This window comes from Alteromonas sp. PRIM-21, from assembly GCF_027563165.1.
In the GTDB taxonomy this organism is placed as follows: Bacteria; Pseudomonadota; Gammaproteobacteria; order Enterobacterales; family Alteromonadaceae; genus Alteromonas; species Alteromonas macleodii_A.
The window spans coordinates 173,014-286,342 of sequence record NZ_JADOEK010000004.1 but is presented as its reverse complement, the minus strand read 5'-3'; the positions used below and the strand labels follow the sequence as shown (position 1 = coordinate 286,342).

The 113,329-nt window shown below is 44.6% G+C and carries 96 protein-coding genes and 1 other RNA gene (1 of these 97 cut by a window edge); 41 read left to right on the top strand and 56 right to left on the bottom strand.

All coding sequences use genetic code 11. From position 1 onward, the window contains the following. Positions 1-144: 144 nt before the first annotated feature. The 4 genes from IW644_RS09020 to tkt form a co-directional block, all read right to left on the bottom strand. Positions 145-1,044: a fructose bisphosphate aldolase gene (locus tag IW644_RS09020; protein ID WP_269917317.1), complete on the bottom strand. Its 900-nt coding sequence runs from the start codon at positions 1,042-1,044 to the stop codon at positions 145-147. A gap of 301 nt (positions 1,045-1,345) precedes the next feature. Further along, positions 1,346-2,521 carry a phosphoglycerate kinase gene (locus IW644_RS09015; protein ID WP_061484790.1) on the bottom strand — a complete coding sequence of 392 codons (1,176 nt, stop codon included), beginning with the start codon at positions 2,519-2,521 and terminating at the stop codon, positions 1,346-1,348. A 117-nt stretch (positions 2,522-2,638) separates the two neighbouring features. Further along, positions 2,639-3,649 carry an erythrose-4-phosphate dehydrogenase gene (epd, locus tag IW644_RS09010; protein ID WP_269917316.1) on the bottom strand — a complete coding sequence of 337 codons (1,011 nt, stop codon included), beginning with the start codon at positions 3,647-3,649 and terminating at the stop codon, positions 2,639-2,641. Between the two features lie 18 nt (positions 3,650-3,667). Beyond that, positions 3,668-5,659, bottom strand: a complete 1,992-nt coding sequence (gene tkt, locus IW644_RS09005) for a transketolase (protein WP_269917315.1) — start codon at positions 5,657-5,659, stop codon at positions 3,668-3,670. 395 nt (positions 5,660-6,054) lie between these two features. Here tkt and metK point away from each other — a divergent pair, with 395 nt between their 5' ends. Then, complete coding sequence (gene metK / locus IW644_RS09000) at positions 6,055-7,200, top strand: methionine adenosyltransferase (protein WP_269917314.1); 1,146 nt, start codon at positions 6,055-6,057, stop codon at positions 7,198-7,200. Between the two features lie 247 nt (positions 7,201-7,447). Further along, positions 7,448-7,918 carry a hypothetical protein gene (locus IW644_RS08995; protein ID WP_179982467.1) on the top strand — a complete coding sequence of 157 codons (471 nt, stop codon included), beginning with the start codon at positions 7,448-7,450 and terminating at the stop codon, positions 7,916-7,918. Positions 7,919-7,994: 76 nt separating this feature from the next. Here the strand turns inward: IW644_RS08995 and IW644_RS08990 are convergent, their stop codons facing one another. Next, a complete protein-coding gene (locus IW644_RS08990) occupies positions 7,995-8,498 on the bottom strand; it encodes a 3'-5' exonuclease (protein WP_269917313.1) in 504 nt (167 codons plus the stop codon). 319 nt (positions 8,499-8,817) lie between these two features. On the opposite strand from IW644_RS08990, the gene IW644_RS08985 reads away from it, so the two are divergent. Together IW644_RS08985 and IW644_RS08980 are read left to right on the top strand one after the other, a co-directional pair. Next, complete coding sequence (locus IW644_RS08985) at positions 8,818-9,996, top strand: ABC transporter substrate-binding protein (protein ID WP_269917312.1); 1,179 nt, start codon at positions 8,818-8,820, stop codon at positions 9,994-9,996. Further along, positions 9,996-12,866, top strand: a complete 2,871-nt coding sequence (locus IW644_RS08980) for an ATP-binding protein (RefSeq protein WP_269917311.1) — start codon at positions 9,996-9,998, stop codon at positions 12,864-12,866. Before IW644_RS08985 ends, IW644_RS08980 begins: the two co-directional genes overlap by 1 nt. 6 nt (positions 12,867-12,872) lie before the next feature. On the opposite strand, the gene IW644_RS08975 is transcribed toward IW644_RS08980, so the two are convergent. After that, positions 12,873-13,817, bottom strand: coding sequence for a DMT family transporter (locus tag IW644_RS08975; RefSeq protein WP_269917310.1), 945 nt, complete (start codon positions 13,815-13,817; stop codon positions 12,873-12,875). A 368-nt stretch (positions 13,818-14,185) separates the two neighbouring features. Between IW644_RS08975 and IW644_RS08970 the strand changes: the two genes are divergently transcribed. The 3 genes from IW644_RS08970 to IW644_RS08960 all read left to right on the top strand — a co-directional run bounded on the left by IW644_RS08970 (position 14,186) and on the right by IW644_RS08960 (position 20,258). Then, positions 14,186-16,582, top strand: coding sequence for a TonB-dependent receptor (locus IW644_RS08970; RefSeq protein ID WP_269917309.1), 2,397 nt, complete (start codon positions 14,186-14,188; stop codon positions 16,580-16,582). A 981-nt stretch (positions 16,583-17,563) separates the two neighbouring features. Then, positions 17,564-17,839, top strand: coding sequence for a hypothetical protein (locus IW644_RS08965; RefSeq protein WP_269917308.1), 276 nt, complete (start codon positions 17,564-17,566; stop codon positions 17,837-17,839). Positions 17,840-18,356: 517 nt separating this feature from the next. Then, complete coding sequence (locus IW644_RS08960; protein WP_269917307.1) at positions 18,357-20,258, top strand: PKD domain-containing protein; 1,902 nt, start codon at positions 18,357-18,359, stop codon at positions 20,256-20,258. Between the two features lie 766 nt (positions 20,259-21,024). Here IW644_RS08960 and rnpB read toward each other — a convergent pair. The 5 genes from rnpB to IW644_RS08935 form a co-directional block, all read right to left on the bottom strand. After that, positions 21,025-21,375, bottom strand: an RNA gene (gene rnpB, locus IW644_RS08955) — RNase P RNA component class A. A 37-nt stretch (positions 21,376-21,412) separates the two neighbouring features. Further along, positions 21,413-22,876, bottom strand: coding sequence for a potassium/proton antiporter (locus IW644_RS08950; RefSeq protein WP_179982459.1), 1,464 nt, complete (start codon positions 22,874-22,876; stop codon positions 21,413-21,415). 154 nt (positions 22,877-23,030) lie between these two features. Continuing rightward, entirely contained in the window at positions 23,031-25,607 is a 2,577-nt protein-coding gene (gene secD, locus IW644_RS08945) for a protein translocase subunit SecD (RefSeq protein WP_269917306.1), read from the bottom strand. A gap of 83 nt (positions 25,608-25,690) precedes the next feature. Next, the gene (locus tag IW644_RS08940; protein WP_269917305.1) at positions 25,691-26,005 is read right to left on the bottom strand and encodes a hypothetical protein; all 315 of its coding nucleotides are present in this window, start codon (positions 26,003-26,005) and stop codon (positions 25,691-25,693) included. A gap of 232 nt (positions 26,006-26,237) precedes the next feature. Beyond that, positions 26,238-26,894, bottom strand: coding sequence for an NAD(P)H-dependent oxidoreductase (locus IW644_RS08935; protein ID WP_179982456.1), 657 nt, complete (start codon positions 26,892-26,894; stop codon positions 26,238-26,240). A 337-nt stretch (positions 26,895-27,231) separates the two neighbouring features. Here IW644_RS08935 and IW644_RS08930 point away from each other — a divergent pair, with 337 nt between their 5' ends. The 3 genes from IW644_RS08930 to IW644_RS08920 are packed head-to-tail and all read left to right on the top strand — an operon-like array spanning position 27,232 to position 30,616. Continuing rightward, the gene (locus IW644_RS08930; RefSeq protein ID WP_269917304.1) at positions 27,232-29,166 is read left to right on the top strand and encodes a putative bifunctional diguanylate cyclase/phosphodiesterase; all 1,935 of its coding nucleotides are present in this window, start codon (positions 27,232-27,234) and stop codon (positions 29,164-29,166) included. Between the two features lie 51 nt (positions 29,167-29,217). Continuing rightward, positions 29,218-30,165, top strand: a complete 948-nt coding sequence (locus tag IW644_RS08925; RefSeq protein ID WP_269917303.1) for a DUF3034 family protein — start codon at positions 29,218-29,220, stop codon at positions 30,163-30,165. Positions 30,166-30,181: 16 nt separating this feature from the next. Continuing rightward, positions 30,182-30,616: a group I truncated hemoglobin gene (locus tag IW644_RS08920; RefSeq protein WP_269917302.1), complete on the top strand. Its 435-nt coding sequence runs from the start codon at positions 30,182-30,184 to the stop codon at positions 30,614-30,616. Between the two features lie 73 nt (positions 30,617-30,689). Here the strand turns inward: IW644_RS08920 and IW644_RS08915 are convergent, their stop codons facing one another. After that, entirely contained in the window at positions 30,690-31,418 is a 729-nt protein-coding gene (locus tag IW644_RS08915; protein ID WP_269917301.1) for a YebC/PmpR family DNA-binding transcriptional regulator, read from the bottom strand. A 305-nt stretch (positions 31,419-31,723) separates the two neighbouring features. Next, the gene (gene zapE, locus IW644_RS08910) at positions 31,724-32,821 is read right to left on the bottom strand and encodes a cell division protein ZapE (RefSeq protein WP_269917300.1); all 1,098 of its coding nucleotides are present in this window, start codon (positions 32,819-32,821) and stop codon (positions 31,724-31,726) included. Positions 32,822-33,076: 255 nt separating this feature from the next. Here zapE and IW644_RS08905 point away from each other — a divergent pair, with 255 nt between their 5' ends. From IW644_RS08905 to IW644_RS08895, 3 genes are all read left to right on the top strand, one after another. Continuing rightward, positions 33,077-33,514, top strand: coding sequence for a ZapG family protein (locus IW644_RS08905; RefSeq protein WP_269917299.1), 438 nt, complete (start codon positions 33,077-33,079; stop codon positions 33,512-33,514). A gap of 88 nt (positions 33,515-33,602) precedes the next feature. Beyond that, the gene (locus tag IW644_RS08900; protein ID WP_269917325.1) at positions 33,603-34,964 is read left to right on the top strand and encodes a DegQ family serine endoprotease; all 1,362 of its coding nucleotides are present in this window, start codon (positions 33,603-33,605) and stop codon (positions 34,962-34,964) included. A 306-nt stretch (positions 34,965-35,270) separates the two neighbouring features. Then, positions 35,271-36,341 (top strand): trypsin-like peptidase domain-containing protein, encoded by a 1,071-nt coding sequence (locus IW644_RS08895; RefSeq protein ID WP_269917298.1) that lies wholly within the window; start codon positions 35,271-35,273, stop codon positions 36,339-36,341. A 149-nt stretch (positions 36,342-36,490) separates the two neighbouring features. On the opposite strand, the gene murA is transcribed toward IW644_RS08895, so the two are convergent. From murA to mlaF, 7 genes are all read right to left on the bottom strand, one after another. After that, a complete protein-coding gene (gene murA, locus IW644_RS08890) occupies positions 36,491-37,753 on the bottom strand; it encodes a UDP-N-acetylglucosamine 1-carboxyvinyltransferase (RefSeq protein WP_269917297.1) in 1,263 nt (420 codons plus the stop codon). A gap of 12 nt (positions 37,754-37,765) precedes the next feature. Beyond that, positions 37,766-38,023, bottom strand: coding sequence for a BolA family protein (locus tag IW644_RS08885; protein ID WP_012517351.1), 258 nt, complete (start codon positions 38,021-38,023; stop codon positions 37,766-37,768). A gap of 29 nt (positions 38,024-38,052) precedes the next feature. Further along, positions 38,053-38,361 (bottom strand): STAS domain-containing protein, encoded by a 309-nt coding sequence (locus IW644_RS08880; protein WP_269917296.1) that lies wholly within the window; start codon positions 38,359-38,361, stop codon positions 38,053-38,055. Then, positions 38,358-39,023 (bottom strand): MlaC/ttg2D family ABC transporter substrate-binding protein, encoded by a 666-nt coding sequence (locus tag IW644_RS08875; protein WP_118490199.1) that lies wholly within the window; start codon positions 39,021-39,023, stop codon positions 38,358-38,360. Before IW644_RS08875 ends, IW644_RS08880 begins: the two co-directional genes overlap by 4 nt. Before the next feature lie 118 nt (positions 39,024-39,141). Next, on the bottom strand, positions 39,142-39,615 hold the full coding sequence (gene mlaD, locus IW644_RS08870) for an outer membrane lipid asymmetry maintenance protein MlaD (RefSeq protein WP_012517348.1): 474 nt from the start codon (positions 39,613-39,615) through the stop codon (positions 39,142-39,144). Between the two features lie 9 nt (positions 39,616-39,624). Next, positions 39,625-40,401, bottom strand: a complete 777-nt coding sequence (mlaE, locus tag IW644_RS08865) for a lipid asymmetry maintenance ABC transporter permease subunit MlaE (protein WP_179982447.1) — start codon at positions 40,399-40,401, stop codon at positions 39,625-39,627. Then, entirely contained in the window at positions 40,398-41,198 is an 801-nt protein-coding gene (gene mlaF, locus IW644_RS08860) for a phospholipid ABC transporter ATP-binding protein MlaF (RefSeq protein ID WP_269917295.1), read from the bottom strand. The genes mlaE and mlaF overlap by 4 nt, the downstream gene beginning before the upstream one ends. 564 nt (positions 41,199-41,762) lie before the next feature. Between mlaF and IW644_RS08855 the strand changes: the two genes are divergently transcribed. The 12 genes from IW644_RS08855 (at position 41,763) to mgtE (ending at position 51,133) form a co-directional block, all read left to right on the top strand. Beyond that, on the top strand, positions 41,763-42,719 hold the full coding sequence (locus tag IW644_RS08855) for a calcium/sodium antiporter (protein ID WP_269917294.1): 957 nt from the start codon (positions 41,763-41,765) through the stop codon (positions 42,717-42,719). Between the two features lie 2 nt (positions 42,720-42,721). Next, entirely contained in the window at positions 42,722-43,702 is a 981-nt protein-coding gene (locus tag IW644_RS08850) for a KpsF/GutQ family sugar-phosphate isomerase (protein WP_269917293.1), read from the top strand. Then, positions 43,703-44,251, top strand: a complete 549-nt coding sequence (gene kdsC, locus IW644_RS08845) for a 3-deoxy-manno-octulosonate-8-phosphatase KdsC (protein WP_269917292.1) — start codon at positions 43,703-43,705, stop codon at positions 44,249-44,251. It abuts the gene before it with no gap. Beyond that, positions 44,248-44,826 (top strand): LPS export ABC transporter periplasmic protein LptC, encoded by a 579-nt coding sequence (gene lptC, locus IW644_RS08840; protein WP_269917291.1) that lies wholly within the window; start codon positions 44,248-44,250, stop codon positions 44,824-44,826. Before kdsC ends, lptC begins: the two co-directional genes overlap by 4 nt. After that, the gene (gene lptA / locus IW644_RS08835) at positions 44,795-45,340 is read left to right on the top strand and encodes a lipopolysaccharide transport periplasmic protein LptA (RefSeq protein ID WP_269917290.1); all 546 of its coding nucleotides are present in this window, start codon (positions 44,795-44,797) and stop codon (positions 45,338-45,340) included. Before lptC ends, lptA begins: the two co-directional genes overlap by 32 nt. A 2-nt stretch (positions 45,341-45,342) precedes the next feature. Then, the gene (gene lptB, locus IW644_RS08830; RefSeq protein WP_118490207.1) at positions 45,343-46,068 is read left to right on the top strand and encodes an LPS export ABC transporter ATP-binding protein; all 726 of its coding nucleotides are present in this window, start codon (positions 45,343-45,345) and stop codon (positions 46,066-46,068) included. A gap of 73 nt (positions 46,069-46,141) precedes the next feature. Continuing rightward, positions 46,142-47,623 carry an RNA polymerase factor sigma-54 gene (locus tag IW644_RS08825; RefSeq protein ID WP_269917289.1) on the top strand — a complete coding sequence of 494 codons (1,482 nt, stop codon included), beginning with the start codon at positions 46,142-46,144 and terminating at the stop codon, positions 47,621-47,623. Positions 47,624-47,653: 30 nt separating this feature from the next. Beyond that, entirely contained in the window at positions 47,654-47,941 is a 288-nt protein-coding gene (gene hpf, locus IW644_RS08820) for a ribosome hibernation promoting factor (RefSeq protein ID WP_012517338.1), read from the top strand. 13 nt (positions 47,942-47,954) lie between these two features. Next, positions 47,955-48,398, top strand: a complete 444-nt coding sequence (ptsN, locus tag IW644_RS08815; RefSeq protein WP_118490209.1) for a PTS IIA-like nitrogen regulatory protein PtsN — start codon at positions 47,955-47,957, stop codon at positions 48,396-48,398. A gap of 83 nt (positions 48,399-48,481) precedes the next feature. After that, on the top strand, positions 48,482-49,327 hold the full coding sequence (gene rapZ, locus IW644_RS08810; RefSeq protein WP_269917288.1) for an RNase adapter RapZ: 846 nt from the start codon (positions 48,482-48,484) through the stop codon (positions 49,325-49,327). Further along, entirely contained in the window at positions 49,327-49,599 is a 273-nt protein-coding gene (locus IW644_RS08805; RefSeq protein WP_179982438.1) for an HPr family phosphocarrier protein, read from the top strand. The genes rapZ and IW644_RS08805 overlap by 1 nt, the downstream gene beginning before the upstream one ends. A 175-nt stretch (positions 49,600-49,774) precedes the next feature. Further along, a complete protein-coding gene (gene mgtE, locus IW644_RS08800) occupies positions 49,775-51,133 on the top strand; it encodes a magnesium transporter (protein WP_269917287.1) in 1,359 nt (452 codons plus the stop codon). Between the two features lie 55 nt (positions 51,134-51,188). Here mgtE and IW644_RS08795 read toward each other — a convergent pair whose 3' ends face one another. After that, the gene (locus IW644_RS08795; RefSeq protein WP_269917286.1) at positions 51,189-51,941 is read right to left on the bottom strand and encodes a response regulator transcription factor; all 753 of its coding nucleotides are present in this window, start codon (positions 51,939-51,941) and stop codon (positions 51,189-51,191) included. 222 nt (positions 51,942-52,163) lie between these two features. On the opposite strand from IW644_RS08795, the gene IW644_RS08790 reads away from it, so the two are divergent. After that, entirely contained in the window at positions 52,164-52,979 is an 816-nt protein-coding gene (locus tag IW644_RS08790) for a spondin domain-containing protein (protein WP_269917285.1), read from the top strand. Between the two features lie 12 nt (positions 52,980-52,991). Next, positions 52,992-53,831 carry a spondin domain-containing protein gene (locus tag IW644_RS08785; protein ID WP_269917284.1) on the top strand — a complete coding sequence of 280 codons (840 nt, stop codon included), beginning with the start codon at positions 52,992-52,994 and terminating at the stop codon, positions 53,829-53,831. Between the two features lie 263 nt (positions 53,832-54,094). On the opposite strand, the gene IW644_RS08780 is transcribed toward IW644_RS08785, so the two are convergent. The 7 genes from IW644_RS08780 to rplM all read right to left on the bottom strand — a co-directional run bounded on the left by IW644_RS08780 (position 54,095) and on the right by rplM (position 59,265). After that, on the bottom strand, positions 54,095-54,568 hold the full coding sequence (locus IW644_RS08780; protein ID WP_269917283.1) for a ClpXP protease specificity-enhancing factor: 474 nt from the start codon (positions 54,566-54,568) through the stop codon (positions 54,095-54,097). Then, a complete protein-coding gene (gene sspA, locus IW644_RS08775) occupies positions 54,565-55,197 on the bottom strand; it encodes a stringent starvation protein SspA (RefSeq protein ID WP_012517332.1) in 633 nt (210 codons plus the stop codon). The genes IW644_RS08780 and sspA overlap by 4 nt, the downstream gene beginning before the upstream one ends. Positions 55,198-55,364: 167 nt before the next feature. After that, complete coding sequence (locus IW644_RS08770; protein ID WP_014948333.1) at positions 55,365-56,099, bottom strand: cytochrome c1; 735 nt, start codon at positions 56,097-56,099, stop codon at positions 55,365-55,367. Further along, positions 56,096-57,361: a cytochrome b gene (locus tag IW644_RS08765; RefSeq protein ID WP_269917282.1), complete on the bottom strand. Its 1,266-nt coding sequence runs from the start codon at positions 57,359-57,361 to the stop codon at positions 56,096-56,098. Before IW644_RS08765 ends, IW644_RS08770 begins: the two co-directional genes overlap by 4 nt. 1 nt (position 57,362) lies before the next feature. Further along, a complete protein-coding gene (gene petA / locus IW644_RS08760; RefSeq protein ID WP_269917281.1) occupies positions 57,363-57,995 on the bottom strand; it encodes a ubiquinol-cytochrome c reductase iron-sulfur subunit in 633 nt (210 codons plus the stop codon). Between the two features lie 436 nt (positions 57,996-58,431). Next, positions 58,432-58,824 carry a 30S ribosomal protein S9 gene (gene rpsI, locus IW644_RS08755; RefSeq protein WP_014948330.1) on the bottom strand — a complete coding sequence of 131 codons (393 nt, stop codon included), beginning with the start codon at positions 58,822-58,824 and terminating at the stop codon, positions 58,432-58,434. Positions 58,825-58,836: 12 nt separating this feature from the next. Continuing rightward, positions 58,837-59,265: a 50S ribosomal protein L13 gene (gene rplM, locus IW644_RS08750; RefSeq protein ID WP_012517329.1), complete on the bottom strand. Its 429-nt coding sequence runs from the start codon at positions 59,263-59,265 to the stop codon at positions 58,837-58,839. 494 nt (positions 59,266-59,759) lie between these two features. Here rplM and IW644_RS08745 point away from each other — a divergent pair, with 494 nt between their 5' ends. Then, positions 59,760-60,410 (top strand): hypothetical protein, encoded by a 651-nt coding sequence (locus IW644_RS08745; protein WP_269917280.1) that lies wholly within the window; start codon positions 59,760-59,762, stop codon positions 60,408-60,410. Between the two features lie 163 nt (positions 60,411-60,573). Here the strand turns inward: IW644_RS08745 and IW644_RS08740 are convergent, their stop codons facing one another. Beyond that, on the bottom strand, positions 60,574-62,583 hold the full coding sequence (locus IW644_RS08740) for a TonB-dependent receptor plug domain-containing protein (RefSeq protein WP_269917279.1): 2,010 nt from the start codon (positions 62,581-62,583) through the stop codon (positions 60,574-60,576). Between the two features lie 252 nt (positions 62,584-62,835). Between IW644_RS08740 and IW644_RS08735 the strand changes: the two genes are divergently transcribed. Next, complete coding sequence (locus IW644_RS08735) at positions 62,836-64,002, top strand: hydroxymethylglutaryl-CoA reductase (RefSeq protein WP_269917278.1); 1,167 nt, start codon at positions 62,836-62,838, stop codon at positions 64,000-64,002. 85 nt (positions 64,003-64,087) lie between these two features. Here the strand turns inward: IW644_RS08735 and IW644_RS08730 are convergent, their stop codons facing one another. From IW644_RS08730 to djlA, 12 genes are all read right to left on the bottom strand, one after another. After that, positions 64,088-64,456 (bottom strand): YbaN family protein, encoded by a 369-nt coding sequence (locus IW644_RS08730; protein ID WP_269917277.1) that lies wholly within the window; start codon positions 64,454-64,456, stop codon positions 64,088-64,090. Positions 64,457-64,757: 301 nt separating this feature from the next. After that, a complete protein-coding gene (mazG, locus tag IW644_RS08725) occupies positions 64,758-65,705 on the bottom strand; it encodes a nucleoside triphosphate pyrophosphohydrolase (RefSeq protein ID WP_269917276.1) in 948 nt (315 codons plus the stop codon). Next, the gene (relA, locus tag IW644_RS08720; protein ID WP_269917275.1) at positions 65,683-67,866 is read right to left on the bottom strand and encodes a GTP diphosphokinase; all 2,184 of its coding nucleotides are present in this window, start codon (positions 67,864-67,866) and stop codon (positions 65,683-65,685) included. The genes mazG and relA overlap by 23 nt, the downstream gene beginning before the upstream one ends. A 12-nt stretch (positions 67,867-67,878) precedes the next feature. Next, positions 67,879-69,339 carry a 23S rRNA (uracil(1939)-C(5))-methyltransferase RlmD gene (rlmD, locus tag IW644_RS08715; protein WP_269917274.1) on the bottom strand — a complete coding sequence of 487 codons (1,461 nt, stop codon included), beginning with the start codon at positions 69,337-69,339 and terminating at the stop codon, positions 67,879-67,881. Between the two features lie 131 nt (positions 69,340-69,470). Next, on the bottom strand, positions 69,471-69,848 hold the full coding sequence (gene acpS, locus IW644_RS08710) for a holo-ACP synthase (RefSeq protein WP_269917273.1): 378 nt from the start codon (positions 69,846-69,848) through the stop codon (positions 69,471-69,473). A gap of 20 nt (positions 69,849-69,868) precedes the next feature. Next, a complete protein-coding gene (gene pdxJ, locus IW644_RS08705; protein WP_179982419.1) occupies positions 69,869-70,606 on the bottom strand; it encodes a pyridoxine 5'-phosphate synthase in 738 nt (245 codons plus the stop codon). Positions 70,607-70,870: 264 nt separating this feature from the next. Beyond that, entirely contained in the window at positions 70,871-71,584 is a 714-nt protein-coding gene (gene recO, locus IW644_RS08700) for a DNA repair protein RecO (RefSeq protein ID WP_269917272.1), read from the bottom strand. A 103-nt stretch (positions 71,585-71,687) separates the two neighbouring features. Continuing rightward, entirely contained in the window at positions 71,688-71,969 is a 282-nt protein-coding gene (locus IW644_RS08695; protein WP_179982417.1) for a hypothetical protein, read from the bottom strand. 115 nt (positions 71,970-72,084) lie between these two features. Beyond that, positions 72,085-73,806, bottom strand: a complete 1,722-nt coding sequence (gene recJ / locus IW644_RS08690; RefSeq protein WP_269917271.1) for a single-stranded-DNA-specific exonuclease RecJ — start codon at positions 73,804-73,806, stop codon at positions 72,085-72,087. Between the two features lie 250 nt (positions 73,807-74,056). Beyond that, the gene (gene dsbC, locus IW644_RS08685) at positions 74,057-74,779 is read right to left on the bottom strand and encodes a bifunctional protein-disulfide isomerase/oxidoreductase DsbC (protein ID WP_269917270.1); all 723 of its coding nucleotides are present in this window, start codon (positions 74,777-74,779) and stop codon (positions 74,057-74,059) included. A gap of 383 nt (positions 74,780-75,162) precedes the next feature. Further along, positions 75,163-76,089, bottom strand: a complete 927-nt coding sequence (gene xerD / locus IW644_RS08680) for a site-specific tyrosine recombinase XerD (RefSeq protein WP_179982414.1) — start codon at positions 76,087-76,089, stop codon at positions 75,163-75,165. Next, positions 76,090-76,959, bottom strand: coding sequence for a co-chaperone DjlA (djlA, locus tag IW644_RS08675; protein ID WP_269917324.1), 870 nt, complete (start codon positions 76,957-76,959; stop codon positions 76,090-76,092). A gap of 407 nt (positions 76,960-77,366) precedes the next feature. On the opposite strand from djlA, the gene lptD reads away from it, so the two are divergent. From lptD to IW644_RS08640, 7 genes are all read left to right on the top strand, one after another. After that, positions 77,367-79,625, top strand: coding sequence for an LPS assembly protein LptD (gene lptD / locus IW644_RS08670; protein WP_269917269.1), 2,259 nt, complete (start codon positions 77,367-77,369; stop codon positions 79,623-79,625). A 53-nt stretch (positions 79,626-79,678) separates the two neighbouring features. Continuing rightward, complete coding sequence (surA, locus tag IW644_RS08665; protein WP_269917268.1) at positions 79,679-80,968, top strand: peptidylprolyl isomerase SurA; 1,290 nt, start codon at positions 79,679-79,681, stop codon at positions 80,966-80,968. Between the two features lie 13 nt (positions 80,969-80,981). Next, positions 80,982-81,968, top strand: a complete 987-nt coding sequence (pdxA, locus tag IW644_RS08660) for a 4-hydroxythreonine-4-phosphate dehydrogenase PdxA (RefSeq protein ID WP_179982410.1) — start codon at positions 80,982-80,984, stop codon at positions 81,966-81,968. Next, positions 81,965-82,792, top strand: coding sequence for a 16S rRNA (adenine(1518)-N(6)/adenine(1519)-N(6))-dimethyltransferase RsmA (gene rsmA / locus IW644_RS08655; protein WP_179982409.1), 828 nt, complete (start codon positions 81,965-81,967; stop codon positions 82,790-82,792). Before pdxA ends, rsmA begins: the two co-directional genes overlap by 4 nt. An 8-nt stretch (positions 82,793-82,800) precedes the next feature. Further along, positions 82,801-83,175, top strand: coding sequence for a Co2+/Mg2+ efflux protein ApaG (gene apaG, locus IW644_RS08650; RefSeq protein ID WP_179982408.1), 375 nt, complete (start codon positions 82,801-82,803; stop codon positions 83,173-83,175). A gap of 7 nt (positions 83,176-83,182) precedes the next feature. Beyond that, the gene (locus IW644_RS08645; protein WP_269917267.1) at positions 83,183-84,010 is read left to right on the top strand and encodes a symmetrical bis(5'-nucleosyl)-tetraphosphatase; all 828 of its coding nucleotides are present in this window, start codon (positions 83,183-83,185) and stop codon (positions 84,008-84,010) included. Between the two features lie 283 nt (positions 84,011-84,293). Continuing rightward, entirely contained in the window at positions 84,294-86,318 is a 2,025-nt protein-coding gene (locus IW644_RS08640; RefSeq protein ID WP_269917266.1) for a HAMP domain-containing methyl-accepting chemotaxis protein, read from the top strand. 77 nt (positions 86,319-86,395) lie between these two features. Here the strand turns inward: IW644_RS08640 and lysC are convergent, their stop codons facing one another. The 6 genes from lysC to IW644_RS08610 all read right to left on the bottom strand — a co-directional run bounded on the left by lysC (position 86,396) and on the right by IW644_RS08610 (position 93,881). After that, entirely contained in the window at positions 86,396-87,745 is a 1,350-nt protein-coding gene (gene lysC, locus IW644_RS08635; protein WP_269917265.1) for a lysine-sensitive aspartokinase 3, read from the bottom strand. Between the two features lie 58 nt (positions 87,746-87,803). Further along, the gene (locus tag IW644_RS08630) at positions 87,804-88,253 is read right to left on the bottom strand and encodes a DUF192 domain-containing protein (RefSeq protein WP_269917264.1); all 450 of its coding nucleotides are present in this window, start codon (positions 88,251-88,253) and stop codon (positions 87,804-87,806) included. Between the two features lie 72 nt (positions 88,254-88,325). Then, positions 88,326-90,938, bottom strand: coding sequence for a bifunctional aconitate hydratase 2/2-methylisocitrate dehydratase (acnB, locus tag IW644_RS08625; protein WP_269917263.1), 2,613 nt, complete (start codon positions 90,936-90,938; stop codon positions 88,326-88,328). A gap of 382 nt (positions 90,939-91,320) precedes the next feature. Beyond that, entirely contained in the window at positions 91,321-92,271 is a 951-nt protein-coding gene (locus tag IW644_RS08620) for a DNA ligase (RefSeq protein ID WP_269917262.1), read from the bottom strand. A 140-nt stretch (positions 92,272-92,411) separates the two neighbouring features. Then, complete coding sequence (locus IW644_RS08615; RefSeq protein WP_269917261.1) at positions 92,412-92,696, bottom strand: DNA ligase; 285 nt, start codon at positions 92,694-92,696, stop codon at positions 92,412-92,414. A gap of 6 nt (positions 92,697-92,702) precedes the next feature. Beyond that, positions 92,703-93,881: an alpha/beta hydrolase-fold protein gene (locus IW644_RS08610; protein ID WP_269917260.1), complete on the bottom strand. Its 1,179-nt coding sequence runs from the start codon at positions 93,879-93,881 to the stop codon at positions 92,703-92,705. Positions 93,882-94,236: 355 nt separating this feature from the next. Here IW644_RS08610 and IW644_RS08605 point away from each other — a divergent pair, with 355 nt between their 5' ends. Beyond that, on the top strand, positions 94,237-95,241 hold the full coding sequence (locus IW644_RS08605) for a 5'-methylthioadenosine/S-adenosylhomocysteine nucleosidase family protein (RefSeq protein ID WP_269917259.1): 1,005 nt from the start codon (positions 94,237-94,239) through the stop codon (positions 95,239-95,241). A gap of 171 nt (positions 95,242-95,412) precedes the next feature. Here the strand turns inward: IW644_RS08605 and IW644_RS08600 are convergent, their stop codons facing one another. Together IW644_RS08600 and IW644_RS08595 are read right to left on the bottom strand one after the other, a co-directional pair. Next, positions 95,413-98,223 carry a bifunctional aconitate hydratase 2/2-methylisocitrate dehydratase gene (locus tag IW644_RS08600; RefSeq protein ID WP_269917258.1) on the bottom strand — a complete coding sequence of 937 codons (2,811 nt, stop codon included), beginning with the start codon at positions 98,221-98,223 and terminating at the stop codon, positions 95,413-95,415. A 401-nt stretch (positions 98,224-98,624) separates the two neighbouring features. Then, positions 98,625-99,851: a PQQ-dependent sugar dehydrogenase gene (locus tag IW644_RS08595; protein ID WP_269917257.1), complete on the bottom strand. Its 1,227-nt coding sequence runs from the start codon at positions 99,849-99,851 to the stop codon at positions 98,625-98,627. A gap of 151 nt (positions 99,852-100,002) precedes the next feature. Between IW644_RS08595 and IW644_RS08590 the strand changes: the two genes are divergently transcribed. The 4 genes from IW644_RS08590 (at position 100,003) to IW644_RS08575 (ending at position 106,360) form a co-directional block, all read left to right on the top strand. Further along, positions 100,003-100,479: a hypothetical protein gene (locus IW644_RS08590; RefSeq protein WP_269917256.1), complete on the top strand. Its 477-nt coding sequence runs from the start codon at positions 100,003-100,005 to the stop codon at positions 100,477-100,479. A 110-nt stretch (positions 100,480-100,589) separates the two neighbouring features. Continuing rightward, on the top strand, positions 100,590-102,158 hold the full coding sequence (locus IW644_RS08585) for an AMP-binding protein (RefSeq protein WP_269917255.1): 1,569 nt from the start codon (positions 100,590-100,592) through the stop codon (positions 102,156-102,158). 250 nt (positions 102,159-102,408) lie between these two features. Then, the gene (locus tag IW644_RS08580) at positions 102,409-105,297 is read left to right on the top strand and encodes a PAS domain-containing hybrid sensor histidine kinase/response regulator (protein ID WP_269917254.1); all 2,889 of its coding nucleotides are present in this window, start codon (positions 102,409-102,411) and stop codon (positions 105,295-105,297) included. Next, positions 105,281-106,360, top strand: a complete 1,080-nt coding sequence (locus IW644_RS08575; protein ID WP_269917253.1) for a response regulator — start codon at positions 105,281-105,283, stop codon at positions 106,358-106,360. Before IW644_RS08580 ends, IW644_RS08575 begins: the two co-directional genes overlap by 17 nt. Before the next feature lie 196 nt (positions 106,361-106,556). Here IW644_RS08575 and IW644_RS08570 read toward each other — a convergent pair whose 3' ends face one another. The 7 genes from IW644_RS08570 to IW644_RS08540 all read right to left on the bottom strand — a co-directional run. Continuing rightward, on the bottom strand, positions 106,557-107,882 hold the full coding sequence (locus tag IW644_RS08570; protein ID WP_269917252.1) for a tetratricopeptide repeat protein: 1,326 nt from the start codon (positions 107,880-107,882) through the stop codon (positions 106,557-106,559). Positions 107,883-107,888: 6 nt separating this feature from the next. After that, complete coding sequence (locus IW644_RS08565) at positions 107,889-108,497, bottom strand: energy transducer TonB (RefSeq protein ID WP_039234966.1); 609 nt, start codon at positions 108,495-108,497, stop codon at positions 107,889-107,891. 3 nt (positions 108,498-108,500) lie between these two features. Beyond that, on the bottom strand, positions 108,501-108,908 hold the full coding sequence (locus IW644_RS08560; RefSeq protein ID WP_012517280.1) for an ExbD/TolR family protein: 408 nt from the start codon (positions 108,906-108,908) through the stop codon (positions 108,501-108,503). Between the two features lie 32 nt (positions 108,909-108,940). Continuing rightward, positions 108,941-109,459 (bottom strand): MotA/TolQ/ExbB proton channel family protein, encoded by a 519-nt coding sequence (locus IW644_RS08555; protein WP_012517279.1) that lies wholly within the window; start codon positions 109,457-109,459, stop codon positions 108,941-108,943. A 2-nt stretch (positions 109,460-109,461) separates the two neighbouring features. Beyond that, positions 109,462-110,826 (bottom strand): MotA/TolQ/ExbB proton channel family protein, encoded by a 1,365-nt coding sequence (locus tag IW644_RS08550; protein ID WP_269917251.1) that lies wholly within the window; start codon positions 110,824-110,826, stop codon positions 109,462-109,464. 13 nt (positions 110,827-110,839) lie between these two features. Continuing rightward, the gene (locus tag IW644_RS08545; RefSeq protein WP_014948287.1) at positions 110,840-111,598 is read right to left on the bottom strand and encodes a DUF3450 domain-containing protein; all 759 of its coding nucleotides are present in this window, start codon (positions 111,596-111,598) and stop codon (positions 110,840-110,842) included. A 207-nt stretch (positions 111,599-111,805) separates the two neighbouring features. Further along, positions 111,806-113,329 carry the 3' portion of a TonB-dependent receptor domain-containing protein gene (locus IW644_RS08540; RefSeq protein ID WP_269917250.1) on the bottom strand. Its footprint extends 1,173 nt past the window's final position, so 1,524 of the gene's 2,697 nt are visible here — the last part of the coding sequence; its start codon lies off the right edge, out of view — the gene reads right to left on this strand; the stop codon is at positions 111,806-111,808.

Here is a 113,329-nt window from a genome sequence, read left to right as displayed (position 1 = left end):
TGGTAGCGGAGTCAGTGGCAATATATAATGAAAAACGCCCGCATCTGGCCCTTAAATACAAAACGCCCGATGAGATACATCGGGCGTTCTAAACAAAATAAGTGTCAACTTATTCTAGGACTAGTCAACAAGTTAAGAAAAAGTCTAGGCTTTAGAAGCTTGGTAAATACCTTCAATCGCTTTATCTAGTGTTGCTTCAAACTCTTCTTGAGATTGCTGTGCAGATACACCTTCGGTTAATGCACGAGAGAAGCTCGCGATCATGCCTTGGTTTTCTGATAGTTTTGCGTTTGCATCGTCACGGCTGTAGCCGCCAGAAAGTGCAACCACTTTAAGTACGCGAGGGTGATCAACAAGCTCTTTATAAAAGTTAGCTTCAGTGGGTAGCGTTAGCTTAAGCATCACTTCTTCACCTTCGCTAAGAAGATTAAGCTGGGTTAGGATCTCTAACTTAAGTAGCGCTTCAGCTTCTGCTTTTTGCGGGCTGTGAATATCAACTTCTGGCTCGATAATTGGAACAAGGCCAGCAGCTAAAATTTGCTTACCTATTTCAAACTGCTGAGCAACGACATCTTTAATACCTTGATGGTTCGCTAGCTTCACCACACTGCGCATCTTAGTGCCAAATACGTCTTGTGCTACCGCTTTAGCAAGCAGTGCATCAAGTCCAGGCATAGGCTTCATCACTTGAACGCCATTGCTTTCTTCAGCCAATCCTTTATCAACTTTTAAGAAAGGGATGACACGCTTTTTCTGCCACAAGAAGTGCGCAGTAGACATGCCTTCAATTTCTCTATCAAGGGTGTTTTCAAATAAGATTGCGCCAAGAACGCGTTCGCCGCTAAAAGGGGTGCTGGTGATAATGCGTGTACGCATTTCGTGAACTAGATTAAACATCTCTTCGTCTGAGCTGTATTCAGATTCTTCGATGCCATATAAGCGTAACGCTTTAGGTGTACTACCGCCGCTTTGATCTAACGCTGCAATAAAACCGGTTTGTGTTTTCAGTTTATCCAGCATTGCCTGCTGAGCTTGTGATGCCATTGCAACACTCCTTTTGTATATTACTGCCTTAATAGACAGGTGTAGGGTTTATTGTTATACCAATTCTATTAAAGATCTGTTTGTCTCTTACACGGCTAGCCGGCACCTAGAGTAAACACATCTGTAATAAAATTGGTATTTATGCCAGCGTACTTCACTGTTTCGCTGGGGTAATCGTCTCCGATTAAATGGTCACGCTCAAAAATGCTGTTACTGAGCGTGACGCATGTTGGGGCAACTTTGCACTAGGCCTTAGCTATCGAGAGCTTTTATGCGCTGCGTTTTTATACAGCGCTTAGGCTTATTTATTTTTTTCTTCTAGTACTGCTACCGCTGGTAGTGTTTTACCTTCCAAGAACTCAAGGAACGCGCCACCACCTGTTGAAATATAAGAAACCTTATCGGCAATTCCGTATTTATCAACTGCTGCTAGTGTATCACCACCACCTGCGATTGAGAATGCGTCGCTTGCTGCAATCGCTTCTGAAAGCGCTTTCGTACCTGCACTGAACTGTTCAAATTCAAAAACGCCTACAGGGCCATTCCAAACAATGGTGCCCGCATTCTTAATAATATCTTCTAACGCTTTTGACGAGTCTGGGCCGATATCAAAAATCATATCGTCGTCAGCAACGTCACTGACTACTTTTAGCGTCGCTTCAGTATTTTCATCGAACGCTTTGCCTACTACTACGTCAGTCGGCACTGGAATATTACCGCCATTTGCCTGTGCTTCATTCATAAGCTGCGTAGCTTGCTCAGTTAAGTCCATTTCAACCAGCGACTTACCTACATTGTGCCCTTGCGCTGCAATAAAGGTATTGGCGATACCGCCACCTACAATTAACTGATCAACTTTTTCAGCTAGTGTTTTTAGTACGGTTAGCTTGGTCGATACTTTTGAACCACCAACAATAGCAACCATTGGGCGTTTAGGGTTGTCTAGCGCTTTACCCAGTGCATCTAATTCAGCAGCAAGTAATGGGCCAGCACAGGCTTTTGGTGCAAATTTAGCAACGCCATGAGTAGAGGCTTGTGCACGGTGAGCGGTACCAAAGGCATCCATAACGAAAATATCGCAAAGTGCTGCGTACTGTTTCGCTAACGTTTCGTCGTCCTTCTTTTCGCCGTTGTTAAAACGTACGTTTTCAAGGATAACCAATTCGCCGTCTGCAAGCTCAACGCCATCTAGGTAGTCTTTAACAAGCTTAACCGGTACGTCTAGGGCGTCGTTAAGGTAATCAACAACAGGTTGAAGAGAAAACTCATCGGCAGGCTCGCCTTCAGTAGGACGGCCAAGGTGAGACATCACCATAACTGCTGCACCAGCGTCTAGTGCTGCTTTAATTGTAGGAATAGATGCTTTGATACGCGCATCTGAAGTTACTTTGCCGTCTTTTACCGGCACATTTAAATCTTGTCTAATTAGTACGCGCTGGCCATTTAGGGCCATATCGCTCATGCTTGGAATTGCCATCGTCTTTCCTATGTTAATTTAAATTCAGTAGAGCGTGTTGAAACAAGTGAAACACGCTCAAATTAACTGTGAAAGCTGCGCGGGCTGGTGCTACCAACCCTTGGCAGCATCAATGCTTTATTTTGCGTCGAACATCACTTTAGCGGTATCGAGCATACGGTTTGCAAAACCCCATTCGTTGTCACACCACACCAGTGTTTTAACTAGTTGTTTGTGACTGACTCTTGTTTGTGTGCCATCTACAATACACGAGTGAGGGTCGTGATTGAAATCTACCGACACCAAAGGCTCTTCGGTGTAGTCCAAAATGCCCTGCAATCGCCCTGCTTTTGCATTGCGAAGTGCTTGATTCACTTGTTCAATAGTTACCTTAGACTGAAGCGTTACGCTTAAGTCCATAGCAGTAACATTGATAGTAGGTACACGCACGGCAATGGCTTCGAACTTACCCGCAAACTTAGGCAGAATACGCTCTATACCGGCGGCAAGGCGTGTATCAACGGGAATAATTGACTGACTCGCGGCACGGGTTCTGCGCAAATCTTCGTGATAAGCATCGATAACTTGCTGATCGTGCATAGACGCGTGAATGGTTGTGATCGTACCACTTTCAACACCGAACGCGGCGTCTAGCGCTTGAATAACCGGAACAATGCAGTTCGTGGTACAAGAGCCGTTGGAGACTAATTTTTGTTCACTGGTCAACGTGTCTTCATTGGTACCAAAAATGACCGTATTGTCTAAATCTGGTGAACCGGGTGAAGAGAAAAGTACTTTGCCAGCGCCCGCATCTAAATGAGCTTGCCCCGATGCTCTGTCATCGAACTTTCCCGTACACTCAAGCACAATATCAATGCCTAAGTCTTTCCAGGGTAGGTCTTTAATATCGCTTATCGCGAGCAACGTAATATCGTCGCCTGCCACATTAAGCGTGTTGTTTTCTAAGGCCACATCAAAACGGAACCGCCCGTGGGCGGTATCGTATTTAAGTAAATGTGCTATGCCCTCGGGTTTAGCAATGTCGTTAATGGCCACAATTTTAAATTCGTTATTGCGCTCACTTTCATAAAGTGCGCGCAATACGTTACGACCAATACGACCAAACCCATTTATGGCAATATTTACCATAGGCTTATCTATTACCTCTTACAGAGACAGTGCAGCCTCTACTACAGCGTCAGTGGTAATGTTGAAGTGCTTAAATAGGTCGCCTGCAGGTGCAGACTCACCAAAGGTGTCCATACCTACGATAGCGCCGTTAAAGCCAACGTACTTGTACCAGCTGTCTTTAGACAAGGCTTCAACCGCTACGCGTTTTACAACACTAGACGGCAGTACACTTTCTCGGTAGTCAGCTGACTGACGGTCGAATACGTCAGTTGATGGCATAGATACTACGCGAACGGCCTTACCTTGCTCGGTAAGTTTTTCTGCTGCTTCAACGGCTAACTGAACTTCAGAACCGGTACCAATAAGAATAAGCTCTGGTGTACCTTCGCAATCTTTTAGTACGTAACCACCTTTAGCAATATCTGCAACTTGTTGAGCCGTTCTTTCTTGCTGGGCTAAGCCTTGACGCGTGAAGATTAGCGTTGTTGGGCCGTCAGTGCGCTCAATGGCAGACTTCCACGACACAGCAGACTCAACCTGATCACAAGGACGCCAGTTATCAAGGTTAGGCGTCGCACGTAGCGCAACCACCTGCTCTACCGGCTGGTGCGTTGGGCCGTCTTCACCTAGACCAATTGAATCGTGAGTGTAAACGAAAATTGCAGGCTGCTTCATAAGCGCCGCCATACGCACCGCATTACGTGCATATTCCATAAACATTAAGAAGGTTGCACCGTATGCTTTGAAGCCACCGTGAAGGGCAATACCATTCATCATGGCAGACATACCAAATTCACGTACACCGTAATAAATGTAGTTACCTGATGCATCGTTTGCTTCAACGCCTTTACTGCCTTCCCAAATGGTTAGGTTAGAACCCGCAAGGTCGGCAGAGCCGCCTAATAGCTCAGGAAGTAACGGACCAAACGCGTTTAATGCATTTTGCGATGCTTTACGTGAAGCAATGTTTTGTGGGTTCGCTTGAAGCTCAGCAATAATTGCGTCTGCTTTGTCGCTGAAATCTGCTGGCAGTTCGCCATTTACACGGCGTTTGAATTCTGCTGCAAGCTCTGGGTATTCTGCTTCGTATGCTGCGAAAGCGTCGTTCCATGCGCTTTCCGCTTTTGAGCCTTTGTCTTTACCATCCCAGCCCGCGTAGATATCGTCTGGAATTTCGAACGCACCATGGCTCCAGCCAAGCTTTTCACGTGTGGCGACAATCTCGTCATCACCTAGTGGTGCACCGTGGCAAGACTCAGTACCTTCTTTATTAGGTGAGCCGAAACCAATGGTAGTTTTACAACAAATAAGTGTAGGCTGCGCTGTATTCGCTTGCGCCTTTTCAATGGCGGCTTTGACTTGCTCAGCATCGTGACCGTCGACGCCTTCAATCACTTCCCAACCGTAGCTCTTAAAGCGTGCTGGTGTATCGTCAGTAAACCAACCTTCTACTTCACCGTCAATTGAAATGCCGTTGTCATCCCAAAACGCGATGAGCTTACCAAGGCCTAGCGTGCCGGCTAGTGAACATGTCTCATGAGAAATACCTTCCATCAAACAGCCGTCGCCTAGGAATGCATAGGTGTGGTGATCAACAATAGTGTGGCCGTCTTTGTTAAATTGCGCAGCAAGTACTTTTTCAGCAAGCGCCATACCTACAGCGTTGCTTATACCTTGACCTAATGGGCCAGTGGTGGTTTCAACACCGGGTGCATAACCGTACTCTGGGTGGCCAGGCGTTTTAGAATGTAGCTGACGGAAGTTCTTCAGCTCTTCAATAGGCAGTTCATAGCCTGAAAGGTGAAGTAGAGAGTACAACAGCATCGAGCCGTGGCCGTTTGAAAGTACAAAGCGGTCGCGGTTGGCCCATGACGGGTTCGCAGGATTGTGTGATAAGAAATCACCCCATAGTACCTGCGCGATATCAGCCATCCCCATTGGGGCGCCTGGGTGACCAGATTTAGCTTGTTGAACGGCATCCATGCTTAATGCACGGATAGCATTGGCGAGTTCACGACGAGAGGGCATGTTGTCTCCTGATTTATTTTGTATCTTTTGGTACCACGATAGTAATTGATGTGAGCATTGGGGAACATCAATTGTCTGCTCTTGCTCTACTTCTAGGCACTTTTGAATGTGAGGCTATTCTTACCCATGCCACCTTTCAGTTCAATGGATTTTCATTGCCATTATCGAAAGTAAATCCAAAAACATCAAAGAAGCTTATAAAGCCCACGGTATTGTCGATAACACTTAATGTCTTTGTCTTTGTTATACATCGAAATAACCCCAAAAATGATCGGGTTATGTCAACTATTCGTAACAAAGAGACTTTTAGACGTCTAGAAGTAAAGACTGGTATTTATAACTTGTTTTAGTACAATATACGACTATTTTGATAATTTAACGCTTACGGAGCATTTATGGCCACGCATTTATTCACATCCGAGTCAGTGTCTGAAGGACATCCGGACAAAATTGCTGATCAGATCTCAGATGCGGTTCTTGACGCTATATTAGAACAAGATCCTCGCGCTCGGGTGGCCTGCGAAACGTATGTAAAAACCGGTATGGTTTTAGTAGGTGGTGAAGTTACCACTTCTGCATGGGTAGACATTGAAGAGCTTACTCGCAAAACAGTAAAAGAAATTGGCTATACGCACTCAGACATGGGCTTTGACGCCGATTCATGTGCCGTATTAAATGCTATTGGTAAACAGTCTCCTGATATTAATCAAGGTGTTGACCGTGCAAGCCTAGAAGAACAAGGCGCGGGCGACCAAGGCCTAATGTTCGGTTACGCTAGCGATGAAACTGACGTACTTATGCCGGCACCTATCACGTACTCTCACCGCCTTGTACAAAAACAAGCGGAAGTACGTAAATCTGGCAAACTAGACTGGTTGCGTCCAGACGCAAAAAGCCAAATCACTTTTAAATACGAAAACGACAAGCCAGTGGGCATTGACGCTGTTGTACTTTCTACCCAACACTGCGATTCAGTAAGCACTGAAACGGTTCGCGAAGCGGTAATGGAAGAAATCATCAAGCCAGTACTACCAAGCGAATGGATTGATGGAAATACGCGCTTTCACATTAACCCAACAGGTCGATTCGTTATCGGTGGTCCAATGGGCGACTGTGGTCTAACAGGCCGTAAAATCATCGTAGACACTTACGGTGGCATGGCTCGTCACGGCGGCGGTGCGTTTTCTGGTAAAGATCCATCAAAAGTAGACCGCAGCGCAGCATACGCCGGCCGTTATGTTGCTAAGAACATTGTTGCCGCGGGCCTTGCTAAGCGCTGTGAAATTCAAGTGTCTTACGCCATTGGTGTTGCAGAGCCGACGTCTATCAGCATCGATACTTTTGGTACAGGTGTAGTAGATGAAAAAACATTGGTAGCATTAGTGCGTGAACACTTCGACTTGCGCCCTTACGGCCTTATCCAAATGCTAAACCTTGAGCGCCCTATATACCGCCCAACTGCTGCATACGGTCACTTTGGTCGTAACGAATTCCCATGGGAAGCAACGGATAAAGCAGAAGCACTGAAAGCTTCGGTCTAACCCAATAAGCATATAACGCTTATTGAAAACGCCGCTAGGTTGTTACGCTTTACATTGAAGCTATGCAGCTTGGCGGCGTTTTTCGTTGAAGTCTTTCAAGTTAAACAAGCTAGCCAGCTAAATTAAAAACGGTAAAGGCTATTTCCAACCTTTGTTTTTGGGTCTATGCTTAAATAACGAACACACTATTGCTTGTAGTTACTGGTTGTTTACAAGCCATGATAACAACAACAACTTGGGCTCTTCCATGAATATGGTTACTGGTATTTTCCTCGCCTTTGCACTGGCTGTCTCAATAACGGCCTTGCCCGCGTTCGCGGAAGTAAACAATACCAACTACAGCCCAATTCAGTTTAAGAGCAAGAAGATAGCTCGGTGGCAGCTAAACAGCATGTACCGCGTTCAATCCACGACCGAAACCTACCTCTACGATAACACCTATACCTATCCAGCGGGCTCACAAGGTATGTTTAGCGCCAGCCGGCGTTTCAACACTTGGGTGCCGCAGAAGGTTTATGCAACCTACAAAACAAATAATACCGCTTTTCAACATTATGCCGAGTGGCTTTATTTACCGCACGATGTAGGTACTTTTACGCGATTAGGTTGGCTGCTTGGCCAAAGCGAAGGATTAAACATGGCCGTAGAGCTAGAGCATAGACAAGTTGGAGAAGAAGAGAATATGGCGCTTTCTTTAGGTGTTAATTACCTGTTCTAGTAATATAACTACCTATGGCTTAGCGAAGGCCGCGACGCCAAAATTGCGCTCCCCTTACTGAAAAGGCAACACAGAATCACTTCTGAGTGAGCGCCATTGTTTTAGCATAGGTTTGCTGAATTATCATTGCATCGGAACTCGCCCGATGACGCTTTACGTCTAGTTCAGCGGAAAGACTGTTTTTGACGTCGTGCCAATTATCCATTTGAGACTCACTCAATATATATTCGAGGGCACGGCAGGTGAATGACATTTCAACTTGCGCAGTCGAGAAAAGCTTAATCAACCAAGGATTATCAACCACCCACCCGTCACTGTATACAATGGTATTCCCTAAAAAGTTATTTAGCTCAACACACACTTTGTGGGGCTCTTCGCCACGTGCTTGCAACATTTGTTGAGAGATGCCGTGAAGCGATTCTGCTTTTGTATCCCAGTGTACCCAAGAGTCAAATGGCCTCAGTAGTTTGCACCACTTTGCACCATCATAGCGCACAATGCCTATTTCTATGGGGTAACTCGCCGCCCCAAATCCACTTGCTTCCACATCTATAATTGTAGGCAATGTTGTATTTCGCACTTATACTCCAAACTACTGTTCTCCTTAATTTGTGTTAGCAAAAGAGGATATCCTTCTCACTGGCACAGGTATGTTTTAATTTTTACCGTGCTCTGCGCTCTCACATAGCTGTTCACTAAACAATCATTTAGCTTCACGCCTTTTGTTCAATAGTAGAATCGTGCCACATTGGTTTATTCCTAACGGAAGTATAAAGGGTGTTTCATCGAAAAACTGTTCGTATAACAAGCAAACTTAGACTAAAGGATAATGCGTAAATAATAAAACGCTCAGCACATTGCTATACACTTTTAAGGGTAATCAATCAGGTGGCTAATCCATGCGTGTACATCTTATTTTATCAGCGCTCCTCTGCTTTATATCCTTCTTTAATTCATGCCAAGCTAAAAGTACTCAAGAGCCGCTAATTATAGGTATTGATGCAGATCTCTCGGCAGTAGCTGTAGAGGGAGGCGTTGCTATTACTCGAGGCGTAGAGCTAGCCGTCGAGGAAATTAACGCAAATGGGGGGATACTTGGTCGTACACTTAAAGTGATTAAGAAAGATCATCGAGGAAATCCTGCTCGCGGTATTTACAATATTGAACAGTTTGCGCAAATGCCAAATTTACTAGCCGTCATTGGTGGAGTACACACTCCTGTGGTGCTTGCGGAAATTGATATTATACATGCTAAGAATATTCTCATGCTGGTTCCCTGGGCCGCCGGCACCCCCATAGTAGACAATGATCATTCCCCCAATAACATTTTTCGAATCTCAGTACGTGACGCTGAAGCAGCGTCTGTACTGATAGACTTTGTAAAATCCAGAGAATTATCTAATGTCGCTTTGGTTCTAGAACGAACAGGATGGGGACGTTCTAACCTTGAGTCTTTAACTAAAGCGGCACAGGATCAAGGGATAAACATTAGCGCAACCTATTGGATTAATTGGCAACAGAAAGATTTTTCTGAAGATGCTAAGGCGATAAAAGATTCGAAGGCAGACAGTGTCATATTAGTTACCAACGTACCTGAAGGTGTGGTTGTTGTAGATGCATTGGCTGAACAAGGCCTAAGCTCGCTTCCTGTTGTTTCTCACTGGGGTATAGCGTCAGGTCAGTTCGCATCTCAACTAGCCAACCCTATTAATCAGCACGACATATCAGTTCTTCAAACGTTTCACTTCCACCATCAGAAAAATAACAAGGCTAAACAACTGTTAGAAGCCTATTATAATAAATATGGACTTATTGATGCAGCAGCTATTGAAGGAGTCACGGGTTTAGCCCATGCTTATGATTTAATTCATTTAATTGCTATCGCTGCCGATAAAGCAAATAGCATACAAGTTAACGAGTTGCGCAACGCTTTAGAATCGCTCAAAGACATTCAGGGCGCTGTTAAATACTATGAAGCTCCATTCACTAAAGAAAGGCATGATGCACTTTGGTCAAAGGATTATTTTATGACGAAGATTAATGATAAAGGCCATTTGGTAACAACGGGCAAGAAATAATGCAGCATGAACCTATGAGGCTGCGTTCTTTATTGCTTTCAAGCATGATCCCAAGGCTAGCGCTACTAATAGCAGTGCTGTCTATTACGCTAGTTGCCCTTTCCTTTCACTTCATTGTTAAGCAAAGTAATGACCTTCAGCAGCAGTCGGTAGAAGGGCTCGAGCAAGATATTAGCTTCATTGTTAGCGATACAACGCGTCAGCTAGCTGATCTAGCGGCAAACGACATTATTATTAATTCGCTGGTTGATATACAGCAGCGAGATAATTATCTACCTATGTTTTTTCGCTCTTTAAATCTTACCCAGGCAAAAACTGTAGAATTTGCACTGTTTGATTTTGCAGGTGAGAAAGTTATAGACAAAAACTGGAGTGCTACGCTTCCTGAGTCGTTAAGCAGTGCTTGGCGTCAGCAAACGCTTGGCTCATCAAACACCTTTTCATCCGTATCTAAATACGGAGTAGTCATCAGCGTCCCCGTTCTGCTCAATGGCGTCTCTGAAGGTGCCCTTGTCATGTACGTCGATAGCCTTCAATCATTACTCGCGCCCTACCCTAGACTTACTAACCAGTTAGTCACAGATTCAAACGGAAACGTACTATTTAGTAGCGAGCCCTCTTTAATAGCGCCAAACTCAAGCTTTTTAGCGTTTAACCAAAGTGGTTATTCTATTAAGCAAACCAGCTGGAAGAATCTTCAGTTATATAGCGTTAAGCCAACTATTACTGCATACAGAGAGGTTGCCTGGACAGGCATTGTTTTATTAGCAATGGTTGTGGGGTTCATTTTCATTATATTGCATATGGTGAGTATGACCGGAACCTTGGCCGAGCGAACCCTTTCAACGCTTTATGACGATATTAAAAATCGCCTTAACAGTGACAATACAACGTATTTAAACGATGAATCGCAAGTTGAGGCAAAAGAGTTAGCCGACATTCGAGCCGCTTTCGATAAGCTTATCTGGGACTTGACCGAGGTATCACTCTCTAACGAGCAGTTTTCTAATGTATTAGAATCGATGGGCGACATGCTGGTCGTGGTCGATCAGAATCAAGAAATCCTCATTTCAAATAAACGCTTCGACATGTTTTGCGATGACCAATACGGTGAAAAGAACGCAATATTAAAGATGATAGTACGGAAGTTATCAGCGAAGCAGAGCGATGAGCTGACGCACTTTTCAGTTAATTCGGGCAAAGAACGTTATATTCGTTGGACAAAAGCATCCCTTGCTGACGTAAATGGCAATATTCGTGGTGATATATATGTAGGAAGTGACGTTACTGAGCAGCGCGCATTAGAAAGCCACGTAAACGTACTTACCCACGCGATGGATGAAGCGACTGTTTCAATTATTATTTCTGACGTTAAACGAGTCGGACAGCCAATTATTTATGTAAATAGTGCATTTGAAGAATTAACTGGCTACAAACGAAGCGAAATGATTGGGCACAACTGTCGCTCTATGCAAGGTGATGAAACCAGTAAGCAAACCGTTGAGCAAATTCGCAAAGCCATTGCGACACGAGAGCCTATTGAAACTACACTACTTAACTACAGAAAAGACGGCAGTGCTTTTTATAACCGATTAAATTTGACCCCAGTTAAAACTAATGGCGAAGTGACGCATTACATCGGTTTTCAGCAAGATGTTACGCAGCAACGACAAACGGAGCAATACCTTCAAGACGCGAGAGAGAAAGCCGAAGAGTCTGCTCGACTGAAGTCTAGCTTCTTAGCAAGTATGAGCCACGAAATACGCACGCCTATACACGGCATATCTGGTGTTTTGCAGCTAATGGCGAACTCTGAACTTACTGAAGAGCAGAAGCATTACCTTTCACTCGCTAAGTTTAGTATTCAAGGCCTTTTACATATCGTAAATGACATTTTAGACTTTTCTAAAATTGAAGCAGGGCAGCTACAAATCGAAGATAATCCTTTCGATATTTTAGAGTCCCTTGAAAATCTTCAAAGTCAGTACGCCATCATGTGCCAGGAAAAAGGTCTTGAGCTACACTTCCACTTTGATTTACAGGGATTCCACGTTGTACAAGGTGATGACGTGCGTTTCAGGCAAATTTTGTCGAACTTGTTGGGCAACGCCGTCAAGTTTACTGACACTGGATACATTGAAGTAACTACTAGTATTAAACAAGACGCAGACGACAGCCTTACACTTTTATGTAGCGTAAAAGACACGGGAATAGGTATTGCGCAAGATAAGCAAAGCACTATTTTCGATGTCTTCACGCAAGAAGATCTATCAACTACCCGCAAGTTCGGCGGAACCGGTCTAGGTTTATCAATTAGTAAGCAACTTTGCGAACTAATGGGTGGCAGCATAAAACTTGAAAGTGTAAAAGGCCACGGGAGTACGTTCTCTTTCACTATTTCTCTTGAGCCTGCAGATGAAACTTTGCTAGTCCCTGTGCACCACGCGTCCTCGTTAAAACGAGAAAAAGGTAAAAAGCGTAAAGTGCTTATTGTTGAAGACAACGATATCAATCAGATAATCGTGAAACAGCACCTAAGCAACCATACTACCCTGAGCGCCAAATCTGGCTTAGAAGCATTAGAGGCACTGAATAAAATGAAGGTGACCTTTGATGTCATTTTGATGGATTGTCAAATGCCAGAAATGGATGGTTTTGAAGCAACTAAGCGCATTAGAAACGGGGAAGCTGGAGAGCGTTACCTAAACGTTCCGATTATCGCCCTGACCGCAAATGCAATGAAAGGTGATAAAGAGCGCTGTGTTGAAGCGGGAATGGACGATTATTTAAGTAAGCCTTTCGATGCTGAAGATCTCATCGACAAGGTAGATCACTGGGCAAGTGCCGAGAGGAATAGTGAATTGGTTTAAATAAGGCTATGCCGCTGCTTTTCTGCCATAGCGCTTTGAAAGAAAAGGTAACCTTACTGATTGGATAAACAGACATAGGCTTACCAGCGTCATGCCAACCCACCCCACAGGCTTGAACACTTCACCAATAAGGAAGATAGCGAAAAGTGTCGCAACCAGTGGCTCTATGAGTGTGATAAGCGTGGCTTTACTGGCTTCAGTAGTGCGAAGACCATAACCAAACAGCAAGTATCCAAGAAACATTGGCACTACGGCCATGTAAAGTGAAACACTCGTGTGGATAGCGTTAGCAAACAGGTTCTGACCAGTAAACCAAAGAGAAGGGAGCAAGACTAATGCAGCACAGCCGAAAAGACCGGCCATAGCAGACTTTGAGTTTGCGCCAGTGTCAATGTGTTGTTTTGCTGCCCACGAATACCCCGCGTAAGTTAAACCTGCAATTAACCCCAAAGTAACGCCGAATATCTGATTATTATTAGGCGCTGATAGCTCCAACGCCCCCTCAGCTTTGCCCATAGTTAATAGGCCAATTCCCAGTGCGCCGAATATAAAGCTTATAAACCATTTTAAAGATACGGGCCTTTTACTTAGAAAATACTCTAAAAGCGCCGCGAATAAAGGTGCACTAGCGATAGATACTACAGTACCTATGGCGACACCTGACAAGCGCATAGCGCTGTAAAAAGCGAGTGGATAAATTGCAACGCAAGCACTACCAAATAAAAAGGTAAGTGGTTTAGCTAATAAAATTCGTGCATCTTCTACTAGCGATTTTCTAGCACTTAAGCAAAGCAGTACACCACCTATCCCCATGGCAAATGCACCGATGGCCAGAGGGCTGATTTGGGGCGCAAACTGTGCTGCAGTACCTGTTGTCCCCCACAGAAAACTTGCAACAACAATTGCTAGCATACCTTTTAGTAAATCATTGGCTCTTACTGGCTTTTCCATTGCACTTCTCTCGTATGACTTTTGTTTTTGCTCTTCGGTTTGGGTAAGGGTTTTGCACTTTGACTATCTTTTCATCAATCGTTTGCTAGAACTAAGATATTTTTATGTAAAAGCTAAATCTCATCTAAGCGGGATCATACCTAGATTATTTGCGATGTAATTAGCCTAATAGACACTTATTTTGACCTTTTAGACGCATTTTCAACGCCAAAGAGGCAGTTAACAAAAAAGCAACACAATGAAATACAAACCACCTTATACTACCAAAGTAGAAATATTTATTTCCCATATATAGAAAAAGCCAATTTTTTTTGCCACATTACCCCCTTGCCTAATAACAAAATAGAAACAACCACCTGGATGAACTTATGTTTAAAATAAAAAAACCGTCGTTTAGACGAAGCACACTTAGCATTGCAGTAATGGGGCTGCTTAGCTCTGGTGCAATTGCACAGGACACACAACAAGCGGATGATGATGACTTTGAGCAAATTATAGTAACGGCAACAAAGCGCGCTGAATCCATTGAAGACATTCCTTTTTCAATTAACGCACAAACCCAGCGAGACTTTGAGCGCAGCGGCGCTGGTAATTTGGAAGACGTCGCTAGAAACGTGGCGAGCGTCTCTATTCAAAATTTGGGGCCGGGGCAAAGTCAGGTTTCAATGCGTGGTGTATCGGCAGGGCAAATAGTACGAGACCAACCTGGCGTTAAAGAGCAGGTTGGCGTCTATCTTGATGAAAGCGTTATTTCACTATCTTTGTTTACCCCAGACCTCGATCTTTTTGATCTTAACCGCATAGAAACCCTACGTGGGCCGCAGGGTACACTTTTCGGCTCGGGCTCTATCGGCGGGACTCTTCGTTACATTACCAACCAGCCTGAATTAGACACCTTTGAAGGTAAGTTTGAAGCTAACCTTAATAGTGTGACAGACGGCGGTGTAGGCGGTCATGTAAAAGGTATGGTGAACGTACCAATCTCAGATACAGTTGCTATGCGCGCAGTGGTATATCGTACCGATTATGCGGGCTTTATTGATGCCCTTGGTGAGAACGGCGCGTTTAGCGAGGACGTTAATGACGGTGACAGAACTGGCGGACGTGTAGCGTTTGTTATCGCACCTAATGATAAACTCACCATAACGCCACGACTTATTTACCAAGAACTCGAGATGAACGGGTTTAATAGGGAAGAAGTCTACAACGTGTTTGCAAACCCTTACACTACGACACGCCCTGCTATTCAATTGGGTGAGCGCGAACAGTATCTTTTGCTTGAGGAAGGGTTTACTGATGAAACCTTGATAGCTGATGTAACCGCTGAATATCAAGCTGATGTTGCCGACTTTACCTTTGTTTATAGCTATACCGACCGAGATATACTGGTTAGCCGTGATGCCAGCGCACTCTCCGGTTCGGTGAGTATCGACTTAGGTTTCCCGGATGAAGCCGTATTATTACCGTCGAACCTATTGGATAGAACCGAAGTAGAGCAAGACACCTTTGAGCTTCGCGCCGCGTCTAATGACGATGGTGCACTAGACTGGTTAGTTGGCGCTTTCTACTCTTCAACTGAACGCGTTTACGATCAGTCACTTCCTACCCCCGGCTATGATGCGTTTACAGATGCTACATTAGGTGAAGGCACGTCGGCAGCGGTTTCCAATGGCTTTGAGGCCGATTCGCCTTACAACGCCTACTTGCCTTATGACTTAAAGCAGCTTGCTGTGTTTGGTGAAGTGAACTATCAAGTTAACGATGACTTCAAAATGACCGTGGGCTCTCGCTTTTACGATTATGAAGAAGAGCGCCAATTTATTTCCGGCGGCTTGTTTGCCAACGGCGACAACCAAACTGATTCGACAGAGTCAGACGGCTTCACATCACGCGTAATTGGTCAGTATAGCCTGAATGAAAACGTGAATTTAAATGCCCAAGTATCGCAAGGCTTTAGACTTGGCGGTGTAAATGACCCGCTAAATAGAAGCTTGTGTACCGACCAAGACGAAGCCATCTTTGGTTCGTTCCAAGACTATGACGATGAAAAACTCACTAACTATGAGATAGGCATGAAGTCGTCAGGACGGGGCTGGACAGCAAACGTTTCAGCTTTCTACAACGACATTGAAGACCTTCAAGTTACCTTAGATGCGGGTTCTTGTTCTTCACGTGTGTCATTTAACGTACCTGAAGCCCATACCCAAGGTATTGAATTTGAACTTACACGTCAGTTTACCGACCAGCTATTTTTCTCATTAACCGGAAGCATTATCGAAGCTGAGTTCGATTCTACGGTTGTTGACGGCGATGGTGCGGTACTAGGTGGCGTTGAAGATGGCAACCGTTTGGCGTCAGTACCTGAAGAAAGCTTCGCTATCGCATTTACTTATGATTTAGCGCAGCCTTTATTCTCGTCAAACAGCACCTACTTCCAAGGCTCTTATCAATACGTGGGCGACCGCATTACCCAGCCTAGTGACCAAGTTGCTGGCGCAGGCACCTTCACATCAGGGCTTGCCTTTGGTGGTGCAACCGGTACAGAAACAACAGAGTTGGATTTGTTGCTAGACGACTACGGTACAATGAACATGAGCTTTGGTCTTACCTACGATGACTACGAAGTCTTGCTATACGCCAACAACCTGTTTGATGAAAACGCACAGCTTTCGTTTGATAGAGAACGCGGTGGACGAGCTCGACTTGGGTTTACGGTGAACCAGCCTCGCACAGTAGGCGCAACGTTCCGCTACTTCTTCCAGTAACGCGCGATAAATGTCTCTGCCTGAGGGTTTACTTTCAGGTAGAGGCTTCACCTTTCTAAAGGAATAGCCTTCATCTTAATCAGGAAAAGTATCGTCTAAAAGCGGCACCATAAACATGCTTTGAGAAGCTATCAAAGAAAAGAGTGGAGTTGGCCGTAAGCCGGGCGTAATTACTCCGAGTAACCATGGCATCAAATACTTTCACTCTGTCCAGACAAGATCGTGTGACGTTAAGTGTGATACTAAGAGAATAACACTACCCATCTCATTTCGCTTTGATTAGTGAACTTTCAAAATTTTTATTCCCGACACAAGACGTACAGAAATAAAAATTTTGACCCTTTTATGCCTATAGCCCTTGTAATCTATAAGACCAATCTCGCCAAGTCTCTTCAAATCCGTGCCAATTTATGGCTGATGATGGCCTAGGATTTGCCCCAGAGTTTCCTGCGAAGGAGGATATATCTCGCTCTTACTGAGTGCTTTCTGACTCTTTATGTATAAATACATGTATAGGTGAAGTGGACAATTGCATTTTATTGAATTGTGAACTGTTGATTTATTCAACGAGTGTAGATTCTAAAGGTTTGCTTTCGTCTTTGGTTTTCATGCTTATTCCTTTTAGATTAGGTGCATGGAATGCCACTAAGGATTGACTACGTCGAATTTAGTTTATTAGTTTTTTTGATTGCTTTGTTTGATATACCCTGGACAGGAGGGAAGCTCTAGCATAGGTGCAGATTTCCTACCTATACTATCAGTATAACAAAAGCTGTCCAATCCCTATTCTTCTAACACCAATGTTTTTCTGATTAGATTTAGGCTCTTGCTTGTAACACTTATACTTACACCATAATGCACTTTAGGTGCCGATATATATCAACTTTCGGTCGCATTCTGGATTGATAGGAACTTATGTGTAGACATAGGAGGGTAGTTGAAATACACTAAACATTATACTTTAGTATAAATAAAGAATTCATGGAAGAAGATAAGACTAAAGAAAAAATAGAACAGTCAGAAAGGTTAGTTGAAGGGAATGTAAAATCGTTTTTGCTAGCTCCTGCCAACTTCACCCAAATGGAAAGGTCCTCTAAAAATTTAACCGCTCTTCTCAAGGTATTAGGGTCAAGGTTGATTGCTAAGGTCTATTTCATCCTTAATGCTATCGGTTCACCCGTTCTTCAAGAACACTCTAGCTGCGGTGCTCACGAACCTAGTTTCCAATATTGGCTTTCAAAAAATAATAGAGAATAAGGATATCAAATGAAGCTCTTTTCAATACTTATACTTTTTCCCTTTTCGGGAACTGCTTCAAGCGCTCGCTTCTCCTGTGACTATCAGCAATTGAGTTTCAGCTTTTGTGGTTCATAAACCATTACATTTCTCAAATTAGCTTTAGAATACTAAGACTTCGACTTTTCAACTGTAGGCACTGCTTCTGAAATGCAACAGGTTTTGGCTAGAAAAAGCGATAAAGAATATGCATAACCCCTATTAAAAATTTCCTTTCACATAGGACTAAATCAAAGCTGACAGTCTCTTGTGTACGTTTTGCGACATTGACAAAGAAAAATTGTAGGACTCTATGTCAATAGTTGGTCAGAAAATATCAACAAATAAAACTAATAACAAAAAGTTCACGTTACGAAATTGGAATTAACTTGAGAAAAGTAACTTAAAATCATCCCCTACTTATATCAAATAGTAATAGTGAGTCGGTAGTACGTCCACCTCTCGCTAAATTTTAACCACAGGACGTGGAATCTAAAAAATGAAGAAGTTAATAGCAGTTTTCGGTCTAACTTTGTCTCTTTACGGTTGCGGTGGAGGATCTAGTTCAGATAATTCACCACCTCAGGAAGTACAGAACTCTCCACCTGTAGCGAATGCTGGTAACGATCAGGATGCATCAACGGGCACAGTTGTGACCCTCAATGGCAACGCCAGTTCAGATGCCGATGGTGATACACTTTCTTACACTTGGTCGCTTACATCTTTACCTTCTGGTAGCAATGCTAGCTTGACAAGCCCGACTAACGTTTCGCCAACCTTCACAGCTGATGTAGATGGTACATACGTCGCGCAATTAATCGTTAATGATGGAACTGTCGACAGTGCAGCTGATACAGTCTCTATAATTGCGGCAACTACGAATTCTGCACCTGTAGCGAATGCTGGTAATGATCAAAATGCATCAACAGGCACAGTTGTGACCCTTAATGGCAGTGCCAGTTCAGACGCCGACGGTGATACACTTTCTTACAATTGGTCGCTTACATCCTTGCCTTCTGGTAGCAATGCTAGTTTGACAAACCCGACTAACGTTTCGCCAACCTTCACAGTTGATGTAGATGGTACATACGTTGTGCAATTAATCGTTAATGATGGAACTGTCGACAGTGCAGCTGATACAGTCTCTGTAATTGCGGCAACTGCGAATTCTGCACCTGTAGCGAATGCCGGTAATGATCAAAATGCATCAACAGGCACAGTTGTGACCCTTAATGGCAGTGCCAGTTCAGACGCCGACGGTGATACGCTTTCTTACACTTGGTCGCTTACATCCTTCCCTTCTAGTAGCAATGCTAGTTTGACAAACCCGACTAACGTTTCGCCAACCTTCACAGCTGATGTAGATGGTACATACGTCGCGCAATTAATTGTTAATGATGGAACTGTCGACAGTGCAGCTGATACAGTCTCTGTAATTGCGGCAACTGCGAATTCTGCACCTGTAGCGAATGCTGGTAATGATCAGAATGCATCAACAGGCACAGTTGTGACCCTCAATGGCAGTGCCAGTTCAGACGCCGATGGTGATACGCTTTCTTACGCTTGGTCGCTTACATCCTTCCCTTCTAGTAGCAATGCTAGTTTGACAAACCCGACTAACGTTTCGCCAACCTTCACAGCTGATGTAGATGGTACATACGTCGCGCAATTAATCGTTAATGATGGAACTGTCGATAGTGCAGCTGATACAGTCTCTGTGATTGCGGCAACTGCGAATTCTGCACCTGTAGCGAATGCCGGTAATGATCAAAATGTAACGGCGGGTACTACTGTGTATTTAGACGGTAGTGGTAGCACCGACGCTGACGGAGACGGTTTATTATATTCTTGGAGTTTTGTTTCAAAGCCAACTGGCAGTCTCTCCACATTTGATGACGAAACGACAGTAAACCCTGGTTTTACGCCCGATTTAGATGGAAGTTATGTAATCAGTTTAATAGTAAATGACGGAATTGAAGATAGTGAACCAGATACTCTTACGGTAGATGCTGTGCAACCAAGCGTGAAGCTGTATAGGGAAAGTGGTTTTTTCGATCCAGTATTCAGTGAAGTACCATTGCCATATTCGTCTAATTCTACAGTGACTGCTAATGTAACGGGAATCCCAACTCCAACTAGGTATACTCTTGATACATTTAGGATTGTTGCGGAAGCGCAAAGTTTTACAATCATCAACCTCACTGCGACTGATGGGACAGGCCAAGTAGTACCAACTATTTCAAATTTGTCTGAGGGCTTAGTATTAGCCGATGGAGTAGAGGTAGAGTTCGAATTAATCTCTCCACTAACAGGCGGGGCCACGGTAACGCTGAATTATGGTTTTGAGATTCAAGAAACAGGAGAAACTTTCTCCGCAAGTTATACTTTTACAAGCAACTAAAACCTCAGCTAAGTAGGATTATCAGTTGCCCCACGAAAGTGCGGGTGATTGATAATCGACTTTTTTGAGTTTCCAATTATTTGCTTCTCTAGCTCGAAAATGAAAGATGAAACCCCTTCTTAATAGTGATTAGCAGATCTGGAAGCTGAATTTCTGCTAATCGGTCGAGGGTAATAACAAAAATACCGTTCATCAAACTCAGTCACGATTAAATAATAATTATTTTCTCTAAATAAAATGAAGAGCAGCTTTGAATTTTATGCAAACCGTCTAAAGATTTTTACTCTGAAGTCCCTTACTAACTCATTAATGACAATCAATTCCATTAGTACCGACTTCCGCATTACCTTAGGTGCTGCGGATTATAATGCCATATCCCACGTCCCAACCCAATCACTGGAAACAGGTGCTGCAATATAAGACGTTTGCAAACCAATAAATGCACGAATGGGCTTAAGGTTAAATGCGCTAAACTCTATGTTAAAGTTTTCGCTAGGATTGGAATAGCCGAGTAGTCTGCTTCCTCCAACTTGGCCCTACCTAATATTTTACTGACTAATTTTAACGCTTCAACTCTACAGCTAGTACGTAACGATCTACGAACAATAGATGATTTGTGCAGTTAATTAAAATGATATGTGTTTCAACGCAGTATAGCGTGTGGAACTGATAAGTGTGACATGATGTGTGACGCCTCTGTGAAAAGGGGGCTTAGAGCACTCTATGCTTACCAGCAAAATACTGATAAGCATAGATTTTCAGAATTAGGGGGAGTTGGCCGTAAGCCGGGTTCTGTCGTGGGCAACCATTCCTCTAGATCAGCAATCGCTCACTGATTCAAGCAACCTACCCGATCCCCATGCGGGCCACACGTTGAGGGATCCTATTTGGTCTTGCTCCGGGTGGAGTTTACCTTGCCACACTCTGTTACCAGAGGTGCGGTGCGCTCTTACCGCACCCTTTCAGCCTTACCGGCATGTAAACATGCTTAGGCGGTCTTCTCTCTGCTGCACTTGTCGTCGGCTCACGCCGCCCAGACGTTATCTGGCACCCTGCCCTTTGGAGCCCGGACTTTCCTCCCCTTTCTTACGAAAGCGGCGATTGCCTGGCCAACTCCGCGGCGCATTCTACATGAAGTACCCTACAATAGCACCCTATTCCTGCTCATTGTAAAAGCATTGTTCAACGGCGTTTTTATCGAGTAGTTTAGTGATAATAAATATTTGATCACCCGATTCTATTTTGGTGCTGCCTTTAGGTATAAGAGTTTGTTCACCACGAGCAATCATCGCCACTACCGTATTGTCAGGAAGCGATATTTCACTGATGGTTTTGTTCAAAGCCGGCGATAACTTGGATACTTCTATCTCTATAAGTTCGCGCTTACTTTTGGCAACTTTAACAATTTCTAGCGTACTCGATTCCTTTACTTCATCATTTAGCACTAAACCTAACTTGCGCGCTGCGAAAGGTAAGGTTGAGCCCTGCAACAAGGCGGAGATAAGCACAATAAAGAACACCACATTGAAAATAAGCTCAGCGTAAGGCATACCAAATATCAGCGGGAAAATAGCTAAAATAATTGGCACCGAACCTCGCAAACCCACCCATGATATAAGAAGCGATGCTTTAAACGAGAACTTCGAGAGCAGCAAAATAGGCATAACCACCAGCGGGCGTGCAACAAAAATAAGCACAAACGCAATGAGTAAGCCTTCCTTCCAGTTTACGAAAAGCTCGGTGGGTGTAACGAGCAAGCCGAGGATAACGAACATGGCAATTTGCCCCAACCAAGCCAGTCCGTCGAGAAACACAAAGGTATTACGCTGATACGCAAAGCGGCTGTTCCCCACGATGACGCCCGTAATGAAAGTAGCGAGGAAGCCACTGCCATTTAAGTTTGCTGCTAAACCAAAAGACAATACCCCAAATAACATCACAAATACCGGGTACAAGCCTATGGCCATTAAAGTTACACGCCTGAAAAGCCACACAGCAATACCGCCTATTGCAAGGCCAACTGCTGCGCCAACGCCCATTTGGCTAGCAAATAAAGAGAGCAAATCCAAGGGTTTAGTCGTGCTATCTTGAATAAGCGTAATAAGGCCAATAGTGAGGAATATGGCCATAGGATCGTTCGACGCACTTTCAAGCTCCAGCGTGGACTTTATCTTAGCGGGAATGCGGATACCTGCATTGCGCAAAACCGAAAATACCGCAGCAGCATCGGTTGACCCCACAATAGCGCCAAGCAATAAGCCTTTATAGAGCGGTAAATCGAGGATAATCATGGCCGCCACACCGGTAAGCACCGCTGTCCCCACAACGCCAAAGGTGGCAAGCAAAGCAGCTGGCTTCCATGCTTGAAGTATGGACTTTTTAGATGTTTGCAGTCCGCCATCAAATAGAATAAGGATGAGAGCAAATGTACCTATAGCATGGGCGGCATCGGCATTATCAAAGAAAATTCGGCCAATCCCATCTTCACCAGCCAGCATACCAACACCAAGGAATAGCACCAATACAGGTACGCCAAAGCGCGGAGACAGCTTACTGGCCAGCACACCTAAAATGGCCAGCACTGCGCTAAGTAAAATAATGTGATCAACTGCAAACATTATACGTTCCTTATTGCCACTGATGCATGCTTACGCGAAACTGGAAGTACGCATCAAGGGTTCCTGTTAATACTGCTACCTTACCGCGTTTTCTTACCAAAGTATTGAGGTACAAAAACGCGGCAGGGTAATAAAGTTAAGGAACTCGTGTCGCCTAAGGGATGTGGGACAACGAAGCCTTAATTTCTTCAGCAGTGGGCTTTAACTGTGCTTTGCCCTGTTTCTCCCTTCTACTGCCCAATAGGTACAATAATGTAGAGGTTATAAACAAGGTCGAAGACGTGCCAATTACCACAGCAAAAACCATAGGCACTGCAAAACTTTCTACTGCGTCACCACCAAATAAAGCCATTGGAAGCAGCGCTAACAGCGTGGTAACTGACGTAAATACCGTTCGACTTAATGTACTATTCACCGCTTCGTTGATGGTGTTTGATAAAGGTTTAGTTGGGTCTAAACGTAAGAGTTCGCGGATACGATCAAGCACCACCACTTTATCGTTTATCGAATAACCAATAAGCGCTAATAACGCTGCTACTGCGGTTAAGTTAAACTCGATACCGGTTAACGCGAAAAAGCCTATGGTTTTGGTTAAATCCAGTAGCACGGTAAGCAGTGCTGCCGTCGCGAAATGCGCTTCAAAACGCGCCCATAGGTAAACCAACATGCCACCACCGGCTATAAGCAGCGCAAGAATAGATAGCTCCGCGAAACCTCCGCTGACTTTCGGTCCAACCATATCAACTTTATCAAAACTTACCTGGTCGTCAGCCTCTGAAATCGCACGTTTTAGTGCGTCAGTCTGCTTTGCATTGCTATTATCAAGCTCGTCATTGCTATCGAGAACAGGAGCGCGCAATAAATAGTGATGCTCACTGCCATATTCTTGAATGGCTACCTGATCAAAGCCATTACTTTCAATGACACCTCGTAACTCATCAGTCGAGAGTGTTGGCGCGGTCAGCTCAATCATGGTGCCCCCGGTAAAATCGACACCATAATGTAAACCTGGTTTGGCAAATAATCCGATTGAGAGCACTGTTAGCACTACCGAAATAGCTAATGCAATCTTGCGTTTAGCCAGAAAATTAACACCGCTTAGCTTATCGCTCAAGCGCAGTAGCGGCGATGAGAAGCGTAGTGGCAGGCGCTGCTGCGCGCGATCTTGCGTATTTTTTTGCTTCGACTTAACCACTCTAAGCATAAGCATTTTAGTTAAGGCAACCGCAGTAAATACTGAAGATACAAGCCCAAGGGCAATGGTGATAGCAAACCCTTTAATAGGCCCACTTCCGAACATAAACAACAAACTCACCGCTATAAGCGTAGTGAAGTTTGAATCTACTATTGTTGCGAATGCTTTTTCAAAGCCCACTTCGATTGCACTGGCTGCAGGGCGGCCTTTTTTACTTTCCTCACGTATGCGTTCATTAATTAAAATGTTTGCATCTACCGCCATGCCCATAGTCAGAATCAAGCCTGCAATGCCAGGTAATGTGAGTGTTGCGCCAAATAAGGTTAACGCACCAAACACCAATGCCATGTTGATGCACAGAGCAAAGCTTGCAATAGCCCCCCATCTGCCATAAATCGCTACCATAAATGCTAAAACTAGCAACGCACCTGCTATACCGCTTTCTACACCGGTTTGAATAGCGTCGCTACCTAAATCAGGCCCAACCGTACGTTCTTCTATAATATCAAGGGGCACAGGTAACGCACCGGTGCGAAGCATTAATGCGGTATTACCTGCCTCGGGCAACGTAAAGTTACCGGTAATTTCTCCTCGTCCGCCTGGGATCACGCTGTTAATAACCGGGGCGGTTACCACTTTGTCGTCAAGAACAATAGCAAGCACGCGGCCAATATTGTCGCGGGTCATAGTGGCAAACTGCTTAGCACCGGCACTGTCTAAACGAAAGGTCACTACAGGCTGACCGGTTTCGCTACTTAAAACACCGGCCGCGTCAGTGATATGTTCGCCTTCTAGCGCCACTTTTTGTTCCAAGCGATAGGAATTACCCGCCCCATCCTGCTTGCTCATTACTTGTTCTGAGCGGCTGTTTGCAGCCCAATGAAAGGTCATTTGTGCTGTAGTACCCAGTAGCTTTTTAACCTGGGTCGGGTCGGACATACCTGGCATCTGAACTAAAATCGCGTCTTTACCCTGTAAGGTAACACTGGGCTCGGTAAGCCCGGTTTCGTTCAAACGCTTCCGTACTACCTCAACACTTCGGCTTAACGTGTCCTTAACCAATTGCTCTGAATAGAGTTCGTTAAGTGTAAGAGTGACGGTGTTTTGCTTTATTGCAACATCAAGTGCACTTGCTCCTTTCGGTTGAGCGGAAACTTGATAAGCAACATCTTTAACCTTTCTAGCATCACCTGCGTTGCGCAAGGTAAATACAACGCTTGCTGCACTATCTTGACTACTCGCCTTTGAAGAAAGCGAGTGAGATGTTCTGGTATAGCGTACGTTTTGGGTACGTAATTCGCTAAGCAAATCACTGGAAAAACTGCTGAGTTGCTTCTCAAACAAGGCGTCAGTGTCTGCGGCTAAGAGTAGATGCGATCCTCCCTGTAAATCTAAGCCTAAAGAAAGAGTGCTAGAGGTATACCACGTGGGTAACTGCTGTTTAACTGATTGTGGCAATATGTTGGGCGCAGCGCTCAGTAAACCGAGCATAACGATGAGCACATACACAAAGCCACGAAATGAAAATCGTGCCATTTTAAATCCTGAATAATGAAGTTTTAAAACGCTTGAACGAGAAACAAAGAAGCTTTGCTTTCACGTTAGCGCGTGTAAAGGGGTTAACTCAGGATGGAAGGTGGACCTCGAGGGCTCGCTTTTACCCACGTTTTATCAGTAAAGAAAGGGCCTGCTGATGGCACCTTGGTGGATGACGCTTTGTAAAAGACAAAGTTTAGCGATGCCGATATTAAACCTGGCGGCTCTGCGTCGGTAAGCTTTTCGCCTTTATCACCGGTTAGTTTGGTTGCGCTAAACCTAAGAGAGTAGCTTTGCGTGCTGTGAACAAACTTGGCCAGCGGAGACTGCGACGTAACTTCAGCATTACTCGCTACATCAGGTGTCTGAAAACCCGTACTAACAATTAGATACGACAATACCCACGCCACAAGAAACGGCGTAAATGAAGAAGGGCTATTGCGTTTTATAAAAGCGTGCACGATATTTAGGCTGGTTTTATTAATAAATTGATTTCAGTCAAGCGAGTGAGATGGGGGCGGACAGATTATTTTCAACGCTAGTTTGCACGAGTCTTTAAAATAAAAGAGCGCCGTTAAAGGCGCTCTTTTACACTTTATACTTAAAACAACTGGCTGTTCTATAAGAGGGTTAAACCACTGCAATCACGTCATCTTTTGGCAAGCGGGCCTTAGGTAGGCCGTGGTTCCAGTCTTGCTCGGTATCAGGGTATCCCATAGCCAATGCCACTTCACAAACGTGGCCGTCTAGTTCGTCTTTGAATAGTTCGCCAAGCAAATCAGGATCCACACCTTCCATCGGTGTAGAGGCGATACCCAAACGAGCCAATGTGTGCATTGCATTTCCAAGTGCAAGATAAACCTGCGCTTTAGTCCATGCTGCGTTGTTACCATTTTCATCGGTATTCGCTTCAGCGAAGGCATAAGCACCCATAAAGTTTTCACGCATATCTTCAGGTAAATGACCAGAAGCGACTTCTGCATCGACACGTTTAACAAACTTTTCTTTAGTGAATTTAGGGTCGTAAGCAAACAAAATAGTATGAGACGCTTCTTTCGCGTGAAGCTGGTTAAACTGATGCTTATTTTCAAAGCTATCGTGTAGACGCTGTTTCGCTTCGTCGCTTTCTACTACAACAAACTTCCAAGGCTGAGAGTTGATAGAAGACGCTGATAGACGCAAAGCTTCAAGAATGGTAGCAAGGTCGTCAGCTGAAATGCGTTTGTTAGCATCGTACTTCTTAACTGTATAACGCTTGTTTAAATCTTCGATAATTGGATGAGACACAACTAACTCCTCAATATATAAATGGGAACAATCTAAAAGTTGTGCGTATGGTATTGATTCACCTTTTCAATGATAAGCCCTCTAATAGCTGAATCAGTTTCAAAATATTTTTGAAACTGTGATGAATCCTTACAAGTTAGGGCTTATTTCTGCTTATTTTCCAAACACACAAAAATTAGAAATACCTAATATTAATCAATAACTAAGCGACAAGGTGATAATCCGTAAGAATAATTGAATAGGTTAGTGAGGTAGTCTATCTTTTACGAAGAACAGCAATATATTGGTAGCAGGCTAACCTAGGTTAAACGCCAAAAAAGTAAAAACCTTTTACTGGATGGATATTAATAGTATTTTGGAGAACCAAATTCAAACTCATGACTCAACGACGGGTCAGCAAGAAATGGTCGCCGTCCGATTTCGCAGGCGCTATCGATTATGCCAAGTCTTAACCATCATTGGAGTGCTGTTTCTTCTAGCCTTAGGCAGCATTAATCTAATTAGTAACGCACGCTTTCTTGGTATCTTACTATTAGGCTGTGCGTTTGTCGGTTTGATTAACCTGTACATTCTAAAACGCTCCGGTAATGTAGAGCGCGCTGCCACTGTGCTTAGCGGTATTTTGTGTTTTCTTTCTATTTCATTGCTTATCACTGGCGGAAAAGACAATACGGGTATGCTGTGGATTTACCCGATTATGGCTATTAACCTTTTCATTAATCGCTTTTGGCCTGCGGTTGTCATCTTTTCTTTTTTTACTATTGCTAGCCTACTCTTGCTATTCAGCCCGCTTTCATTCTTATTATCGACTAGCTACTCCTTAGTCGAAGCAATTCGTTTCGTTCTTACTATGCTGGCGCTAAACTCCATATGCTTAGCTGCGCTCTATTCAGAAGAACAAGCCTATCGAACCATCATTCAACTTCACGCTGACGATGTCCGCCAAATGGCGTTTTTCGATACATTGACAGGCCTCCCTAATCGCTGGAGTTTTAAAAACAATCTACAGCGTTTAATCAGTCGTGCGAAAAAAGACAAGAATCGCATAGGGCTACTTTATATCGACCTTGATAACTTTAAACAGGTGAATGACCAGTTTGGTCATGAGGCTGGAGATCGCTTACTACTCGAATTTAGTGAACGGCTATGGGAAGTCATTCGACCTAGCGACCAATTATTCAAACCAAATAAAGATAGTCTGGCCAGGCTAGCGGGGGACGAATTCGTCGTAATTTTGCCTGATATGAAAAAACCGGAAGATGCCAGCAAAGCCGCAGAACGCATTTTGGGTGTGTTTGACAATGGGTTTGATGTTGACGGCGTTTCTCATAACGTATACGCCAGTATAGGTATAGCTGTTTACCCTGATGATGCAGTCGAACCAGCAACATTGCTGCAACATGCTGATGCGGCGATGTATGATGCGAAAAATAACGGTCGCAACTGCTATAGGTTCTTCACTAAGGATATCGCAATGGCGTTGCAGCAACGCCAAAAAATAGAAAAAGGGCTGAGAATTGCTCTTAGTGAAAGTCAATTTTCACTAGCATACATGCCAATATTTGATTGCAAAGATAACACTATTGTCGCGGTGGAAGCGTTACTTAGGTGTCAAAACGAAGAATTAAAAGACATTGGACCTGACGACTTTATACCCGTTGCAGAATCTGTCGGTCTTATTAAAAAAATAGATTTGTGGGTCATTGATAATGCGTTAAATGCGCTAACGCAATTACAAAGCTCTTGCGCCTTCGAAGGGAGAATGTGTATTAATGTATCTGGCGTAGAACTCAATAACGAAAATTTCCCTTCACAAGTTAAAGCGCTTTTATTGAAAAACAATGTTTCACCTGAACGCGTTGAACTAGAGATAACGGAAACAGCATTTGTTGCAGGTGACATGACATGCCTTGAAACGCTTAAAGCATTAAACGAGCTAGGCGTTTCTTTAGCGCTTGATGACTTTGGAACAGGCTATACAGCTTTCAGCCAGTTAATTCACTACCCCGCCAATTGCTTGAAGATAGATCGCTCCTTCGTTAACGACCTTTTCTCTGCTTCTGAGTCGCGTAGTAAAATGGTGATGATTATTCAAAACCTTGCCAAACTTTACAGTCTTCGCGTAATCGCGGAAGGCGTAGAGACAGAAGCACAACTCGATTATTTAAAGAGCCTTGGGTGCGATTGGGCACAAGGTTATTATCTTTCTCGTCCACTACCGTGGCATGAACTGCTAAATCAGATTACTGTAAACGTAAAAGAACGCGAATAACGCTATGATAACTCAATCACAGCACCGCAATAACACTATTAGGCTCAATACATGATAAAGCGCTTGTTACTTCCCTTACTTTTTTTATCGCCGTTAGTAAACGCGGATAGCGGCTCTCGCTTAATAGCGTCGGGCGGAATTACCGGCTTTGAAGGTACCGCAGGTGGCGGCATAACACCTTGGGCATTTATTGGCGGGTACACGAGTAAAGAAGAAATTAGCTATTCTGCCAATGTTCAATACTTAAGCCTTAACGATTACTCGCTCACTACTGCTGGTGCTGGCATAAGTCTTTTTGACCGCGTGGAATTTAGCATACAGCGCCAGCGTTTAGATATTTCAGCCGGGTTAACCAGCAATGTTTTTGCGCTACTTACAGAAGGTGCGGTGACCAATGCTAACAGTACAACTATCGAGCAAGATATTGTGGGGGCAAAGGTTAAATTATTCGGTGATGGCGTTTTTACCCAAAACTCATGGGCTCCACAAATCGCTTTAGGCGCCCAGTATAAGAAAAATAGAGATGTTGATAGTTCGCTTTCATTGCCAGATGGCACCGTTCCACTTCCTGAGGTAGGGGTACCTTTACTGTTAGGCGCAAAGGACGACAGCGGCACTGACATCTACCTTTCAGCGACTAAATTATGGTTGGGCACACCGTCAGGCTATAATTTACTTACTAATTTAACCGCCAGGTACACTAAGGCAAATGTATTTGGCCTATTGGGTTTTGGTGCTGAAGGTCACGACAATGCAAAAGTTGAGTGGGAAGGCTCCGTTGCAGTATTAATCAGCCCTACCACGGCAATGGGCACTGAGTTTCGAACACAAACTAATCGGTTAGGTGGGCTAGCCGAAGAGGATACGGTTGTTGATGCTTTTATTGCTTACTTTCCAAATAAATCTATTTCAATTACCGCTGCCTATGTGGATTTAGGTAATTTACCGCTGCAAGAGAGCTCAAGTGGCTTCTACCTAACGGTAAATGGCAATTTTTAATGGGGAGTTACCACATATGAAATTGTTAAAATGTATTCCTATTGCAGCACTAGCGCTACTAAACATTTTGCTTACAGGTTGTGCAAGTACTGAAAAGCAAAGTCTGTATGATGAAATTGGTGGCCATAAAACGCTGAACACTGTCTATGGTGTGGCTATCACCCGTATTTACACTGACCCTGTAATTGGTCACTACTTTAAAGGGGTGCCAAAAAAGCATCTACGCGACCAACTCGTTTTGCAAACCTGTGAGCTTATTGGCGGACCTTGTGAGTACGATGGTAAATCAATGTTAGAGTCTCACAAAGGTCTCAACATCAAGGAGCGAGAATTCTATATTTTGGTAGAGTATGTTCAAGGTGCTATGCGCGATGTAGGCCTTACCTATCAGCAGGAAAATCGTATTTTAAAAAAGTTAGCGCCGATAAAGTACGAAACAGTTTATCTATAATCGCCGTTAAACGTTTGAGCACACAAAAAAACCTCGCATTGGCGAGGTTTTTTATTCATGAGGTTTGTGTTTATTAGTTACTGCTCGGCGTAATCGCGTTGTGGTAAACATCCTGCACGTCGTCACAGTCGTTAAGCATGTCCATGAATTTCTCAAACATAGGCATATCTTCTTCGCTGATCTCAGTTTCAGTCTGAGGTATCCAGCTCATCTCTTCGGCAATAAACGTAATATCTGGGTAGGCTTCAGTTAGCGCTGTTTTTACCTGATAGAATTCAGTGTGCGGCGCATAAACGGTAACTTTACCGTCTTCAACTTCAACATCAGTTACGTCCACGTCTGCTTCCATCAGCACTTCTAGAATAGCGTCTTCGTCGTCACCTTCAAACTGGAATACCGCTTGGTGATTGAACATATGCGATACCGCACCCTGCGCACCTAGCTTGGCGTTAGTTTTAGTGAAGCAGTTGCGCACCTCGGTAATGGTACGGTTTGCGTTGTCAGACAAGCAGTCAACAATAACCATACAGTTACCCGGGCCAAAGCCTTCGTAACGCATAGGCTGAAAATCTTCGCCAGCACCACCAGCCGCTTTATCAATCGCTTTTTCAATAACGTGACTTGGTACTTGGTCTTTCTTCGCTTTTTCCATTAGGCGGCGAAGTGAAAGGTTAGTGTCTGGGTCGGCACCACCATTTTTTGCGCACACGTAAATTTCTTTACCGTACTTAGAATAAACCTTAGTTTTTGCGCCGGCAGTTTTTGCCATGGCGGCTTTACGAACTTCGAATGCTCTTCCCATCTTAAAATTCTCTTTCTCGCAATTAGAAATGCTGCGTTGGGTTTTATCGGGGTACTATTTGCCTGAACCTTTTTTCAGGCTGCGCCGCTTTGTCTTATTTGGAGTTAATGCGAAACAAGCCATTGTAAAAATTGCTAAGTGCAACCTTTTCCAAACTAAACGCTGATTTAGCAACACAGAAAAATTGTGCGAAATTCTACCTTAATTTTCCTCTAATACCAATGTGAATCCCCTTTCAAGGGACGCAAGCAACGTGCTTACCCGCTCTTATTAGACATAAATGTACTCTGACCCCATACATTTTTCTATGGTAGGTGTTCGGTGGCCAGGTAATCGTGTGACTGCATTTCCTTTAAGCGGCTAAGGCAGCGTCTAAACTCGAAGTTTAGAAGGCCTTGGGTATAAAGGTTTTCTAGCGCTACTTCTGCCGAAATGATGAGTTTCACGTTACGCTCGTAGAACTCATCTACCATCGCAATAAAGCGGCGCGCCACATCGTCATTATGCTGGCCCATTTCCGCGACATTGGCTAAGAGCACCGAATGATAACAACGGCTTAATTCAATGTAATCGCTCTGGCTTCTGGGCCCTCCACATAGTGCTTTGAAGTCGATCATCAAGACGCCGTCTGCGTTACGAAGAGTTGCAATTTTACGGTTATTTACCTCAATATCTTCACCTTTAGAGCCTTCTTCTGGCGCTAACTGAGAAAAATAACTATGCAAATTTTCTGTGGCTTCATTATCAAGTGGGTAGTGATAAATTTCAGCTTGCTCTAGGGTTCTCAAGCGATAATCAATACCACTATCAACATTTACCACACGAGTGTTTTGGTTGAGCAGGTCAATTGCTGGTAAGAATCGCGCACGCTGCAATCCGTTTTTATACAAATCGTCAGGCACTATGTTAGAGGTAGCCACTAGCACAATACCGTGACCAAATAACTCTTCCATTAGGGTACCTAAAATCATGGCGTCGGTAATATCAGATACGAAAAACTCGTCAAAACAGATAACTCTCGCTTCTTCTGCCAGCTTTGCCGCCACCAACTTCAAAGGATCTTGTTCGCTTTTAAGTTGCTTAAGTTCGTCGTGCACGCGATACATGAAACGGTGAAAATGCACGCGCATTTTCTTTTCAAAAGGCAAGCAATCGTAGAAGGTATCCACTAAATAAGTTTTACCTCTCCCTACCCCGCCATAAAAGTAAATGCCTTGAATACCCGGCTTGGCATGTCCTTTACCAAACGCAGCTTTTAACTTAACCCGCCAAGTCATTTTCTTTTTGGGCTCGGTCAGTTCATCGTACAAACGCTGAAGCTCTTTTACTGCATTTTCTTGTGCCGCGTCATAATGAAAATCAGACGACTGAAGATCTAGCTGATATTTTTCCCATGGCGTCATCGCCGAAACCACTCCGTACAAAAGTCAATAGCGGCGCACGCTGCACCGACCTGCTTGAATTTCTCAATTATGACCTTAATTTTAATGGAAATCACGGTAGAATCTCACATTGAAATTCGACATACACTGAATAAATGAAACTATGTATGCGCTTTTCGGGTTTGACCTTGCTATATTCAGCATATGGTCGAAAGCAGCTTTTAGATCGTAGAAACAAAGGTCGGCTGCACGATGTAGATTTATTCGGAGAATATAATGGAATTGTTAGTATCTCTTGCTTTGTTAGTTGTTGGTTTAATTATTGGCTTTTTCGCTGGTCGCTTTCTTCAACAAAAGCAAGGCGCAGGTAATGCTGCACAAACTGAGAAGCAAGTTAAAGAGATCCTCGCACAACAGGCGCAGCATCATATACATCAAACTCGTCAAAGCTTAGAAAGCATTGAGAGTCAGTGTGAAACGCTGAAGCAACAAATTGAAGAGTACGAAATGCTGCTTGAACAAGGCAGCGATGAAGAAGATAGCAAGGTTCCTTTCTACGGGGAGCAAGCTACAACCTATTTACGCAATAATTTGAAAGGGACTGACAAGTCTAAAGTAAATCGTGTTTCTGATACCCAGCCGAAAGACTTCGCAAACTCAGGTTCGGGGTTGTTCGTCGGCGGTTCTGAGCAGAATAACGCAGAAAAACAGTAACATCGGGAACTTTATTACGACGTCAGACTCTTTTACTGAAACCATGCTATGTCGCATATAACATGAAGGAGTGTAAGCGAACATGAAAATGTCTTTCCGCCATTGTCTATTGGCGTCTGCCGTTGTTGTAAGTTCACTGGGCTTTACTGCTAGTACGCAGGCGGCGTTACCGTTCTTTTCTGATTCAAAAGACGAAGTGCCGTCTTTAGCCCCTATGCTCGAAGAAGCGACCCCTGCGGTAGTCAGTATCGCAGTGGAAGGTACGCAAACTTCTACACAGCGCGTACCAGAAATGTTTCGCTACTTCTTTGGTGCACCGCAAGAGCAAGTTCAAGAACGTCCTTTCCGTGGTCTTGGTTCTGGTGTCATTATTGATGCTGACAAAGGTTATGTAGTTACCAACAATCACGTTGTTGATAACGCGGACGAAATCACAGTTAAATTAACAGACGGACGCGAGTTCAAAGCGAAAAAGTTGGGTTCTGACGAGCAAAGTGATATCGCTTTGCTTAAGATTGAGCCGGATGATTTAAAAGCGTTGCCGCTTGCCGATTCTGACGTGCTACGCGTTGGTGACTTTGTAGTCGCCATTGGTAATCCATTCGGTCTTTCTCAAACCGTAACCTCAGGTATTGTAAGTGCTTTAGGCCGTTCAGGCTTAAACATTGGCGGTTACGAAGACTTCATTCAAACTGACGCGGCAATTAACCGCGGTAACTCAGGTGGCGCACTGGTTAACCTTCACGGTGAATTGGTTGGTATCAATACCGCTATTTTTGGCCCTAATGGCGGCAACGTGGGTATTGGTTTTGCTATTCCTGCCAATATGATGAAAAGCCTTGTCGATCAAATTGCTGAATATGGTGAAGTACGCCGAGGTCTCTTGGGTATTCTAGGTAGTGATATTGATGCAGGCCTTGCCGAAGCTATGAATGCCGAGGTTAATATTGGTGCATTCGTAAGCGAAGTACAGCCTGATTCTGCTGCAGAGAAAGGTGGTCTTCAGGCAGGCGATATCATTACGGCGATTAACGGTCGCAAGCTCCACAGCTTCCAAGAACTGCGTGCAAAAATTGCAAGTATGGGGGCTGGCGCAGAGGTTGAGCTAACCGTTATGCGTAAAGGTAAGAAAATGAACGTAGACGTTGTATTAGACGATGCTACTGATACCACGGTAACTGCAGCTCAAATTCACCCAGCCCTAGAAGGTGCCACACTGTCTAATGGTACTGACGATGCTGGCAATGCTGGTGTAGTCGTATCTGAGATTGAGCGTGGTGCACCTGCGGCGCGTATTGGCCTTCAATCTGAAGATGTGATCATTGGTGTTAACCGCGTTCGCATATCAACGGTTGCGGAGTTCAGAAACGCGCTAGACGAAGCCAAAGGCGTTATCGCACTTAATGTAAAACGCGGTAACTCTACCCTTTACTTGGTTATCAGACAGTAGAGCTCAGTTCTCAAAGTTACTAATTCCTAAACAGGAATACATGTTAAACGGCGCTTTTAAAGCGCCGTTTTTTATTGAGGAAAACTATCCCCTTAGCCCTATCCACATTAGCTTACTTTCTAACCATCTCTTGTGACGTATTGAGTTACACAAAATTTGCTTTTCATTACGGTAGTTTAGTGAATAAAGTGATATCCTTTACATTAATAACGATAAATTCAGATTGTTGCGCTTTTAATTTGTGAAGTAGTACCTCAATAACGGTGCGTATGGAGTAAGTGCGACAGACAACAATAAGTGTGACTTGTGACTGGCCGCTCAATATTTAACTTCTTACTAAAATCTATCATCCTAGGCGTTGCCGTTGCGGCTTTGCTGTTGATTTTTTTGCCGGAACTTAGACAAGGTAAGGGGCTAGCCCAAGGCTTTTTTAATGAGCCATCTGTTAGCGCCAGTCGCGAAAGCTATTTTGCAGCGTTGAGCCGCTCCGCACCAGCCGTCGTGAACATTTATAGTGTTAGTATCGAAAACGGCTCAGGCCTATTTCGAAATCAATCGCGTGGGCGTACCAATTTGGGCTCTGGCGTTATTATGACAGAGAACGGCTACCTGCTTACCTGCCACCACGTTGTAGCCAATGCCGACAGTATTTACGTAGCAGTGCAAGACGGTCGCATTTTAGAAGCACAAATTGTAGGTACTGACCCCCTCACCGACCTTGCCGTATTGAAAGTCACGGCTGACAACCTACACATTATTCCTCAGGTATCAGAACCCGATACCCATGTGGGCGACGTAGTAATGGCAATAGGCAATCCCTTTGACTTGGGGCAAACCATAACCCAAGGGATCGTAAGTAGAGCAGGTCGCAATGGCTTGTCGAACTATGTAGATTTTATTCAAACCGATGCCGTATTAAACCAAGGAAACTCGGGTGGTGCTTTGGTAGATAGTAATGGGATTTTGCTGGGTATCACCAACGCCAATTTCCAAGTGCTAGATTCTAACAATCGCGCACGCAATGTAGATGGAATTAACTTCGCTGTTCCTTATGAACTGGCTAAGCGCGTTATGGATGAAATTATCAGCAATGGACGGGTTGTGCGCGGCCAGCTTGGTTTTGTAGGCGGAGAGAACCGCAATCGCCCAGGCATTGATGTACAGGCGGTAGCTAAAGGCAGCCCTGCCGACATCGCAGGTATTCGCCCGGGTGACATCATAGTAGCCATTGATGGTGTGCGTTTGGAAAGCGCATCTAAAACGCTGGATATGATTGCTGAAACAGAGCCTGGCACTGAGCTTGAAATTGAACTTAGCCGCGATGGGCAATCAATTACGCTAACGGCAACTGTTGGAGAACTCCGAGCGGGGCAATAGCCTTAGTAGTACTTAACTACACATTTAGCGCTTGAGCGTTTATTACTGTTGTAAAAACATTCGCGAAGATAGTCGGTAAGTAGAATTTTATACAAAAAAAAGCGCCGCATGGGCAAATGCGGCGCTTTTTCTTGTGCAAGGTTTAAGGTTTACTCTTTAACTCGCTCGATAATGGCACCCAAACCACCCAATTTCTCTTCTATCGATTCATAACCACGGTCTAAGTGGTAAATACGATTTACGTGAGTCTCACCTTCTGCGATAAGCCCAGCGATAACCAAGCTTGCTGAGGCGCGAAGGTCAGTAGCCATTACTGGCGCCCCTTTCAAACTTGAACTGCCCTTAGACACGGCTGAGTTAGCTTCAAGTGCGATTTCTGCGCCCATGCGTTGTAACTCTGGTACATGCATAAAGCGATTCTCGAAAATCGTTTCTGTTATTACGCCTGTGCCTTCGGCAACGCAGTTAAGGGTAACAAACTGGGCCTGCATATCTGTAGGAAATGCTGGGTGTGGTGCGGTTTTAACACGCACAGCCTGTGGCTTACGCCCTTCCATATCTAGCTCAATCCAGTCTTCGCCCACTGTGATCTTCGCACCAGCTTGCTCTAGTTTATCTAGTACAGCATCTAACGTATCTGGTGCCGCATGAGTACAACGGACTTTACCGCCTGTTACAGCCGCCGCTACCAAGAAAGTACCGGTTTCAATGCGATCTGGCAGTACGGCATAATCACAACCATTCAAGGTTTCCACACCTTCAATGGTAATTTTATCGCTTCCTGCACCACTGATCTTGGCGCCCATTTGAATAAGACAGTTCGCCAAATCAACAATTTCAGGTTCACGTGCCGCGTTTTCCAAAATAGTCGTACCGTCTGCCAATGCTGCTGCCATCAGTAGGTTTTCGGTAGCGCCTACACTTACCATATCCATAAAGATACGCGCGCCTTTTAAGCGACCATCAACTTCAGCGCGAATATAGCCTTCGTCTACTTCAATCTTTGCGCCCATCTTTTCAAGGCCAGTCAAATGAAGGTTTACCGGGCGTGCACCTATGGCACAACCACCAGGCAAAGACACGTTCGCTTTACCCTGCTTAGCTAACAACGGGCCTAATACCAAAATTGAAGCGCGCATAGTACGCACTAAGTCGTAAGACGCCGTCACACTTTCAAGTGTACTTGCATCAATAACAATATCATTGGGCGCAGGAAGTGCTACTTCTACACCTAACTCACGCAAAAGCGCCGTGGTAGTGTTGATATCACGAAGACGAGGAACATTGGTATAACGACAAGAGGAATCAGTAAGTAGGCTGGTCATCAACAGCGGCAGTGCCGCGTTTTTCGCACCAGAGATACGCACTGTACCGTTAAGTGCAGGGCTCTTTTTTATTACAAGTTTATCCACGAGCGACGCCTATTATTGAGGAATGTTGAACTGGCGCTCGCGCTCCCAGTCTTTTACTGAAAACGTCTTGATGGTAATTGCATGCATGCTGCCGTCTGCAATTTTATCAGCTAAAGGCGCGTACACTGCTTGCTGGCGCTTTACGCGGCTCATTTCATTGAATGCATCGCTAACTGCAATGATATTAAAATGCGAACCTTCGCCTTTTACGTGGACTTCGTGAAGATCTAACGCATCTTTCAAGATTTTTTCAATTTCAGACAATTCCATAACTTACTTCTTTATTCGCTTAATGGTGTTTATTCTACGGGTAAAAAGCTATCCGCGTCGCTAATTTTCGCAAGCTTTTGTAGCTTCTCGGGCATTTTATAAAGGGTCATGCTAACACCATTTTGCTTTGCATCCCTAACAGCATTAATAAGCCATGCTAAACCAGCACTGTCTGCACGCTCCACATCGCCTAAATCAACTTGGCACTTTTTGTTACTAACCAACATGCTACGTTGGTTGCCGCTTAAACTTTCCCAAAAATTTTTCGACAGCGTTTCACGGTCTAATTGACCGTGAACCACTATTCTACCCGTGTCATTTACCTCGAACAGGCTCACTCAGCCTCTCCTTCGATTTCAATTGGCTCGCCTTGCTTCAGCTCTACCGGCTTGCCAATTTTGTCACGCATTAGTGCGATAACTGCATCAATACCATCTTGACGAAGAATTGATTCAAACTCACTGCGCTTACTGTTTAGCATGCTGATACCCTCAGCGACCATATCATATGCTTTCCATTCGTTCGTTTTGCTGTCTTTACGAACTTTAAATGCAATTTTAATTTCAGGACGGCTTGGGTCTTGAACCACTGCGCGTACGGTTACCGATTTTTTGTCTTCAAACGATGACTCAGGTTCAAAGATTACTTCTTGGTTGTCGTAGTAGCCCATTGCTACAGCGTATGTGGTTACTAGATATTGACGGAAAACGCTGATGTACTCACCCATTTTTTCCTGAGGCACAGATTTGAAGTGCTTACCTAACACCATGAAAGCTGCAAATTTATAATCAATATGCGGAACAAGCTCTTCCTGCATGATAGTGCGCAGCATTTCAGGGTCGTTTTTAATCGCTTCCTGATTTGCTTTAATTCGTTCAAACGTTCTATTAGCTACATCTTGAACCAACTCATAAGGGTTTTGTTCATTAACTTCCTGCGCATTCGCCATACCTGCTACAGACATCATAAAGATGCCAATTGCTACGAAAAACTTTTTCAAAATAAATCTCCTAACTTCAAACTCTTTTAAGCAGACCTGACAATGAGGTAATTAGTTTCATCAGGCCGCTGGAATTAATTAACGACTTCGTAATATACGCTTAGTCGTTGAACCGCGATTAGTCTTCGTCGCTGCCGCGGTTAAATAAGAACTGCCCGATAAGGTCTTCAAGCACCAAAGCTGACTTTGTATCTTGTAGGTAGTCGCCATCTTGTAGGTTAGCAACACCATCAAAAGAGAACCCTGGCTGGAAGCCTACGTATTGCTCACCTAATAAACCCGAGGTCAAAATAGACACCGAGCTTGTTTCAGGGAAGCCGTTGTATTCGTTTAAAATAGATAGCTCTACTACTGGTGTGAAATCTTCTTGATCTAGAGAAATAGATGATACACGGCCTACGGTTACGCCACCCACTTTTACAGCAGAGCGAGGCTTAAGCCCGCCAATGTTGTCGAACTTCGCGTATAAGGTATAGGTATCGCCTTCGGTTGCGACCGTTTGGTTTGCAACTTTAAGTGCCAACAATAACAAAGCACCTATCGTAAGCATGACAAACACACCAACCATTACTTCCGTTTTATACTTACTCATTCCAATCCCCTACTCGATACCAAACATAAGGGCGGTAAGCACGAAGTCCAGCCCTAATACTGCTAATGATGAATAGACCACCGTTTCGGTAGTCGCTTTGCTGATCCCTTCCGATGTTGGAATAGAATCGTAACCTTTAAATATGGCAATCCACGTCACAACCAAGGCAAAAACGAGGCTTTTTATAACGCCGTTTATAACATCTTGATTCCAATCAACCGTCGACTGCATGATTGACCAGTAACTGCCTGCATCAACACCTAACCAATCTACGCCGACTAAATGACCACCTAAAATGCCAATGGCACTAAAGATAATGGCTAGCATTGGCATGGCTAACATTCCCGCCCAAAAACGAGGAGCAACTATGCGCCTTAGTGGGTCTACCGCCATCATTTCTAAACTACTTAATTGCTCGGTGGCTTTCATAAGGCCAATTTCAGCGGTCAACGCTGACCCGGCACGCCCAGCAAAAAGCAATGCGGTGACTACTGGACCAAGTTCACGCAATAGTGAAAGCGCGACCATGGGACCTAAGCTGCCCTCCGCACCGTAATCGACTAAAATGGTATAGCCTTGCAGTGCCATAACCATTCCAATAAATAGCCCCGATACCATGATGATCAGCAGAGACTGCACACCCACCACGTATAACTGTTTAATAACCAGTGGGACGTTTTTTACTCGGGGAACAGCGATAAGTGCGCCAAACAGCATGAGTGCTGCTCGACCAATCGCAGTAACTTTCCCTATAGTTTTAGCGCCTAATGATTGGAAGAACTTCATTTATCTACCCCCAGAAAGCTTGCTTTCAGGTCAGGCGCTGGGTAATGAAATGGAACCGGGCCATCTGCTTTACCTTTTAAGAATTGTTGAACCAATTCGGAATCGCTCTCTTTAATTTGCAGCGCTGTACCTTCACCAATGACGCGTTTATCCGCTAAAATGTAAATATAATCAGCGATGGTCAGCACTTCCGTTACGTCGTGGGTCACGACAATGCTAGTTAGGCCAAGAGCATCATTGAGTTCTCGAATAAGTTTTACCAGCACACCCATGGATATGGGGTCTTGTCCAGCAAAAGGCTCATCGTACATAATTAAATCGGGGTCTAGCGCTATTGCTCTAGCTAGCGCGGCCCTGCGCGCCATTCCACCAGAAAGTTCGCTCGGCATTAACTGCGCGGCGCCTCTCAGACCTACGGCCTGTAGCTTTAAAGCGACAATAGTTGCTATCAAGTCTTCTGACAGATCAGTATGCTCGCGAAGCGGAAACGCCACATTGTCGAACACCGTCATGTCGGTGAAAAGCGCACCACTTTGAAAAAGCATGCTCATTCTACGACGAGTTTCGTAAAGAGACTTTCTCGACATAGAGACAATTGAATCGCCATCAAATTTTACGTCGCCTTCATCTGGCGTTAACTGCCCGCCAATAAGGCGCAGCAGCGTGGTTTTACCTATTCCACTTGGCCCCATTACCGCAGTAATTTTGCCCTTAGGTACCTTCAATGAAATCCCATCATAAATGATGCGTTCTGCGCGTTTGAAGGTTAGGTTATCTACTTCAACTAAATGATCCATAGTTACTTAAATGTCGACCCCTGACGCTGGATTGAGTTGGTTTTGAACGCCGCTATCAATCCACTTAGAAAATATTAAAAGTATATGAGCGATGTGCATATTCAATTTCTGTGCCTTCGCACACATAACTCATAAAGTTTACTGACCAGTTTACTTTTAAGAGCCAACAAATTCAAAAAAGTTTACTCTGCAGTGTAGTTTTTTATGTTTACAGGCTGGCTTGTCCAGTAGACACACTATCTGGGCGTGTAATTTGGAGCCATTGTACGCTTTTTCAAGACACTCGCCAAAGTCAAAAAGTTACAAGTTATGTTCGATTAAGACGAATAATAGTGGCACCTTCCTATTAAGGATTAACATATCGCTTCGATTCCCATCCTATTGTGCTGTTTATTAACTGAAACTGAACGCTTACCAGCAATATGCTCGAACCGCTATGATGGGTGTGGTAAGTGGAAATTTACATCAATTGACAATATTTGGTGAAAATAAAACGATGCTGGCATAGGCAAATGGCACTCTTTTTGCGACAATCTATCGAAATACTAACTATTACAGGTTGTTGTGCTTTTAAACATTGTCATTTTTTTGGTTGGGTTGATTGTCTTAAGTTGGAGTGCAGACCGCTTTGTGTACGGTGCTTCCGCGCTAGCAAAGAACATCGGCATCTCTCCTATGATGATCGGGTTAACGATTGTCGCCATGGGCTCTTCGGCACCTGAAATTGTGGTTTCCGCTATTGCCTCTGCAAATGGCAATATGAACACAGCCGTGGGTAATGCCCTTGGTTCAAATATAACTAATATCGCGCTCGTATTAGGTGTAACTGCGTTAGTAAAGCCGCTTCTTGTTTCATCTACAACGCTTAAGCGTGAACTCCCCGCCCTTCTTATTATCTCACTGATTGCGCTAGGCTTTATGTTTGATGGCGAGCTAAAGTCTTACGAAGGGATAATTTTACTAGGTCTATTTATATTTGTTTTGGCAATGATGGCTTGGTTATCGCTACAAGTTGATAAAGAAGACCCGCTGGTGGCTGAGACCGCAGATGAAATTCCAAAGGGCGTTTCTAATACCTCTGCGCTTATCTGGATTGGTGTTGGCCTTGTTGTATTACCTTTGAGTGCCCACTTCCTTGTAAACTCAGCCGTGGAAATTGCCAGATACATGGGCATTTCTGATTTAGTTATCGGGTTGACGATTATTGCGTTTGGCACAAGCCTTCCTGAATTAGCGGCAAGTGTCGCAGGTGTGCTTAAAGGTGAAGACGATTTAGCACTGGGTAATATTATTGGCTCTAATATTTTCAACCTGCTAGCCGTACTCGGTATGCCAGGTTTAATTGCCCCAGGTCTGCTAGACCCTGACGTTTATAACCGAGACATGTACGTTATGCTCGGTTTGACCTTGCTGTTGTTCTTGTTCAGCTTCGATTTAATTGGAAAGCGTACTATATCAAGAACCAATGGATTCATACTTCTGGCTTGCTTTATCGGCTACCAATACTGGCTGTTCGGATAATCATGAATACACAAACTCAGATGCACTATATCGAATCGGCAAAGCGCGTTATCGACATTGAAACGCAGGCTATTGCCAACCTTGCAGAGCGCTTAAATGATGACTTTATCACTGCATGCAACATTCTTTTCTCTTGCAAAGGTAAAGTGGTTGTAAGCGGTATGGGAAAATCTGGACATATCGGCAATAAAATCGCCGCTACCCTCGCAAGCACTGGGACACCTGCCTTTTTCATGCATCCCGGTGAGGCCAACCACGGCGACTTGGGCATGCTGAGTAAAGGAGATGTGCTCTTAGCCATTTCCAATTCTGGTGAAACCAATGAATTAGTTAACTTGCTGCCCGTTGTTAAGCGCTTAGGTATACTGGTAGTGGCAATGACCAACAGTGCCGATAGTTCGTTAGGACAACACGCAGATGTAGTGCTGGATATTAGTGTAGAAAAAGAAGCGTGTTCATTAGGTCTGGCGCCCACATCAAGCACTACGGCCACACTGGTTATGGGTGATGCCCTAGCGGTAGCCCTGCTTGACCAAAAAGGTTTCACTTCAGACGATTTTGCGCTGTCGCACCCTGGCGGTAGCTTAGGTAGAAAGCTGCTGCTTAAAGTGAGTGATATCATGCTGAGTGGCAGCGATATCCCACTAGTAAATTTAAATGCAACCGTTGCTGATGCACTTTTGGAAATCTCTAAAAAGGGCCTAGGCATGACTGGTGTTATCGCACCTGATGGTTCGTTAACAGGCGTATTTACTGATGGTGATTTACGCCGAATACTTGATGCCCGTATAGATGTGCATAGTGCGACAGTAGAAGATGTAATGACCAAAGGCGGCAAAACAACCACAGCAGAGCAGCTAGCTGTAGAAGCCCTAAACCTAATGGAAACCCATAAGATAAGCGCATTGATGGTTACCGATGAAAAGCGCAACCCTGTTGGAGCCTTCAACATGCACATGCTTTTAAAGGCGGGAGTACTCTAAATGGCGACAACTCTATACACCGATTTAGACCAGGCACTTTTTGAGCAGTTAGCAAATATTAAGCTACTGGTGTGTGACGTGGATGGCGTATTTTCAGACGGACGCATTTATTTGGGCAACGACGGTGAAGAACTTAAAGCTTTTCACACCCGCGACGGCTATGGCGTAAAAGCCTTGGTAAGTAATGGTGTGAACGTCGCCGTTATAACAGGGCGTCGCTCAGCAATTGTAGAAAACAGAATGAAGGCGCTAAATGTGGCGCACATTATTCAGGGTGAAGAAAACAAAGCTGACGCGCTTGGCGAGTTAATGAAAAGCCTTGGGTTAAGCCCCAGCGAAGTTGCCGCCGTAGGTGATGATATGCCCGATACTGGCATGTATCAACACGTAGCGGTAAAAATTGCGGTTGCCGATGCTCACCCTTTTGTTGCAAAACAAGCGAACTGGATCACCACACTTCCAGGTGGGTTTGGTGCGGTTCGAGAAATATCGGATACTATTTTGCAGGCTAAAGGCGTTGCAAATGACATTTTCGGAGCTAGTGTATGAGCCAGTTTGGCTTTAATCGCTTAGGTTTAAGTATATCGGCGCTATTTATTTTAGCGATGCTGATGTACATCCCAACGTGGATGGAAGAGCAGCCTGAAACTCAAGGTAGTAGCGAAAATGATGCGCTTAAGCCTGCCTACAAGGCAAAAAACTTAACTACGACCTTGTACAACCAAGATGGTGAGTTAAATCACAAAGTCTTTGCAGAGTCGATGGAGCACTACGACCAATTAGGCTTTGTTTTGTTCCAACAACCTAAATATACCCTTTATACAGAAAGTGCTTCATCACCTTGGGTTGTAACTGCCGAGGAAGGAACGCTTTATAACAATGAATTAATTCAGCTTGAAGATAGCGTTGTTATTGAAAATCAAACCAGCGATGATTTTGTCAAAAGTTTATCCACGGAATACATCCAGATAAATTTAGACACGAAACAAATGACATCTGATCAACCCGTTGAGATACTGGGTACGCAATACCTTATTTTAAGCAATGGGTTTAACGCGAATTTACGCACACAAGAATACGAGCTTTTAGATCATGTACAAACGACTTATTCCCCTAGCAACTAGCCTTCTACTTGCCATCGCTAGCGGTGCGGTAACAGCCAGTGAAGAAGATTTTTCACAACCCATTAAGATAGGGTCAAACACCCAGTTTATTGATGGTAAAAACAAAACAGCTCTGTACAAGGAAGATGTACTTATTACCCAAGGTTCACTCCTAATCGAAGCTGATGAAGTAGAAGTAATAGCTACAGATGGCAGCGGCCGTGAAATATTTATCGCTCGTGGCAACCCTGCAAGCTATTCTCAATCACTAGAAGACGGTACACCAGTATCAGCGAAAGCTAATGAAATTCGCTATGAAGTAATTAATCGCACTATTTCTCTGGCGGGTAATGCTGAGCTACAGCAAGATACCAGCAAAGTGCAAGGTGATAAGATTACGTTCGATATGATTACTGAACAATTGCTTGCAACGGGTGGCGCCGGTGAAGATGGTGAAGGTCGTGTAACCACAGTGTTTACCCCTGACACCATTCGTAAAACATCGTCTAAGAAAGACAACGAGGACAATGAATAGCAATGGCAACTTTGAGCGCTAAAAACCTTGCTAAATCGTATAAATCGCGACAGGTTGTTCGCGATGTAAGCCTTTCAGTGTCTACCGGTCAAATTGTTGGGCTTCTCGGCCCTAATGGCGCTGGTAAGACCACTACTTTTTACATGATTGTAGGCTTGGTCAACTTAGACAAAGGCAAGATCGAAATTGATGATAATGAGCTTACTCACCAGCCAATGCATGAGCGCGCACGCCGCGGTATAGGCTACCTCCCGCAAGAGGCATCAATATTTAGAAAGCTTACGGTACATGAAAATATCATGGCCATTTTGCAGACCCGTAAAGATTTAAATTCACAACAGCAAGAAGAAGAAGCAGATGCCCTACTTGATGAATTTAATATCAACCATATACGTAATAGTACGGGGATGAGTTTGTCAGGGGGAGAACGGCGTCGCGTAGAGATTGCTCGAGCTCTGGCAGCAAAACCACAATTTATTTTGTTAGACGAACCATTTGCCGGTGTTGATCCAATATCAGTTAATGATATAAAGAAGATAATACAGCATCTGCGAGATAGGGGTATTGGTATCCTTATCACGGACCATAACGTACGCGAAACATTGGATGTTTGCGAAAAAGCGTACATTGTGAGTCATGGCGAGCTTATTGCGCAAGGAACTGCGGAACAGGTTTTAAGTAATCAAAAAGTAAGGGACGTATACCTAGGCGAACAATTCAGGCTATAGTTAGTGTAACCGAATTGTCATTTTTCAGTTTCGCTCTGGTATATTTAATTTAGAGCATTTAAATAAGACGTAGATGAAACCATCTTTACAGCTAAAATTTAGCCAACAACTTACAATGACACCTCAGCTGCAGCAGGCCATTAAGCTGCTGCAGCTTTCTACGCTTGATCTTCAGCAAGAGATTCAAGAAGCGCTCGACTCTAATCCGCTTTTAGAAGTGGAAGAAGGTAGCGACGAGCCACAAGTAGAAAAGAACAATGTCGATAGTGACAATAGCGCTGCTGAAGCGACAGCTTCTGCATCAAGCGACACGCTAGAAGCAGGAGATGCACTGGAGAAGAATGACCTTCCCGATGAGCTACCTATCGACAGCACTTGGGATGAGTATTATTCCGCTTCTTCTGCGCCTGCACCTGGTCCATCTAATGATGATGAACAAATATTCCAAGGTGAGACCACTGAAGACATCCAAGAGCACTTGCTTTGGCAAATGCGGCTCACTCATTTTTCGGATACTGACCGCGCCATTGCTACTGCAATCATCGATTCGATTGACGAATCAGGTTATTTGACCGTTACTCTTGACGATATCTTAGAAGCGGTCAACGATGATGATCTTGAAGAGCCTATCGAAATGGACGAAATAGAATGTGTACTTAAGCGCATTCAAATGTTCGACCCCATTGGTTCAGGTTCTCGTACCCCTCAAGAATGTCTTATGGTGCAATTGCGCCAGTTTTCAGAAGACACACCGTGGCTTGCTGAAGCGAAGCAGCTTATTGAGGAATATTCAGATTTACTGAGCAGTAAAGACTACCGCACCCTAATGCGTAAGAGCCGATTAAAAGAAGATCAGCTGCGCGAAGCAATGCGTTTACTTCAAACCTTGAATCCTCGTCCAGGTAGTGCTTTAGTTACTAAAGAGCCTGAGTACGTTATTCCTGATGTCTCAGTAACCAAGAAAAATGGCCGTTGGGTGGTTGAGCTAAACCCCGACAGTCTGCCGAAATTAAGCGTAAATCAACAGTACGCAGCAATGAGTCGCCGTGCTAAGAACAGTAGCGATTCACAATTCATCCGCTCACACATGCAAGAGGCCAAGTGGTTCATAAAGAGCCTTGAATCTCGTAACGATACCTTAATGAAGGTCGCAAATTGTATTGTGCAGCAGCAAATGGGCTTTTTTGAGCACGGCCCGGAAATGATGAAACCAATGGTGCTAAATGATGTCGCAGAAATGGTAGATATGCACGAATCGACTATTTCCCGTGTGACAACGCAAAAGTATATGCATACGCCTCGTGGTATCTTCGAATTGAAGTATTTCTTCTCAAGCCACGTAGCAACTGAGTCAGGTGGTGAATGTTCATCTACAGCGATTCGTGCATTGATCAAGAAGTTAGTGGCTGCGGAAAATCCTAGCAAGCCCCTAAGTGATAGCAAGATTGCTTCGTTGTTGGCCGAGCAAGGCATAAAAGTCGCTCGGCGAACAATAGCAAAATACCGGGAATCGTTATCGATCCCGCCGTCGAACCAACGCAAAAGCCTTATCTAACCGGGCTTAAATATATAAGGAAGACGAAATATGCAAATCAACCTTACTGGTCATCATGTCGAAATCACCGACTCTTTGCGTAATTATGTCGATACGAAGTTCAGCAAACTTGAACGTCACTTTGATCACATTTCTAATGTGCATGTCATCCTGAACGTTGAAAAATTAAATCAAAAAGCCGAAGCGACTGTTCATTTAAGTGGCGCTGAAGTATTCGCATCCTCAGAAAATACCGACATGTATGCGGCGATTGACAGCATGGTTGATAAACTCGACCGGCAGGTAATCAAGCATAAGGAAAAACTGAAAAAACATTAGTAGTTAATTAAGCATGGATATACAAGCCATCGTAAGTCTGGACCGCACCGAGTGTGCGGTTCAGTGTAATAGTAAAAAGCGAATTCTTGAGATCATCGCTGATATCGCTGCCAAGCAAAATGATAACATTGACCAGGCAACGGTTTTAAATAGCTTAATGGCTCGAGAACGTATGGGTAGCACGGGTATTGGCAACGGCATAGCACTGCCTCACGGTCGCCTGGCTGGCCTTGAGAAGGTAATAGCAATTGTTGTTACAAGCACACCAGCTATCAACTTTGATGCCCTAGATGAAAAGCCCGTAGACATATTTTTTGCGCTACTCGTTCCCGAAGAGCAAACCGAAGGACACCTTCAAACACTGGCTACCGTAGCCGGTAAGCTCAGTGACAAAGAAACAATTAAAACAATACGCCGCGCAACAACCAGCGACGAGATTATTTCTGCATTAAGTTAAGCCATAAGAGCCTATACATTATAGATAGGCGCTTTATTCAACAACGCGTATGCGATGAAACCAGAATATAAGGGAGAGTTTAGGTGAAGCTGATCATAATCAGTGGTCGTTCAGGGTCTGGTAAGTCTGTCGCACTTCGCGCTTTGGAAGACTTAGGTTATTACTGTGTTGATAATATCCCAGTAAATTTGCTTCCCACCCTCACCCATACTGTTGTTGATGAATACGACCAAGTTGCAGTAAGTATCGACGTAAGGAATCTTCCCAAAAATCCAGATGACTTGGTAGAGATTCTAGATTACCTGCCTTCTTCTTGGTCGATGACTATAGTGTACATTGACGCAAGCGATGACGTACTGGTCAAGCGGTTTAGCGAAACTCGCCGTCTTCATCCTTTAGCTAAACTAAATAAGTCTCTATCAGAAGCTATCAGAGCAGAATCTGCGCTCCTTGCTCCAATTACTGAACGCGCTGATTTATACCTTGATACAGATAAGCTAACGATACACCAACTCGCCGAACTCATTCGGGAACGTATTTTAGGGAAGAAGAGCTCACGCCTTGTACTGGTGTTTGAATCGTTTGGCTTTAAACATGGCATTCCTAAAGACGCAGATTATGTTTTTGATGCGCGCTTCCTTCCCAACCCTCATTGGGAGCCTGACCTTAGACACCTTACTGGGTTAGATGCCCCCGTAGAGGTATTTTTAGGCTCACAGCCCGTAGTAACAAAATTCATCTGGCAGATACAGAACTTAATGACCACATGGCTTCCTCACCTAGAGCGCAACAATAGAAGCTATGTAACGGTAGCGATTGGTTGCACCGGCGGCCAGCACCGCTCTGTCTATATTGCCCAAACCTTGTCGAAAACCTTCAGTGAAATACATCCTGATGTTCAAATTCGTCACCGAGAGCTTAACCAGTAATGACTATTCAAAAAACGCTTACTATCGTTAATAAACTAGGTTTACACGCTAGAGCAGCCACGCAATTGGTTAAGCTTGCTAATCAATTTGATGCCAAAATCATTTTGAAAAAAGGTGATAAAGAAGCCGATGCAAGTAGCGTTTTAGGCTTGATGATGCTGGAAAGTCATCAGGGCGAACAGGTAGATGTTATTGTCGATGGTGATGACGCGGTCGATGCACTTGCTGCCATCGAGGAGCTAATTGAAGGCAGATTTAACGAAGACGAATAGTCTCAACACGCCTCACTCTTGACGAATTAATCAACAGCGAACTTAGTAATTCCAAATTCTTGCGTAAAAGCCACGCAATTATCATGACAGACTTAATATAATTGCGATATTCTACGCACACTTAGGCTAAAACAGTCTCTATTTTTCCATCTCAGCATAGTAGGAATAACGCCTTATGGCAGAAGCGCTTGTTTCTAAATACGTACAAACCCAATTACGTGCACTCAACGCAGCGTTAATAAACGGGCAATTTGTATCTGTACGTAAGCTTCTGCTTGAACTTCCTCCTTCAGACGTTGCGCATATTCTTGAATCTAGTCCAAGCAGAACCCGTGACGAGTTATGGGAGCTTATTGATAGCGATTTTCACGGCGACATTTTAGAAGAACTGTCTGACGATGTTCGAAACGGTATCATCACAAAGATGCTCCCCGCCAATGTGGTTGATGCACTTGAAGAGATGGATACCGATGACTTAGCAGAAACGCTAAGCAGTCTTCCCGAGCCAGTATTGGCCGACATTCTCGATTCAATGGACGCACAAGACCGCGTGCGCGCAGAGCAAGCACTGTCTTACGGTGAAGAAACCGCTGGTTTCATCATGAACACCGACACCATTACTTTGCGTCCTGATGTTACCATCGATGTGGTTCTACGTTACATTCGTTTAAAAGGTGAGTTACCAGAAAATACAGACACCTTCTATGTAGTAAATAGAACCGACAACCTAGTGGGTATCATCCCGGTTGCCCGTCTACTCACCGCGGATACCGACGACAAAGTGTCTGATGTCATGGACGAAGAGTCAGAGGCCATTCCGGTAAACATGCCCGACGATGAAGTGGCGAGCCTATTTGAGCGTTATAACTGGCTTTCAGCTCCGGTAGTTGATGAAAATCATCGCCTAGTGGGGCGAATTACCATTGATGACGTAGTTGATATCATTCGTGAAGATGCTGAGCACTCTATGATGAGTATGGCCGGTCTCGATGACGATGAAGATACCTTTGCACCGGTTATGCAAAGTACTAAACGTCGCTCCGTGTGGTTGGCAGTTAACCTTGTCACTGCGCTAATGGCAGCTATGGTAAGCGACTTATTTGAAGCTACGCTAAGTCAGCTTGCCGTTTTAGCTATTCTAAATACCATAGTACCGAGTATGGGCGGCGTGGCTGGTAACCAAACGCTAACACTCGTTATTCGCGGTATGGCGCTCGGTCATGTAAATGCTAGTAACTCTCGCTGGCTTATTAGTAAAGAAATTGCTATCGGCTTTTTAAATGGCGCAATTTGGGCGGTGCTTATTGCCTCTGTCATTGCCCTATGGAAACAAGACTACATGCTAGGCGTTATTATTGCCTTTGCAATGATGGTAAACATGATTGCTGCGGCACTTGCTGGCGCAACCCTACCTATGATTATGAAGCGCCTTAAAATAGACCCTGCGCTCGCTGGAAGCGTTATACTTACCACTATCACTGATGTGGTTGGTATCTTCGCCTTTTTAGGTACGGCGACCCTGTTTTTAATTTAGGCCTAAAAAGAATATTCATCCTCAATAGGGGCCCAGCAATTTTTTGCATTATAGCTTAGGCAATTAGCGCCTTGTCTGTATACGCATTTATATTAAGTTTGTATCCGACGCCCCATACGGTCTGTACCAACTGCCCGCCGTTTTTAATACTGTTAATCTTATCGAGTTTAGCGCGTAGCCTATTAATATGGGTGTTTACTGTATGTTCGTAACCTTCGTGATTATAACCCCATACCTCACTGAGTAGTTGATTGCGAGAAAAGACCTGATTGGGATGCCTACAGAAATAGTTCAACAAGGTGAATTCTCTTGCTGTCAGTGTCAACAATTGCCCATTAATTGTTACGCTGTGATACCGCAAGTCGACGCTAAGCGGACCTATCTCGATACGCTCATCACTACCACCGGAAGCTGTCGTATTCTCACGGTTGGGCATACTTCTGCGCATATGAGAGCGAATACGTGCTGAAAACATGCGTTCGTCAAACGCACCAGTAAGGTAGTCATCAACACCCGCTTCATAATAATTTGCTTCATCTACCTCCGTACAGGCCGTATTTCCTGTCGACATATCACTTTCAACAGCCACTACCCAGCTTTCGGAGTTAGCGTCTACTAAAGCTTTAATACGCTGCAGGCACATCGCATTTCGCGCCGATTCAACGATTATAAGTGAATAATGTTGTGCTTTTAGCAAGGATTCTGCTGATTGAAAATTAGAGACTGCGTCATAAAGAAAACTATGCTTGCTCAAACATTGCGATATGTTTTGTTGAAACTTATTCCCGCTGTAGATGATAAGGATCATAACTCGCTCCTAATTCGCCGATAAAAAACAAGACCGGAGCGTTTTGAATTTTATTCCACATAAACAACATTTTTTTTATATAACGCACGAGTCTTGTATTTCTAACGGTATTGATATCTTTTGGGACGAATCTGTGTGCTTTTTGTGAGATTTTTGTGATGAATTAACAATTTTACTGCCCTAAATTTTTATGCGATTTAATACATAAACAAGGACAAGAAAATGAAATTCACTAAACTTGCTAGCGCTACCCTACTGTCGCTCGCAACAATTTCAGTAAGCCAAGCGGTTACATTAGATGTTGAAATTACTAACTTAACCCAAGCACAAAGCTTTACGCCGCGCCTTGTGATTGCGCACGATGAGACCGTTGACGCTTTTGAAGTGGGACAGCCAGCTTCATCGGCTTTAGCGTGGCTTGCTGAAGCGGGTGTTATTGATGATGAACAAAACGCTGACTCAAGCGGAGCTAACTTTGAAGCGTTATTGGGTCCGGTCGATACAGACAATGGCTCAAACACATGGCATCGTTTTGGTGGTCTGCTAGCCCCGAAAGCAACATTAAGTTATCCCTTCGACACAATGGACAAGCCTTATCTTTCACTGCTGTCTATGCTGATACCGACCAATGATGCCTTTGTAGGTATGGACAGTATTGAAATCCCTACTGAACCTGGCACCTATACGTATTATCTTAATGCTTACGATGCTGGCACTGAGTTGAACGATGAGCTAAATAGTGCGCGTACTGACGTCGTTGAAGCCGGTACAGGAAATGCGCTAGGGGGCTATGGCGTTCCTGGTGTTGCTGGCGGCGGTGCACCTACTCGTATCGTTGACTTAGGTACGGGCGGCACAGGTGTGGGGGCACAGGTAGTTAATGGTGAAATAGAAGATGGTGAAGATGGCCCAGTACACATTCACCGCAATGCGCTTGGTGACACCGACAATGCTTCAGGTGCAAGTGATTTAGATTCAACTGTACACCGTTGGTTAAACCCCGTTGCACGTGTTGTTATAACTGTTCCTGCATCTTAAGGAGCCATTACTATGACTAATCCAATAGTAAAACTCAGTACGTTATTAATGCTATCAGCTCTTTTAGCGGCGTGCGGCGACGATGGTGATACAGGACCTCAAGGGCCAGCGGGACCTCAAGGTGAAGCTGGCGTCGACGGTCAAGACGGTGCCGATGGTGAAGACGGCCAAGACGGTAGCAACGGTAATTCAGCAGTTTACACGGTTCAGATTACTAATTTGACCTACTCCCAACCCTTTGCTCCTGCCGCTGTCATCTTGCACGAGCCAGGCTTTTATTCTTTTGAAGAAGGCGAGCCTGCAAGTATGGGCATTGAAATCATGGCTGAAGGCGGTGATCCGTCGATGGTAATCAGTGAAGCAGCAGAATCTACTGACTTTTTAGATGCGCTAAGTTCAGAGGGAATATTGGGCCCACGCTCAATGGGAACAGAACTAACGTTGGTGGTACCTGAGTTAGATGCGGACGACCTGCGCCTTACAGTAACGACCATGTTGGTTAATACCAACGATGCGTTTACTGGCTTAAATGCAGCTAACGTAAGTAACATGGCTGTGGGTGAGGCGAAAACATTCATGACAGTGACCTGGGACGCCGGTACAGAGGCCAACACAGAAACAGCAGCAACTATGCCTGGCCCCGCCGCAGGAGCAGCAGGTGGTGGTGGAGAAGCCGCAGGTTATGATGTTGTAAGGGACGACCTCGCAGATGCAGTAAGGCTTCATCAAGGTGTGGTAACTAGTGCAAACGCTAATGACCCAAGCCGTGAAGGGTTGTCAACGTCTGTACTAACCGAAGCCCATCGCTTCGATTTTCCAACAAGTCGTGTTGTGATAACGCGAACTCGTTAATAGATCTAAAGCGAATCAGCCACTTTAGCGCCCTATTACCTATAAGTAATGGGGTGTTTTCGTATTTATCAGGACACAAGCTTTGTAGTTGGATACTTAATTTCGAGGCGTAATATACAAGCTTCGAATTGAGGAGAGACACATTAGATAGGGCGAATGTAAAGATAATAGCTGGCTCTGCTTAAACAAATAGCTTTGCAAAGCCAGACTACGTCAATACACTGAAAGTTTTTAAATAGCGGCCATGCAAATGGCCCAGTTAGCTACTTAATAACCTTAAGGCTAGGCTTACCCTTTTTAGGGGGTACAGGCGCATCTTGAACATCGCTAGAGTCAGCGTCTTCCAGAGGCGTTGGTCCACTCGGTTGAGATGCTTCTTCAGGTGCTTCAGTGCGCTCTTGCTGCGCGCGGGCAATATCTTCTTCGGTGGCAAATACTGTACCTGCACCGTTTTCCCTTGCGTATATAGCCATCACAGCTTCACAAGGCATACTCAATCTTCTGGGCTGGCCAGAAAAACGTGCTTGAAACGACAAGCCATCTAAATCGAGAGAGAAATTAACACACGCACTTGGCGATACGTTTAAAACAATTTGACCGTCTTTAACAAACTCTTGTGGTACTTCTACCAACTCGTTAGTTGCATCAACCACAATGTACGGCGTCAAATCGTTATCAACAATCCACTCATAAAAAGCCCTAAGCAAATAGGGCTGGTTTGACGTCATAGATGTCATAGCGGGTTGTGGATCTCACGCTCTTGGTCAGTCAAAGATGCTTTAAATGAACTACGAGAGAAAATGCGGTTCATGTAAGCGTTAATTTCTTTGCTGCCAGCACCGTTTAGTTCAATGCCTAGTGCAGGTAGACGCCACAATAGCGGAGCAAGGTAGCAGTCAACTAAGCTGAACTCTTCGCTCATGAAGTAAGGCATTTCACCAAATACAGGGGCAAGTGAAAGCAAGGCTTCACGCAGCTCATTACGTGCTGCTTCTACGTCACCTTCACCACGGAAGATACGAGCAGCAAGCGAGTACCAATCTTGCTCAATGCGGTGCATCATAAGACGGCTTTGGCCACGTGATACAGGGTAAACCGGCATTAGTGGTGGATGAGGGAAACGCTCATCAAGGTATTCCATGATGATATGCGACTTGTAAAGTACAAGTTCGCGATCAACTAGAGTTGGAACAGTACCGTAAGGGTTAAGCTCCAACAGATCTTCAGACAGGTTGCTAGGATCTGTGTAGCTGATTTCAACACCCACACCTTTTTCTGCCAACACAATGCGCACCTGGTGGCTATAAATATCAATTGTGTCAGAGAACAACGTCATAATAGAACGTTTATTCGCGGCTACGGCCATTCAATTTCCTCCGTCGAGAAACAAGTTTACGCTTACAAACGGTAAGCTTATTACGTTAACTCGTGCTACCTGAACACTCTATACAAAAGGGTTTTCAGGTAGCACGAGTAAATACCAAAAAAGGGGGCGAGAAGCCCCCTTTTCATATTATACATAAATCTGTGCGATTAGTGCACTTCTCGCCAGTATTCTTTCTTCAGTAAGTAAACAAATACAAACAATACTGCGATAAAGATAAGTACCCACTTACCGATTTTGTGAGATTCCAGTTTTGAAGGCTCACCTGTGTACTCTAGGAAGTTCACGATATCGGCAACAGCTTGGTCGTACTCATCAGGAGACATTGCGCCAGTACCATCTGACTTAATGCCTACATAACGCTTAACCATTTCGCCATCAACCATTTGCTCTTCGTAAGTACGAGTAGGCGTACCTTGAAGTGGTTGAAGTACGTGTGGCATACCTACTTCTGGGAATACTGTGTTGTTCACACCAAACGGGCGGCTTTCGTCTACATAGAAAGAACGCAAGTAAGTGTAAATCCAGTCTTCACCACGAACACGTGCAACAAGCGTAAGATCAGGTGGAGCAGCACCGAACCAGCCAGCAGCGGCTTCTTCGGGCATTGCACGTGTGATGTAGTCAGACACTTTTTCACCCGTGAACTGCAGGTATTCTTGACCTAGTTCGTCAGGAATACCCAAGTCTTGGAATGAACGCTGATAGCGCTGATACTTCATTGAGTGACAGCCTAAGCAGTAGTTCATGAACAATTGTGCACCGCGTTGTAAAGACGCCTTATCGGTTAAATCGATAGGGGCTTTATCTAGGTGTACGTTCCCACCTGCCGCAAGCGCTACGCCAGGTAGGAAGAAGGCTAAAAAGCACATCATTTTTTTCATTTAGAAATCCTCTCTGGCACAGGTTTAGTGTTTTCGTTTTTGCTGTACAAGAACAGTGCTACGAAGAAACCGAAGTACATTACCGTTGCAACTTGCGACGCAATGATTTTCCAGTTTTCTTGTGGCGTACCACCTAGGTAACCTAGGAAGATAAACACAATTGCAAACACGATAAGGTTTACTTTGTGCAGACCACAGCGATAGCGCCATGACTTAACGCGACCACGATCTACCCAAGGCAGAGCGAATAGCGCAGCAATTGCACCGAACATAGCTAGTACACCGAACAACTTATCAGGTACCGCTTTCAAAATTGCGTAGAACGGCGTGAAGTACCACACTGGGAAGATATGCTCAGGTGTTTTCAACGGGTTAGCAATTTCAAAGTTAGGGTGCTCTAGGAATTTACCGCCCATTTCAGGGGCAAAGAACAACACATAAGTAAATAGCGCTAAGAAAATACAGAATGCCACAAGGTCTTTAAGTACGATGTGTGGGAAGAACGGCAATACGTCATCAGCAATGTCGTACTTGCTTGTGTAGTATTCATGGATTTCATATTTGGTCTTTTCAGACTCAGGCAGTGAACCTTTCTTGTGCTTAATTGCAATACCATCTGGGTTATTAGAACCCACTTCGTGTAGCGCGATAATGTGAAGGAACACAAGAATAACAATAACTAAAGGCAATGCAATAACGTGTAATGCGAAGAAGCGGTTTAGTGTTGCGCCAGAGATAACGTAGTCACCTTGTAGCCAGATAACCAAATCAGGACCAACAACAGGGATAGCACCAAATAGCGACACGATTACCTGTGCACCCCAGTAAGACATTTGTCCCCAAGGCAGTACGTAACCCATGAATGCTTCAGCCATAAGCGCTAGGTAGATAAACATACCAAACACCCACAGAAGCTCACGAGGCTTCTGGTACGAACCGTAAATCATGCCGCGGAACATGTGTAGATATACCACAATAAAGAACGCTGATGCGCCAGTACTGTGCATGTAACGAATGATCCAACCGTAGTCGATCTCACGCATGATGTATTCAACAGAGGCAAACGCGCCTTCTGAAGATGGAACGAAATTCATGGTCAACCAAATACCAGTAACAATTTGGTTTACCAAAACGATAGTAGCTAGAAAACCGAACACATACCAAAAGTTCATGTTCTTTGGAGCAGGATATTGAAGAGCGTGCATATTCGCAACGCGCATCATTGGGATGCGTTCTTCAATCCAACCTAGGAAAGCATTCATGTTAAGCAACCTCCGCTTCTGAGCCGATGATAACCGTAGTGTCATCAACGAACTGATAAGGCGGCACAACTAGGTTTAATGGTGCCGGTACGTTTTGGAATACACGTCCTGCCATATCAAACTTAGAACCGTGGCACGGACAGAAGAAACCATCTGGCACACCCTCAACCACTTCTTCGAAAGCGCCGTCTTTAAGGTGCTGTGGAGAGCAACCTAGGTGCGTACAGATACCCACTAGAATCAGGTATTCTTCTTTCATCGAACGGAAACGATTTTGAGCAAAAGTAGGTTGCTGCTCAGCTTCAGAGTTAGGATCTTTCAGCTTATCTTCGTGTGTGCCTAGTTCTTCAAGAATTTCAGGCGTACGACGTACAATCCATACAGGCTTGCTTCGCCACATTACACGTACTAATTGTCCAGGCTCAATCCCGCTGATATCTACTTCAACGTCAGCACCGGCTGCTTTCGCTTTGGCGCTTGGATTCCAGGACGCAATAAAAGGCACAGCAGCACCAACGACACCTACACCACCAACTACCGACGTGGCAACGGTCAAGAACCGACGACGAGTGTTGTTTTCTGGCTGGTTTTCATTGTGTGCAGACTCTGTTGCATCTACAGATACATTGCTCATCCACATTTCTCCAAGTTTGGATAATTATGATGTGTAACCCAAGCTTATACTGGTTTTATCACGCTTGCGTCATGCATCATATGGCTTGTCATGACAGCAACGTAACAGCAAAAATTTACTGGTTTACGAGGTCACGAAAGTTTTCAAAATTTTCGACCGCAAATGATAAAAGAAAAGCCCTTATAAACACAAGGTTTTACTGATATTTAAGCGATAATTTAATTCAATTAGTGTGTTTAGGTTTAGTGAGAGAAAAGCCTAAAATCAAGGTTTTGAAGAATATTTGGCGATATAGCACGCACAAATTAAACCTTTGTTATGAAATAAACGGCAAGATAGGCTTCAACGCACTTTAGAAATCGACGCTCTATAATGAATTTTAAGCAATAAAAAACCCGGCATAAACCGGGTTTTTGCAATACAAAAAACGTAAAAATTAACGCTTTGAGAATTGTGGACGCTTACGCGCTTTGTGTAGACCAACTTTCTTACGTTCAACGCGACGTGCGTCACGAGTAACGAAGCCAGCTTTACGAAGTGCTGGACGTAGTGCTTCATCATACTCCATAAGAGCACGAGTAAGACCGTGACGGATTGCACCCGCTTGACCGTTAGAACCACCACCTTTAACAGTGATGTATACGTCAAACTTTTCAGTCATTTCAACAAGTTCAAGTGGCTGACGAACAACCATGCACTCTGTTTCACGACCAAAGTACTCGTCAAGAGCGCGTTGGTTTACTTTAATGCTACCTGTGCCTGGACGTAGGAACACACGAGCAGTAGAACTTTTGCGGCGGCCTGTGCCGTAGTATTGAGTATCTGCCATGTTAATAGCTCCTTAAATGTCCAAAACTTGTGGTTGCTGTGCTGCGTGAGAGTGTTCTGCACCAGCGTAAACTTTCATTTTACGGAACATTGCGCGACCTAGAGGGCCTTTTGGCAACATGCCTTTAACTGCTTTTTCAAGAACCATTTCTGGCTTGTGAGCAATTAGTTTTTCAAAGTTTGTCTCTTTAAGACCACCTGGGTAACCAGAGTGCGCATAGTACATTTTGTCTTGCGCTTTACGGCCTGTAACCGCAACTTTTTCAGCGTTGATTACGATGATGTAATCACCAGTGTCCACGTGAGGTGTGTACTCTGGCTTATGCTTACCACGAAGGCGTAGTGCGATTTCAGAAGCCAAACGGCCTAGAGTTTTGTCTGTGGCGTCTACCACATACCAGTCACGTTGTACCGTTTCTGGCTTAGCAACAAAAGTTTTCATTTTCAAATTCACCCGAATAATATCGTCGTTACTGATTTCTGAACACCAGAAATCACCTTAAAATCAACACAAAGACCCCTTCGAGCCGGCTGATTCTTCCACCTTCCCAAAGGTGGGCGTAACTGGGCAGGGCGCGAATTATACAGGAATTGAAGGAAATGCGAACCCCTAACAACAAAAAACATGGATAAAATTCCATCATCAGCCGATGACACAGAAACTGAGTTAAGGTACTGTACGTCCGTTGCATTCAATTCTTCTAATAACTCTAATGAAAAGACCCCACTTTGTAGCACCAGTTTTTGTGCTGCTCGCACTAACAAACATATCAATTAGTTATTCCCTTCCCTTCAGAAAACGGGGCGAGCAAACCGATATTGTTCACAATGGGTTAAACAAACTTCAGTATTAAATGCAGCCTTTCTTTACATATATTGGCCACGCTCTAATGGCCATACTCTTTATCTAATTAAACTCTTTTATCCGGTATTTTTATGACAATAAAAAAACGACTTTCCTCACTTGTTATCGCAGGATTAGCATCAGCGGCACTTATCACTCCGGTAGCGGCGTCACCCGATGAGCTACTTAAGCTTCAACAACAGTGGGCAACTGTGAACTATCAATTAGAGGGCGATGCGCAACTTAGCGCTTTTTCAGAACTTATCGAACAAGCTACTAAACTCGTAGAGCAATCCGAGAATAGTGCAGAGTCACTTACTTGGTTGGCTATTTCTCAATCCAGCACAGCAAGTGCCAAAGGAGGGTTAGGCGCCCTAGACTTTGCTGAAAGTGCGAAAGAAAATTTAGAACGCGCCATCGAAAAAGAAGAATCAGTGCTAGGCGGAACAGCACTAACCGTACTAGCCGCGCTTTATCACAAAGTGCCGGGCTGGCCTGTGAGTTTTGGTAGTGACAAAAAAGCTGAAAAGCTGTTTAAGCGTGCACTCGAAATTAATCCGCAAGGCATGGACCAAAACTTCTTTTATGCCGAGTACCTTTTTGACGATGGAGAATATGAAAAGGCTCAGGCATTTTTAAATCGTGCCCAAAACGCGCCTGAAAAAGCTAATCGCCCGCTAGCAGATAGAAAGCGCAGGGAAGAAATCGCCGCCCTTCAAGCAAGATTAGATACTAAAGCTTAGTTCACATAGCAGCTTGATAAGTAAAGGTGGATGTTTCACTAACTTTCCACCTTCACTTAATCAATGCCACTTAATCGATGCTGCTTTATTGACGCCGCTTTACAGCCTTGGCTGCGTCGCTTTTTCTGCAATCTTAATCGACTGCCAGCGTCTTGTTTACTTCCTATCCACCAAATTTAATGCGAACACCTGCATTGGCAATAAAACCATCGTTGCGTGACCAGATGTCGGTTGTCCAACGACCACTTGGTGCCTGTGACTGCAACAATAACGGGTGCTCATCAGTTTGCTGAACATCAAGCAGGTTTTCTAGGTTTAAGAACCAGCTGTAGCGCCCTGTCGTTATTTGTCCGAGTAAACCTAAATGCCAATAAGGCTTGGTATGGGTTATGTACGGGTTATCGTCTACACGCTGAACGCCAGTATAGTAAGCCTCAAAACCTAGCATAAACTTGCCGTGCTGCTCCCACATAGCTACAAAGCCAGCTGAATGCTGAGGTGTTAGCGCGAGCTCTCGCCTACCACTAGCATTGGGCACTTCTTCTGTCGCGTCTAGGTAAAGATAGCTTGCGGTTAACTTCAGGTCTTTCCAATAGTAGCGAAGTAAGACTTCAGAACCTCTAATTTTCGATTCACCTTCTGCGTTTACCAAGCGTACGTTTGTAGGCGGTGTCCCGTCGCTCGTTTCTACAGTTTCTAAGCGAGTCACGTTATCAACGTTAGAGCCGAATAAGGTAAGACTGGTTTCAATATCATCAAAACGATAAGTAACATCTAAAGATGCGGTCTGCGCTTGCTCTTCCTGAAGGCCATCTATTGGTAATAAACGCGACAGTCCCGCAGCTTCGATTTCTTCAACAAAAGGCGTGGGGGCGAAATAGCCCTCGCCATAAGAACCTCTTATCGTCACGTCGCCTGGGCGATATAAAAACGATACTCGTGGGCTAAATTGAGTACCATATTCACTGTGATCGTCTAGCCTTGCACTCGCTGACGTTGTCAATTCATCGCTTATTTGATAGTCCACCTGGGTAAAGATACCCGGAACCTCATAGCTGTAATCAAAAGATTCAAAAGTATCCGAATCGTAAATATTAGATTGATAGGCAACTCCCACCAACCAATCACTCTTGTCTGTGTAGCCGGCCAAACTAGTTTCCGCGAGGTAACTTTCGTGTTGATCACTTTCTAAGCCTGATAACTCATTGCCGAATTGGTGCGTATGTTCTTGCGACATTGCTGAAAAGCGTGAATTAAGGGTAAGTGTATCGCCAAGGGGCTTTTCAAACACAAGACCACTGTCAATGCGCTCTGACTCAAGCCCACGAATAAAAGAGACAGCATTTTCTCCGGTTCCTACAGTTGCATCACCTACAGTGCCACCTTGGCGATTTTCCGTCATATAACCGGTTGTAAAATAAAGGCGCTCGCCCTCATCTCCTTCCCAGAAAATACGCGGCCTTACCGTGTAACGTTCATAGCCGGCCAAGTCGGCCCAGCCGTCGTTATCGAGATCTTTCTCACTTTGATGATGCGCACCAGCAGTCACCGAGCCACTTAGGCTGTCGCTGAAAGGCGTTGCCATATAGGTAGTGAAGTCTTGCCCGTCACGAGTGGTGAAATTCACCAACGCTTCTCCTTCAAACTCATCTTTTGGGCGACGAGAGACAAGATTGATAACACCACCAAGCGCTGAGCCACCATAAAGAGATGACGCAGAACCTTTGATAATTTCAACGCGCCCTAAGTCTGTAGGGGGAATTTGAAGTAGTCCAATTGACGCTGATTGGTTACCGTAAAGTGGCAGCCCGTCAGATAAAAGCTGGGTATAACGGCCATACAGACCTTGAAGACGAATATTAGCACTGCCAAGGGCAGGTGATGTGGTTTGCATTCTCACACCACCAGTTTCGGCGACCAACATAGAAATATTGCCCGGTCGCATGGCAGCCTTTTCCCGAATTTCTTCTCGGTTAATCAATTCAACCCGAACAGGCTGATCATCGGCTATGCGACCCGAGCGCGTTGCTTGAACCACTATTTTTTCGACTTTTTCTTCATGGTGCTCATCGTGTTCATCTTCATGAGCATAAGCGTTAGGCGCAAATATAGGTAAATTGAATGCTGACAATGCCATGATGAAAAGTGAAGGCTTAAAAAGTGTCTTTGGCATGATTATCCATAAGTCCATTATACAGAGCGCGCATTACATCATAATCTGTTGTCACACTCACACTATTCCACCTTATGAAATCTTACATTCAAGGCATATAACTGCGCTATTCACTCCCCCTCTTTCCAAAACGATAGGACGTCATAATTGATGGGTAATTCTTTATAGGCTGCATTTATCTGTATGTATAAATTGTAAACAGTGTTCATCTGATACCAGCACTCCTATTATGAAAATAAAAGGAGTGGCCATATGCCTAAGATCCCGCGTTCCTCAGACAACGACTATACCCATGATATGAGTCAGACCCGCCGCGAATTTATTTCGCGCGAAACCGGTACTAAACTCAATCATTTAGCTCACTATTCCATACCGCCCGACTCACTATCGGGAAATATCGAGAATTTCACTGGTGTTGCACAGGTACCTATTGGCTTTGCTGGCCCAATTTTGATAAATGGAGAGTACGCCAAAGGCGAATTCTATGTTCCGATGGCAACAACAGAAGGCACGCTAACAGCCAGCTACAGTAGAGGTATGCGCTTAACGAAAGAAGCAGGGGGCGTAACCACCACCGTCATTGACGATGCCATGCAGCGAGCACCTATGTTTGCGTTTTCTGATGCTCGAGAAGCCCTTGCATTTGGCAAATGGGTCGAACAGAACTTCAATGCCATAAAGCTCGCCTGTGATGACACCACCAGCGTGGGAAAACTTAGAGATATCGAGCAATATGCCGCCTCTAAGCTTCGTTGGCTAAGATTCAACTTTACCTGTGGTGATGCGGCTGGGCAAAACATGGTAAGCAAAGCCACTAAGGCAGGCTGCGAGTGGATACAGGCAAACTATTCGGGCTCTATTGAGCACTTTGTGCTGGCAGCAAACCTTGATACCGATAAAAAGCACTCGCACTTAAATTCGCTGCATACCCGCGGAAAGCGCGTTGTCGCAGAAGTCACCCTACCAAAGCAACTTATGACGGACATTATGCATTGCCCGCCTGAAGCCTTGTTTAAACAGCGTCAATATTCAAATATGGGCGCGATGATGGCCGGTAGTGTTAACAATGGCGCCCACTTCGCCAACGGCATCACCGCTATGTTCATCGCTTGCGGGCAAGATGTAGCTAATGTGGCTGAATCGTCGGCCGGGTTTACCTACGCTGAGATTACGCCAAATGGAGATTACTATTTCTCTGTTACGATTCCATCGTTAATTGTTGCTACGTACGGTGGCGGAACCGGCTTAGCTACACAAAACGAATGCTTAAGCGTACTTGGCTGTACAGAAAGAGGTAGCGTTAACAAGTTTGCCGAGATTGTTGCAGCGACAGTACTATGTGGGGATCTATCTCTGGGTTCTGCAGTAGTCGCGGATGAATGGGTGAGCAGTCACGAGCGACTAGGTAGAAACCGTTAGAACACTTCGGCTAGTCGCAGCACGACAGCTGCCAAAAAAGTTAAAGCTAACCTGAGAGAAGGCTTTTTGAGTTCTGACAAAAATGCTATACAGCAGGCATATTGGGGCGCGTAACTACGAAATATGCGCCTACTCCCATAAACATTGCAATACCTATGTAAGCGGGGATCGGCATTGATGCAAATAGACAAATAAGAATAAAACTTATCAGCATACTGCAACACGCTATGCATTTTACCTTCTTAGATATTGCACCGTGTTTACGCCACGCAACCAGACTAGGCCCATATTTGGGGTGCTGAATAAGCCAACTCTCAAGGCGCGGTGAAGATTTAGTGAAACAAAAAAGTGCGCCTATCAAAAATACCGTTGTCGGCATTACGGGCAAGAAGGCACCTACAATACCTAAACACGTTAAAAACAACCCTAACGATAAATACAGTATTTTTTTCATAAAACAGTTACGCCCAATCCAGTCCAACTCCGTGGTCAGTGTTGTTACTCAACACCGGCTAAGCACCATTCCAACGTGCTAGTTTTATACACAGATTATAGACAAATTGGATCTACATGCCCTTGTCGTAAATCAAACCTACTTATTAAACATATGACAAAATGGCAAAGTTTCCATCTACATTGGTCTAATTTTTTGCCTTAACGCGTGATATATTTATATACAAGTAGTCCAACACCTTTGAGACAAACTAGACGTTGAATAATCGGCGACAGTGTTTTGAAATCGTAGCTAAAGCAAATCACTTAGCATGAGAAGATTGTTTAACCTGCTGCCACAGCGCTTCCATTTCATCTAAAGTCAATGCGTCAAGCTTCTCGCCCTGCTTTGCAGCTAAACGCTCTACACCTTTAAAACGGTTGGCAAACTTGTTACTGGCGTTGCGAAGCGCGGTATCAGCATCCACTTTGCAATGCCTTGCCAGATTAACCATGGCAAAAAGCGCATCGCCAATTTCTTCTTCGATAGCCTGCTGGTTATCACGTACACTATTACTTGAAGAGTTTTGGTCAGCACTGTTTTCACATAGAAGGCGTTGCTTCGTATCAAGCTCTTGCTGAATCTCTTCTACTTCTTCGCGTACTTTATCAATAACAGGCGCGGCGTCAGGCCAGTCAAAGCCTACCTTTGCACAGGCTTTTTGCAGCTTTTGCGCGTACATAAGTGCCGGCATACCTTTGGGTACGCTATCTAGAATACTGGTTTCTATTGCTTCGTCTTGCTTTAAACGCTGCTTTTTAAGTTGCTTTTCTTGGGCTTTAATTGCGTCCCACTGTGCGTTTAAAGCGCTGTCGCTCAATGGCGTACGTTCTTTGTTTGTAACGCTTAACTCATCGCTTTTTACTTCATCGTCTGGCCGTGCACCGAAGACATGAGGGTGCCGGCGCACCAGCTTATCGCTAATGCTTTGCGCCACATCGTCAAAAGAGAATTCCTTTGATTCACTGGCGATCTGCGCATAGAACACCACTTGAAACAGCAAGTCACCCAACTCATCTTTGATATCGTGCATATCACCAACGGCAATAGCATCAGCCACTTCATAGGCTTCTTCTATGGTGTAGCGAGTTAGGCTTTCCATGGTTTGTTTCACATCCCATGGACAGCCAGATTGCGGGTCGCGCAGCTGCGTCATAATATCAAGCAGCCGCTGCATTTCTCCAAGGCTAGCTTTGCTTGCGTTTTGCATCTGTCACGCCTTTAAGCTGTCGCAATTGGATTAAGACTTTTGACACTCTCTCAAGATCATTAACCTCGATAGATATGGTGATAAGTGCCGTCTGCCTGTTTTTATCACTTAAGCTGTTTACCCCTAAGAGCGGCACGTTTTCATTCGCCAACACCGTGGTAATGTCGCGTAATAGGCCATTTCTATCGTGGCAAAATATATCAATGCCTGTCTCAAAACCCACTTTAAGCTCATGTGACCAATTCACTTCGATTTGGCGCTCAGGGTGCTGTGACAACAAGTGCTGCAGCTGACTGCAGCTTTCTTTATGAACGCTTACGCCACGGCCTTGGGTGATATAGCCTAAAATAGCTTCGCCGGGAACCGGCTTACAGCAGTTAGCCAGCTGACTCATTAAGTGCCCCACGCCCTGTACTACTACCGCGTCTTTTTTACCCGTGCCTGCCGCAGTCTTGCGTGTTTTTACCTTAGGGCTAATTTCAGGCTCGGGGGCTGGTGGCTCTTGCAAGTGATGAATAAAGTTAATCACCTGCATAACGCGCACATCACCGGCACCTACCGCAGTGTATAAGTCGTCAAGGGTTTGTAAATTAAACTTCTCAAACGCCTCATTAGGCACTTTAGCAGGCAAGTGGGCACGCTGAAGCTCCCGCTCTAGCAGCTCTTTACCGGCAGCAAGGTTTTTATCTCTGTCCTGCTTTTTAAAGAAGGAGTGGATAGTGGCGCGTGCTCGCGACGAATGCACATAGCCAAGGCCTGGATGCATCCAGTCGCGACTTGGGTTCGGCTCTTTCCCGGTTAATACTTCTATTTGGTCGCCACTTTGCAGTAAATAAGTGAAAGGTACTATTCGCCCATTCACTTTTGCGCCTATGCAGCGATGGCCTACGTTACTGTGAATGTAGTAGGCAAAATCTAGAGGCGTAGCGCCTTGGGGAAGGTCAATAACATCGCCTTTGGGTGTAAACACGTACACCCTATCGTCAAACACTTGGCTTCGAAGCTCTTCAACCAAGTCACCCGATTCAGCCACTTCTTCTTGCCATGCAAGTATGCGGCGAAGCCAATTTATGCGCTCGTCATAGCCGGATTGTTTACCCGTACTGCCCTCTTTATATTTCCAGTGAGCAGCCACACCAAGTTCTGCGTCCTGATGCATTTTTTGGGTACGAATTTGAATCTCAACCGATTTTCCTTCAGGCCCCACAATCACCGTGTGTATAGACTGGTAACCGTTAGGTTTAGGGGTTGCGATATAATCGTCGAATTCGTTAGGTAAATGTTTATAGCTTGCGTGAACGGTACCTAACGCTGCGTAGCAATCTTGTAGTCGCTCGGCAATAATACGTACTGCACGAATATCAAAAAGCTGCTCGAACGTAAGGCGCTTTTTCTGCATTTTTTTCCAAATGCTGAAAATATGCTTGGGGCGACCATAAACCTCTGCGCGAATTTCTTCGCTATCAAGTAAGCCTTGCAAGTCGCCTACTATGGTCTCTATGTACTCGGCGCGCTCTCTGCGCTTGCCATCTAACTGTTTAGCAATTTGTTTGTAGGTGACAGGGTGTAAGTAACGAAACGCAAGATCTTCTAGTTCCCACTTTAACTGCCCAATACCCAAGCGGTTTGCCAATGGTGCATAAATACTGGCGCACTCGCGAGCCACCATAACACGGGTTTCTTCGTCGGCTTTTTTAACCTGTTGAAGTGCACAAATACGCTCGGCCATCTTAATAACAACGGCGCGTACGTCTTCTACCATCGCAAGAAGCATACGACGAATACTGTCTATGTGCTGCTCGTCCGATCTTTCAGCAAAGCCAGAGCCGTTCACTTTACGGGCATGTAACGACTTAATGGCATCCATACGACGCACGCCAACGATAAGGTCTCGAATCTCCCCACCAAACTCATCAACAATATCTTCTTCACTTAAAGCGTGCTGTTCGCAATAAGGAAACACCAGGGCAGCCTGAAGCGTTGCATCATCCATATTAAGTTGACACAAAATCTCAACCATTTCCTGGCCAACCAATAGCCGCTCAGGAATGGAAGACACTGCACTTAGCTTATCTTTTGTTTCTGCACTCAGCTCAAGACTGTCTAGCCAAGCTTCAAAGGGGGGCCGGTCTGCTTCGTGGACCTTTCTTGTTGATACCATATCCTTTACTCGTTACTGCTGCTTTCGCGTAAACAAGGCCATCATTTCCATGTGATGGGTGAAGGGGAACATTTCTGCTACGCCCGCTTTTTCCATTTCATAACCTCCGTCTATCAACACTTTTGCGTCTCTAGAAAACGTACTTGGGTTGCAAGAAACATACACTATCGTTTTTGGTAGTGCTTTTACAAGCGCATGACAAACGGTCAATGCCCCTTCTCTTGAAGGGTCAAGCAGTACCTTATCAAAGCCCTGCTGCAAAGAAGCCTCGACATTGGTCTTATCTGCCAAATCTAAATGCAGCCACTCGACATTGTTAATGCCCTGTCGCTGTGCATTGTCTTTTGCGCGGCGCACCATCTCTGCAACACCCTCTACCGCTTGTACCCTAGCACCTGACTTAGCAATAGGTAAGGTAAAATTGCCCAGGCCGCTAAACCAATCGGCTATACGTTCGTTGGGCTGTGGGTTTAGCCAGTCCATTGCTTGGTTAATCATTTTTTCGTTAACCACTTTGTTTATTTGAATAAAGTCGTTAGCACTTGGTGAAATAGAACAGTCATTTATCGTGGACATAACCAAATCAGTGCCATGCCCTACACTGCGAATTTGCCCTTGTTTGTTCTCAAGCTTTAACTCTATTTTATCGGCGTTGGCAAGAGAGTACTCGTTAACCAGTGCATTCACTGTATCAATAAGCTCTGCCTCAAGCGCTTTAATATGTTTAATAACAAGGTGCGAAATGTTATCACCAGCAATTAGGCTTATATGCCCAATGTGTCGAGCTGACTCAAAACCTGTGAGCGCGTTTTGCAAAGGGCCAATGATATTAGATAAAGGGTCAACCAAAATTGGGCAGCTATCCACATTGGTTACTTTGTTGCTATTGGCTTCGCGAAAGCCTAGTTTAATTTGATTCGGGTTGCGGGCGTCGATAGCCAGTCTTGCTTTTCTGCGATATTGAGGTCGAGGCCCCACCAAAGGAGATTGCCAAACGCCTGCTTTCATTGCCAATTGACGTTCCATCATCACTTTAAGAGCCTTGTCTCTTTGCTCAAGGGCAGCATCCGGCTTTATGTGCTGTAGCTGACATCCACCACACGAATCAAACACAGGGCAGAAAGGCGCTTGTCTTGCCTCACTAGATAATTGAATATTTGTCGCTTTGGCGTTAATGACTTTCTTTTTGCTTGATAGCACCTCAATGTCGCAGGTTTCTCCAACAAGGGCACCTTCAACAAACATTATGGGGTTGCCGCGTACTATCCCATGGCCCATCCAGTCGACATCTTCAATGGTCACCGTACTGGAATTTGCCTTCTTACTGGCTTGTGAGGCATTTCTAGTTTTTCCAAACCGAAGTCCTGCGACCTGCGCGTTGGCACTGGCATTACCTTTTGTTCCATTGCCACTTAGGCGGGAAGACGCTGTGCCTTTTTGTTTGCTGCGTGATTGTTTAAAAAGGTTTGCCAAGTGTGACTCCGGTAACTTGCTCTGCGTGGTTTGATATTTGTAGCGTTTTTTTGTAAACGCAGCCCAGATAGGTGTCATCTACCTGGGCTACTTTCAATCTGCGTTTTAGTAGGCCGCGTTTTAGAAAATGATTAGGACTCTAGTATAACGGTGGCGACGGCATAATGCTGCTCGTCTGAAATACTGATCACGCTTCGGGTAATGCCCCTTGCCTCACACATAGCAGCAAATTCACCAGAAAAATGAAGTTCTGGCGCCCCTAGGTCGTTGTTACGCACCTCTATGTGTTGCCAACTAATCCCATTTCCAATACCCGTACCAAGGGCTTTCACCGCGGCTTCTTTCGCGGCAAAGCGTTTTGCTAAAAAGCGCACTGGTGTAGCGTGCTCACTAAACGTCTGCCACTCGGCAGGCGTAAGTACACGCTTAGCCAAACGTTCGTTAGCGCTCTCGCCTTTACCAAGGCGAGCAATTTCTACAATGTCAGTACCTAGCCCTGCAATCGCCACGCTATATTTGCCCTTTTGAATTAAATGCCAGCGCGTGCTTCAAGCATCAGCTTTCGCATATCAGCCACTGCTGTATGAAGTCCGTCGAACGCGGCGCGAGCGATGATAGCATGACCAATATTAAGTTCGATTAGCTGAGGAATCGCCGCTATAGGTTTAACGTTGTGATAGTGCAAGCCGTGACCCGCATTCACTTTAAGTCCTAAACTGTCAGCATATTCAATACCTTCAACTAAGCGAGCTAGCTCTTTTTGCTGCTCATCTTCACTGGTGGCTTCTGCGTATTGACCAGTGTGAATTTCAATGTAAGGCGCGCTACATGCTGCCGCTGCATCAATCTGCGCTTTATCTGCGTCGATAAACAAAGACACTAGGATGTTGGCATTCGCAAGACGCTCGCACGCTGCTTTAATATTCTCAAAGTTGCCCGCTACATCGAGACCACCTTCAGTGGTTAACTCTTCACGTTTTTCCGGTACTAGGCAGCAAAAAACAGGTTTTACTTCTTCTGCAATGGCCAGCATCTCATCGGTTACTGCCATTTCTAGATTGAGTCGGGTGTTAATGGTTTGCGCTAAAATACGCACGTCGCGATCTTTAATATGACGGCGATCCTCTCGTAAGTGAACGGTAATGCCGTCTGCACCTGCACGCTCAGCAATGTCAGCAGCGTGCACTGGATCTGGATAATGTGTACCGCGCGCATTGCGAAGCGTTGCGATATGGTCGATGTTAACGCCTAATAGAATCGTGCTCATTTCACCACCTAACCTGTAAGAGCGAAAGAAGATGCCTGCTCTTCATGTTTAATACATTATTTAAAGGGTACAACCCCCCTTCCTTTGAAAGTGCAGATTGTAGCAAATTTTTTTATAGAAGGTGCTGTTTAAGCATTTGAGTTAAGAGAAAATAATCTAATGCCATTAGCCTTGATAGCAGTTCATATCTATAGCTAGACGCGTGAAGATAAGTACTATTATAAAAGATGTTGCACCCTATTAGCGGCTGAACATGCCAACGCACTAACGGGGTTTCGGCATAAATAGTTCGCGGCTTTTAAGCGGCTTATCGCCAATCAGAGGTTTAAGCAAGTCGCGACAAAGCACTTTAGCAACCTTCTTGCTAAGCGGGGTAAACTCCCCCTGCGACAAACTAAGCAACGCTTGCCCGGGAAAGCCTCGCATGCCCCTTGTGCCGGCCGTATCTTCAGGTATAGGCACAAAGCCCGCATCTATTTGAAAGTTATAGCTACCTGTTTCTTCTATTGGCAATTCGTATTCTACGTCAGTAGTGAAGTCGGGCAGTAACCCCATTTCATCAAGTAGTGCAAATTCGAACTGTCGCAAGGTCACTTCTATGTCGCTATTATCACGAAGGGACAGCAATGCATTTTCATAAGCGTTGTGAACGCCATCGCTTGCAAGCCCCGCTGGCATAACGCGGTTGGTTAGCTCGTTCACATACATGGCACAAAACAACGCTGTGCCTACTAGATTGATGGACGGAGCGACGCTTTCAACGTGCCTTAGGCTTTTTAACTCTGACTTTCCGCTTAACTGTAGGCGAAGATGTTGAAAAGGTTGAAGCAGGCTCTTTTTATCTGATTTACTGTTTTTGACGCCCTTAGCTACCGCGCTAACACGCCCCTCTTCCAGGGTAAAAAAGTCAACAATATAGCTGGTCTCCCTGTAAGGGCGTCTATGCAGTACATAGGCATTTAACCATTCATTATTCATTGTTGTTCACTATTGTTTAGCACCGAATCGGTAGCTATTTAGGTGCAAGTTAAAAGGTGTAAGTCAAAAAAAGTTTATCTTAGTGACAAGGGTAAGTGACTTATTAGCTGCGTTTAATTCTTACCACTTTCATGGTTTCAAATTCAATGCCAGCCACATCTTCTACATGGCGATAATAAGTTACGTTTACTCGTGCCCCTTTTAAGCTTTGATATTGCTGTTTTCGCCGGTAAATAAAAGGGACGTCAATGCCTTCAAGCATAATGGTGTGGCGGATCCAATCACTGTCTTTTTCTTCACGCTGAACGTGAGAAATCACTTTAATATTGTCGGTTTGATTAAGCTGACTATGCTTTTCCACCAGCTTCTGTCGTTCGCTTTTCACCCTTGCCTCTTTTTTCTTATTTTTTAACTCTTTAGTTCTTTAGTTCTTTAGCTCGTATCGCTTTTTGACTAGCTAGGTTTTCGAAGACTCAATGTTGTACGTGAATCAACTTCGCTTAAACCGCTTCTATTTGCTCAATAATAAGCTGTACAGTTTCTTGCCCTCTGAAAACATTGATATCAAGGCGGTAAGCGATATGTACACGCTTTACCATGGCGTTAGGCCATGCTTTTAAATCAATGTTAAACGCAATAGCGTCTACTTCACTGGCGCCGTCACTTTTCAACACCATCTTAAGGTGCTTTTGTCCTACTAGTCGCTGATCGAGAAGCGTAAATTCTCCATCAAATAACGGTGATTCAAAACCCTGACCAAACGGACCTGCCTGTCGCAATAAATGCGCAAAAGGCAAACACAATTCTTCTGAAGATAAATCACCGTCAGAGAGCAGTGCATGATTGCCATCAAGCTTTTCCATATGGGTACGAGCAACGTCAACAAAAGCTTGCTCGAAGTCAGAAAGCTTGGCGACAGGCAAACTCAATCCAGCGGCCATGGCATGTCCACCAAATTTATCAATAACACCAGGATAGCGTGTATTTACTTCATCAAGTACATCGCGAATGTGCACACCAGGTATGGAGCGCGCCGAGCCTTTAATCACAATATCGTCTTGATGAGCGAAAGCGATAACAGGTTTAAGATACTTCTCTTTTAGCCGGCCTGCCACAATACCAATCACGCCTTGGTGAAAGTCTTCGCGATAAACCACCAGTGCGCTTGGCATATCGCCTTCATCAAGCGCCATCTGCTCTAGCACTGTTTCGGCTTGTGCTTTCATGCCGGTTTCAATTTCGCGGCGTTCTTTGTTAAGCGCATCGAGCTCTGCCGCTATCATTCGCGCTTGAATGGTTTCATCTTCTAGTAAGCAAGCAATGCCTTGTGACATATCGTCTAAGCGACCGGCAGCATTAAGTCTGGGGCCTACTACAAAGCCCAAGTCGGTGGAGGTTAGGTGCGCGCAATCGCGGTTTGCGACTTCAACTAGCGCTTTAATACCTGGTCGACACTTACCAGCACGAATACGCTGAAGACCTTGGTGAACTAAAATTCGGTTATTTTTATCTAAAACCACCACATCGGCCACGGTGCCAACAGCAACAATATCTAACAGGGAAGCTAAGTTGGGTGGTGCAATACCTACTTTCTCAAAATACCCTTGCTGCTGTAGCTCAGCTTTAAGCGCAAGCATGATATAAAAAGCCACACCCACGCCAGCTAAGTTTTTAGAGGGGAATTCACAGCCAGGTTGGTTAGGGTTCACTATCGCATCAGCTGGCGGTAGTGTATCACCTGGCAAGTGGTGATCAGTCACCACAACCTGCATGCCTAAAGATTTAGCATGGGTTACACCGTCAATACAAGATATGCCGTTATCCACGGTTACAATAACCTCGGCACCTTGTTTGGCTGCCTCATCGACGATAGGTACGCTAAGCCCATAACCAAAATCAAAGCGATTAGGTACAAGGAAATCAACGTTGTGATAGCCCATAGCTCGAAGCGCCAGTATACATACCGATGTACTGGTAGCGCCATCGGCATCAAAATCGCCCACTATGATAACGCGCTTATTTTGCACAACGGCATTGGCAAGGATTTGCGCGGCTTGAGGCATCCCTTTTAATACATTGAAATGCGTAAGTCCTTTAAGGCCATTCTCCAAGTCATCCATATTCGCAATATTGCGACCGCGGTAAATTCTGTCGATAACAGGGTGTAAGTCGGAACTTAACGGGGCGCCGGAGACCTCGCGGCGAACAATAGGCAAAATCATGAAATACCACTAAACCAATACTGTGATTGCAGTTATCTTAAACACTTGATATGAAAAAAGTTTAGGCAAACTTAAATTGAATATACTCAATAAAGAATACACGTTTTCAAATAGAAGCTCTGCGCTAACTGCAAAATGAAACCATACGAAAGAACGTAAGAAAAATATCGCTATGAATCATACCGCAGAAAACAAAAAAACGCACAATGCGTGCGTTTTTTTCATGTCAGTAACTAAGCAGTTTAAATGACTACTCTTCGCCTTCCAACGCTTTTGCGAGCAATGCGGCTGGCTGGTAACCAGGAATCAATGAACCATCAGGCAACACGATATTAGGTGTGCCGTTCACCCCTAATTTTTGGCCTAGCATATATTGCTCTGCCACTTTGTTTTTGCAGCTAGCGCTTGCCACATCGTTGCCTGCTTTAGCTTTTGTTAATGCGCTTTGCGGGTTTTCAGCGCACCATACTGACACCATATCTTCATAGTTCTGGCTATTTAGCCCAGAACGTGGGAACGCTAGGTAATGAACCGTAATACCGGCATCGTTCAGTTCGTCAATTTCGTTATGAAATTTACGGCAGTAGCCGCAGGTGATGTCTGTGAACACGCTTATTTCGTGCTTTTCGTTTTCCGCTTTAAACGTAATAGACGACGATTCCATTGATGCAACGCCCTCTTTACGCAAGCCTGAAAGGGCCAGCTCTGTTTCGTTGCGCATTTCTTCATCAATGTTAAAAACACGAGCCTGAAGCAAGTATTGTCCGTTTTCACTTACATAAAACAAGCCGCGGTTTGTAGATACCTGAACCAAGCCAGACACAGGAGAATCGGCAATGGTTTCTACATCTAGCCCAAGCATTGACGTTAATTTATCGCGGATAGCGGCTTCGTCAGCAGCTTGCGCGCTCAACCCTAACAGAGAACCTGCCGCTACTGCGCTGGCTAACAAAATTTTCTTTACTGCTTTCACTAAATACTCTCCATTTTGCCATTTAAGCTTATTTGTACTCACTTGGCCTAGATTGCAGCTGCCTAAATATGTGCTTTCATCTTAAGGCAACCACTAAACATTTTCATACTAATTACTTTCAGACCGACGAACTTAGCAAAAAATTGCACTTTTCACGCTAATTTTTTGCTTATTTGTGTATTACGCTGCAACAGAATGCTATTAAGGTAACCACGAGGTTAATAAACTACAACACCCCAGTATTGGCCTACTATGCTTAATCCAAAGTAATCCTTCATTTATATCCTATCACACCCCTTTTCGTTTAATACATGCATAGGCAGAGCCTCGTCGTACACAGAGCTCAGTTTGTAGCATTCTTGCTCAATGCATTTTTTTACTCGTTAGCCTCGAGGGTGATGACTATGAATAAGCGTCTGCAGTCGCTCTGTTGCTACATGGGTATAAATTTGGGTAGTTGATAAATCGCTGTGCCCCAACAACATTTGTACTACACGTAAATCTGCGCCGTGGTTTAACAGATGCGTAGCAAAAGCATGGCGTAATGTATGAGGGGATAGATGCTGTTCAATACCTGCTTTAACCGCATAGTACTTAATACGATGCCAAAATGTTTGGCGCGTCATTTTTTGTCCGCGCTTACTTAGAAAAACCACGTCAGAGGTTTTCGTGGCAAGAATAGGCCGCGCGGTTTTTATATAAGTTAGTAACCATTCGATTGCATCTTCCCCAAGAGGTACTAAGCGCTCTTTGTTTCCTTTACCTACCACTCTTACCACGCCTTGTTGAAGGCTAACTTGGTCCATCGTTAACCCTATTAACTCGCTTACACGCAGGCCCGTAGCATAGAGGACTTCAAGCATGCTTTTGTCTCGGCATTCAATTGGGTCGTCAGTTAAAGGGGCATTAAGTAAATCTTCAACCTGCTGCTCACTTAAAGAAGAAGGTAAGGCTTTTGGTGTTTTTGGGTTAGACAACGCAGAAACAGGGCTGTCTACGCGAATTTGTTTGCTTATAAGAAACACAAAAAAGGCGCGAATGGCGCTAAGTGCGCGTTGCGTACTGCGAGTAGACAGGCCTTTGTCATGACGATAGGCAAGGTAATCTTGAAGCTGTTCAGTCGTCAGCACAGCAATATCCTTCACGCCTTGATTATTGCTGTAAATGGCAAGCTTAGTGAGGTCGGTGCGATAGCTTTGCTGAGTATGTTCTGAAAGCCCTTTTTCGAGCCACAACATTTCAATAAAACCATCAATATGTGCCTGACTTGCCGCAGGCACATAGGTTAACTCACGTTCAATTTTTGCCATTTAGAAGCCACGCTTTTGCTTAATCAACTCGTAAGCTGACTGAATATCTTGTGCCTTCTTTTTGGCAATCTCCATCGCCTGTTCTGGCAAGCCTTTAGATACCAGTTTATCTGGATGATGTTCAGCCATGCGCTTTCTGTAAGCTCGCTTTATTACTTTCTCATCGTCAGATGCTGCTACGCCTAAAATGCGATAGGCATCATCTAAGCTTTGCTGTTCTGAGTAGGCCGATTGCTGACCACGGTGCCGCTGTCCTGCCCCCGAGTGAGCACGTTGCCCCGCACCTGACTGTGCCCGCTGTCTGAATCGAATTTCAGCTTCATACATCGAAATGAGGTAATCTAAATCACGACGCCTAAAACCCAGAGGTTTCGCCACTTTTTCTAATACGTTGTATTCTTCTTGAGAAAGCTGACCGTCGGCAAACGCGGCTTGAATAAGAATTTCCAAGAATACTTGCAGAATATCCCGTCGACCGTGGCTGGCATCATAGAAGCCTTTTAACGTATCAACCAAGGGGAAGTCTCGTGCTTTGCCCTCTCTGAATGCATCCTGTGCTTCTCGGCGGGCATCGCCTGTCAGGCGCATTTCGTCCATTAACGCTGTAGCAATTTGAATCTCTCTATCAGTCACCTTGCCGTCAGACTTAGCAAGATGACCTAATGCACTAAACAAGCTATGAAAGAAGATGGCTTGCTGCTTTAAATTGTCCTGATCAGTAAAAAAGCGCCCAAAGCCTCCTAGTTGATTAAAGTCTTGGCGATAGGCTTTATCAAAAAAGTGTCCGACTACCAGCCCAAGGATCGCGCCTGGTATTTTCAAAAACATAAAGCCGAACAAGGCGCCGAGGATTTTCCCCCAAATTGACATCGCGTCATTCTCCATTGGTGCACTGTTTAGAAAGTTGATGTTACTGTCGTTAATTCACGCCGTGCAAAGCGCGTTAATCATCATATCAAATACATAAGTTAATTAACTAGGGCTTAAGCAGAGCGAAATCAAGCTTACTGCCGCTAATTACCGCTGTCTTTGATGTGTTGTGCATATAAAAGTGCATTTTTTTACCTGAATGGTTGGTAATTGCGACAGAAGCGCTTAGAATTGAGCGCTTGAATAAAATAGTAATGGCTAGTGAGCCCCAAGCTTTTCTACGGTAAAAGAAATAGAGGGCGCTTGATCACTGGTTTTTTTAATCGTTATGTCGAACTAACCGAGACGCAAGTCGTCTTACTTGGGTTTAAAAGCAACATACAACAAAACAGGCCACCCATTTACGCATGAAAAACACCTGCGCCATGCTTGTTTCCGCGACTCTTTTGCCTACGGTCGCGTTTGCACAGGAAACGACAGCTTCAAATTCTCAATCAAACTCAGATGCAGCCCCACTTGCATTCTGCTCAGTCGAACCTGTTACTTTTAGTAGCCAAGCATTGATGCCTAAGGGCCATGTTAAAGTTGAAGCTAATCGTACAGAAATCATTCAAGACACTGTAGCTCTGTTTTCTGGCAATGTAGACATAACGTCAGACACCGCGATAATCAGTGCCTCTCAGGCACAAGTTAATGGAACCGGTAGTGGCCGCGACCTTATTGCAAAAGGCGATGTAACCTACCAAGATGCGCAACTAAAAGTGGAAAGCGATGCGGTAACCTTGCGTTCTGAAGAAGAGCGTCTAGAAATGCAAAATACTCGCTATAAGCTGACTGGATTTGTAGGACAAGGTGCTGCCGAAGATATTTTATTAGATACAGATACCGGCATAGTGCTAAAAAAGGTAAGTTTTTCTACTTGTCCAGAAGGTGATGAAGACTGGATGATTCGCGCTAGCGAAATCAGCTTGGAAAAAGGGACGGTATGGGGTCAAGCCAAACACACCAGGTTCTACATTGCCGATGTTCCAGTATTTTACTTGCCTTATTTTGCGTTTCCAGTAAGTAATGAGCGACAAACCGGCTTGTTATTTCCGGAGCTAACGAGTTCTAGTCGAACTGGCGTGGACTACACTCAGCCTTTTTACTGGAATATTGCGCCTAACTACGACATGACCATATCCCCCCGGTTAATGTCATTGCGCGGCCTTCAGCTAAATACCGAGTTTCGTTACCTAACAGAACGCAGTCAAGGGACAGCTTACGTTGAATATCTACCAAGCGATTCGGATATTTCAGGTAACCCAGACCGATATTTTTATCGCCTCGAACACCAAGGGTTAATTGCTGATAACTGGCTGCTTAATATTGATTTCAACGGCCTAAGTGACGACAACTACATAGTAGACCTTGGGTCAGACTACTACAGTCGCTCTGATACCCATCTATACCGAAATATTGGTTTGAGTTACTACTCTCAGAACCTTTCAGTCAGTATGCAGGTTAAAGATTTCGAAGTATTAGGTGATACTGCTGACAGCTATCGCGCTGTTCCAGAAATTAAAGTTAACTACAACAAAGCACTAGGCGAATACTTTGAGTTTAACCTTGACTCAGAAGTCGCTCATTTCGACAACACGTTAGATACTGCGCCAACCGCAACGCGATTCCACATTGCGCCAACGCTTGCTGTACCGGTTCGCGCGGCGTGGGGTGAAGTCGTTGCCGAAACCACAGTTTTTCAAACTGTATATCAGCAAGACAATGTGGAAGGAACCGATTTAGAAGAAGATGTAGAGCGTACCCTTGGTCAGGCGCGTCTTTACGGTGCACTATACTTCGAAAGAGATACATCTTGGTTTAGTGACGATATGTCGATGACCCTTGAACCTAAAATTCAGTATCTTTACACGTCTTATGAAGATCAAACTACCATCGGCTTTTATGACTCAACACCGCTGTTGACCGATGTTGAAGGCTTGTTTCGAGGCCAAGAATTTACTGGCCTTGATAGAATTAGCGACAATAACCAGATTACCCTTGGTGCTACCACACGCATGTTAGATAAAAACAATCGGGAACAATTCGTTCTTAGTGTGGGTCAGATATTCTACCTTGAAGATAACAAAGTGGTTGCGGCAACTAAAAATCAAGATCGTTCAGCCCTTGCCGCTGAGGTAGATTGGCGCTTTAACCAAAATTGGTTTTTCCATTCTGATGTGCAGGTCACCACTGACACAGACAAAGTTGACCTGAGCAGCGTGGGCATTGAATACCGTAAAGATGACGCGCGCTTTGTTCAATTAAGTCATCGCTACGTTCGCGACCTTAGTGGTGAAACCATTAATCAAATTGGTGTTTCAGCAAGCTGGCCTATTTCTGAGAATTGGCAGTGGGTTGGCCGTACTTATCGAGATTTAGAGCGCAATCGAAGTGTGGAAACCTACGCAGGTATTCAATATGAGTCGTGCTGCTGGGCAGTTCGACTTGTTGCTCAGCGCAGTTTGAACAACCGCTACAACGACAGTGGCGTCCAGACAACGGATGATTTTGACTCTGGTGTTTCGCTACAGTTTATCTTCAAAGGCATTGGTTCGTCGGGAACCCAAAGAAGCATGCTTGAAGACGGTATGTTTGGCTATCGCCAGCCTTATAGTTTAAATTAACCCGCAGTTGAGCGCTCAGCAGCGCTTGAAAGCAATTAACCAATAATAAAAGAGTGTGTATGAAGTTCATTATCCGTGCATTGATGTTAGGTGCCCTACTCTCGTTTAATAGCGTGGCACAAGAAGTAATGCTTGACCGCGTTGCTGTGATTGTTGACCAAGGCGTTATACTTGAGAGTGAAATTAAAGCCCTCGTACAAGACGTTAAGCGCAACGCTGAAGCTAACAACCAACAGCTACCTTCAGACCGTGCGCTTCGTACACAGGCTATTGAACGTTTAATTACGAAGAGCCTTCAGCTACAAATGGCTGAGCGTATGGGTATTCGTATCAGTGACCCTCAACTTGAGCAAACCATTGGTAATATTGCGGCCAATCAAAATGCGACCGTTGAACAACTTCGCGCGCAATTAGCCGCTGAAGGCATTGCATATGATGACTATCGCGAAGATATTCGTGAAGAAATCATTATGGGTGAAGTGCGCCGCGCAAACGTACGCCGCCGCGTTTATATCACGCCTCAAGAAATAGATACGCTGATAGAAATAATGGAGCAACAGGGTGCAACGCAGGCAGAATACCGTTTAGGTCATATCCTTATTGGCTTCCCACCTGAACCAACAGACGAAGACATTCAGGCAGCACGTGACCGCGCAGATAAAGTTATCTCACTATTAGAGTCGGGCTCTGATTTTGCTAAAATCGCCATTGCTTCATCATCCGGTAACGAAGCATTAGAAGGTGGTGATATGGGCTGGCTGAATATTAATGCTATGCCAACACTCTTCGCTGAAGCGATTCAAGATAAAGATAAAGATGCGCTTGTTGGTCCTATCCGAAGCGGCGCTGGCTTTCACATTCTTAAAGTACTAGATACTCGCGGTATTGAGAAAGTTACCGTTGAAGAAGTTAACTCACGCCATATTCTGGTTAAGCCATCAATTATTTTAAGCGAAGAAAAAGCAAAAGAGATGCTAGTGCGCTTTAAAGAAGAATTGAAAAACGGTGAAGCGGACTTTGCAGAGTTAGCAAAAGAGTATTCAGAAGACCCGGGCTCGGCCCTTCGCGGTGGAGAATTAGGTTGGTCTGACCCAAGTAACTATGTACCTGAGTTTAAAGAAGCATTATCACAGCTTGAACCTGGCGAATACAGCGACCCAGTGCGCACGGTTCACGGCTGGCACTTAATTCAACTTAACGACCGTCGCATGGATGACGCAACGGATAAACGCAAAGAAGAGAAAGCTTCTCAGCTTATCTTCAATCGTAAATTTTCAGAAGAAACCGAGAACTGGTTACGTGAGATGCGTGATGCCGCTTACGTCGAAGTTGTCGAATCTTAATAATAAGTTATTCATGAGCACACCAATTAAAATAGCAATAACGCCGGGAGAACCGGCCGGTATCGGGCCAGATTTGATCATTAAACTGGCCCAGGAAACATGGCAAGCCCAGCTTGTCGTGTTTGCCGATGGCGACATGCTAAAAGCACGAGCAAGCGCCTTAGGGCTTCCGTTAACACTAATCGATTACGATGCAAATAACCCGCAGATACAAGATGCGGGTTCGTTGTTTATAAAGCAGATAGACAAAACTGCTGATGTTATCCCCGGAACGCTTGATAGTGAGAACGGGCTTTATGTAGTCGAAACTTTACGCCAAGCGTGCCAGGCCAATATGGACGGTGACTTTGACGCTGTTGTAACTGGCCCGGTACATAAAGGTATCATTAACAAAGCAGGGGTGTCTTTCAGCGGACATACTGAGTTTTTCGCTTACCAATCTAATACCATTGATGTGGTTATGCTGTTAGCTACAGAAGGTTTAAATGTAGCGCTAGCTACGACTCACATCCCTCTTGAATACGTGGCAAAAGCGATAACCCGCGAGCGCCTACACAAAGTTATTCATATTATAAACACTGACCTGAAGCTAAAGTTTGGCATCAATGAGCCCCACATTTACGTATGCGGACTAAACCCGCACGCGGGTGAAGATGGCCATATTGGTACTGAAGAAATTCACACTATTGTTCCAGCACTGAATGAATTAAGAGACGAAGGCCTTAAGATCACCGGCCCCCTGCCCGCTGACACCATATTTCAGCCTAAATACCTAGAAAATGCCGATGTTGTGCTAGCTATGTATCACGACCAAGGCTTACCCGTGCTAAAATACAAGGGTTTTGGGGCGTCAGTGAATATCACATTAGGATTACCTTTTGTTCGCACTTCAGTTGATCACGGTACCGCATTAGATTTAGCAGGTACTGGTGAAGCCGACGCCGGTAGTTTCAGAAAAGCATTGGAAAAAGCCATTGAGCTTGCACATCATCAACAATGAGTAAAACACATTTAGGCCATACGGCCAGAAAGCGATTCGGGCAGAATTTCCTACATGATGACTACGTGATAGGTAAAATTGTTGCAGCCATCGCGCCAAAAAATGAGCAAAACCTGGTGGAAATTGGGCCGGGTTTAGGCGCATTAACAGACCCTGTTTGTGAAGAAGTTGACGCATTGACGGTTATTGAACTTGACCGCGACCTTGCCAAACGACTGCGACATCACCCATTTAACGGCGAAAAACTAACCGTTATTGAACAAGACGCGATGACGATGGACTTCGGTGCACTATGCAAAGAAATGCCAGTAAAAGACAAGAAGCTTCGTGTATTTGGTAACTTGCCTTACAACATTTCAACGCCGCTAATGTTCCACCTTTTTGATCATGCTCAGTGCATTGAAGACATGCACTTTATGCTTCAAAAAGAGGTGGTTAACAGGCTAGCAGCGGGCCCTGGCTCTAAGAACTACGGCAGGCTTTCTGTTATGGCCCAGTATTATTGCCACGTGATCCCTGTTTTGAATGTTCCGCCAGGTGCCTTCAAGCCACCTCCGAAAGTAGACTCGGCTGTTGTAAAACTAGTTCCACATCAAGCTCCACCCGTTGATGTTGAATCAGTAAACACGCTTGAGCGCGTTTGCGCACAGGCTTTTAATCAACGCCGAAAAACTATTCGTAACTCACTGAAAGACAGCTTAAGTGAGGAAGAAATCCGCGAGTTAGGGATAGATCCAACTTCTCGCGCAGAAGTGCTATCGCTTAACGACTTTGCCACTATAGCTAACGCTGTATCGGCAAAAGAGCACCAACAAGAGCAGTAAGTTCCTCTATGGATGTACTTGATATAAAGGTGCGGGTGAAAACCCGTCACCTTCCTGAGCACCTTCCCTCAGATTCCAAGCAATTTGCTTTCGCCTACCACATTACTATTGAAAACAATAGTGAGCATACCGTACAACTGCTTAGTCGCTACTGGAAGATAACCGACGCTAACGGTAAAACGTCAGAAGTAGAAGGTGATGGAGTGGTAGGAAAGCAGCCTATAATGAAAGCGGGTGAACATTTTGACTATACGAGCGGCGCAGTCATTGACACACCAGTTGGCAATATGGAAGGCTATTATGTAATGGAACTAGAAAGCGGCGAGCGCTTCCGCGTTCCTATAAACGTATTTCGCCTAGCTATTCCAAGCATTCTTCATTAAGGGTTTTATGTCTAAAGGTAATACCTACGTCATTGGCGATATTCAAGGCTGTTATGACGGCCTTCGCCGCGTATTGGATAAAGTAGAATTTGACGAGACAAACGACAAGCTGTTTGCTGTCGGCGATTTGGTTGCAAGAGGAGAAGATTCGCTAAGCACATTGCGTTTTCTGAAATCTCTTGGCAGCCAATTTAGTAGTGTTTTGGGTAACCACGATCTTCACTTACTTGCTGTTGTAAACGGTATTCGCAAAGCGAAAAAGTCAGACAAATTAGAGCCACTACTTTATGCGGCAGATTTAACAGAACTTGTCGACTGGTTGAGGCAGTTCCCGCTGGCAGCGAAGTTAGACGAACAATCAATAATGGTTCACGCTGGTCTTTATCCTCAATGGTCTATCGATGAGTGCGTTTCACTTAGTGATGAAGTTAGCAACATCCTTAAGTCCGATGATTACGCCACTTTTCTTTCAAAGATGTACGGTAATACACCTGACAAGTGGTCAGATAAACTTGAGGACGACGAGCGACTGCGCTTTATTGTAAATGCGTGTACGCGTATGCGGTTTGTTCATACAGATGGCACCCTCGACTTTGACAACAAGTCTCATCCTAGTACAGTTTCTAATAGTCCTAATAGCACCTTAAAGCCTTGGTTTGAAGTAGAAAATACAAAGCTCACAACGAGCCAGCGAGTAATTTTCGGACACTGGGCCGCCCTATCAGGTCATACAAATAACTCACAATTTGTTGGTTTAGATACTGGCTACGTGTGGGGGCAAAGTATGACGCTGTTGAATTTAGATACCTCAGCTTTGATTAGCGTTACAGCATAGAATCATTATTGTATACACGCCTATAGATACGAAACTTATCTGAGAAAGAACCCGCTTTTCCCGGCTTAACTGGTTGTACCAGTAATAACAATTAGACTTAAGTGCTAAATAAAATAAACATTAAGTCTTTGTAGCCGATACACTTACTTGTAAAAGTAACGATGATGTTTCGTTACCTGCTCAGCATTTAAGCAAGCATCACTTTATAAGTGCTATATTTTGTTAGCTGAGGCGGGTAATATCGTTAGGGATAAAAATAAAAAACACTCATCCAGGAGTTCCGATGAAAATAACGGTAGCCACACGCGTAATCGGGGGATTTGTAGCGATTAGCGCACTTCTAATCGTTATAAGTGTTGTCTCACTTTATAACCTCAATTCCATAGGCTCTGCAACAGAGGAAGTAAATGACGTTGCCTTGCCCACGGTGGCAGGCAGTAATGCACTAAAAGCAAGCTTCCTGAATATGGGTCGACTTACCTTCGAAAGCTACATAGAAGAAGATTTAAGTGATCTTAAGGACAAAAGAGCGTCATTTGACTCTGCCAAAGATACCTTTGAAAACGAGTACAATAAGCTAGCGCAGGCCGTTAGTAATGAGCCAGAGCTTAGAAACACGCTAAACAGTGTTCGCGAATCTTATGATGCGTACATCACTAATGTTGAGGCTATGTACAAAAATCACCAAATGTACCTCGACTTGCGCAACAATATACAAGACAAACTAGGTGATGCTGAAGATAACGCAGACGATGCCTCTACCTACCTTCTGGATTTTTCAGACCTAGACGCAGTTCAGCGCGATCCTAACCTCAGACGTGCTGCTGAGATTGGTGGTCAACTTGAAACTTCGCTTCTTTCGCTACTTACTGTTTCTTACGAATATATTAAAACTGAAACGCTAGTTCGCTCACAGACACTTGGCAACGAAGTTGACCTTGTAGTTGAAAAAGTAGTTACCCAGCTAAGCGAAATGGTTGAAGCAGCGGGCGGTCGTGATGACTCAGGTACACTTGATGATATTAACGACTTAGTAAATGACGCTATCAACGCCATAAAAGCCAACGACGGCGTAGTGCAGCTTCATGTGGATCGTTTAGAGCGTAGAAATGACGCTGAACAAGCACTTAATGCATCAGATTCAAATATCGCACAGGGTGTTGTCGCACTTGAAAACCTGCTGAATCTTGCTGATAAGAAAGCATCTCATATAGAAAATCAGGTGAACGGTGCCATTACAACAGGTAACACCTTTGTTATTGTTGTTGTTCTCATCTCTATTGCCGTAGCAGCCTTCATTGGCTACGTCACAGTGCGCGCTATTACACGCCCGCTTTATCGCGTGAACGAACTACTTACTGTTGCTTCATCGGGTGACCTTACTCATCGCCTAGACGATTCAGCGCAAGACGAGTTTGGACTACTAGCAAGAAACTGTAATACGCTAATTGGCAACCTGAAAGAGCTGATTACTGCCATTAACGTTCGCGCAGAGCAGTTAGCTGCGGCGTCAGAACAGACATCAGCCGTGACGGCACAAACCACACATTCTATTCAGGATCAGAAATCACAAATTGGCCAAGTCGCGACAGCGACAACAGAAATGCACTCAACGTCACAGCTTGTTGTGCAAAATGCCGAAGATACGCTTAGCCAAATTCGTCATGCAGATGCCGAAGCAGAGAATGTTCGCCAGATCTCGCTGGAAAACAAAAACACTATTGAGATCTTGTCTCGGGATGTTCAAGAAGCAGCCGACGTTATTAATAAGCTTCACCAAGATAGCGCAAGCATTGGTGGCATTCTTGACGTTATTCGCGGTGTTGCCGACCAAACTAACTTACTTGCATTGAACGCCGCTATCGAAGCTGCTCGTGCCGGTGAACAAGGCCGAGGTTTCGCAGTTGTAGCTGACGAAGTAAGAACCCTTGCGAGTCGCACACAGGAGTCGACACAAGAAATCAACGCCATGATTGAAGTTCTTCAAGCTGGGGCTGAAAAAGCGGTGTCTGTGATGGACCAAGGTAAAGATCAGACCGCGGCTTGTGTTGCACAAACCGAAAAAGCCACGCAGGCGCTAGATATCATTACCGATGCGGTTCACAAGGCCCATGATGTTAGCTCTCAAATTGAGCAGTCAGCCCGTGAACAAAATACAGTATCGCAAGAAATCAGTGAAAAGCTTGAAACCATTGTAGGCATTGCTGAAGAGACGACAGCGGGTGCACAGCAAACGTCTGAATCTAGCCATGAAGTGGCACGTCTTGCCGAAGAGCTACAGCAGTCTATCAGGCAGTTTAAGGTTTAAAATTTTTAAGAGTAATACAAACAGAAACGGTCGCCTTGAGGCGACCGTTTTTTTTACGCTTTACGCAAATCTAGTACTTATTCAAACAATGCCGAATGCAGCTTGCGAACCACGTCATCACTGTCGGTCTCGTTAACCAAAAACGATAGGTTGTGTGGGTTAGCGCCAAAGCAAATCATGCGTAAGTTAAAATCAGATACGGCAGATAGAATCTTACTTGAAACCCCAATAGCCGTTTGCATGTTGTTACCTACAACAGTGACAAGGTCGTAACCTTTTTCTACTTTAACGTCACAGATAGTTTCAAGTTCGGCAATGGTCTCTTTATTCAAACGCTGAGCTACAGAATTCGCGGGGTTATCAAGGGTAAAAGATACCGAGATTTCTGACGTGGTAACCAAATCAACACTCAGCTTATGCTTAGCGATGATAGCAAATACCTGCTGTAGGAAACCTTGCGCGTACATCATCTTTGGTGTTTTCACTGTCACCATTACTTGCTCTTTACGGCGAGTAATAGCACGGTACGGGGGCTCGTGCTCACAATCACGCACAATCCATGTACCGCCCTTTTCTGGCTCTTTACTTGAACCTACAAACACTTTTATGTCTTTGCGAAGCGCAGGCTCCATAGTCGCAGGGTGTAGTACCTTGGCACCAAAAGTGGCCATTTCCGCGGCTTCTTCAAAGCTCAGTTCAGGCAGCGGATGGGCAGCAGGAGTAATACGCGGATCAGTTGTGTACACCCCTGTTACATCGGTCCAAATCTCACACGCCTCTGCATCAAGCGCTTCTGCAAGTAGTGCAGCCGTAAAATCAGAGCCACCACGACCAAGGGTTGTTGTACGGCCTTCTTCATCTGCACCAACAAAACCTTGTGTAACTACAATCGCATCTTTGATTTCGGGCGCGAGCAGCTGTTTGGCAAGTTTTTCTATTTCTTCTATTTGAGGCGCGCCTTCACCGAATTCGCTGTCAGTACGAAGTACTTTGCGAACGTCAAAGTTCATGGTTTTCACGCCTTGCTCCGCAAGCACTGATGAGAACATCAATGATGACATGCGCTCACCCATAGAAAGCAGCTGATCTTTTAAATCATCGCGGTGAAGGATTTCTTCGTGAAATGCTAAGCTGCGCATTTCTTCTAGCAAATCGTTAAGTTTAGGCTCTACTGCATCTTTTTCATCAAGCTTATTTAGAATAGCGTGTTCTATATCCACAATGGCTTGGCAGGTTTCTTCAATTTGCTGTTGCGTCATTGGTGTATGAGCTAGGCTTACAAGGTGATTTGTTACCCCAGCTGAAGCACTCACTACCACAATGCGTGTTTTTTCATTACCGGCAACAATTCGGGCGCAGTTTTGCATTACTTCGTAATTCGCTACGCTAGTTCCACCGAACTTAGCTATCGATAAGGCATTTGTCACTATATTTAACTCCAGAATAAAACTAGCTTTTCGCTAGCAGCAACCGCGCTTTACGCGGTTAATCAATCGTTATTTGGTCGCCTACTTTTATATTATTCTCGGCAAACCACCCTTGGTTCATTTCCAGCGCGTAAAGTACCTCTTTCGATGATCCGACCGACTCCAAACTATGAGGAGTGAGAGGTTTTATATCCGTTATTACGCCATTTCTGTCGATAAATGCTACGTCTAGGGGAACAAAGGTGTTTTTCATCCACATGCCCGCAAATTTGGGGCTAGAAAACTTAAAAAACATACCGCAGTCTTCGCACAAGGCTTTGCGAAACATAAGGCCCTGCGCGCGTTGCTCAAAGGTATTGGCATACTCAACTTCATAGTGCTTGCCACCTATCTTCAGTGTAATAGATTCGAAGTCCACTGAATTCAGTGACGATACAGGGTCTACCTGCGCTTTTGCACACCCTAAGGTTAATACAAGTGCAGCAACAATAAAGAAAGATTTTCCCATTAGACATTCCTTTTCGCCATAAAAAAAGCCGGTCACCACTAAGGCAACCGGCTTTGTAGTTTATACACTATTTTAAGCAACATTCAACGTTGGAATAATGCGCGCCTTAGCTTCTTCTTCCGCCTTTTTAAAGCTAGGCATTTTGTCGAAGTTTAAGTAGCGGAATACTTCTCCCGACATTGCGTTAATTTTACTGGCGTATTCCATGTATTCCTCAGCGGTTGGAATGCGGCCCACAATTGCGCCAACCGCAGCAAGCTCCGCTGAGGTTAGATACACATTCGCTCCATCACCTAAACGGTTAGGGAAGTTTCGGGTTGATGTTGAGAGCACTGTGGCGCCTGCATCCACCCTTGCTTGGTTACCCATACAAAGTGAACACCCCGGCATCTCGGTGCGTACGCCCACGCGACCGTAAATGTTGTAGTACCCCTCTTCCATTAGTTGGGCCTTATCCATCTTAGTCGGTGGCGACATCCATAAACGGGTTGGAAGGGTTTTATTATATTGCTCAAGCAATTTGCCGGCTGCACGGAAGTGGCCAATGTTTGTCATACACGAGCCAATAAAGACTTCATCTACCTTATCGCCTGCAACGTCAGATAGGGTTTTCGCATCGTCGGGATCATTAGGGCAGCAAACGATAGGCTCCTTAATATCGTTAAGGTCAATTTCAATAACCTCGGCGTATTCAGCATCCGCATCAGCGCGCATTAATTCTGGGTTAGCTAGCCACTCTTCCATTTTCTGCGCGCGGCGCTCTAACGTACGAGGGTCGCCATAACCTTCATTAATCATCCAGCGAAGCATAGTAATATTTGAACGCAGGTATTCAGCAATCGACTCTTCAGAAAGGTTGATAGTACAACCTGCAGCTGAACGTTCTGCCGACGCATCAGATAACTCAAACGCCTGCTCTACAGTAAGGTTTTCTAACCCTTCGATTTCTAATATACGGCCAGAGAACGCATTGATTTTGCCTTTTTTCTCAACCGTTAATAACCCTTGTTTAATGCCATATAGCGGAATGGCATGTACAAGGTCTCGTAAGGTAATGCCCGGCTGCATTTCGCCTTTAAAGCGCACCAATATAGACTCTGGCATATCCAGGGGCATAACACCCGTTGCTGCAGCAAACGCCACCAAGCCAGAGCCCGCTGGGAACGAAATACCCAATGGGAAACGAGTATGTGAGTCACCGCCAGTCCCTACTGTGTCAGGCAGCAGCATGCGGTTTAACCAGCTGTGAATAATACCGTCACCGGGGCGAAGCGATACCCCACCCCGATTCATAATAAAATCAGGCAGCGTGTGCTGGGTTTCAATATCCACCGGCTTTGGATAAGCAGCCGTGTGACAGAAGGACTGCATGGTCAAGTCGGCCGTAAAGCCAAGGCAAGCTAAGTCTTTAAGCTCATCACGTGTCATGGGGCCTGTAGTATCTTGCGAGCCAACAGTTGTCATTTTAGGCTCGCAATAGGTGCCGGGGCGAATGCCTTCAACACCGCACGCCTTACCCACCATTTTCTGCGCTAGCGAGAAACCTGCGCCGCTGTCTTTAGGTTGTTCAGGTTTTCTGAATAAGTCCGTCGGGCCTAAACCTAGTGTCTCACGCGCTTTTTCGGTAAGACCACGACCAATAATCAGGTTGATACGTCCGCCGGCACGCACCTCATCTAAAATAACTTTCGATTTATAGCTGTATTCAGCAAGTAGCTCACCAGTTTCGTGATTAGTAATTTTTCCTTCAAATGGGTAGATATCGATCACATCTCCCATATTCATTTTTTCAACGTCGGCTTCAAATACTAATGCGCCCGCGTCTTCCATGGTGTTAAAGAAAATAGGTGCGACTTTGGAACCGATACATACGCCACCGCCCCGTTTGTTAGGCACGCCCGGCAAGTCCTCACCAAAGAACCACAAGACAGAGTTAGTGGCCGACTTACGCGACGAGCCGGTACCGACTACATCACCGACAAAAGCCACGGGATACCCCTTGCTTTTGACTTCTTCTATTTGCGCCATTGGGCCTTTAACACCAGGTTCTTCTGGCTCTAAACCTTCGCGTGGCATTTTGTAAGCTGCAAGAGCGTGTAATGGTATGTCTGGACGTGACCATGCATCCGGAGCGGGAGATAAATCATCGGTATTGGTTTCACCTGTAACCTTAAACACCGTGTAAGTAATTTTATCGTCCATTAGCTTGCGCGATGTAAACCACTCGCCTTCAGCCCAAGATTTAATAATATCAGTGGCGTATTCATTACCCGCTTTGTGCTTCTCTTCCACATCGTGATAGGCATCAAACATCAGCAACGTGTGTTTTAACTCCTTGGCAGCCAATGGCGCAAGGTCTTCATCGTCAAGTAGCTCTACTAACGTCGCAATGTTATAACCGCCATGCATATTTCCCAGCAATTCAACAGCTTTCTCTTTTGAGATAAGTTCACAACTGTCTTCGCCTTTTGCAATGGCACTTAAGAAACCAGCTTTGACGTAAGCCGCTTCATCAACACCTGGCGGCACACGCTCTGAGAGAAGCTCTAATAGGAATTCTTCTTCACCTGCTGGCGGGCTTTTCAACAAATCGACAAGGGCTGCTACCTGTTCTGCATTAAGAGGTTTTGGGGGGATATTTTGGGCTGCACGTTCTTCAACGTGATTGCGATAGTCTTGTAACACAGTCTCTTCCTCTAAGTTAGCTTGCGCAATGGGAGTAAACGGTCTTGTACGCACTTGACGCAAGGAGTGTTTAATTAATCATCAACAGTATAACTTCACAGGCTAAGTTTTGAAATTTTTAGCCCCTATTATCCGCTTATAATCGCTATTCATAATATTACTTTTGAACGCTAAAAGCGATTAAAGAGCGGTACATAAAGTGACAAAAACAATTACTGGTTAAGTAAGTTATAGGGTTTTATATGCTGAAGACAAGGGGGGGGAGCTTTATGTGCAGCTTATTCAATTGAAGTGCATCGTAAAGGATAGATAACAGTTAATTAAAGGCTCGATATTGAGGCTATTTCGCTAGTTAATAAAGGTGCTATTTTGATAAGTCGAGCTATTTTGATAAGTCGGCGTTGGGCCTAGTGCGAAGGTAGCTCGCAAACTTTGGCTTACCGTTATTCGTTACACCGTAAAACTTAAAGGTTACCCAGCTACCTATAGCCGGAGGCGCTTGGCGCTCTTTGTTAGAAAATCCCGTTCCCAGTTTAAATCGAATGCCGTCAGATGTTTCTACCAACAGTGATCCCATCATGCCTTTAAATTTTCCTTTTCCTGGAAGTTGCGCCAACACTTTCGCTTCAGCATCTTCAAAATGTTTTACCTTTAGTAGATTGTCACTACGCCCTGCCTGGTAAAATGCCTTCCCATGATGAAGCATCAGCCCTTCACCACCGTTTTTGGTTACTTGTTTAAGCTCTTCTTCAAGCGCGGTTAGAGACAAAAGTTTAAACTGAGGGATCACGTCAAACGTGGGGTTGGGAGTGGCCTTTTTAAGGCTATTAAGCTTGTTCAGTCGGCTGTCAAAACGCTGTCCTGCTACAGGCATGTCGAAGGCCATAAACCTAACTTTAGCCCAGCGTGTGTCTGGTATAGACGCTGCTGTAATGTCGTACGCGGTAGTTTCGGCCCCAGGCAACGAATTAGCGACAAGGTGCGACTTCTCTTCCGTTAACTTAGAAAGCACGATGGAAGCTGTAAGTTCAAATTGCCCTCTTTCTATCCAAAGTTCACCGTCGATAGTCGCCTTAGGCCAATTGGCGGTAAACCAAGCTGGCGCAAATATTTTGTTGTTGTTTCGAGTCCTAAGTTCAGTGCCATCCCATCGTGCCCGAATACCGTCTAACTTTTCGCTCACCCAGTAATCGGTGATGTTTATATCTTGGCGGCTGTGTTCATACTGCTTGGCAAGCTGCAAACCGTCGACAATATCAAGCTTGCTCTGTGCACAAACGTGAGAAACTGCCGTGATTAAAAACACACAAACAGATGTCAGAATAAAACGCATTGGCTCTTTCCATAAGTTATTAAACGGAGTCCGTTAAAGCCATTAGGAAGAGACTAAAACGACAAAGGCAGAGTAAATTACTCTGCCTTTGGACTTTTTATAACTGTACGTAGGAAGGTTTTCGTTTGGCTGAAAAAATCTTAGTCAGTGATGATATCAAGAACTGAGATAAGCACATCCTCGGCAAAAGCTTCACCTACCGTTCTTTCTTTATCGCGTCGTAGTTTATAGGTTTCTAAGCAGGCTTGAAGCTGCTCATTAGCAGTATTAACTCCGTGAACATCTGCGTTATTCGCTTGCTCAACACAATGATCGGTTTGTCCTGTCGTAACCGTGCTGCATCCGCTTGTTCCAACAATGATACCAACCATTACAATTGCGTTGGCAAGATAGTTAAAATGTTTGCATTCACTTTTGTTTTTCAAGGTACATTACTCCTTTAATAGAGACTGCAAACGCTTTTGTCTATCTGTATAAACTTGGTAACCATCGTGCTGCGGTGTCGAAAGCTCCAAAGCCTTGTTTACACTCTCAAGTGCTTTTTCATACTCACCCATTTGCTCGTAACCATACGCTATGCCGTTATACGGGTCGGGCATCTCGGGGTACTTAGCTATATCGTGCTTAAACAGCTCAATAGCCTTGTCGTAATTTTCAGAGCGCACATAATGATAACCTAATTCTCTAATTACCCATTCAGGCGCCTCTAATTTTTCCCCGCGTTGCTTTGAAACGCGATCGTAGTATTTGGCAATGCTTTGAATATCACCATCGAACTGTTCAGGCCTTAAATAAGCTGACAAGAACAGGTTGTGATAAGCACTAAAAATAGACGCTGCCGTAACCAAATTGTGCCGTACACCAGCATAGGCATCATTTACCCACCTCAAACCAGCAGGTTGGTTTGCCCGCATACCCAAAATCATATCATCATAGTAGGGTCGCATTGGCGCCGGTTCGTTGCCTATAGACGTATAGATAAAGTGATCCAACTGGCTGGAAGATTTAAAAAACGCAACCGTTCTTTTTGCCGGCGCGCCATAGTTCCACCACACCGCAGGACTATAGGCAATCACAGCCTTAAAAAGCTCAGGATTTTGAGTGAGCGCATACAATCCGAATACACCACCAGCGGATCCCCCGGCTATCACTCGAAAATCATGCACCCGGTATTTATTCTCGACCATTGGGATAAGTTCAGTGGTTATAAAAGACAAAAAGTTTGCCCCGCCCCCGCCATAACCTACAGGCCCGTATGGGTCTTCATTTGCCGTAGGGAAAAGATCTCGAAAACGATCGGTATTTTCAATGGCGACTATAATTACTTCTGGAGCAGCATTTTCAGATTGAAGTGATTCAAGTACCGCATTCATTATAGGTAGATAAACCGCACCATCTAACCGATAAATTACAGGGTACTTCTTGTCAGGGTTTTCTGCATAGCCTTTAGGAAGTTGAACAACGACTTCTCGTTCTTCCTTTAGCACTTTAGATTCAAACTTCTCTACTTTCAGTTCGTAGTTTTTTGCTTCTTCGTTAGATTCAGCTTGAATTGACGAGCTAGCAAAAAGACACGCTAATACGGTTAGCGTAATACGCTTGAATAACATAAGGGTTAAGTCCTTTTATCTGAGAGTATCTCATTAAGAGCTATGCTAAACGCTTAAATAGCCAGCTTTTTATGGATGGGTTAATTATTCAGGTGAGCTTTTAGTTAACATTACTTGGTATACAAATTTTAAGCAACAAACAAAAAGCGTTGCCTACGCTCACACCTTTATTAATGCCTATCATCACCATAATAAGGTTGTCGATTTTTAGCGATCTTATTGGCTCGAACTTTGCCATAATTCTGCGATAGTGTTTAATTGAGACTGTTCCGATAGCTATTTATCTCCATTACATACAGTTCTCGCTCATCAACCGCACCTCATTGGTGCAAACAATAAATTAAATAAGGTCAATATGCGCTTAAGTAGTTTTGTTTTATTCGTGTGTATATCGCTATCGTCTTTAGCAAATGACGATACTAGTCAGTACGGTCCAAAAGATTTTTCCAATGTGACAAACAAATGGACAGCCGTGGTTGCTGCTTACGAGCCAGAAATTGAAGCCATTGACGCAGCGTTTGCGACTATGGACGACGCTCAAATTACGCAAACGGTTTATATTAAAGGGGTTAAATATCAGTTAGGCACGTATAAAGGTGAGCCTATTGTTGTGTTTAGCACGGGTGTCAGTATTACCAACGCAGCAATGACTGTGCAGATGGCGCTGGATTACTTCCCTATTGATAAGCTGGTTATGATGGGTATTGCAGGGGCCATAAACCCGAAATATACACCAGGCGATATCGCAGTGCCTGAACGTTGGTATTTCCATGACGAATCTGTCTATATCAACCCGAAGAAAGGTAATGCTAACACCTATGAGCTACCGGACTATTACGCTAAACAACTCGAATATTACAAAGCGCGACGAGAGACAGATAAGTACTCGCCAAACTATAAAAACTTAGGCTTTATTCATCCTACTGAAGTGGCCGTAGTTAAAGAAGGATGGGACACCCGCAAAAGAATGCCCTATTTTACTGCCGATAAAACACTGTTAGACATGGCAAAACGCGCGCTCAAAAAGATTCCGCCTATCACTATGCCATCTGGTAAGGAAATACTGGTTGATATAGGTGGAAATGGGGTAACAGGTTCAGTATTCGTAGACAACGCTAAATACCGCGAGTGGCTGCGTGACGTTTACACGGCTGATGTTGCAGAAATGGAATCGGCAACCGTCGCACAGGTGAGTTTTGTTAACGACGTAGATTGGTTAATTATCCGTTCAATTAGCGACTTGGCGGGCGGTCAGCACGGTAAGAATGTTGAAAATGTATTTGACGCGATAGCCTCTGGCACCGGCACTAAGCTGCTACTTGGCATACTCGATGAACTCGTAGCCACCGACCCCAAATAACAAATAAATGGGGTCAGAGTACATTTTTCGGCAATTGAAGCAGAGTACTTTCCAATTAAATGTACTCTGTCCCAATCTTTGTAGTTAATGTACTCTGACCCCATTATTTCAGGTATAAAAAAAGCCCCAACCTAGGTTGGGGCTTTTTAATGTTTATTTAGCGTTAAATGCTTAAACGCGCTTAACGGCTACATCAGCTTCAAACTTAGGCTTAACTGCCAAGTCTTCTGAAGGTGGAGCAAACTTAGTTAGGTCGATGCCTTCAACCGCTTGCTTGTATTCTTCAGTTGTTGGGAAACGGCCAAGTACGGTTGAAAGTACCACTAGCGGCGTAGAGCCTAATAGTGATTCACCTTTCTTCTCAGCAGAGTCGGCTACAACACGGCCTTGGAAAAGACGTGTAGATGTCGCAATTACTGTGTCGCCCGGCTCAGCTTTTTCTTGGTTACCCATACATAGGTTACATCCAGGACGCTCTAGGTAAAGAATGTTGTCGTACTTAGTACGCGCTGCTTCTTTAGGCTGAGCATCGTCGAATTCAAAGCCTGCGTATTTCGCTAGTACTTCCCAGTCGCCTTCTGCTTTTAGCTCATCAACGATGTTATATGTAGGTGGAGCAACAACAAGTGGCGCTTTAAACTCTACAGAGCCGTTAAGCTTCTCTAGGTTACGCAGCATTTGTGCGATAATTTGCATGTCGCCTTTATGCACCATACAAGAACCTACGAAACCTAGATCTACTGGCTTACCATCGTAGTAAGAAACTGGACGAATAACGTCGTGGGTATAACGCTTAGACACGTCTTCGTTATTTACGTCTGGGTCAGCAATCATTGGCTCATCGATTTGATCTAGGTCGATAACCACTTCTGCGTAGTATTTAGCGTTGTCATCTGGTGCAAGCGCTGGTACTTCACCAGACTTGATTTCAGCAATACGCTTGTCAGCAAGGTCGATTAGACCTTGAAGCATGTTCGCTTCGTTATCCATACCCTTGTCGATCATGATTTGGATACGGCTCTTAGCAAGCTCAAGTGACGCAATCATTGTCTCGTCGTTAGAGATACAGATTGACGCTTTCGCTTTCATTTCTGCAGACCAGTCAGTGAACGTAAACGCTTGGTCAGCAAGTAGAGTACCGATTTGTACTTCAATTACGCGACCTTGGAACACGTTCTCGCCAGCGAATTGCTTAAGCATTTGCGCTTGAGTAGCATGAACCACGTCACGGAAGTCCATGTGCTCTTTCATTTTACCTTTAAAGGTCACTTTCACAGACTCTGGAATTGGCATTGCCGCTTCACCTGTCGCAAGCGCTAGTGCTACCGTACCTGAGTCGGCACCGAATGCTACGCCTTTTGACATACGAGTATGCGAGTCACCACCAATAATGATGGCGCGGTCGTCTACCGTGATGTCGTTAAGCACTTTGTGAATAACGTCAGTCATTGAGTGATAAACACCTTTAGGGTCACGTGCTGTGATTACACCAAAGTTGTTCATGAATGACATTAGTTTAGGAATGTTAGCCTGTGCTTTCTTATCCCATACTGACGCAGTGTGACAACCAGACTGGTATGCACCGTCAACAGTAGGTGAAATAGTTGATGCCGCCATAGACTCTAGTTCTTGGCAGGTCATTGGGCCAGTGGTGTCCTGAGAACCTACAATGTTTACTTTAACGCGAACATCAGAACCCGCGTGAAGTGGCGCATCTGAATTTACACCTACCGCATTGCGGTTAAAGATTTTTTCTACAGCTGTAAGGCCTTGGCCTTCGTGTGAAACTTCTTTCGATTGAGCGTAAACTGCTGGCGCTTCAACACCTAGTGTACGTGCAGCAAAAGATTGTAGCTGCTTACCGAATACTACGGCGTAAGAACCACCCGCTTTCATGAACTCCATTTTCTGAGGAGTGAATGAGGCAGATACGTCAGCCAGTTCTTCTGAACCGTTGAAAAGCTTCTTCGCTTTGGTATCAATAGTCAGTACCGTACCAGTTGCAACAGAGTAAGCCTCTTCAAGCACTGGGTCGCCGTTTGCATCGCGAACCACTTCGCCATTTTCGTCTGTTTTCTTAACCCAGTTTTTAAGGTCCAGACCAATACCACCGGTTACGTCTACAGTAGTAAGGAAGATTGGTGCAATACCGTTAGTACCAGCAACAATTGGCGCTTTGTTTACAAAAGGAATGTAAGGGCTTGTAGGCTCACCGGCCCAAAGTGCAACGTTGTTCACACCAGACATACGTGAAGAACCTACACCCATTGTGCCTTTTTCAGCAATAAGCATAACTTTTGCGTTAGGGTGCTTTTTACCTAGCTCAACAATTTCTTGCTGCGCTTCAGGCGAAATCATGCACTGGCCGTGAAGTTCACGGTCTGCACGAGAGTGCGCTTGGTTACCAGGAGAAAGAAGGTCAGTTGAGATATCACCTTCTGCAGCGATATAGGTCACTACTTCAATTTTCTCTGGAACGTCAGGAAGCTTAGTAAAGAATTCAGCTTTTGCGTAGCTTTCTAGTACGTCTTTAGCAATCGCGTTACCCGCTTTAAATGCTGTTTCAAGACGTTCAGTATCGGCTTCGTATAGATAAACCTGAGTCTTCAACACTTCAGCTGCAGGCTTGGCAACTGTTTCATCATCAGAAAGTGCAAGGTCTAGAAGTGCTTCTACAGACGGACCGCCTTTCATGTGTGAAAGTAGCTCAAGTGCAAACTCTGGCGTGATTTCTTCTACTTTTTCTTCGCCAAGTACAATTTCTTTCAAAAATTGTGCTTTAACACCAGCAGCAGGCGTAGTTCCTGGCAGGGTGTTATAGATAAAGAATTTTAGAGAGTCTTCGCGGTGCTCGTTTGTTGTATCTTTAATTTGAGCAATAATTTCAGACAGCAGTTCAGCACTGTCAATTGGCTTAGGGTTAAGACCTAATTCCGTTTTACGGGTTTCGATCTCTGCCAGATATTCTGAATACAAACTCATATAGTTCTCTCGGTCTTAGTTTTACTTGGGCGTAGTGTTAAGTCGGTCTTAGCTATACGCATATAAAAATGAGGGATATTTTAACTGATTTTTAGCAGTTACGTAATGACTGAAAGTAATCAGTTGGTTATACAACTGCTCAATTCAACGTTAACTAAACCTTAAAGAGCATAGGTGCAAAAAATGACTTTTTTCTGAAAGCAAGCTTTAATCATTAATTTCAGTTACTTACCAAAACAGAGAATGAATTACGGAGTCATTTTCAATAAGAATGGTTTGACCAATAAAGATAAATAATAGTGTTGCACTTATGACAAAGATTCATTCTATTTATGGTGCGACCAGTTCAAATTACCATCAATTTTGAAACAAAATTTCAGTTTTTTGAGCTTTTATTGAACTTAGCTCTGTTTGGGCGAAACTTTTACCACCTTGGCATTTTCTCCATCGGTCAAAAGAAGAAGGTTGCCTTCACCGTCGACCGCGATGTCTCTTAGCCTCACTTCTAATGCATCAAAAATCTTCGTAGAAACATACTTATTCGAAGTTTTATTGACCGCATATAAGGCTTTAGCTTTCAAACTGGTAACAAGCAAAGTATCGGTCAACATTGGATACTGATCATGTGAGTAGTAAACCATAGATGACGGCGCGATGGATGGTGTCCAATCCACAATGGGGTCTGTCATGCCCGGGTAAATTGAAAAAGGTGAAATTCTTGCACCTGAATAGTCTTTTCCTAACGTAACGACAGGCCAACCGAAGTTCGCGCCCTTTTTAAGCAAGTTTACTTCATCGCCGCCATCAGGTCCGTGCTCATGCAGAAATATCTGCCCTTTAGGCCCCTGCACCAGCCCCTGTGGATTGCGATGCCCTAATGAGTATACGTAAGGGCTTTCTGGAAATGCTGGGTTCATTAGTGGTTCTCCCGCTATGGAAAAACCAAGTACTTTACCTAATTGTGAGCCAATAACCTGAGCTTGCTCTCGGTAATCAAACCCGTCACCTGTGGTAACTAAAAAGCCCTGTTCTTGGCTTGCATCACTAGTTCTAAGCTGAAGAAGCTTCCCGCCATAGTGCACAGGCGTATCTTTTGTTTGCGCTACTTCAATTACGGGTTCAATGTTACTAATGCCAGAGGTGAGAGAAAGTTCACCTTTTACTACAGCGAGACGGTTAGCATCATCACTACCCTTGGAATAACTGAGTAATACAGTGGGGTTGGCGGGGAACTCGGAAGGGATAAGAATATCTAACACACCTCCCTGCCCTTTTGTATACAAATGATCGAGACCCAAAGAAAATCTAGAAATTTCACCTTCATCATCAGCAATAACGAGCTCACCATCCCTTGTCACTATCACTATATGCGTAGTTGCGTTCACCTCATCAATAACCGTTGTCAACGCCTTCGGGAACGCTAACGAGGTTACTAAGTGCTCGGTTACAACATTGCTAGCAAAACTGTTTAATGACGCCGACACATCACTTATACCTGCATGCTTTTCAGTATTTCGTGTGGGCTCGACATCAGCGCCAGAAGCGAGACTTGACGCCAGAACTTGCGAAAATGCACCACTAGCTAACGCGAAAACCAAAAACCGTTTTATAGTACGCACTGACTTCATTGTGATTGTCCTCGCTCGTCTTTACTAATTTTAATTAAGCTACAGTGATATGCTTAGTGAGTAAGCGTAATATAACTACATTCAGTCTTCTTGTTGCGCTTTGTCGAGAGTTAATACATGGTACTTACTGACGAATTTCGGAATGTATAACATGAGACACTCAACTCGCCGCGCTATTTTTCATTTTGTCCCATCTTGGGCAGTCGGTTTCCTACTTGCAAGTCTATTTCATTCAATCTCTGTTTTGATGGGCTTGATTCAAATTGGCGTCGAGTTAAACGTTAGCGATTGGCTTTCCATGATATGGCAGGACGCTTTAGGTCTCTTACCCACTTACGGTGCTATTATCGCCGTTACTTTACTGTTAGCTTTCTCAATAACACACTTTATCGTTAAGCAACTCAACCTTCACGAAGCAAAAAGCGCGACCAGCACTAGCCGAACCGTTCTATTCGCTGTTGCAGGCGGCCTCTCTTTTCTATTGATGCTGCTAGCCATGCAGCCCATTTTAAATGTCACCCTTATTGCAGGTGCTCGCTCGTCGCTAGGGCTCGTAGCACAGTGTTTTGCGGGCTTCTGTGCGGGATACATTTACAGCCAATTCAGTGATAGTTTTAGCTACCATTAATAACTAAAACTTATACTATTAAATAAGCCAACACTGATGTGAATAAAAAGTTAAGTTTGCTAATGTAAGGTATATACCTTACATCCTTTGCCTTACTAGGAATAAGCAACATGATAACTTACCCTGATAATGTGACATGCCTAGCCGACTATATTGAAAGCGTTTTACAGAAGTTTGCAGATAAACCTGCATATACGGCTCTTGGACAAACCCTCACGTTTGCCGATATCGACAGTAAGTCGTCTGCGTTAGCCCGCTATTTTGTGCACGAAGCAAAACTGACTCCTGGTACAAAAGTAGCCATTCAACTTCCTAACCTTATCCAGAATCCTATTGTCGTTTATGCCGCATTACGCGCGGGACTTGTCGTAGTAAATACTAACCCGCTATACACCGAGCGAGAGATGAAGCACCAGTTTACCGATAGCGGTGCAAAAGCCTTAGTGATCTTAAGTGACTTACTTCCTAAGTTTACCAACATTAAAGATGATACTGGTATCGAGACAGTTATTACGACATCGGCAACAGAGTTACTAGACCCTAGTACAGCGCCATCGCTCAACGGGACGGTTTCTTTTACCAAAGCAATTGAAATAGGAAGTGCACTGCCTTCGTTCTCTCGCCCTTCAATAGCGTTAGACGAACTCGCCATGCTGCAATACACCGGAGGTACAACCGGCGTTTCTAAAGGCGCAGCGCTCAGCAATAAAAATGTACTGGCTAACTGTATTCAGATGCTTGATCGCATTGGTGAAGGCTTTAAAGACGGTGAAGAAGTGTTGGTGTGCCCGTTACCGCTTTATCATATTTATGCGTTTACGGTAGGTATGATGGCGCTATTTGCGAAAGGCACGCACATTATTCTTATTCCTAACCCGAGAGACATCGACGGTTTCATTCAAACACTTAAGCCTCATAAAATATCCGCCTTTATGGGTATAAATACGCTATTTGTCGGTCTTGGGCGACATCCAGAATTTGCAAAACTTGATTTTTCTAATCTTCATCTCACTATGTCTGGCGGTACAGCGCTCACCCAAGCAGCTGTGTCAATTTGGCGAGATGTGACGGGTAATACCATTACCGAGGGCTATGGCCTGTCTGAAACCGCGCCCGTGGTTTCATTCAACATTCCAGGAAAAGAAGAAATAGGCACAGTCGGCCATGAGCTAGAAGACACTGAGGTAGCCCTTCTTGATAGTTATGATAAGCCTGCTGCAGAGGGAGAGTCTGGGCAAATAGCGGTGCGCGGACCGCAAGTTATGATGGGCTATTGGAATCGGGATGATGAAACCGCCAAGGTAATGACTGAAGACGGCTTCTTCAAAACCGGTGATATCGGTATTCGCACAGAATCTGGCGCAATTAAGATTGTAGACCGCTTAAAAGACATGATTATTGTTTCAGGCTTCAACGTTTATCCGAACGAAATAGAAGATGTGCTAACCTCGCACCCCAGCGTGATGGAAGCCGCCGTTGTTGGCAAGCCTGATGATAAGACAGGAGAGCGAGTATGTGCTTACATAACGCTATCAGGAGATGTATCGACGGAGGACGTTATCGAACATTGTAAGACGCAGTTAACGAACTACAAAGTGCCGAAGTCAATTACAATATTAGAAGAACTACCTAAATCTACTGTGGGTAAAATATTGCGTCGAGAACTCCGTTCTGCCTAAAAACACAAAACAGCACAAAAATAGCAACTAAAAGAAAAGCGCATAGTGTCAAAACCTATGCGTTTTTTTATTTTAAAATCAGGCAACTGCTACCAAAGAATAAGCTTAACGTGTTGAAAAAATCGCGGTTCTGTCTTTAACTTAAACAAACCCCAATCACTTTCGTTGCACTTATGCAATTTACGACATTACCTGTCTACCCGCTGACTTGCTTTAGATTAACTTTACGTCTTCCAAAGGGCCTTTTGTTGTGAACCGCCCATTGCTAGAACGTCAGGCTATGGACAAGCATGGCATGGTTGCAACTATGGATGTAAAAGGGAATATCCTTAGTGCTAATGAAAAGTGTTGTGAATTCTCAGGGTTTTCTGAACAAGAAATAGTGGGTGAGAATATCACTGCCTTCGACATCACCAATATTACAGCCGATGAAAAGTACGAGATATTCAGCTCACTTTCACAAGGCCAAATATGGCAAGGCGAAGTTCACAGCATAAGGAAGACGGGTGAGCCTTGGTATGTATTTGCCACTGTGGTTCCAGTTGTTAAAAAAGCCAATCTTGTCGACCATCTTATTGTCATTGGGACAGATATTTCCCAACAGAAGCGTTTAGAAAAGCGTCTTTCTGAAGGACGCGCCTTTTACCGTAGCATTACCGATAGTATTGGAGAAGGGGTTTATGCGGTAAATGCAGCAGGTCAAACGCAATTTCTTAATCCTGCCGCTTCTCAGCTTCTAGGGTGGACTTTAGAAGAACTTCAAGACCGTCGTTTTCACGATACCGTCCATTACCAAAAGGGAGACGGCACCCTCCTTCCTAGAGAGCAATGTCCAGTAAACCTCGCTATTCGCAATGGAGAGTCTTATACCTCATATGAAGACTTTTTTACCGATAAGCGAGGCAGGCTATTCCCTATTTCTATCGTTGCGGTACCGCTGATGAATAACGAAGGTGAACCCGACGGGCATGTGGGTGTATTCAACGATATCAGCGGCCAAAAAGCCATTGAACAGAAGCTACAAAAAGCCTATGACGAAGCGCAAAGTGCAAACAAAGCCAAAACCGACTTTCTTGCTACAATGAGTCACGAGATAAGAACGCCGATGAACGCCATCATTGGTTTGACGCATTTAGCCTTAGAAACAAACGATAATGAACAGCGCCAGCAATACTTAGAGAAAGTTCAGCGCAGTTCAAATGCGCTGCTCGAGTTGATGAATAGTATTTTGGACTTTTCCAAAGTTGAAGCCAATAAAATAGATATTCTCGACGAGCCATTTACGTTAACTAAAATGATAGAAAAGCTGGCGCAGGTGTTTCAAGTAAAAGCACAGCAAAAACATCTTCAGTTACTTTTTGATATTCGCTGCAATACCAACACGCCATGCAAGGGTGATAGCGAAAAAATCTATCAAGTCTTAATAAATCTATTAAGCAACGCTATCAAGTTTACAGAAAAAGGTTACGTTCTCCTTAAAGTCGATAAGCGGCATAATCACCTTTTCTTTAGTGTAAGCGACACCGGAATGGGAATTAGCGATGCAGGCAAAGCAAAACTTTTCAACGCTTTCGAGCAGGCTGATGCATCCATTTCTCGAAAGTTTGGTGGTACAGGTTTAGGGCTTGCGATTTGTAAGCGACTTGTAGAATTCATGGGGGGAGAGCTGACCCTCGAAAGCCAAATTGATGAGGGAAGTTGCTTTGCATTCTCGCTTCCCGTTTGCCTTGATAACGAAACGCCTACTAAGGCTTTACTTCCTGTCTCCGTCCCTTCAGAAGTACTTTGCATTCAGACACACGAAAGCGTGGAGCAAGGATGTCATATTCTTTGTCAAACGTTAGAAAGACTTAACATCAACTGTCAAATTGTAGATCAGGCAGAAGGGCTATTGCCACAGCAGGCGCCCTTTAGCATCGCTTATCTACCCATTGATGAATCTAGCTGGAAACGCTTTGCCAATCACATGCAATTTGGTGAATACCGCGACTTAAACGTCAATGTTCTGATAACCCCATTTTGTCGAGAAGACGTTCGTAAGCGATTCGGAAAAACCTTCCCTAGCGATGTTCGAATTATTGAGCTTCCATTTACAGAAAGCGAAATTATTTCTGCTTTATCACCTTTGCAAGTGTCGACAAATCAGGAGGCAACCGAAGGTCTTGAAAGCAAAAAGTGGCGAACAAATCGATTGGCAGGTAAGCGAGTATTAGTAGTAGATGATGACCTAATAAGTGTGGAGATAAGCCAACAAATCCTTGCTGACTTAGGCGTAAAGGTGTTAACCGCTACAACGGGAGAGCATGCACTGGCACTTTGTAACTCGAATACTTTTGACGCCATTTTACTTGATTGTCACTTGCCAGATATATCTGGTTATGACATCGCAGAAACACTAACGCAGAATGGAAACTGGTTCACGCCAATTATCGCGCTAAGTGCTGATGAAACCAATGAAGCATCAGAAAAAGCGCTAGCGGCTGGTATGTGCCATCACTTAGTAAAACCTGCCACAGCAAACGAAATTGTCCATACCATCGATATTCATATTCACTCAGGCTATGTTGAAATCATGCCTTTGGATGGATTGAATAAATTCTTCACTGCTTTATTAGATTTTTACAACAAGTATAGCCAACGAAGCGTAATGTCGGACCTGCTCAATATTTTTCATGCGCCATCCTGCACAAGCCAGCTATTAAACAATTTAATTGCAGATGCTCAGAAGATTGGGGCAAGTACACTAGAACGACATTTACAACGTATTATAGACGTTCAACAACGTCCGGATACGGTCATTGCGAAGTACATTGCAGAGCTTTCTTTCGAGCTAGATGCGACGCTGCGTCTAATTGCCCACACCATAGATAAAACCGGCCAAAAAAATGACTCGGTTGAAAGTAACAACATGGGAACGGAGCCTCTGCTTTTATCTCTATACCAAATAAAAACCTTTCTTAAAGCTTATGATGCAAAAGCACTTGACCATATTACTGAAGTTGCAGCTTGCCATTGTGATTCAGCCCATTCACACAGCATAAGTCAATTAAAACAGCGGGCCTCTGTGTATGATTTCGAAGGGGCTTTAGTTGTGGCGCAAAAAATCATAGATGAAATTAAGCATGAACAAGCAGAATAAAGTAGCACAAAAATTCAGTATCCTCGTTGTAGACGACGAGCCAGCCAATATTGATATATTGCTTGGCATACTAAGCCCTTATTATGATGTTAAGGTCGCGCCATCCGGCGCGGTTGCGCTAAAAATAGTGCAGCAATTCACGCCAGACCTAATATTGTTAGATATTATGATGCCGGGAATGGACGGGTTTGAAGTTTGTAAAAAGCTAAAAACGGATAGACTGCTAAGTAAAATTCCGGTCATTTTTGTTACGGCATTGACCCAAGGAGAAAACGAGGAAAAGGGTTTTAAACTTGGCGCCGTCGACTATATAACTAAACCGGTATCGCCCAGTATTACCCTTGCGCGCGTGAAAACGCATATCAGCCTCGCTCATCAAATGCGTACTACCGAACATTTAGTGTCAAAACGCACTGAAGAGCTTAGCAAAAGCCAGCAAAGTGCTATTACTATGTTAGCGGCAGCAGGACACTATAATGACACGGACACAGGACATCACATTTGGCGCATGGCTGCCTACAGCAAATGTTTAGCGATTGCGTGGGGATGGTCCTATGATGATGCTTGCTTGTTAGCGCAAGCCGCGCCTATGCACGATACAGGTAAAATAGGTATTCCCGACGCTATTTTGAAAGCGCCTCGAAGGCTAATAAACAGCGAAATGGAAGTGATGCGCACCCATGCGCAAATTGGCCACAAAATTCTTTCTCAATGCGATACCCCGTTGTTTAATCTTGCTGCAGAAATTGCTCTATGTCATCACGAGAAGTGGAATGGTACGGGTTACCCCGAAGGTTTATCTGGAGAAGACATCCCTGAAAGTGCTCGTATAGTCGCCATTGCCGATGTATTCGATGCCCTTACGATGAAACGCCCTTATAAAAAAGCATGGTCTGACGAAGAAGCATTTGAGCATCTTAAGGAAGGAGCAGGGAAACATTTCGACCCCAAACTAGTAGAGTGTTTTTTTTCAATCAAACAGGAAATACTAGATACTAAAAGCCATTGGAATCAGCTAGAGGCGGAAGGGCAAATGGCATCAGTAACGGATTTACTCCCCTAATTACTTGAAGTCACTTAAAAGCATTTAAAGCTGCCTTTAGCCACCTACAGTCACTACTAATGGCAACCTGACAAACCAAAAGATTCGCGACTTTTAATTTAATACCAGTGCGCATAGATAATAACCAATGAAAATATAAAAAAAGGTCGATATTTTATCGACCTTTTCAATTAACGCATGCATTCGAGCACTGGCTTTAACTGGCACCAAGCTCGGCAGCGATGACATCAGCCTGCCGCTTTTCACCCTGCACGAACTGCTTCCACTGCTGTGCCATAGCACGACTTTTCTGATGCTTTTCTGCTTCAGCTAGCTGATTAAGCGCAAGGGCATATTGCTTCTTATTGTAAAGTGCCATGCCTTTAATCAGGTAAACCAAACCAGGGTTTCTCAAATCGCCCTTTTCAACCGCACGGTCTGCCGCAGCAATTGCATCGTCAAAGCGCTCTTCGTTAAGAAGAATTTGTGCTAACTGTGCATCTAACTCACCGTCTTCAGACAGTTCAGCCGCTTGCATCATAACGGGAATGGCTTTGTCTTGCTCTTTGGCAAGCGACCAGCTCTGACCTAAGAACTTAAGGTTGCGCAAGTTTTTCTCAAGCACACCGTCGTTCATTGCCTGCTCCATCAACTTAGCACCTTTATAAGGTACACGGTGATAGTAATAAAGCTGTGCCATGTTAAACACGTCAGCTGACGTATTAACAAACCCGCGTTGATAAGCGGTTTCCATGATGGCTAACTGCTTGCGCTCTTCGCCTAGCTCACCGTACATACCGGCTAGCTGGATCCAATACTTAGGTTCGTCAAATAGCTTCACCATTTTAATAAGAACGTCTTTAACCTTCTCAGGCTGCTTGAGTTCATAGAAAATAGCACGCTGAAGTATTAACCAGCCTTCGTCAGGGATCATGCCTTCTGCTTCGTGATCAGCCACCGCTTCTGAAATCCACGTTGAGGCTTGCTCGTACTGCTTACTCTGGTAGTACGCTTGGGCTTTGATGACTTTGTTTTTCACCGGCACAGGGCCAGCATTAAGACTTTCCCAACGTTCCAAATAAGTGATGGTGTCGTCGTAATTACCCTGCATAAGGTTAAGCTGCGCTAAACTGAAAAGTGTAGTCATTTCGAACTTTTCAGGAATAGGCTGTTGCTCTACCACTTTCGCGAACGATTCCAACGCCTTTGCATAGTCTTCGTTGTTGTAATAAATGAAGCCGAAAAAGTTGTACATCATGGCTTTTTCGTAAGCGTTCATAGAGTGAGACTTATCTTCCACTTCTTTCAAAATGGAAATAGCTTCTTCTACATCGCCAGCTTCATCTGCTGCCGTTTGTGCACGGGCTAGTTGCTCGTAGACTTTACCGCGCAGCGTTGGCACACGGCGAGTTTTCTTCTCGCTCGCTTTTTGCTCTTGCGCAACAGCGTCACCAGCAACCAACATAATAGGTACAGATACCGTGGCCGATGCAAATGCAAACGCCAGTGCACTAAGCAAGGTATTCGTTTGTTTTCTCATCATGTTCTGTTACCCGTCAATTTGGAACGAAATACGGTTTTGTACACCAGAAACTTCTGTTGCTTCACCGTTAACCACGCGAGGCTTATATTTGAATTTCATGGCAGCATCTATCGCCGCTTGTTCAAAAATACCTGAAGGATTCGCTTCAACAACAATTGGGTCGCGTACTGCGCCTTGTTTGGTTACCGTAAATTCAACAATAACGAAACCTTCAATACCCCGCTGAAGTGCGCGTCGTGGATAAACTGGCGCTACTTTAACAATAGGCAGATATTCACCGTCACCAGATTCAAGAGCCAACCCGCCTTCTAGCGAGATGTCGTCCCCGACTTCAGCACCAAAGTCCATCGACGTACCTTCTGCATCTGGAGAAGGTGAGTCCATTTGAGGCTGTTCCATTTGCGGTGGCGGCTCTTCAGGCTTAGGTGGCTTTTTCGGCTTACGATCTTTTTTCTCAACCTGTTCATCTTGCTTAACCCTTACGAAGTCAAGCACGCTTCCCTTTGGCGGCTCAGTTAGTGCACTGCCACCCATCTTGATAAGCGATTGCATCAAGAAGAACAGGCCTAACGTGATCGCAAGGGAAATAACAAATGCGATTAAATATCGTGGCATGATTTATTGCTCTTGGGCTGCAATCGAAACATCGTAAACGCCAGCGGCTCGCGACGCGTCCATAACCTTAATCAAGGTTTCTGTTGTGGCCTTTTTGTCAGCCTGAATAACAACAGTGCCTTGTGGGTTTTCAGCGTGTAGACGCTCAATGTTCGCCTGTACTGCGCGAACGTCGATACGACGTTTGTTAATCCAGATTTCACCTTTATCTGAAATCGCGATAAGGATGTTGGCGCGATCCTTTTTCACAGCGGTGGCTGCTTCAGGACGGTTAACATCGATACCGGCTTCTTTCACAAATGACGCAGTCACGATAAAGAAGATCAACATGATAAATACAACGTCCAGCATGGGCGTCATGTCGATGTTTGCTTCTTCCTCATCGACTAGGTTTTGAAAGTGCTGCTTCATAATAAATACCTTACCTTAACGCTTAGCTAGCATTAACGTTGAATAATCAATGCATCCTCAAGATGCGTGCGTTCTGATTTCACCATACGAGTTAACCAGGTAGCGGCGAATACGCCTGAAAGTGCGCCAACCATGCCCGCCATTGTCGGGATAGTAGCTTTCGATACACCTGATGCCATTGAACGAGCATTACCTGAACCCGCAATCGCCATTACATCGAACACTTCAATCATACCGGTAACCGTTCCCATCAAGCCTAGCAGCGGACAAAGCGCAACCAGTGACTGGATAATTGGGATGCTGCCGTTAAGGCGCATGGTTAACTGTGAAATTGTTTTCTGACGAACTTGCTCAGCGAACCAAGAAGAGCGATCGGCGCGTGCTGTCCACATTGCTATCGCTTCTTTCTTGGCTTGCTTATGCCAAACCATCAGATACATCGCACGCTCGAGGATCAAAAGCCACATAACGAATATCAGCAGACCGATGACTAGGAGAACCTGGCCACCTGTTTCTGTGAAATCGCGAATTGCTTCTAGAAACTCGATCATGATTAGCCTCGCTCAGCGCGCTCTGCAATTACGCCAGACGCCTGTTCTTGTAGGATGTACACAATGTTCTTAGAACGTGTGTTTAGCATTGCGTAAAGCAGTGTCATTGGAATCGCTACAACAAGACCTAGTACTGTTGTTACAAGTGCAGTTGAGATACCACCTGCCATTAGTTTCGGGTCACCTGTACCGAACAAGGTAATTGCTTGGAAGGTATTAATCATACCGGTTACCGTACCTAGTAGACCCATAAGCGGTGCAACTACTGAGATAATCTTAATGATAGTTAGGTTACGACCTAGCTTAGGTACTTCGCCCAAAATCGCTTCAGTAAGGTGAAGCTCAAGCGCTTCTACGTCTGCGTTTGGATATTCATCACGAACTTTAAGTACACGGCCAAGCGGGTTGTTAGTGTTAACTTCTTTGCTCTTAAGCTGCTTGTTCACTTTCATGCGCGTTAGCGTAAGCGTTACCAGGCGCTCTAGAGCTAGTAGTAGACCGAATGCACCAACGATAAGAATGATATAACCTACAACACCACCCTGCTCCACACGCTCTTGAAGGTTAGGCGCTTGAACAAGAAGCCCAAGAATTGAACCACCTGTTGGGTCGATACCAAACTGAACGAGTTCACCATTTGATGCTTGTAGTTCAGCGGCAGAACTCATATAGCGGTCAGCAGGCTGACGTACTAACTCAGATACTGTGCCGGTTACGCCGTTGTAGTCTAAGTATTTGCCATCAGCAACGAGTGCAAACGGACCAACGCGTACTACCGATTTATTCACTTTTTCACCGCCCGCTTCAACAACGTCGGTTGTGAAGGTGGTGACTTTGCCGGCTTCCGTCATTTCGCGTTGCATTTCAAACCAAACGCGCTCAATTTCTTCAATTGATGCAAGTTTAGAGCTTGAACCCATGTCTTGCGCCATTTTATCAAGGAAGTCAGAACGACCCGGAATTTGCGCAGAAATAACTGAGTTATAGAATTTATTTTTGGTGTCGCCAGCGATTTGCTGAAGTACGCCGAATAGCTCTTTTAGTGAACCAAGACGTGTGTCTAGTGCACCGTTTAAGTCAGCCAGTTTAAATTCGTTTTCTTCAAACTGTGTTTCAAGCTGCTCAGATTGTGCAAGCATTTGGTCGCGCTTTTCACGGGTTTCGCGAAGAATGCGATCTTGCTCTGCACGTTGTGATTGGAAGTCACGCTCGCGCTGTTTGTTTTGCTGAGACTGTGCGAACTGACCTTCTTCTAATTGCTTAAGAAGTGCGTCTAAGTCCATAGCACGGTCGCTTTGTGCGAAAGCACCAACGCTGATGCTAAGGGCTGCTAGACCAACAGCGATACGTTTTACTGTGTTAAACATTCTCATCAACCTCTTAGTCTGTAATTGCCACTGGCAGCATTAGCAAGTCTGGTGCAAGTTGCTTCTTCGCCATGCGCAGACCTTTTGTAATTTGTGTACGGTAGCTGCTATCAAGCTCTTCCCACTGACGAGTTTGCTTGTTCCAAACACCCTGCATGCTTGCATCACGTGTTTGATAAATTAGCGCTGTACGACCAAGGCGTAGGAATTCAACGTCACGCTCTTGACCGTTAATTGAATGAATACCGCTGTACGCTTCCATAGTGCGGCCGTAGTCCATTTCTACTTGATACGCTTCCATTACGCGGCGGAATTTTTCAGACGCAGCAACATCGGCACGGTCCATCATGGCGCGAAGGTCAGCAACGCGATTTGCGCGCTCTTCAGGAAGGAAAGGTACGTCTAAAGCAACAAACTGTTCTAGGCCGTCAATCATGCGCATCATTAGTGGCGTGATTTGACGCTCAACAACAGATACTTCATCGATAGCAGCGTTTAGGTCTGCCATTTCTTGTTCTTGGTTGTTGATTTGCTTACGAAGCTGAGTGTTATAAACCTCAAGGCCTTCGATTTCTTTCATCAATGTTTTGAATTGTTGAAGTTTGCTGTCGATTTGGTCGGTAATACCGTTAATCTTTTCTTGCGATTTCGCCGCTGACTCGTTTATTTTCGCTGCCTCATCGACAACGGGTTTTAAGACTTCATCGTCTTGTGCAAGTACGGGTGTCGCTGCTAGCGCACCTGCTACAAGCAAGGCATTGATAAGCTTCATACATTCAAACCTTTAAAGTTAAAAGAAATCGGTTGTATCCGACTATAAATTTCTGCGCGTAGGATAGGATTTTTCTGTGACAGTTTTATTACGGAACTGTCATAAATCGATGACTATTGTCACAAATAGAAAAGCCCGGCAGGAAAACCGGGCTTTAGATGATTGTTGCAGCTTCCTTTTTTAAGAAGCAGAACTGGGTGTATTTTCTTAGAAGTTATAAGTGATTGAAGCGTTTATACCTGTTCCTACGCTTAGCTTACGCAACGTAAGACCTTCTTGCTCAATTTCTTTCTCATCGTTGAAAATGTTTTGTACACGTAATTTAATCGTTGTGTTGAAGTCTGGATAGTAAGTATAAACGGCATCCAATGAATGGAACGGTTTTTCAATACCATCTTCAAAACCACGTACGCCAGGCGCAATGATACGTTCACCGAATGAGTTATAAACTAATGACGCTGAATGCTCACCGTTATCAGAATCCCAACCTAGCTGAAGGTTAGCAACCCACTCAGAGTGACCCACTAGACGACGTTTGTCGTTAGTAATGGTCGCGGTGATAGTACCGCCGTATGCTTCACGAGCCTGCTGAGAGAACAGTGATTCTTGATCGCTACTACCAATGGTTACTTCTGAGTCAGAAAGCGTCATGTTTCCTGATACAAAGAAGTTACTGAAGTTATCACCAATAAAGCCAAGGTCGTGCAAGAATTCAAACTCGATACCGTACAACTCACCTTCCTGACCGTTTGCCGTCAATAGCTGAGGTACACCTTCACCGCCGTCAAACTGCACCATCTCGATAGGGTTTTCCATATCTTTATAGAATAGTGCAACAGACAAGTTGTTACCCTGTGACATATACCACTCCCAACGGAAGTCGATATTGGTCAATTCAGTTTCAACCAATGAAGGAGAACCACGTACAAGGAATTCTGTTAGCGGGTCGATAAAGAAGGTTGAGCTGATATCACGTAAGTCAGGACGGATCAGCGTTTGGCTGATGTTAAAGCGATACTGCATTTCTTCACTTGGAATATAAGTGAAAGCTAATGACGGTAGTACATCAGATTCATTGTAGATGCTGTCAATGATGGCATCAGTGTCGTCAGCAAACTTATCCGAGTGCTCGATAAATGGAATCGATACTTGCTGGAAGTCTTCATAACGAGCACCGCCACTTACGCGGAACTTCTGGTTGAAGAATGCATCAACCATGAAATAGCCTGCGGTAAGTTTAGTTGCCGCTGAGTACTTATCACCTGCACCTGTATTGTCCTGAAACACAGAACGACCCGTTGAGCTGGTGTAGAAGTCGTCGTTATAGATATTTTCTTGTGAGAAGATTTCATTCAAACGACTACCTTCTTTAAAGTCAGAAGAAATACCAAAGTGACGCACCGCTAAGTCAATATTGTTACCGTCACGGGTTTTGTCGTAGTAATCCATACCGGCTTTAAGTTCAACGTCGTAGCCATCGCCGAAGAACGCGGTAGACACGTTGAAGCCGTAGGTATCAGACTCATCATAAAGCACCTGATATTGGCGGTTAAGGTTAGTTCCTGGCGTATCATCAAGACGCTCAAGCTCTAATGCACCCGACTCATCGTAGAACTGCTGGAATGTTACCTCCATGATATCTGGCGCTTCACGAGACGCACGGCTAGTTCCCACGTACCAATCGAAAAACACACCGTCCAACAAGTTAAGGAAGTTGTGCGTGCCTTTAAG

What these genes read in the sequence shown, in the direction of transcription:
- IW644_RS09020 (WP_269917317.1), bottom strand. Translation starts at nt 1,044, where the DNA reads ATGGCATCACAAGCTCAGCAGGCAATGCTGGATAAACTGAAAACACAA.
- IW644_RS09015 (WP_061484790.1), bottom strand. Translation starts at nt 2,521, where the DNA reads ATGGCAATTCCAAGCATGAGCGATATGGCCCTAAATGGCCAGCGCGTA.
- epd (WP_269917316.1), bottom strand. Translation starts at nt 3,649, where the DNA reads ATGGTAAATATTGCCATAAATGGGTTTGGTCGTATTGGTCGTAACGTA.
- tkt (WP_269917315.1), bottom strand. Translation starts at nt 5,659, where the DNA reads ATGCCCTCTCGTCGTGAACTCGCCAATGCTATCCGTGCATTAAGCATG.
- metK (WP_269917314.1), top strand. Translation starts at nt 6,055, where the DNA reads ATGGCCACGCATTTATTCACATCCGAGTCAGTGTCTGAAGGACATCCG.
- IW644_RS08995 (WP_179982467.1), top strand. Translation starts at nt 7,448, where the DNA reads ATGAATATGGTTACTGGTATTTTCCTCGCCTTTGCACTGGCTGTCTCA.
- IW644_RS08985 (WP_269917312.1), top strand. Translation starts at nt 8,818, where the DNA reads ATGCGTGTACATCTTATTTTATCAGCGCTCCTCTGCTTTATATCCTTC.
- IW644_RS08980 (WP_269917311.1), top strand. Translation starts at nt 9,996, where the DNA reads ATGCAGCATGAACCTATGAGGCTGCGTTCTTTATTGCTTTCAAGCATG.
- IW644_RS08975 (WP_269917310.1), bottom strand. Translation starts at nt 13,817, where the DNA reads ATGGAAAAGCCAGTAAGAGCCAATGATTTACTAAAAGGTATGCTAGCA.
- IW644_RS08970 (WP_269917309.1), top strand. Translation starts at nt 14,186, where the DNA reads ATGTTTAAAATAAAAAAACCGTCGTTTAGACGAAGCACACTTAGCATT.
- IW644_RS08965 (WP_269917308.1), top strand. Translation starts at nt 17,564, where the DNA reads ATGGAAGAAGATAAGACTAAAGAAAAAATAGAACAGTCAGAAAGGTTA.
- IW644_RS08960 (WP_269917307.1), top strand. Translation starts at nt 18,357, where the DNA reads ATGAAGAAGTTAATAGCAGTTTTCGGTCTAACTTTGTCTCTTTACGGT.
- IW644_RS08950 (WP_179982459.1), bottom strand. Translation starts at nt 22,876, where the DNA reads ATGTTTGCAGTTGATCACATTATTTTACTTAGCGCAGTGCTGGCCATT.
- secD (WP_269917306.1), bottom strand. Translation starts at nt 25,607, where the DNA reads ATGGCACGATTTTCATTTCGTGGCTTTGTGTATGTGCTCATCGTTATG.
- IW644_RS08930 (WP_269917304.1), top strand. Translation starts at nt 27,232, where the DNA reads ATGGATATTAATAGTATTTTGGAGAACCAAATTCAAACTCATGACTCA.
- IW644_RS08925 (WP_269917303.1), top strand. Translation starts at nt 29,218, where the DNA reads ATGATAAAGCGCTTGTTACTTCCCTTACTTTTTTTATCGCCGTTAGTA.
- IW644_RS08920 (WP_269917302.1), top strand. Translation starts at nt 30,182, where the DNA reads ATGAAATTGTTAAAATGTATTCCTATTGCAGCACTAGCGCTACTAAAC.
- IW644_RS08915 (WP_269917301.1), bottom strand. Translation starts at nt 31,418, where the DNA reads ATGGGAAGAGCATTCGAAGTTCGTAAAGCCGCCATGGCAAAAACTGCC.
- zapE (WP_269917300.1), bottom strand. Translation starts at nt 32,821, where the DNA reads ATGACGCCATGGGAAAAATATCAGCTAGATCTTCAGTCGTCTGATTTT.
- IW644_RS08905 (WP_269917299.1), top strand. Translation starts at nt 33,077, where the DNA reads ATGGAATTGTTAGTATCTCTTGCTTTGTTAGTTGTTGGTTTAATTATT.
- IW644_RS08900 (WP_269917325.1), top strand. Translation starts at nt 33,603, where the DNA reads ATGTCTTTCCGCCATTGTCTATTGGCGTCTGCCGTTGTTGTAAGTTCA.
- IW644_RS08885 (WP_012517351.1), bottom strand. Translation starts at nt 38,023, where the DNA reads ATGGAATTGTCTGAAATTGAAAAAATCTTGAAAGATGCGTTAGATCTT.
- mlaD (WP_012517348.1), bottom strand. Translation starts at nt 39,615, where the DNA reads ATGAGTAAGTATAAAACGGAAGTAATGGTTGGTGTGTTTGTCATGCTT.
- mlaE (WP_179982447.1), bottom strand. Translation starts at nt 40,401, where the DNA reads ATGAAGTTCTTCCAATCATTAGGCGCTAAAACTATAGGGAAAGTTACT.
- mlaF (WP_269917295.1), bottom strand. Translation starts at nt 41,198, where the DNA reads ATGGATCATTTAGTTGAAGTAGATAACCTAACCTTCAAACGCGCAGAA.
- IW644_RS08850 (WP_269917293.1), top strand. Translation starts at nt 42,722, where the DNA reads ATGAATACACAAACTCAGATGCACTATATCGAATCGGCAAAGCGCGTT.
- kdsC (WP_269917292.1), top strand. Translation starts at nt 43,703, where the DNA reads ATGGCGACAACTCTATACACCGATTTAGACCAGGCACTTTTTGAGCAG.
- lptC (WP_269917291.1), top strand. Translation starts at nt 44,248, where the DNA reads ATGAGCCAGTTTGGCTTTAATCGCTTAGGTTTAAGTATATCGGCGCTA.
- lptA (WP_269917290.1), top strand. Translation starts at nt 44,795, where the DNA reads ATGTACAAACGACTTATTCCCCTAGCAACTAGCCTTCTACTTGCCATC.
- lptB (WP_118490207.1), top strand. Translation starts at nt 45,343, where the DNA reads ATGGCAACTTTGAGCGCTAAAAACCTTGCTAAATCGTATAAATCGCGA.
- IW644_RS08825 (WP_269917289.1), top strand. Translation starts at nt 46,142, where the DNA reads ATGAAACCATCTTTACAGCTAAAATTTAGCCAACAACTTACAATGACA.
- hpf (WP_012517338.1), top strand. Translation starts at nt 47,654, where the DNA reads ATGCAAATCAACCTTACTGGTCATCATGTCGAAATCACCGACTCTTTG.
- ptsN (WP_118490209.1), top strand. Translation starts at nt 47,955, where the DNA reads ATGGATATACAAGCCATCGTAAGTCTGGACCGCACCGAGTGTGCGGTT.
- IW644_RS08805 (WP_179982438.1), top strand. Translation starts at nt 49,327, where the DNA reads ATGACTATTCAAAAAACGCTTACTATCGTTAATAAACTAGGTTTACAC.
- mgtE (WP_269917287.1), top strand. Translation starts at nt 49,775, where the DNA reads ATGGCAGAAGCGCTTGTTTCTAAATACGTACAAACCCAATTACGTGCA.
- IW644_RS08795 (WP_269917286.1), bottom strand. Translation starts at nt 51,941, where the DNA reads ATGATCCTTATCATCTACAGCGGGAATAAGTTTCAACAAAACATATCG.
- IW644_RS08790 (WP_269917285.1), top strand. Translation starts at nt 52,164, where the DNA reads ATGAAATTCACTAAACTTGCTAGCGCTACCCTACTGTCGCTCGCAACA.
- IW644_RS08785 (WP_269917284.1), top strand. Translation starts at nt 52,992, where the DNA reads ATGACTAATCCAATAGTAAAACTCAGTACGTTATTAATGCTATCAGCT.
- IW644_RS08780 (WP_269917283.1), bottom strand. Translation starts at nt 54,568, where the DNA reads ATGACATCTATGACGTCAAACCAGCCCTATTTGCTTAGGGCTTTTTAT.
- sspA (WP_012517332.1), bottom strand. Translation starts at nt 55,197, where the DNA reads ATGGCCGTAGCCGCGAATAAACGTTCTATTATGACGTTGTTCTCTGAC.
- IW644_RS08770 (WP_014948333.1), bottom strand. Translation starts at nt 56,099, where the DNA reads ATGAAAAAAATGATGTGCTTTTTAGCCTTCTTCCTACCTGGCGTAGCG.
- IW644_RS08765 (WP_269917282.1), bottom strand. Translation starts at nt 57,361, where the DNA reads ATGAATGCTTTCCTAGGTTGGATTGAAGAACGCATCCCAATGATGCGC.
- petA (WP_269917281.1), bottom strand. Translation starts at nt 57,995, where the DNA reads ATGAGCAATGTATCTGTAGATGCAACAGAGTCTGCACACAATGAAAAC.
- rpsI (WP_014948330.1), bottom strand. Translation starts at nt 58,824, where the DNA reads ATGGCAGATACTCAATACTACGGCACAGGCCGCCGCAAAAGTTCTACT.
- rplM (WP_012517329.1), bottom strand. Translation starts at nt 59,265, where the DNA reads ATGAAAACTTTTGTTGCTAAGCCAGAAACGGTACAACGTGACTGGTAT.
- IW644_RS08745 (WP_269917280.1), top strand. Translation starts at nt 59,760, where the DNA reads ATGACAATAAAAAAACGACTTTCCTCACTTGTTATCGCAGGATTAGCA.
- IW644_RS08740 (WP_269917279.1), bottom strand. Translation starts at nt 62,583, where the DNA reads ATGCCAAAGACACTTTTTAAGCCTTCACTTTTCATCATGGCATTGTCA.
- IW644_RS08735 (WP_269917278.1), top strand. Translation starts at nt 62,836, where the DNA reads ATGCCTAAGATCCCGCGTTCCTCAGACAACGACTATACCCATGATATG.
- IW644_RS08730 (WP_269917277.1), bottom strand. Translation starts at nt 64,456, where the DNA reads ATGAAAAAAATACTGTATTTATCGTTAGGGTTGTTTTTAACGTGTTTA.
- mazG (WP_269917276.1), bottom strand. Translation starts at nt 65,705, where the DNA reads ATGCAAAACGCAAGCAAAGCTAGCCTTGGAGAAATGCAGCGGCTGCTT.
- relA (WP_269917275.1), bottom strand. Translation starts at nt 67,866, where the DNA reads ATGGTATCAACAAGAAAGGTCCACGAAGCAGACCGGCCCCCCTTTGAA.
- pdxJ (WP_179982419.1), bottom strand. Translation starts at nt 70,606, where the DNA reads ATGAGCACGATTCTATTAGGCGTTAACATCGACCATATCGCAACGCTT.
- recO (WP_269917272.1), bottom strand. Translation starts at nt 71,584, where the DNA reads ATGAATAATGAATGGTTAAATGCCTATGTACTGCATAGACGCCCTTAC.
- recJ (WP_269917271.1), bottom strand. Translation starts at nt 73,806, where the DNA reads ATGATTTTGCCTATTGTTCGCCGCGAGGTCTCCGGCGCCCCGTTAAGT.
- xerD (WP_179982414.1), bottom strand. Translation starts at nt 76,089, where the DNA reads ATGGCAAAAATTGAACGTGAGTTAACCTATGTGCCTGCGGCAAGTCAG.
- djlA (WP_269917324.1), bottom strand. Translation starts at nt 76,959, where the DNA reads ATGTCAATTTGGGGGAAAATCCTCGGCGCCTTGTTCGGCTTTATGTTT.
- lptD (WP_269917269.1), top strand. Translation starts at nt 77,367, where the DNA reads ATGAAAAACACCTGCGCCATGCTTGTTTCCGCGACTCTTTTGCCTACG.
- pdxA (WP_179982410.1), top strand. Translation starts at nt 80,982, where the DNA reads ATGAGCACACCAATTAAAATAGCAATAACGCCGGGAGAACCGGCCGGT.
- rsmA (WP_179982409.1), top strand. Translation starts at nt 81,965, where the DNA reads ATGAGTAAAACACATTTAGGCCATACGGCCAGAAAGCGATTCGGGCAG.
- apaG (WP_179982408.1), top strand. Translation starts at nt 82,801, where the DNA reads ATGGATGTACTTGATATAAAGGTGCGGGTGAAAACCCGTCACCTTCCT.
- IW644_RS08645 (WP_269917267.1), top strand. Translation starts at nt 83,183, where the DNA reads ATGTCTAAAGGTAATACCTACGTCATTGGCGATATTCAAGGCTGTTAT.
- IW644_RS08640 (WP_269917266.1), top strand. Translation starts at nt 84,294, where the DNA reads ATGAAAATAACGGTAGCCACACGCGTAATCGGGGGATTTGTAGCGATT.
- IW644_RS08630 (WP_269917264.1), bottom strand. Translation starts at nt 88,253, where the DNA reads ATGGGAAAATCTTTCTTTATTGTTGCTGCACTTGTATTAACCTTAGGG.
- IW644_RS08620 (WP_269917262.1), bottom strand. Translation starts at nt 92,271, where the DNA reads ATGCGTTTTATTCTGACATCTGTTTGTGTGTTTTTAATCACGGCAGTT.
- IW644_RS08610 (WP_269917260.1), bottom strand. Translation starts at nt 93,881, where the DNA reads ATGTTATTCAAGCGTATTACGCTAACCGTATTAGCGTGTCTTTTTGCT.
- IW644_RS08605 (WP_269917259.1), top strand. Translation starts at nt 94,237, where the DNA reads ATGCGCTTAAGTAGTTTTGTTTTATTCGTGTGTATATCGCTATCGTCT.
- IW644_RS08600 (WP_269917258.1), bottom strand. Translation starts at nt 98,223, where the DNA reads ATGAGTTTGTATTCAGAATATCTGGCAGAGATCGAAACCCGTAAAACG.
- IW644_RS08595 (WP_269917257.1), bottom strand. Translation starts at nt 99,851, where the DNA reads ATGAAGTCAGTGCGTACTATAAAACGGTTTTTGGTTTTCGCGTTAGCT.
- IW644_RS08590 (WP_269917256.1), top strand. Translation starts at nt 100,003, where the DNA reads ATGAGACACTCAACTCGCCGCGCTATTTTTCATTTTGTCCCATCTTGG.
- IW644_RS08585 (WP_269917255.1), top strand. Translation starts at nt 100,590, where the DNA reads ATGATAACTTACCCTGATAATGTGACATGCCTAGCCGACTATATTGAA.
- IW644_RS08575 (WP_269917253.1), top strand. Translation starts at nt 105,281, where the DNA reads ATGAACAAGCAGAATAAAGTAGCACAAAAATTCAGTATCCTCGTTGTA.
- IW644_RS08570 (WP_269917252.1), bottom strand. Translation starts at nt 107,882, where the DNA reads ATGATGAGAAAACAAACGAATACCTTGCTTAGTGCACTGGCGTTTGCA.
- IW644_RS08565 (WP_039234966.1), bottom strand. Translation starts at nt 108,497, where the DNA reads ATGCCACGATATTTAATCGCATTTGTTATTTCCCTTGCGATCACGTTA.
- IW644_RS08560 (WP_012517280.1), bottom strand. Translation starts at nt 108,908, where the DNA reads ATGAAGCAGCACTTTCAAAACCTAGTCGATGAGGAAGAAGCAAACATC.
- IW644_RS08555 (WP_012517279.1), bottom strand. Translation starts at nt 109,459, where the DNA reads ATGATCGAGTTTCTAGAAGCAATTCGCGATTTCACAGAAACAGGTGGC.
- IW644_RS08550 (WP_269917251.1), bottom strand. Translation starts at nt 110,826, where the DNA reads ATGTTTAACACAGTAAAACGTATCGCTGTTGGTCTAGCAGCCCTTAGC.
- IW644_RS08545 (WP_014948287.1), bottom strand. Translation starts at nt 111,598, where the DNA reads ATGAAGCTTATCAATGCCTTGCTTGTAGCAGGTGCGCTAGCAGCGACA.